108 protein-coding genes and 1 pseudogene (2 of these 109 only partly in view) are annotated in these 115,343 nt (G+C 64.3%); 43 read left to right on the plus strand and 66 right to left on the minus strand.

The features are described from left to right. Both ACVT6V_RS01285 and ACVT6V_RS01290 read left to right on the plus strand, forming a co-directional pair. Positions 1-952, plus strand: partial view of an isopenicillin N synthase family dioxygenase gene (locus ACVT6V_RS01285; protein WP_489898014.1) — the 3' portion only. It extends 71 nt beyond the left edge of the window; the window shows 952 of its 1,023 coding nt (coding positions 72-1,023); the start codon falls outside the window, past its left edge; it ends in the stop codon at positions 950-952. Then, the gene (locus ACVT6V_RS01290; protein WP_489898015.1) at positions 952-2,238 is read left to right on the plus strand and encodes an amidohydrolase family protein; all 1,287 of its coding nucleotides are present in this window, start codon (positions 952-954) and stop codon (positions 2,236-2,238) included. Before ACVT6V_RS01285 ends, ACVT6V_RS01290 begins: the two co-directional genes overlap by 1 nt. 435 nt (positions 2,239-2,673) lie before the next feature. Here the strand turns inward: ACVT6V_RS01290 and ACVT6V_RS01295 are convergent, their stop codons facing one another. The 5 genes from ACVT6V_RS01295 to ACVT6V_RS01315 form a co-directional block, all read right to left on the minus strand. Continuing rightward, positions 2,674-3,321, minus strand: coding sequence for a hypothetical protein (locus ACVT6V_RS01295; protein WP_489898016.1), 648 nt, complete (start codon positions 3,319-3,321; stop codon positions 2,674-2,676). Between the two features lie 29 nt (positions 3,322-3,350). After that, positions 3,351-4,751 (minus strand): hypothetical protein, encoded by a 1,401-nt coding sequence (locus tag ACVT6V_RS01300; protein WP_489898017.1) that lies wholly within the window; start codon positions 4,749-4,751, stop codon positions 3,351-3,353. Positions 4,752-4,925: 174 nt separating this feature from the next. After that, positions 4,926-6,224: a lipase family protein gene (locus ACVT6V_RS01305; protein WP_489898018.1), complete on the minus strand. Its 1,299-nt coding sequence runs from the start codon at positions 6,222-6,224 to the stop codon at positions 4,926-4,928. A gap of 57 nt (positions 6,225-6,281) precedes the next feature. After that, positions 6,282-7,688 (minus strand): GntP family permease, encoded by a 1,407-nt coding sequence (locus ACVT6V_RS01310; protein ID WP_489898019.1) that lies wholly within the window; start codon positions 7,686-7,688, stop codon positions 6,282-6,284. Continuing rightward, positions 7,688-8,191, minus strand: coding sequence for a gluconokinase (locus ACVT6V_RS01315; protein ID WP_489898020.1), 504 nt, complete (start codon positions 8,189-8,191; stop codon positions 7,688-7,690). The genes ACVT6V_RS01310 and ACVT6V_RS01315 overlap by 1 nt, the downstream gene beginning before the upstream one ends. A gap of 124 nt (positions 8,192-8,315) precedes the next feature. Between ACVT6V_RS01315 and ACVT6V_RS01320 the strand changes: the two genes are divergently transcribed. Next, the gene (locus tag ACVT6V_RS01320) at positions 8,316-9,035 is read left to right on the plus strand and encodes a FadR/GntR family transcriptional regulator (protein WP_489898021.1); all 720 of its coding nucleotides are present in this window, start codon (positions 8,316-8,318) and stop codon (positions 9,033-9,035) included. A gap of 367 nt (positions 9,036-9,402) precedes the next feature. Next, a pseudogene (locus tag ACVT6V_RS01325) lies at positions 9,403-10,849 on the plus strand (IS1380 family transposase). Positions 10,850-11,173: 324 nt separating this feature from the next. Here the strand turns inward: ACVT6V_RS01325 and ACVT6V_RS01330 are convergent. Then, a complete protein-coding gene (locus tag ACVT6V_RS01330) occupies positions 11,174-12,196 on the minus strand; it encodes an aspartate-semialdehyde dehydrogenase (RefSeq protein ID WP_489898022.1) in 1,023 nt (340 codons plus the stop codon). A 2-nt stretch (positions 12,197-12,198) separates the two neighbouring features. Continuing rightward, complete coding sequence (locus ACVT6V_RS01335; protein WP_489898023.1) at positions 12,199-13,464, minus strand: aspartate kinase; 1,266 nt, start codon at positions 13,462-13,464, stop codon at positions 12,199-12,201. Positions 13,465-13,733: 269 nt separating this feature from the next. Between ACVT6V_RS01335 and ACVT6V_RS01340 the strand changes: the two genes are divergently transcribed. Then, positions 13,734-15,002 (plus strand): hypothetical protein, encoded by a 1,269-nt coding sequence (locus ACVT6V_RS01340; protein WP_489898024.1) that lies wholly within the window; start codon positions 13,734-13,736, stop codon positions 15,000-15,002. A gap of 455 nt (positions 15,003-15,457) precedes the next feature. Here ACVT6V_RS01340 and ACVT6V_RS01345 read toward each other — a convergent pair whose 3' ends face one another. Further along, positions 15,458-16,159, minus strand: coding sequence for a TetR/AcrR family transcriptional regulator (locus tag ACVT6V_RS01345; protein WP_489898025.1), 702 nt, complete (start codon positions 16,157-16,159; stop codon positions 15,458-15,460). Positions 16,160-16,313: 154 nt separating this feature from the next. Between ACVT6V_RS01345 and ACVT6V_RS01350 the strand changes: the two genes are divergently transcribed. Both ACVT6V_RS01350 and ACVT6V_RS01355 read left to right on the plus strand, forming a co-directional pair. After that, entirely contained in the window at positions 16,314-17,888 is a 1,575-nt protein-coding gene (locus ACVT6V_RS01350) for an MFS transporter (RefSeq protein ID WP_489898026.1), read from the plus strand. A gap of 16 nt (positions 17,889-17,904) precedes the next feature. Continuing rightward, positions 17,905-18,480 carry a nitroreductase family protein gene (locus ACVT6V_RS01355; protein ID WP_489898027.1) on the plus strand — a complete coding sequence of 192 codons (576 nt, stop codon included), beginning with the start codon at positions 17,905-17,907 and terminating at the stop codon, positions 18,478-18,480. A 60-nt stretch (positions 18,481-18,540) separates the two neighbouring features. Here ACVT6V_RS01355 and ACVT6V_RS01360 read toward each other — a convergent pair whose 3' ends face one another. Then, positions 18,541-18,966 (minus strand): hemophore-related protein, encoded by a 426-nt coding sequence (locus ACVT6V_RS01360; RefSeq protein WP_489898028.1) that lies wholly within the window; start codon positions 18,964-18,966, stop codon positions 18,541-18,543. A gap of 377 nt (positions 18,967-19,343) precedes the next feature. Here ACVT6V_RS01360 and leuA point away from each other — a divergent pair, with 377 nt between their 5' ends. Further along, positions 19,344-21,200 (plus strand): 2-isopropylmalate synthase, encoded by a 1,857-nt coding sequence (leuA, locus tag ACVT6V_RS01365; protein ID WP_489898029.1) that lies wholly within the window; start codon positions 19,344-19,346, stop codon positions 21,198-21,200. A 169-nt stretch (positions 21,201-21,369) separates the two neighbouring features. On the opposite strand, the gene ACVT6V_RS01370 is transcribed toward leuA, so the two are convergent. Beyond that, positions 21,370-22,818 (minus strand): hypothetical protein, encoded by a 1,449-nt coding sequence (locus tag ACVT6V_RS01370; protein WP_489898030.1) that lies wholly within the window; start codon positions 22,816-22,818, stop codon positions 21,370-21,372. A gap of 190 nt (positions 22,819-23,008) precedes the next feature. On the opposite strand from ACVT6V_RS01370, the gene ACVT6V_RS01375 reads away from it, so the two are divergent. Beyond that, positions 23,009-23,170, plus strand: coding sequence for a hypothetical protein (locus ACVT6V_RS01375; RefSeq protein ID WP_489898031.1), 162 nt, complete (start codon positions 23,009-23,011; stop codon positions 23,168-23,170). 36 nt (positions 23,171-23,206) lie between these two features. Here the strand turns inward: ACVT6V_RS01375 and ACVT6V_RS01380 are convergent, their stop codons facing one another. Further along, the gene (locus ACVT6V_RS01380) at positions 23,207-24,481 is read right to left on the minus strand and encodes a cytochrome P450 (protein WP_489898032.1); all 1,275 of its coding nucleotides are present in this window, start codon (positions 24,479-24,481) and stop codon (positions 23,207-23,209) included. Between the two features lie 95 nt (positions 24,482-24,576). Here ACVT6V_RS01380 and ACVT6V_RS01385 point away from each other — a divergent pair, with 95 nt between their 5' ends. The 5 genes from ACVT6V_RS01385 to ACVT6V_RS01405 all read left to right on the plus strand — a co-directional run bounded on the left by ACVT6V_RS01385 (position 24,577) and on the right by ACVT6V_RS01405 (position 28,627). After that, positions 24,577-24,723 carry a DUF1059 domain-containing protein gene (locus ACVT6V_RS01385; protein WP_489898033.1) on the plus strand — a complete coding sequence of 49 codons (147 nt, stop codon included), beginning with the start codon at positions 24,577-24,579 and terminating at the stop codon, positions 24,721-24,723. 107 nt (positions 24,724-24,830) lie between these two features. Next, on the plus strand, positions 24,831-25,022 hold the full coding sequence (locus ACVT6V_RS01390; protein ID WP_489898034.1) for a ferredoxin: 192 nt from the start codon (positions 24,831-24,833) through the stop codon (positions 25,020-25,022). Positions 25,023-25,346: 324 nt separating this feature from the next. Beyond that, positions 25,347-26,150 (plus strand): TetR/AcrR family transcriptional regulator, encoded by an 804-nt coding sequence (locus ACVT6V_RS01395; RefSeq protein ID WP_489898035.1) that lies wholly within the window; start codon positions 25,347-25,349, stop codon positions 26,148-26,150. Between the two features lie 790 nt (positions 26,151-26,940). Beyond that, positions 26,941-28,053, plus strand: coding sequence for an IS110 family RNA-guided transposase (locus ACVT6V_RS01400; RefSeq protein WP_489898036.1), 1,113 nt, complete (start codon positions 26,941-26,943; stop codon positions 28,051-28,053). A 148-nt stretch (positions 28,054-28,201) separates the two neighbouring features. After that, positions 28,202-28,627: an SRPBCC family protein gene (locus ACVT6V_RS01405; protein WP_489900673.1), complete on the plus strand. Its 426-nt coding sequence runs from the start codon at positions 28,202-28,204 to the stop codon at positions 28,625-28,627. Between the two features lie 90 nt (positions 28,628-28,717). On the opposite strand, the gene ACVT6V_RS01410 is transcribed toward ACVT6V_RS01405, so the two are convergent. Further along, the gene (locus ACVT6V_RS01410) at positions 28,718-28,864 is read right to left on the minus strand and encodes a helix-turn-helix domain-containing protein (RefSeq protein ID WP_489900674.1); all 147 of its coding nucleotides are present in this window, start codon (positions 28,862-28,864) and stop codon (positions 28,718-28,720) included. 297 nt (positions 28,865-29,161) lie between these two features. Between ACVT6V_RS01410 and ACVT6V_RS01415 the strand changes: the two genes are divergently transcribed. The 3 genes from ACVT6V_RS01415 to ACVT6V_RS01425 all read left to right on the plus strand — a co-directional run bounded on the left by ACVT6V_RS01415 (position 29,162) and on the right by ACVT6V_RS01425 (position 31,318). After that, positions 29,162-30,655 carry a GAF domain-containing sensor histidine kinase gene (locus ACVT6V_RS01415; RefSeq protein ID WP_489898037.1) on the plus strand — a complete coding sequence of 498 codons (1,494 nt, stop codon included), beginning with the start codon at positions 29,162-29,164 and terminating at the stop codon, positions 30,653-30,655. A gap of 29 nt (positions 30,656-30,684) precedes the next feature. After that, positions 30,685-31,023, plus strand: coding sequence for a response regulator (locus ACVT6V_RS01420; protein WP_489898038.1), 339 nt, complete (start codon positions 30,685-30,687; stop codon positions 31,021-31,023). A gap of 73 nt (positions 31,024-31,096) precedes the next feature. Next, on the plus strand, positions 31,097-31,318 hold the full coding sequence (locus tag ACVT6V_RS01425) for a response regulator transcription factor (RefSeq protein WP_489898039.1): 222 nt from the start codon (positions 31,097-31,099) through the stop codon (positions 31,316-31,318). Between the two features lie 37 nt (positions 31,319-31,355). Here the strand turns inward: ACVT6V_RS01425 and purU are convergent, their stop codons facing one another. From purU to ACVT6V_RS01445, 4 genes are all read right to left on the minus strand, one after another. Next, positions 31,356-32,231, minus strand: coding sequence for a formyltetrahydrofolate deformylase (gene purU / locus ACVT6V_RS01430; RefSeq protein ID WP_489898040.1), 876 nt, complete (start codon positions 32,229-32,231; stop codon positions 31,356-31,358). A 24-nt stretch (positions 32,232-32,255) separates the two neighbouring features. Continuing rightward, complete coding sequence (locus ACVT6V_RS01435; RefSeq protein ID WP_489898042.1) at positions 32,256-33,515, minus strand: hypothetical protein; 1,260 nt, start codon at positions 33,513-33,515, stop codon at positions 32,256-32,258. Positions 33,516-33,741: 226 nt separating this feature from the next. Beyond that, positions 33,742-34,617, minus strand: coding sequence for a bifunctional methylenetetrahydrofolate dehydrogenase/methenyltetrahydrofolate cyclohydrolase (locus ACVT6V_RS01440; protein WP_489898043.1), 876 nt, complete (start codon positions 34,615-34,617; stop codon positions 33,742-33,744). Positions 34,618-34,798: 181 nt separating this feature from the next. Further along, on the minus strand, positions 34,799-35,707 hold the full coding sequence (locus ACVT6V_RS01445; RefSeq protein WP_489898044.1) for a LysR substrate-binding domain-containing protein: 909 nt from the start codon (positions 35,705-35,707) through the stop codon (positions 34,799-34,801). A 165-nt stretch (positions 35,708-35,872) separates the two neighbouring features. On the opposite strand from ACVT6V_RS01445, the gene ACVT6V_RS01450 reads away from it, so the two are divergent. From ACVT6V_RS01450 to ACVT6V_RS01465, 4 genes are read left to right on the plus strand one after another with little or no spacing between them, the layout of a single operon-like run. Beyond that, positions 35,873-37,123, plus strand: a complete 1,251-nt coding sequence (locus ACVT6V_RS01450; RefSeq protein ID WP_489898045.1) for a cytochrome P450 — start codon at positions 35,873-35,875, stop codon at positions 37,121-37,123. An 18-nt stretch (positions 37,124-37,141) separates the two neighbouring features. Further along, the gene (locus tag ACVT6V_RS01455) at positions 37,142-37,468 is read left to right on the plus strand and encodes a 2Fe-2S iron-sulfur cluster-binding protein (protein WP_489898046.1); all 327 of its coding nucleotides are present in this window, start codon (positions 37,142-37,144) and stop codon (positions 37,466-37,468) included. A 1-nt stretch (position 37,469) separates the two neighbouring features. After that, positions 37,470-38,699, plus strand: a complete 1,230-nt coding sequence (locus tag ACVT6V_RS01460) for an NAD(P)/FAD-dependent oxidoreductase (RefSeq protein ID WP_489898047.1) — start codon at positions 37,470-37,472, stop codon at positions 38,697-38,699. Beyond that, on the plus strand, positions 38,696-39,508 hold the full coding sequence (locus ACVT6V_RS01465) for an alpha/beta hydrolase fold domain-containing protein (RefSeq protein ID WP_489898048.1): 813 nt from the start codon (positions 38,696-38,698) through the stop codon (positions 39,506-39,508). Before ACVT6V_RS01460 ends, ACVT6V_RS01465 begins: the two co-directional genes overlap by 4 nt. Before the next feature lie 213 nt (positions 39,509-39,721). Here ACVT6V_RS01465 and ACVT6V_RS01470 read toward each other — a convergent pair whose 3' ends face one another. From ACVT6V_RS01470 to ACVT6V_RS01500, 7 genes are all read right to left on the minus strand, one after another. After that, positions 39,722-40,567, minus strand: a complete 846-nt coding sequence (locus ACVT6V_RS01470; RefSeq protein ID WP_489898049.1) for a mycofactocin-coupled SDR family oxidoreductase — start codon at positions 40,565-40,567, stop codon at positions 39,722-39,724. Between the two features lie 146 nt (positions 40,568-40,713). After that, positions 40,714-42,198 (minus strand): aldehyde dehydrogenase family protein, encoded by a 1,485-nt coding sequence (locus ACVT6V_RS01475; RefSeq protein ID WP_489898050.1) that lies wholly within the window; start codon positions 42,196-42,198, stop codon positions 40,714-40,716. 57 nt (positions 42,199-42,255) lie between these two features. Next, positions 42,256-42,708, minus strand: a complete 453-nt coding sequence (locus ACVT6V_RS01480) for a Zn-ribbon domain-containing OB-fold protein (RefSeq protein WP_489898051.1) — start codon at positions 42,706-42,708, stop codon at positions 42,256-42,258. Further along, on the minus strand, positions 42,701-43,909 hold the full coding sequence (locus tag ACVT6V_RS01485) for a thiolase family protein (RefSeq protein WP_489898052.1): 1,209 nt from the start codon (positions 43,907-43,909) through the stop codon (positions 42,701-42,703). Before ACVT6V_RS01485 ends, ACVT6V_RS01480 begins: the two co-directional genes overlap by 8 nt. A gap of 130 nt (positions 43,910-44,039) precedes the next feature. Continuing rightward, positions 44,040-44,675 (minus strand): nitroreductase family protein, encoded by a 636-nt coding sequence (locus ACVT6V_RS01490; RefSeq protein WP_489898053.1) that lies wholly within the window; start codon positions 44,673-44,675, stop codon positions 44,040-44,042. Position 44,676: 1 nt separating this feature from the next. After that, positions 44,677-45,858 (minus strand): acyl-CoA dehydrogenase family protein, encoded by a 1,182-nt coding sequence (locus ACVT6V_RS01495; RefSeq protein WP_489898054.1) that lies wholly within the window; start codon positions 45,856-45,858, stop codon positions 44,677-44,679. Positions 45,859-45,932: 74 nt separating this feature from the next. Next, positions 45,933-47,579, minus strand: coding sequence for a flavin-containing monooxygenase (locus ACVT6V_RS01500; RefSeq protein WP_489898055.1), 1,647 nt, complete (start codon positions 47,577-47,579; stop codon positions 45,933-45,935). A gap of 236 nt (positions 47,580-47,815) precedes the next feature. Between ACVT6V_RS01500 and ACVT6V_RS01505 the strand changes: the two genes are divergently transcribed. Both ACVT6V_RS01505 and ACVT6V_RS01510 read left to right on the plus strand, forming a co-directional pair. After that, positions 47,816-48,673, plus strand: a complete 858-nt coding sequence (locus ACVT6V_RS01505; RefSeq protein ID WP_489898056.1) for a phosphate acyltransferase — start codon at positions 47,816-47,818, stop codon at positions 48,671-48,673. Between the two features lie 2 nt (positions 48,674-48,675). After that, the gene (locus tag ACVT6V_RS01510) at positions 48,676-50,532 is read left to right on the plus strand and encodes an AMP-binding protein (protein ID WP_489898057.1); all 1,857 of its coding nucleotides are present in this window, start codon (positions 48,676-48,678) and stop codon (positions 50,530-50,532) included. A 105-nt stretch (positions 50,533-50,637) separates the two neighbouring features. On the opposite strand, the gene ACVT6V_RS01515 is transcribed toward ACVT6V_RS01510, so the two are convergent. The 3 genes from ACVT6V_RS01515 to ACVT6V_RS01525 all read right to left on the minus strand — a co-directional run bounded on the left by ACVT6V_RS01515 (position 50,638) and on the right by ACVT6V_RS01525 (position 53,579). Next, on the minus strand, positions 50,638-51,285 hold the full coding sequence (locus ACVT6V_RS01515; protein WP_489898058.1) for a PaaI family thioesterase: 648 nt from the start codon (positions 51,283-51,285) through the stop codon (positions 50,638-50,640). After that, positions 51,278-52,555: a phenylacetate--CoA ligase family protein gene (locus tag ACVT6V_RS01520; RefSeq protein ID WP_489898059.1), complete on the minus strand. Its 1,278-nt coding sequence runs from the start codon at positions 52,553-52,555 to the stop codon at positions 51,278-51,280. The genes ACVT6V_RS01515 and ACVT6V_RS01520 overlap by 8 nt, the downstream gene beginning before the upstream one ends. 61 nt (positions 52,556-52,616) lie before the next feature. After that, positions 52,617-53,579, minus strand: coding sequence for a cyclase family protein (locus ACVT6V_RS01525; RefSeq protein ID WP_489900675.1), 963 nt, complete (start codon positions 53,577-53,579; stop codon positions 52,617-52,619). Positions 53,580-53,644: 65 nt separating this feature from the next. Between ACVT6V_RS01525 and ACVT6V_RS01530 the strand changes: the two genes are divergently transcribed. The 6 genes from ACVT6V_RS01530 to ACVT6V_RS01555 all read left to right on the plus strand — a co-directional run bounded on the left by ACVT6V_RS01530 (position 53,645) and on the right by ACVT6V_RS01555 (position 59,533). Next, positions 53,645-54,328, plus strand: coding sequence for a TetR/AcrR family transcriptional regulator (locus ACVT6V_RS01530; RefSeq protein ID WP_489898060.1), 684 nt, complete (start codon positions 53,645-53,647; stop codon positions 54,326-54,328). A gap of 229 nt (positions 54,329-54,557) precedes the next feature. Further along, on the plus strand, positions 54,558-55,520 hold the full coding sequence (locus ACVT6V_RS01535) for an acetyl-CoA hydrolase/transferase C-terminal domain-containing protein (protein ID WP_489898061.1): 963 nt from the start codon (positions 54,558-54,560) through the stop codon (positions 55,518-55,520). Between the two features lie 68 nt (positions 55,521-55,588). Beyond that, the gene (locus ACVT6V_RS01540; RefSeq protein WP_489898062.1) at positions 55,589-55,984 is read left to right on the plus strand and encodes an AtuA-related protein; all 396 of its coding nucleotides are present in this window, start codon (positions 55,589-55,591) and stop codon (positions 55,982-55,984) included. 1 nt (position 55,985) lies between these two features. Further along, complete coding sequence (locus ACVT6V_RS01545; protein ID WP_489898063.1) at positions 55,986-57,356, plus strand: acyclic terpene utilization AtuA family protein; 1,371 nt, start codon at positions 55,986-55,988, stop codon at positions 57,354-57,356. Further along, positions 57,349-58,140 carry an enoyl-CoA hydratase/isomerase family protein gene (locus ACVT6V_RS01550; RefSeq protein WP_489898064.1) on the plus strand — a complete coding sequence of 264 codons (792 nt, stop codon included), beginning with the start codon at positions 57,349-57,351 and terminating at the stop codon, positions 58,138-58,140. The genes ACVT6V_RS01545 and ACVT6V_RS01550 overlap by 8 nt, the downstream gene beginning before the upstream one ends. A gap of 154 nt (positions 58,141-58,294) precedes the next feature. Continuing rightward, on the plus strand, positions 58,295-59,533 hold the full coding sequence (locus ACVT6V_RS01555) for an MFS transporter (RefSeq protein WP_489898065.1): 1,239 nt from the start codon (positions 58,295-58,297) through the stop codon (positions 59,531-59,533). A gap of 72 nt (positions 59,534-59,605) precedes the next feature. Here the strand turns inward: ACVT6V_RS01555 and ACVT6V_RS01560 are convergent, their stop codons facing one another. The 10 genes from ACVT6V_RS01560 to ACVT6V_RS01605 all read right to left on the minus strand — a co-directional run bounded on the left by ACVT6V_RS01560 (position 59,606) and on the right by ACVT6V_RS01605 (position 69,325). Continuing rightward, on the minus strand, positions 59,606-60,997 hold the full coding sequence (locus ACVT6V_RS01560) for an MFS transporter (RefSeq protein ID WP_489898066.1): 1,392 nt from the start codon (positions 60,995-60,997) through the stop codon (positions 59,606-59,608). A 437-nt stretch (positions 60,998-61,434) separates the two neighbouring features. Continuing rightward, positions 61,435-62,046 carry a TetR/AcrR family transcriptional regulator gene (locus ACVT6V_RS01565; RefSeq protein WP_489898067.1) on the minus strand — a complete coding sequence of 204 codons (612 nt, stop codon included), beginning with the start codon at positions 62,044-62,046 and terminating at the stop codon, positions 61,435-61,437. A gap of 21 nt (positions 62,047-62,067) precedes the next feature. After that, a complete protein-coding gene (locus ACVT6V_RS01570) occupies positions 62,068-62,664 on the minus strand; it encodes a TetR/AcrR family transcriptional regulator (protein ID WP_489898068.1) in 597 nt (198 codons plus the stop codon). Positions 62,665-62,674: 10 nt separating this feature from the next. Then, a complete protein-coding gene (locus ACVT6V_RS01575; RefSeq protein WP_489898069.1) occupies positions 62,675-63,520 on the minus strand; it encodes an enoyl-CoA hydratase/isomerase family protein in 846 nt (281 codons plus the stop codon). Positions 63,521-63,552: 32 nt separating this feature from the next. Continuing rightward, positions 63,553-64,725, minus strand: a complete 1,173-nt coding sequence (locus ACVT6V_RS01580) for a thiolase family protein (protein WP_489898070.1) — start codon at positions 64,723-64,725, stop codon at positions 63,553-63,555. Between the two features lie 73 nt (positions 64,726-64,798). After that, a complete protein-coding gene (locus tag ACVT6V_RS01585) occupies positions 64,799-66,412 on the minus strand; it encodes an AMP-binding protein (RefSeq protein ID WP_489898071.1) in 1,614 nt (537 codons plus the stop codon). 8 nt (positions 66,413-66,420) lie between these two features. Beyond that, entirely contained in the window at positions 66,421-66,807 is a 387-nt protein-coding gene (locus tag ACVT6V_RS01590) for a Zn-ribbon domain-containing OB-fold protein (protein WP_489898072.1), read from the minus strand. 10 nt (positions 66,808-66,817) lie between these two features. Further along, positions 66,818-68,044, minus strand: a complete 1,227-nt coding sequence (locus tag ACVT6V_RS01595; RefSeq protein WP_489898073.1) for a thiolase family protein — start codon at positions 68,042-68,044, stop codon at positions 66,818-66,820. Between the two features lie 28 nt (positions 68,045-68,072). Continuing rightward, positions 68,073-68,558 carry a MaoC/PaaZ C-terminal domain-containing protein gene (locus ACVT6V_RS01600; protein ID WP_489898074.1) on the minus strand — a complete coding sequence of 162 codons (486 nt, stop codon included), beginning with the start codon at positions 68,556-68,558 and terminating at the stop codon, positions 68,073-68,075. Next, positions 68,555-69,325 carry an enoyl-CoA hydratase/isomerase family protein gene (locus tag ACVT6V_RS01605; RefSeq protein ID WP_489898075.1) on the minus strand — a complete coding sequence of 257 codons (771 nt, stop codon included), beginning with the start codon at positions 69,323-69,325 and terminating at the stop codon, positions 68,555-68,557. Before ACVT6V_RS01605 ends, ACVT6V_RS01600 begins: the two co-directional genes overlap by 4 nt. A 220-nt stretch (positions 69,326-69,545) precedes the next feature. On the opposite strand from ACVT6V_RS01605, the gene ACVT6V_RS01610 reads away from it, so the two are divergent. Next, positions 69,546-70,169, plus strand: a complete 624-nt coding sequence (locus ACVT6V_RS01610) for a TetR-type transcription factor C-terminal domain-containing protein (RefSeq protein WP_489898076.1) — start codon at positions 69,546-69,548, stop codon at positions 70,167-70,169. On the opposite strand, the gene ACVT6V_RS01615 is transcribed toward ACVT6V_RS01610, so the two are convergent. From ACVT6V_RS01615 to ACVT6V_RS01630, 4 genes are read right to left on the minus strand one after another with little or no spacing between them, the layout of a single operon-like run. Next, positions 70,153-70,590, minus strand: a complete 438-nt coding sequence (locus tag ACVT6V_RS01615; protein WP_489898077.1) for a nuclear transport factor 2 family protein — start codon at positions 70,588-70,590, stop codon at positions 70,153-70,155. The genes ACVT6V_RS01610 and ACVT6V_RS01615 overlap by 17 nt on opposite strands. Positions 70,591-70,599: 9 nt before the next feature. Beyond that, a complete protein-coding gene (locus ACVT6V_RS01620; protein WP_489898078.1) occupies positions 70,600-71,799 on the minus strand; it encodes an NAD(P)/FAD-dependent oxidoreductase in 1,200 nt (399 codons plus the stop codon). 4 nt (positions 71,800-71,803) lie between these two features. Next, a complete protein-coding gene (locus tag ACVT6V_RS01625; RefSeq protein ID WP_489898079.1) occupies positions 71,804-73,537 on the minus strand; it encodes a class I adenylate-forming enzyme family protein in 1,734 nt (577 codons plus the stop codon). Between the two features lie 21 nt (positions 73,538-73,558). Next, positions 73,559-74,725, minus strand: a complete 1,167-nt coding sequence (locus ACVT6V_RS01630; RefSeq protein WP_489898080.1) for a CaiB/BaiF CoA transferase family protein — start codon at positions 74,723-74,725, stop codon at positions 73,559-73,561. A 145-nt stretch (positions 74,726-74,870) separates the two neighbouring features. On the opposite strand from ACVT6V_RS01630, the gene ACVT6V_RS01635 reads away from it, so the two are divergent. The 6 genes from ACVT6V_RS01635 (at position 74,871) to ACVT6V_RS01660 (ending at position 82,159) form a co-directional block, all read left to right on the plus strand. After that, positions 74,871-76,007, plus strand: coding sequence for an acyl-CoA dehydrogenase family protein (locus tag ACVT6V_RS01635; protein ID WP_489898081.1), 1,137 nt, complete (start codon positions 74,871-74,873; stop codon positions 76,005-76,007). 258 nt (positions 76,008-76,265) lie between these two features. Further along, complete coding sequence (locus ACVT6V_RS01640) at positions 76,266-77,903, plus strand: flavin-containing monooxygenase (protein ID WP_489898082.1); 1,638 nt, start codon at positions 76,266-76,268, stop codon at positions 77,901-77,903. Positions 77,904-78,024: 121 nt separating this feature from the next. Then, entirely contained in the window at positions 78,025-78,768 is a 744-nt protein-coding gene (locus ACVT6V_RS01645; RefSeq protein ID WP_489898083.1) for an SDR family NAD(P)-dependent oxidoreductase, read from the plus strand. 147 nt (positions 78,769-78,915) lie between these two features. Continuing rightward, positions 78,916-79,881: an SMP-30/gluconolactonase/LRE family protein gene (locus tag ACVT6V_RS01650; protein ID WP_489898084.1), complete on the plus strand. Its 966-nt coding sequence runs from the start codon at positions 78,916-78,918 to the stop codon at positions 79,879-79,881. Continuing rightward, positions 79,878-80,423 (plus strand): VOC family protein, encoded by a 546-nt coding sequence (locus tag ACVT6V_RS01655; RefSeq protein WP_489898085.1) that lies wholly within the window; start codon positions 79,878-79,880, stop codon positions 80,421-80,423. Before ACVT6V_RS01650 ends, ACVT6V_RS01655 begins: the two co-directional genes overlap by 4 nt. Positions 80,424-80,476: 53 nt before the next feature. Continuing rightward, positions 80,477-82,159: an AMP-binding protein gene (locus ACVT6V_RS01660; RefSeq protein ID WP_489898086.1), complete on the plus strand. Its 1,683-nt coding sequence runs from the start codon at positions 80,477-80,479 to the stop codon at positions 82,157-82,159. 153 nt (positions 82,160-82,312) lie between these two features. On the opposite strand, the gene ACVT6V_RS01665 is transcribed toward ACVT6V_RS01660, so the two are convergent. The 11 genes from ACVT6V_RS01665 to ACVT6V_RS01715 form a co-directional block, all read right to left on the minus strand. Next, a complete protein-coding gene (locus ACVT6V_RS01665; protein ID WP_489898087.1) occupies positions 82,313-83,683 on the minus strand; it encodes an MFS transporter in 1,371 nt (456 codons plus the stop codon). Positions 83,684-83,801: 118 nt separating this feature from the next. Then, positions 83,802-84,638, minus strand: a complete 837-nt coding sequence (locus ACVT6V_RS01670; protein ID WP_489898088.1) for a mycofactocin-coupled SDR family oxidoreductase — start codon at positions 84,636-84,638, stop codon at positions 83,802-83,804. Positions 84,639-84,681: 43 nt separating this feature from the next. Continuing rightward, positions 84,682-85,215 carry a hypothetical protein gene (locus tag ACVT6V_RS01675; RefSeq protein WP_489898089.1) on the minus strand — a complete coding sequence of 178 codons (534 nt, stop codon included), beginning with the start codon at positions 85,213-85,215 and terminating at the stop codon, positions 84,682-84,684. 100 nt (positions 85,216-85,315) lie between these two features. After that, a complete protein-coding gene (locus ACVT6V_RS01680) occupies positions 85,316-85,942 on the minus strand; it encodes a nuclear transport factor 2 family protein (RefSeq protein ID WP_489898090.1) in 627 nt (208 codons plus the stop codon). Positions 85,943-85,981: 39 nt separating this feature from the next. Continuing rightward, entirely contained in the window at positions 85,982-87,691 is a 1,710-nt protein-coding gene (locus ACVT6V_RS01685; protein WP_489898091.1) for a 4Fe-4S binding protein, read from the minus strand. A gap of 60 nt (positions 87,692-87,751) precedes the next feature. Continuing rightward, positions 87,752-88,501, minus strand: coding sequence for an SDR family NAD(P)-dependent oxidoreductase (locus ACVT6V_RS01690; protein ID WP_489898092.1), 750 nt, complete (start codon positions 88,499-88,501; stop codon positions 87,752-87,754). 56 nt (positions 88,502-88,557) lie between these two features. Further along, positions 88,558-88,761 (minus strand): ferredoxin, encoded by a 204-nt coding sequence (locus ACVT6V_RS01695; protein WP_489898093.1) that lies wholly within the window; start codon positions 88,759-88,761, stop codon positions 88,558-88,560. Next, positions 88,758-89,966, minus strand: coding sequence for a cytochrome P450 (locus tag ACVT6V_RS01700; protein WP_489898094.1), 1,209 nt, complete (start codon positions 89,964-89,966; stop codon positions 88,758-88,760). Before ACVT6V_RS01700 ends, ACVT6V_RS01695 begins: the two co-directional genes overlap by 4 nt. 651 nt (positions 89,967-90,617) lie before the next feature. Further along, the gene (locus ACVT6V_RS01705; RefSeq protein ID WP_489898095.1) at positions 90,618-91,508 is read right to left on the minus strand and encodes an oxygenase MpaB family protein; all 891 of its coding nucleotides are present in this window, start codon (positions 91,506-91,508) and stop codon (positions 90,618-90,620) included. Between the two features lie 89 nt (positions 91,509-91,597). Then, entirely contained in the window at positions 91,598-92,791 is a 1,194-nt protein-coding gene (locus tag ACVT6V_RS01710) for a phosphotransferase (RefSeq protein WP_489898096.1), read from the minus strand. A gap of 40 nt (positions 92,792-92,831) precedes the next feature. Beyond that, positions 92,832-94,022, minus strand: coding sequence for a phosphotransferase family protein (locus ACVT6V_RS01715; protein WP_489898097.1), 1,191 nt, complete (start codon positions 94,020-94,022; stop codon positions 92,832-92,834). A 146-nt stretch (positions 94,023-94,168) separates the two neighbouring features. On the opposite strand from ACVT6V_RS01715, the gene ACVT6V_RS01720 reads away from it, so the two are divergent. After that, on the plus strand, positions 94,169-94,801 hold the full coding sequence (locus ACVT6V_RS01720; RefSeq protein ID WP_489898098.1) for a TetR/AcrR family transcriptional regulator: 633 nt from the start codon (positions 94,169-94,171) through the stop codon (positions 94,799-94,801). 24 nt (positions 94,802-94,825) lie between these two features. Here the strand turns inward: ACVT6V_RS01720 and ACVT6V_RS01725 are convergent, their stop codons facing one another. The 14 genes from ACVT6V_RS01725 to ACVT6V_RS01790 form a co-directional block, all read right to left on the minus strand. After that, positions 94,826-96,457, minus strand: coding sequence for a class I adenylate-forming enzyme family protein (locus ACVT6V_RS01725; protein ID WP_489898099.1), 1,632 nt, complete (start codon positions 96,455-96,457; stop codon positions 94,826-94,828). A gap of 5 nt (positions 96,458-96,462) precedes the next feature. Continuing rightward, positions 96,463-97,728 carry an NAD(P)/FAD-dependent oxidoreductase gene (locus tag ACVT6V_RS01730; protein ID WP_489898100.1) on the minus strand — a complete coding sequence of 422 codons (1,266 nt, stop codon included), beginning with the start codon at positions 97,726-97,728 and terminating at the stop codon, positions 96,463-96,465. Between the two features lie 7 nt (positions 97,729-97,735). Then, a complete protein-coding gene (locus tag ACVT6V_RS01735) occupies positions 97,736-99,484 on the minus strand; it encodes a class I adenylate-forming enzyme family protein (RefSeq protein ID WP_489898101.1) in 1,749 nt (582 codons plus the stop codon). Between the two features lie 5 nt (positions 99,485-99,489). Then, the gene (locus ACVT6V_RS01740) at positions 99,490-100,689 is read right to left on the minus strand and encodes an acetyl-CoA acetyltransferase (protein ID WP_489898102.1); all 1,200 of its coding nucleotides are present in this window, start codon (positions 100,687-100,689) and stop codon (positions 99,490-99,492) included. Beyond that, positions 100,686-102,101 carry an OB-fold domain-containing protein gene (locus tag ACVT6V_RS01745; protein ID WP_489898103.1) on the minus strand — a complete coding sequence of 472 codons (1,416 nt, stop codon included), beginning with the start codon at positions 102,099-102,101 and terminating at the stop codon, positions 100,686-100,688. Before ACVT6V_RS01745 ends, ACVT6V_RS01740 begins: the two co-directional genes overlap by 4 nt. A gap of 1 nt (position 102,102) precedes the next feature. After that, positions 102,103-103,308, minus strand: coding sequence for an acetyl-CoA C-acetyltransferase (locus ACVT6V_RS01750; RefSeq protein WP_489898104.1), 1,206 nt, complete (start codon positions 103,306-103,308; stop codon positions 102,103-102,105). After that, positions 103,305-103,523, minus strand: coding sequence for a hypothetical protein (locus ACVT6V_RS01755; RefSeq protein ID WP_489900676.1), 219 nt, complete (start codon positions 103,521-103,523; stop codon positions 103,305-103,307). Before ACVT6V_RS01755 ends, ACVT6V_RS01750 begins: the two co-directional genes overlap by 4 nt. 67 nt (positions 103,524-103,590) lie before the next feature. Next, complete coding sequence (locus ACVT6V_RS01760) at positions 103,591-104,085, minus strand: aromatic-ring-hydroxylating dioxygenase subunit beta (protein WP_489900677.1); 495 nt, start codon at positions 104,083-104,085, stop codon at positions 103,591-103,593. Positions 104,086-104,126: 41 nt separating this feature from the next. Continuing rightward, positions 104,127-105,401, minus strand: a complete 1,275-nt coding sequence (locus ACVT6V_RS01765) for an aromatic ring-hydroxylating oxygenase subunit alpha (protein WP_489898105.1) — start codon at positions 105,399-105,401, stop codon at positions 104,127-104,129. Positions 105,402-105,463: 62 nt separating this feature from the next. Further along, entirely contained in the window at positions 105,464-106,246 is a 783-nt protein-coding gene (locus tag ACVT6V_RS01770; protein ID WP_489900678.1) for an enoyl-CoA hydratase/isomerase family protein, read from the minus strand. Between the two features lie 23 nt (positions 106,247-106,269). Then, on the minus strand, positions 106,270-107,085 hold the full coding sequence (locus ACVT6V_RS01775) for an enoyl-CoA hydratase/isomerase family protein (RefSeq protein WP_489898106.1): 816 nt from the start codon (positions 107,083-107,085) through the stop codon (positions 106,270-106,272). Next, entirely contained in the window at positions 107,082-107,873 is a 792-nt protein-coding gene (locus ACVT6V_RS01780) for an enoyl-CoA hydratase/isomerase family protein (RefSeq protein WP_489898107.1), read from the minus strand. Before ACVT6V_RS01780 ends, ACVT6V_RS01775 begins: the two co-directional genes overlap by 4 nt. Continuing rightward, positions 107,870-108,619 carry a 3-oxoacyl-ACP reductase FabG gene (fabG, locus tag ACVT6V_RS01785; RefSeq protein WP_489898108.1) on the minus strand — a complete coding sequence of 250 codons (750 nt, stop codon included), beginning with the start codon at positions 108,617-108,619 and terminating at the stop codon, positions 107,870-107,872. The genes ACVT6V_RS01780 and fabG overlap by 4 nt, the downstream gene beginning before the upstream one ends. Then, a complete protein-coding gene (locus ACVT6V_RS01790) occupies positions 108,616-109,068 on the minus strand; it encodes a MaoC family dehydratase (RefSeq protein ID WP_489898109.1) in 453 nt (150 codons plus the stop codon). The genes fabG and ACVT6V_RS01790 overlap by 4 nt, the downstream gene beginning before the upstream one ends. Positions 109,069-109,173: 105 nt before the next feature. Here ACVT6V_RS01790 and ACVT6V_RS01795 point away from each other — a divergent pair, with 105 nt between their 5' ends. The 4 genes from ACVT6V_RS01795 (at position 109,174) to ACVT6V_RS01810 (ending at position 112,916) form a co-directional block, all read left to right on the plus strand. After that, a complete protein-coding gene (locus tag ACVT6V_RS01795) occupies positions 109,174-109,968 on the plus strand; it encodes an SDR family NAD(P)-dependent oxidoreductase (RefSeq protein ID WP_489898110.1) in 795 nt (264 codons plus the stop codon). After that, positions 109,965-110,621, plus strand: coding sequence for a TetR/AcrR family transcriptional regulator (locus ACVT6V_RS01800; protein ID WP_489898111.1), 657 nt, complete (start codon positions 109,965-109,967; stop codon positions 110,619-110,621). Before ACVT6V_RS01795 ends, ACVT6V_RS01800 begins: the two co-directional genes overlap by 4 nt. 83 nt (positions 110,622-110,704) lie before the next feature. Next, positions 110,705-111,307 (plus strand): TetR/AcrR family transcriptional regulator, encoded by a 603-nt coding sequence (locus tag ACVT6V_RS01805; RefSeq protein ID WP_489898112.1) that lies wholly within the window; start codon positions 110,705-110,707, stop codon positions 111,305-111,307. 43 nt (positions 111,308-111,350) lie between these two features. Next, positions 111,351-112,916, plus strand: coding sequence for an acyl-CoA carboxylase subunit beta (locus ACVT6V_RS01810; protein ID WP_489898113.1), 1,566 nt, complete (start codon positions 111,351-111,353; stop codon positions 112,914-112,916). A 21-nt stretch (positions 112,917-112,937) separates the two neighbouring features. Here the strand turns inward: ACVT6V_RS01810 and ACVT6V_RS01815 are convergent, their stop codons facing one another. After that, positions 112,938-113,927 carry a spirocyclase AveC family protein gene (locus ACVT6V_RS01815; protein ID WP_489898114.1) on the minus strand — a complete coding sequence of 330 codons (990 nt, stop codon included), beginning with the start codon at positions 113,925-113,927 and terminating at the stop codon, positions 112,938-112,940. A gap of 102 nt (positions 113,928-114,029) precedes the next feature. Between ACVT6V_RS01815 and ACVT6V_RS01820 the strand changes: the two genes are divergently transcribed. Together ACVT6V_RS01820 and ACVT6V_RS01825 are read left to right on the plus strand one after the other, a co-directional pair. Further along, positions 114,030-114,857 (plus strand): hypothetical protein, encoded by an 828-nt coding sequence (locus tag ACVT6V_RS01820; protein WP_489898115.1) that lies wholly within the window; start codon positions 114,030-114,032, stop codon positions 114,855-114,857. A gap of 144 nt (positions 114,858-115,001) precedes the next feature. Next, on the plus strand, positions 115,002-115,343 hold the start of the coding sequence (locus tag ACVT6V_RS01825) for an acetyl-CoA C-acetyltransferase (RefSeq protein WP_489898116.1). The gene runs 816 nt beyond the window's last position; the window shows 342 of its 1,158 coding nt (coding positions 1-342); its start codon is at positions 115,002-115,004; the stop codon falls past the right edge of the window.

Here is a 115,343-nt window from a genome sequence, read left to right on the forward strand (position 1 = left end):
CGAGGCCTCGATGGGCGCCATCGGCACCGAGACCACCGACCGCGAGGTACGTCGCATCAGTCTCGCCGACTTCGATACGCGGCGTGACCAGATCGCCGACGAACTATGGTCCGCGGCAACCGATATCGGCTTCTTCCAGGTCGTCGACCATGGCATCGATCTCGACGAGGTCAACCGTGCCTTCGAGATGTCGGCGAAGTTCTTCGCCCTCCCCCGCGAGGTCAAGGCGCAGTTCCCGCTCAAGAAGGGGCAGAACGCCGGCTGGGAGCACACCTCGCAGGTCCGACCCTCCGTGGGAACACCCGACCAGAAAGAGTCCTATCAGCTGACGCTGCCGCGGATGGATGGACTCTGGCCCTCCGACGCCGAACTCGACGGCTTCAAGACGACGATCCTGGAGTTCGAACGCAAGTGCTGGCAGCTGGCCATGGACCTCCTCGGATGCTTCGCCACCAAACTCGGTTTCGACCGCGAGTTCTTCACTCGGGCACACGATCCCAGCGTCGACACATACCAGAGCACTCTGCGGCTGCTGCACTACTACGCGTTCCCCGAGGAGCTGCTCGACGAGAACAGCGCCTGGCGGGCGGGCGCCCACACCGACTTCGATGCGCTCACCCTGCTGTTCCAGCGGACGGGCCAGGCCGGCCTGCAGGTACTGCCCGGCGCCGAGGCACAGGGCCAGGCCTGGACGCCGGTCGAACCCTCCGACGAGGCCATCACCTGCAACATCGGCGACATGCTGATGCGCTGGTCGGACGATCGTCTGCCGTCGAACTTCCACCGGGTGCGGGCGCCGCGGCGGGGCGAGTACACCGGACCGCGCTATTCGATCGCGTTCTTCGCACAGGCGAACACCGACGCGCTCATCAAGAGCGCCGCGGGCAAGTACCCGCCGATCACCGGGGGCGACTACATCGCCCAGCGCATCGCGGCGAATTTCGCAAAGTGATGAGCACCTTCAGCGACGTGACCGTGTACACCGGCGGCCGGTGGCTGGCCCATCAGGACGTCCGGATCGACAACGGAGTCGTCGCATCGATCACCGACGCGGCGGCACCCGGCGACGGAAACGGCCACCTCATCCCCGGGTTCGTCAACACCCACACGCACCTGCAGCAGTCACTGATGCGGGGCATCGCCGAATGCACCCCGCTGCTCGAATGGCTGCTGGCCGTGGGCGAGGAGACCGTGGCGATCACCCCGGAGCGGGCCTACCTCGCCGCGACCGCGGCATCGTTGGAGGCGCTGCGATCGGGCACCACCACCGTCGTCGAGCACATGTGGCCGCATCCGTCCGACGAGATCCACGGCGCGGTCATCCAGGCGCTGCGCGACACCGGCATTCGCGCCGTGCTCGGGCGGGGCGTCGCCGACCGCGCCGACGCCACCCGTAAGTGGGGGTTCGAGCCGCGCCTGATGCAGCCGCTCGACGAGGTCCTTGATCACGTCGACCATCTGCGCAATCAGGTGGCGGGCTCACCGATTTCGGTCGCCCTGGCCGTGCCCAACCCGCGGTCGGTCACCGAGGCCGGCATGGTCACCGTGCGGGAGTTCGCACAGGCGCGTGACCTGCCGGTGTCGATTCACCTGCTGGAGACCCCGACCGACGACACGATGTGTCTCGCGAATGCCGGCATGGGCGCCGTCGACTATCTCGACAGCAACGGATTCCTCTGGGATCGCGTCCTGGCCGTCCACTGTGTCGAACTCGACGATGTGGGGCAGCGGATTCTGGCCGAGCGCGGTGTCGCCGTCTCGCACAATCCGCTGTCGAACATGCGTCTCGGCAGTGGGATCGCTCCGGTGCCCGCGATGCTCGAACGCGGGATGATGGTGGGCCTCGGCGTCGACGGCGCCGCCAGCAACGACACCCAGGACATGCTCGAGACGTTCCGGATCGCCGCCTACGTGCAGCGGGCGGTGCACAAGCGTGCCGATTTGTTGGGGTTCGGCGAGATGCTCGACATCGCCTGCGGCGGAGCCAATGCCGCGCTCGGTCTACCGGAAATTGTCGGCGGTGTCAGCGTCGGCGCTCCGGCCGACCTGACGCTGATCCGGTTCGACCGCGACTTCGCCACCCTGCCGGTCCGCGACCCGGGCGCCTCGATCCTGACCACAGGTTCGCGTTCGATCGTCGACACGGTGATGGTCGACGGCGAGATCGTCGTCGCCGATGGGCGCAGTACGCGGATCGACGAGGCGGAGTTCGCCAAGGAGTTGCTCGCGCTGGGGTGAGGTCGGCGCTCGGCGCCAACCGCTGATCGAGTAGGCGCCAAGCTTGCGAGGCACCCCGCCCAACCGCTGATCGAGTAGGCGCCGAGCCCCCCAACCGCTGATCGAGTAGGCGCCGAGCTTGCGAGGCACCGTATCGAGATCCCCCCGCCACCCGGTCTCGATACACCCTCGCCTAGCGGCTCGGGCTACTCGACCAACGAGTGATTGAGTAGCCGCGCGAGCCCGCGAGCCGACCCCGTCCGCTGATTGAGTAGCCGCGCGAGCCCACCCAACCGCTGATCGAGTAGGCGCCGAGCTTGCGAGGCACCGTATCGAGATCCCCCCGCCACCCGGTCTCGATACACCCTCGCCTAGCGGCTCGGGCTACTCGACCAACGGGTGATGAGTAGCCGCGCGAGCCTGCGAGCCGGCGTATCGAAACCCCCCGCCGGCGACCTACCCCCGCAGCATCCGCGTCGGACGCATCCGTGTCGACGCCGGGAGCCATTGATTGACGGTGCGGCGCAGCGTGAACAGCGCCGCGACGAGCAACAGCGCGAACTGAATCCACGCGATCACCGACATCGCCGACCAGACCTCCGGGTATCGGAACAACAGATCGTTCCCGATCGGGATGCACAGCAGGTTCACCACCACCGCCGCGAGGAAGAAGTTGCGGCAGTTGCGGCTGTGATGATTCGCCGCAGCGACGAGAAGTGCGTACTCCACGGCCAGGAACACCACGATCATGATGAGCATGAACGGCGGGAAGAAGCCCGCCAGCGAGTTGACCCGGTCCTCGGGGCTGGCATTGCGCGGATCCTCGACGATGCCCTGGAGCAGGCGGTCCCGCAGCAGATCGGTGATCGTGCCGAGGTTGACGAACCCGTAGACCACGCTGACCGCACCGGCGATCGCCGCACCCCAGAATGCGACACGCGCATGCAGCGCCAGCGCCTCGGGCGGTGGTCCGGGGTCGTCGGCTCGTGGCGGGTAGAGATTCGCCTGGTCGCGGTCCCGGGAACTCCGCTCGATGGCGGCCAGGTCCTCGGCGTCGAGTTCGGCCTGCGTCGGAATCCGATCCGGGTCGTCGGGGTCGGTCATGTGACCGATTGTTCCACGCTGCCGATGGGTCACCGCGCGATCTTCAGCATCCTGCCGACGGTCGCCTGCCAGAGGGTGCCGTCGCGGGCAATGGTCCCCGTCAACTCGAGCGGCTCGTCGATCAGGCCGTCCCCGACCCTGAGCGTGCGGACTCGTTTACCCGTGGCGAAATCGGTTGCCACATAATAGATCGGACCCACCTGCTGGATGGTTCCCGGTACGTACGGGCCGTAGCCGAGCGCATTGATCAGGCCATCGGCACGCGACAGCTTCGGCAGCGTCGCGATGCGGTCGGAGTTCTCCCACACCCGCCGGCAGCCCTTCTCCGACACGTCGACCCTCGTCGCGCCACCGACGAACGGCGCGTTTGCCGGCACGCTCGGACCGGTGACCGCCATCGGCGGGTACTGATAGCCGTAGGTACTGGGGATGACCAGCGCAGTGCCCCACGCCATGATCGAGTTCTCGGTGCCCTGACCCGATGTACCGAACGCGGGCATCCGGCAGACGGTGGAACCGGTGTCGCTGTCGTAGACGATCAGCTGTGGACGCGCCGCGTTGTCGACGATCGCGACCCAGCCGTCGCCGCCGGGTCCGAAGTAGGTCGGTGTGGTGCCTGACCCCCACGTCAGCTGGCCGGGCCGGCGCGCCTCGCCCCGGTCGTACGCCCGGCGCCAGATGGTGCGCGGCACACCGTTGTCACCGGCGGTCATCTCGTAGAGCGCGTGGGTGGTCAGCACCGACGCATGATCACCGCGCATGGTGAGCCCGTTGCCCAACTCCTCGCCCGGCCGCAGGTGCATCGACCGGACCCGCTTGGCCGCATCCACCGTCACGACGACACCCTTGGTGGTGACGAACCAGACCCGGCCGCGCTCGTCCGGTGCGAGACCCGTCACCGCGTCGCCGGGCGGAATGTGGCTGCTGACGTCGACACGGTCGTCGACATAGACCTGCCAACCGGTCGCGCTCCGACGATGCGCGACACGCAGGATCGCACCGGACCCGTCCGCGACGACGACCCGGTCACGCCCGTCGAGGTAGCCGTACACGCCGCCGAGCAGGCCGCCTTTTGTCAGCTGCAGTGACGCCAGCGGGGCCGCCGTGTGCGGATCGAACAACGTCACGGTGGGCGCGGCGAACGCCGGCGGATCAAGGGCGACGAACTGCGTACACAGTGACACCGGCATGCCGTCGTGTCCTATGAACGTCGCAGCGCACGCCCCGCCGGGCACCGACGACGCCGCCAACCGGGCGCTTCTCCCCGGCCCGCGGAACGGCGTCGAGTCGGTCGAGTAGAGGTCACCGTGCATGAGTGAGGTGCCCGTCGGTCCGACCACGTCTTGCGCGTGTGCCGACGGCGCTACCAGGGAAAACGTTCCGAGCAACGACACCAAGACCACCGCGGCCGCTCGCGATTTCCACCCCATCCAGACATTTGATCATGTCGGCACGAGAATCTGAGCACAATCAGGGCCCGCTGCGGCGATGCTGGTCGCGGTCGGATTGCGAACTGGCTGAAATCGTCCCCGTCAGCGACCATCAAGGGATATTTCCCTCGGAAAGCGCCCACGGGGACGATCGTGTCCATCCGCGCCCGGCAACTACCCGTTCAACTCCCCCATCAGGAAGTTCATCGCCGGCAACAGCGTGCCCAGCATCGGCAGGGCGTGATTGACCACCAGGCCCGGGAAGATCGGCGGCGTCGGGTTGGTCACCATCGCGACGTCGGCGCCCTGAGCCTTCCAATCACGGTAGAGCTGCACCACCTGCCCGTACGGGATGACATCATCGTTGATGCCGCCCTCGAGCAGGACCGGCGCGTTGGGCTTGAGCCGGCCGATGCGCTGGTCGTCGACGGCCTTGCGCGCCACCGGAGACCGGGCGATCACCGCGGAGAGCGATTCGCCCGTCCGGGTCCACTGGTTGGTGTGAGCGAACCCGTAGGTCAGGCCCGTGTCGCCGATGCATTGTGTCGCCACGTTCTTCAGGACCTGGCGGCCGGTCGGTGTCGTTTCCCGGTCGAGAATCGGCTGCAGTGCCGGATACCGGGCCGCGAGACCATTGATCGCATAGCCGATGGCACCGGCGATGAAGGTGCCGTCGATCTGACTGGTCACCTTGGCCAGATCGGCCGGCGGGGCGCCCGCGTACGTGGCCTTGACGTTGAGCTCGGGAGCGTAGGTCGCGGCGAGCTCGGCCGCCGACGCCGCCGCACCGCCACCCTGCGAATATCCCGATAACGCGACCGGCGCGTTCGCCGGAGCGTGGGCGACCCGCAATGCGGCCCGCGCCGCGTCGAGCATCGCATGGCCCGATTCGAGCCGATTCACGTAGGTGTGCACGCCCGGCGTGCCCATGCCGATGTAGTCGGTCATCGCCACCCGCACGCCGTTGAGCAACAGCAGGTTCATCTCGAGACCCGAGTAGTTGACCGCCAGACTCGGTTTCGACGGGTCGATGGCCAGCGGGAAGCTCATCATCTTGGATCCGGCGCACTGATCGCCCTGGCCGACGGTTCCCGGTCCGAGCACGACGGTCGGCCGCGGACCCTTACCCCGCCATGGCGCAGTCGGCTCCACCACCGTTCCGGTGACCGCTGCGGACGTCCCGTCCTGGTACGCCGAGGTGTACATGATGCGCGTCCCGGTACCCGGCCACTGATCGGGTACCCCCGGGATCTGCAGGAGCAACGGGCTCGGTTGCGACTTGATGATCGACCCCGGTGCGCTCGCGAAGTGCGTCGGTGGTGTGTAGAAATCCCCCGCCGCACTCGCCGGCGGCGCGGCGACGACCAGTCCGGCCCCCACGACCAGACCGGTGGTCAGCACCGTCGCCCAGCGACCCGGTGACCAGGACCGACGGCGTGTTCCTCCTGAGATTTTCCCCCATGTACGTCTCATGGAGAGGTAACCTACCGCACAGTAACCTGGTCAGGTGATCCGGGTCATCACGCCGCGTCAGATGAACACCCCGAGCGCGAGCACCACGACGAGCCCGGTCACCGACAACACCGTCTCCATCATCGACCACGTCTTGAAGGTCTGGCCGACACTCATCCCGAAGTACTCCTTGACCAGCCAGAAGCCGGCGTCGTTGACGTGGGACAGGAAGACCGATCCCGCACCGATGGCCAGCACGACCAGCGACACCTCGCCGGAGCTCAATCCGTCGACCAGTCCCAACATCAGCGATGACGCCGTGATCGTTGCGACGGTCGCCGATCCCGTGGCCAGGCGGATCAGCGCGGCGAGGACCCAGGCGAGCAACAGGACCGAGATGTTGACGTCGGTGGCCCAGTCGGCCAGCAGTGTGCCGATACCGGTGTCGACGAGGACCTGCTTGAAGCCGCCGCCGGCCGCGACGATGAGCAGGATGCCGGCGATCGCGGGCAGTGCCGCACCCGTGCACTTGGAAATCGCCGCCCGATCCATCCCCGACCCGCGGCCGAGCGTGAACATCGCGACCACCACCGCGATCAGCAGTGCGATGACCGGGGTACCGAGAACATCGAGCACCTTCCGGACGATCTGGTTCTCGTCGTCGATGAAGATCTCCGCCAACGCCTTACCGAGCATCAGGACCAGCGGCAGCAGGACGCTGAACATGGTGATGGCGAAGCTCGGACGACGGGTGGTCGGGCCGTCTGCCGGGTCCGCGTCGAAGGTATGCGGGATGGGCACGGTGACCCATCGGGCCGCGAGGGTCCCGAACAGCGGACCCGAGACGATGATCGTGGGGATCGCAACCAGCACGCCGAGCGCCAGCGTGGTGCCCAGGTCGGCGCCGAGGGCGTCGATGGCCACGAGCGGGCCGGGGTGCGGCGGCACGAACCCGTGCATGGCCGACAGACCGGCCAGCGCCGGGATACCGATCGGGATCAGCCCCAGACCTGAACGACGTGCCACCAGGTAGATCACCGGCATCAGGAGCACGAGTCCGATCTCGAAGAACATCGGCAGGCCGATGATCGCGCCCACGAGCGCCATCGCCCACGGGAGCAGCCGTGGCGACGCGTGTCCGACGATGGTGTCGACGATCTCGTCCGCTCCGCCCGAGTCCGCCAACAATTTGGCGAACATGGCACCGAGCGCGATGAGGATGCCGACGCCGGCCGCCGTGGCACCGAACCCCGTGGTGAATGAGTCGAGCAGGGTCGGGATCGATTCGCCCGCAACGATTCCGACCGTCGCGGCACCGCCGATCAACGCGAGGAACGGATGCACCTTGGCGATGGTGATGGCCAGCACGATCACCGCGATGCCGGCCAGCGCAGCCACTATCAGTTGCCAGCCGGACGCGATGGGCTCGGGCAGTTCGGTGTCGACGGCGAGCACCGCCGTCGACGGATTGGTCAGAGAGATCATCACTTCGCACTTTCCGTTTCGAGAATGTCGACCGACTGGTTCACGATGGCGTCGACGCCTTGATCGACGTCGACGACGCCGCCCCGCTCGTCGACACCGAGTGGTTCGAGGGTGGCGAACTGCGATTCGAGCAGGTTCGCCGGCATGAAATGTCCCGGCCGGGAGGCCTGCCTGCGGGCGATGACCTCCATCGGGCCGTCGAGGTGCACGAAGAACACCGAGGATGCATGCGCGCGCAGCTGATCGCGATACGAATGCTTGAGCGCCGAGCAGCTCATCACGCCGCCGTCGGCGTGTTGCGCCAGCCACTCGCCGATGGTCTCCAGCCACGGGCGGCGGTCATCGTCGTCCAGCGCGTGCCCGGCCGACATCTTGGCGATGTTCTCGGGCGGATGAAAGTCGTCCGCATCCGCGAACGGCACCTGCAGGCGCTGGGCCAACGCCGCACCCACGGTTGACTTGCCCGACCCCGACACACCCATCACGACCACTGGTGACCGCATGCGCACTCCTCACATGTTGTGTTGCTGGTCACATAGAGTGCCTCAATAGTCATACTTTTGCAAGTCGCAAGCTTGACAAGTACTTCTATTCACACGGATCGATGCGAAATGAGAAGATGATTGCGTGAGTCAGGACACATCGGGCGCGGGCAAGCGCCATGACCAGGTGCTCGCGACCATCGGTCGCCGAATCGTCTCGGGCGAGCAGGCCGCCGACAGCGTCATCACGCTCGACGGCATCTGCACCGAGCACGGAGTCTCGCGGACCGTGGCACGCGAGGTGATCCGAGTTCTGGAATCGATGGGACTCGTGGCCTCACGCCGTCGGGTGGGCATCACCATTCAGCCCCGTACGAAGTGGAGCGTGTTCGACCCGCAGTTGATCCGGTGGCGCCTGGACGGAGCGGACCGCACCGACTTCCTGCTCACACTGTCGGAGCTACGGCGCGGATTCGAGCCGGTGGCAGCCGCATTGGCCGCGGAACGCGCGGACGAACATCAGTGTCGCGTTCTGGCGGCGGCGGTCTCGGACATGTCGGTGCACGGGCGAAGCGTCGACCTCGAGGCATATCTGGAGGCCGACAAGGTTTTTCACCGCACGCTACTCGAGGCGAGCGGCAACGAGATGTTTCGCGCGCTCGCCGATGTCGTCTACGAGGTACTCGCAGGCCGAACACACCACGGCATGATGCCCGACCAGCCGAACCCGGAAGCCATTGCGCTGCATGATGATGTCGCGCGCGCCATACGTCTGGGCGATCCCGTCGCCGCCGAGTCGGCGATGCGGGCGATCATCACCGAGGCGGCAGCCGCCGTGTCCGACGACCCGCCGGCCGATACCTGAGAAGTCCGGAGCGCTAGCGAAAGACGTACCCACCCGGTCCCTGAGGCTGAGGAGGTCCGGAGCGCCAGCGAAAGACGTACCCACCGGCCCCTGAGACTGAGAAGTCCGGAGCGCCAGCGGAAGACGTCACCACCCCGATCCCTGAGGAGGTCCGGAGCGCCAGCGAAGGGCCGTCACCACCCCGATCCCTGAGGAGGTCCGGAGCGCCAGCGAAGGGCCGTCACCACCCCGATCCCTGAGCCTGGATCCACCGGTTTGTGGAGGGTTTCTGTGTTTTGGGTGTTTTGGAGACGCGAAATGCCTTGCTGCAGTGAAAGGATGGGATTTGTCGAAGATCTCATCAGTCACACAGGAAGGCATCTCGCAGATGCAATTGTCGCATACCGTTGGGATTGGGTCCGCGCAGTTCGATGACGGCAATTTGGTGGCCTCGGCCGGGGTGGTCCCGGTGATGGCGCTGGCGCGTGCGGCCGGGTTGGACCGTCTGGCCGATGAGCATGTGCGTCTGGGTGGTGACACCGGCGCGCACGCCGGGGACAAGGTGGCCTCGCTGGTGGCGGGCATGGTGATGGGCGCCGACAGTATCGACGACATGGCTGTGCTGCGTCACGGCGCGATGGGCGCGGTCTATGACCGCTTGTACGCGCCGTCGACGTTGGGATCGTTTCTGCGGTCATTCAGTTACGGGCATTCGCGGCAGTTGAGTGCGGTCGCCACCCGCCTGCTCGGTGAACTGTGCCAGGGCAGCGGACTGCTCGACGGGATCGACGACTCGATGGTGATGGTCGATATCGACGACACGGTGATCGGGGTGTACGGGCAGGCCAAACAGGGTGCCGCGGTCGGCTACACCGGCGTCCGCGGCCTCAACGGGTTGTTCGCCACGATCACCCCGGCCCACGGTGGGTCGGCTGCGCACCTGCCACACCACCACCACCACGGCCAGCACCGCCAGCACGGCCAGCACGGCCAGCACCGGCAGTACCGGCAGTACCGGCACGGACGTGACCAGTACCGATGCGGCTGGTGAGCAGGCCACTAGGACGGCGAGGCGCACCGCGAGCGCTGGTGAGGTCAGTCGGTCGGTGGTGGTGCGCGCCGATTCGGGGTTCTATTCGCACAAAGTGGTCGCCGCCGCCGTCGACCACGGCGCGTATGTGTCGATCGGGGTGAGTTTGTTCCCGGCGATCCGACGCAAGATCGACTTCATCGCCGAGGACCAATGGACGACGATCACCTACACCCAACCGGTCCTCGACCCCGACACCAACACCTGGATTCACCGTGCTCAGGTCGCCGAGACCGAGCATGTCGCCTTCACCAAAGCCGGCGCCAAACATCCCGTCACCGGCCGCCTGGTGGTGCGGCGGGTGCCCGCCGAAAAACCGACCAACCAGCAGGAGTTGCTCACCGGCTGGCGCTACCACGCGTTCTTCACCACCCTGCCCGCCGAGCACGTCGACACCGTGGCCGCCGACAAACTCCACCGCCGCCACGCAGTCATCGAACAAGTCCACGCCGACCTCAAAGCATCAGCACTGGCCCACCTGCCCTCGGGCGTGTTCGCCGCCAACGCCGCCTGGCTGCACTGCGCAGTGATCGCGTTCAACCTGACCCGCGCAGCGGCCACACTGACCAGATCACCACGATTGGCGCGCGCGACCACCGCCACCATCCGCCGTACCCTGATCACCGTGCCCGCCCGTATCGCCCGCTCCGCGCGGCGCCTGACATTACATCTGCCCCAACACTGGCCATGGGAAAACGAGTGGAACGAACTGTTCGACAACACCGTCCGCCGAAAACCCGCCTGATACCCTACCCACTCGCCACCCCCGGCCCGACCAACGAAAACCAGTGAAACAAGCCGAATTCAGAGATCGGCGACTCCCGCACACCCACCACACACCCCAACAGCGACAACACCACTCACCCCACACCACAAACACGATCGGTGGATTCAGGCTGAGGAGGTCCGGAGCGCCAGCGAAGGGCCGTCACCATCCCGATCCCTGAGGAGGTCCGGAGCGCTAGCGAAGGGCCGTCACGAAGGGCCGGGTGTGACGCAGGCCCAGAGGCACCGTTCGGTCAGTGACCGGGTGGTGACACTCGAAAGCGTCACCACCCGAGCCGCAAGATCAGACCAACAACTCGGCAATCTGAATCGTGTTGAGCGCGGCACCCTTTCGCAGGTTGTCACCCGAGATGAACAGAGCGAGACCGCGACCGTCGGGGACGCCCGGGTCCTGGCGGATGCGACCGACGAGTGAGTTGTCGCCGCCCGCCGCCGCCAACGGGGTGGGCACGTCGGCGAGTTCGACTCCGGCCGCGCCGGCCAGGATCTCCTGCGCCTGCTGCACCGACAGCGGCTTGGCGAACTCGGCGTTGATCGACAGCGAGTGTCCGGTGAACACCGGCACGCGCACGCACGTTCCACTCACCAGCAGCTCGGGCAGGCCGAGGATCTTGCGGGATTCGTTACGCAGCTTCTGATCCTCGTCGGTCTCGCCGGAGCCGTCATCGACCAGCGCGCCGGCCATCGGCAACACGTTGAACGCGATCGGCGCGACGTACTTGTTCGGGGGCGGGAAGTTCACCGCGGAGCCGTCGTAGACGAGCTTCTCGGCGTCGTCGATCCCGGCACGCACCTCGGTGGCCAGCTCTTCCACGCCCGCCAGACCGCTACCGGAGACCGCCTGGTAGCTGGACACGATCAGTCGCTGCAGCCCGGCCGCGTCGTGCAGCGGCTTGAGCACCGGCATCGCGGCCATGGTGGTGCAGTTCGGGTTGGCGATGATGCCCTTGGGAGGGTTCTTGGCGAGTTCGCCGTTCACCTCGGAGACCACCAGCGGGACGTCGGGGTCCTTGCGCCACGCCGACGAGTTGTCGATGACGGTCACGCCGGCGGCGGCGAACCGCGGCGCCTGCTCCTTGGACATCGTGCCGCCCGCCGAGAACAGGGCGATGTCCAGACCCGAGGGGTCCGCCGTCGCGGCGTCCTCGACAACGATCTCGCCGTCGCCCCACGGCAGCTTCTTGCCCGCCGACCGCGAGGATGCGAAGAACCGCACCTCGTCCGCCGGGAATTTACGTTCGGCCAACAGCGTGCGCATGACGCCACCGACCTGACCGGTCGCGCCGACCACTCCGATACTCACCATGTCTATCGCCCCGTTCCGGCGTAGACGACGGCTTCCTCGTCGCCGCCCAGGTCGAAAGCCTGGTGCAGCGCGCGAACCGCGTCGTCGAGTTCGGTGTCGCGGCACAGCACCGAGATCCGGATCTCCGAGGTGGAGATCAACTCGATGTTGATGCCGGCGTTGCTCAGCGCCTCACAGAAGGTGGCGGTGACGCCCGGATGGCTTTTCATGCCGGCGCCCACCAGCGACACCTTGCCGATGTGATCGTCATAGAGCAGATCGGTGAAGCCGATCTCCTCCTGGAGCTTCTTCAGCTTCTCCATGCCGATCGGGCCGACCTCGCGCGGCAGGGTGAAGGTGATGTCGGTCTTGCCGGTCTCCACCTTGGAGATGTTCTGCAGGACCATGTCGATGTTGATCTCGGCGTCAGCCACCGCGCGGAAGACCTTGGCCGCGTAACCGGGCTTGTCCTCGAGCCCGACCACGGTGATCTTGGCTTCGCTGCGGTCATGCGCAACGCCGGTGAGAATTGCTTCTTCCACGGGAATGTCCTCCATCGAGCCGGCCACCAGTGTGCCGGGTTTGGTCGAGTACGACGAGCGCACATGAACAGGGACGTTGTAGCGGCGCGCATATTCCACACAGCGCAGCATCAGTACCTTCGCTCCGCACGCGGCCAGTTCGAGCATCTCCTCGAAGGAGACGGTTTGCAGACGCTTGGCGTCGGGGACGATGCGCGGGTCGGCGGAGTAGACGCCGTCGACATCGGTGTAGATCTCGCAGACGTCGGCCTTCAGCGCCGCTGCGAGAGCGACCGCCGTCGTATCCGATCCGCCGCGACCGAGCGTCGTGATGTCTTTCGTATCCTGCGAGACGCCTTGGAAGCCGGCGACGAGCACGATTTTGCCCTCGTCAAGGGCACTGCGAACTCGTCCGGGCGTGACGTCGATGATCTTGGCCTTGCCATGGCTGCTCGTCGTGATCACACCGGCCTGCGAGCCGGTGAACGACTGTGCCTGGGCACCGAGCGAACTGATCGCCATCGCCACGAGGGCGTTGGAGATGCGCTCACCCGAGGTGAGCAGCATGTCCATCTCGCGGGGCGGCGGGGTCGGGTTGACCTGTTGGGCCAGATCGAGAAGTTCGTCGGTGGTGTCGCCCATTGCGGAGACGACCACGACGACGTCATTGCCCTGCTTCTTGGTCTCGACGATGCGCTCGGCAACTCGGCGAATCCGTTCGGCCGTTGCGACCGAGGAGCCGCCGTACTTCTGCACAACGAGTGCCACGTCGACCACCTTTCGGGGTTGATTGGTGTGCATCGCCCCAGTTCACACGCTCGACGCTGAGCGTCGGGGGCGACCTCAGCGGCCATTACCTTACCGGCGACGACGTGCATGCCCGAATTCGCGGGAGGCGCCGTCGTGATGTCGGCCACTTTTCGGGCCGGGGTGGCAAGGGGTCGCCGACACGAACGCCTCGCCAGATCGTGATCGACGACCGACCTGTCGGCGGGTGTGGTGGTGGCAACGCCCCGGCGCGTCCTACCATCGCTCAGGTGGCCACCGGAACCGATGTCGGCGCGTCCGCACGCGATGGCCGCGTGCCGCGACGCGGTGCCACAGCACCGGCGCCGAAGGCTTCGGCGGGCACCACGTCCCTGTCCGGCCTGATGGCCCGCCCGCAGGTGCGCGCCTGGCTCGAGCCCGTCCTCCTCTTCCTCGCTCTCCGCGGCATCGGCATCCTGGTGCTCGCGCGGTTCGCCCAGCTGCGCGACACCACGCTCGGCGATGCCCTGTGGCTCTGGGACGGCAAGTGGATGGTCGCGATCGCCGAGTACGGGTACGCCGACGTCCCGTTCACGCAGACCGACGCCCGGGGCCTGCACACCCCGGACACGGCATACGCCTTCTTTCCCGGCTATCCGCTGCTCGTCGGCGCGGTCGCCAAGCTTCCGCTGATCACCCCGTACGGCGCGGCGATCACGGTCAACGTCGTCCTCGGGTGTGTGGCAGCGGCCGGGGCGGCGCGACTCGGCGGCCTGTGTGCCCGCGTGATGGCCGAGCGCTCCCCCATCGGTCCCGCCGATCCGCGCCGGACCGGCCTGTTCCTGGTCGCCCTGTTCGCCGCGACCCCGATGTCGATCGTGCTCAACATGGCCTACACCGAGGCGTTGTTCTGCGCCCTGGCCGTGTGGGCGCTGATCGGCATCCTCGAACGGCGGTGGCTCCTGGCCGGCATGTGCGCGCTGCTCGCCGGGGCGAGCCGACCGACGGCGGTGGTATTGATCGCCGTCGTCATGCTGGCGGCGCTGATCGCCCGGCGCGACGGGTGGCGGGCGTGGACGGCGGTGGCGATCAGCCCGCTCGGCTACCTGGGTTATCTGGCGGTGGTGTGGGCCCACACCGGCTCACCCACCGGATGGTTCCGGATACAGACGGAAGGGTGGGGCACGGAGTTCGACTGGGGCCGGGCCACGTTCACCTTCGTCAACGACACGCTCGTACATTCGGGTGAGGTGGCCCCCGTCGTGACCGCATGGATCGTCCTGTCCACCCTCGCCATGCTGGCCCTGGCGGTGTGGTCCCGGATGCCGTGGCCGGTGCTGCTCTACGGGGTGCTCGTCGTCGCCCAGATCGTGTTGTCCAGCGGACTGATGATGAGTCGCGCACGGCTGCTGCTGCCCGCCTTCGTCCTACTCATCCCGGTCGCGGTGGTGCTGGCCCGATGGCGGTTGTCGGCGGCGATCGCCGCGATGGTGCCGGTCGTCGTGGGCAGCGCCTGGTTCGGCGCGCACATGCTCACGGTGTATCCGCACGCGATGTGATCAGGCTGGTCGAGCAGGCGCCCCACTCCCGCCGCTGGTCGAGTAGCAGCCCCCTCCGCTGGTCGAGTAGCAGCCCCCTCCGCTGGTCGAGTAGGCGACACCCCACGCCGGTCGAGCAGGCGGCCCACCCCCTCCGCTGGTCGAGTAGGCGACACCCCACGCCGGTCGAGCAGGCGGCCCACCCCCTCCGCTGGTCGAGTAGGCGACGAGCGGCAGCGAGGAGCCGTATCGAGACCCCGGCGACCCGCACAGTGATCTCGATACGGCCTCGGCTAGCGCCTCGCCCTACTCGATCAGCGACGGGTGGATGCCCGACCCGACCAGCGGAGGGCAGGCGCCCCACTCAATCAGCGAAGAGTGGATGCCCGACCCGACCAGCGGAGGGCAGGCGCCCGACCCGGCCAGCGCAGGATGGCTGCCCGACCCGACCAGCCGAGGGTAGGTGCCCGACCCGATCAGCGGAGCTGGGCGGCGGCAAACCCCGCACACAGCGACGCGATGCCGTCGTCGAGCCGGGCGCGTGGATCGAGCAGTCGACGGGCCGCCGACTGCCCGGCCAGGCCGGACAGGTGCGGTGCCAGCTCCTTGCTCCGTCCCGCGATCAGTTCGGCGAGACCGTCGGGCCCCTCCGAGGGCTTCTCCGCGCGCAGGAGGTCGTCGCTGACGGCGACGAGGGCGACCCCGTGCACGTAGCTCCACACGGTCAGCGCCATCCCGGTCGCTTCCACCAGGTCGACACCCAGATCGAGGAATCCGGCCGCGAACCAGTCCAGGCAGCGCAGGGACTCGTCACCGAAGCTGTGCCGAGGCGACGAGTAGGCGAGCACCACCCAGGGATGGCGACGGTAGAGCTCCCAGTCGATGTCGACGACGACGCGCACCCTCTCACGCCAGGTCCATGGCCCGGGCTCGTCGACCGGGTAGGGGAAGCGGCGGCCGATCTCCTCCGACATCTCCTGCAGCAGCGCATCCTTGTCGTCGACGTGCCGGTACAGCGACATGGCTCCGACGCCCAGTTCGTCGGCGATGCGCCGCATCGACAATGCACCGATGCCGTCCTTGTCGGCGACGTCGATGGCGGCATCGACGATGGCCTCGATGGTCAGCTTCGCGCCGGCAGTGCCCTTCTCGGCAGTGCCCCTGTCGGCAGGCGCCACCCCGCCCCCTCTCTCGAAACCAGACGACGCCACCCGTGACATCTGACCTGCGGGAATAATTCTGTTGCGTACAGCGTACCCATTCTCGTACCGTCAATGCGTACGGCGTACGCGAGGGAAGGCCTCGTGGCGTCGTGAGAGCAAGGAGTTCGTCATGTCCGTCGTCATCCCGTCGTCCGATCGGCACCGGCATTCCCCCGGCGCCGACCGACGCATGTGGTGGGGACTGGCCGTGCTGACCCTCCCCGTCCTCCTGGTGTCGATGGACTTCTCGGTCCTCTACCTGGCCACCCCGGCCATCACCGACGCCCTCGATCCCAGCGCCGCACAGCAGCTGTGGATCCTCGACATCTACGGCTTTCTGATCGCGGGCCTGCTCATCACGATGGGCAACGTCGGCGACCGCGTCGGACGTCGACGCATCCTGCTCGCCGGCGCCGGTTTGTTCGGCGCCGCCTCGGTGATCGCGGCCTTCGCGCCCACTGCCGCGATCCTCATCGCCGCCCGTGCACTGATGGGTGTCGGCGGTGCCACCCTGATGCCGTCGAGCCTCTCGCTGATCGCCAACATGTTCCCCGACGCCCGCGACCGCGCGAAGGCGATCGGGGTCTGGACGGCCGCGTTCGCCGGCGGCAGCGCGATCGGGCCGGTGGTCGGCGGCATCCTGCTGCACCACTTCTGGTGGGGTGTGGTGTTCCTGATCAACGTGCCGGTGCTGGCCGTGCTGTTCGTCGCCGCGCCCCGACTCGTTCCGGAATACCGGGCGCCGAGCGCCGCGCGGTTCGACTTCGTCGGTGTCGCGTTGTCGTTGCTGGGCATCCTGCCGGTCGTGTACGCGATCAAGACGATGGCCGCCGACGGCGTGACCGGATCGGTGGCGCTGATCGGCCTGTTCGGCGTGGCCATGCTTGCCGCGTTCCTCGCTCACCAGCGGCGCGCCGCGGCTCCGCTGCTCGACCTCGCCCTGTTCCGCAACCCGCAGTTCAGTGCTGCCGTCGCCGTGGCCCTCGTCGGCATGATGGCACTCGGCGGTATGTCGTACCTGACCGGCGTCTACCTGCAGTCGGTTCGCGGGTTCGACGTCCTGACGGCTGCGCTCGCGGGGCTGCCGATGGCGGTCGCGGTGGCGGCCTTCTCCGTCGGGGCGTCGCGGGTGGTCGCCGCCGTCGGTCTGCGCGCCGCGTTCGTGGGGTCGGTGCTGCTCGCCGCGGTTGGCAACCTCGGTCTGTTCTGGCTCACCATGTCGAGTCCGCTGTGGATCTACCTCGTGTGCACCGCGATCGCCGGCATCGGTTATGGCGTCCAGTTCAGCCTGGTCTCCGACGTCGTCGTCGGGTCGGTGCCCGTCGAGAGGTCGGGCGCCGCATCGGGGATCTCGGAGACGAGTTTCGAACTCGGTACCGCCTTGGGCCTCGCCCTGCTGGGATCGCTGGCCACGCTGGTGTTCCGGGAGAACTCCGACGGCTGGAGCTTCGGCGACACGCTCGGTGAGACGCTGCATCGCGCACTCGACATGGGCAACGGTGGAACCGAACTGGCCGACGCCGCCCGAGTCGCCTTCGTCGACGGCATGCATGCCGCGTCGTTGGCGAGCGTCATCACCCTCGGGGTACTCGCCGTCGTGTTGACCGTGGTCATGCGCACACGGCCTACGTCAGCATCGATGAGTCGGTCGGAATCGATGAGCGACGCGGCCGTGCAGGACCTGGAGGCGACCCCGCACCAGTGAAGCTAGGGTCGGTCTGGTGCATGAACTGATCGAAGGACGCTGGAGCGCACGGGGCTACGACCCCGACGCGACCATCTCCGTCGCGGAGCTCACCTCGATCCTCGAGGCCGGACGCTGGGCGCCGACGTGGGGACGGATGCAGCCGGTGCGGTTCATCGTCGGGCGGCGGGGCGACACGACGTTCACCTCGCTCACCCACATCCTCACCCGCGGCAACGCCGGGTGGGCACCGGCGGCAGCCGCCCTCGTGCTGGTGTGCACGACGTCCGAACCCGACGATGAGAAGGCCCGCACCTATGCCGCGGTCGACACGGGGCTCGCCGTGTCGCAGATGATCCTGCAGGCGGCGGCGCTCGGGTTCAACGGGCATCCGATGGCCGGCTTCGACCCCGACAAGGCCCGAGCGGAGTTCGACATCCCCGGCGACCGGCGACCGTTGGTGCTGCTCGGGGTCGGCAAGCTCGCCGACCCCGAGACGGTGCCCGCCGAGATCCGCGAACGAGATGAGCGCCCACGCACCCGGCTACCCCTCGACGAGGTCGCATTCAGCGAAACGTGGGGACACCCGTTCGCCGACCATCCGGAACGCTAGTGCCGACTCGGGGCAGCACCCGTCATCCAGATGCTGCCCCGAGTCGAATTCCCCGATGGATCAATACTTCTCGCACGTCTTCATGGCGGTGCGCAGCGCCTTGTGGTCCTTCTTCATCTCGCGTGGTGTGACCCCGTGGTCCCGCAGGAAACGCATCATCGCCGACTCGGTCGGATGCGACTTCTTCCATTCGGCGCGCTTCGCGTGCCGCTGCTGAGGGGTCATCATGATCATCGACTCGAAATGCTTCTTCACCCTCGGATGGGTGTCGATGCGCTTCCAGAGGGCCGGGTCCTCCTTCGCCAGGGCTCGCTCCACCTGTGCGACGGAGCATTTCGTACCCGGTACGAACGATGAATGCGGCGCCGGATGCATGGGCGCTGCCGGGGCTGCGGTGGCGACGCCACCGACGGCGATGGCCGACGCCATTCCGGCACCGGCGACGCTGGTGACGACGATGCGTCTGAGACGACTGGAGTGGTCCATTGGAATGATTCCTTTCTGACCGTCCGGTGGCCAGGCGCCGCCGGGCATCGGTGAAACTATCGACGCCAGATGTGCTGCGGCTGAGAGTTCGCTGGGCAAAGGGCACCGTGTTTCCCCAGTTCAGCGCCGTTTTGCCGGGATTGTCCCCGATGTCTGCAGCCGTCGGGCCCCACCCGCTGGACCACCGGCTCCGGCTGTCCCCGGCGACGGCTAACACCGACATTTGATCCTCGCCAGCGCTGGGGAGTACAGTCCATGCCATGCAGCGCGCGCTCCTTCTCGGTTGCCGCGGCGGGGTCTGATTCGACCGGCCCTCCGTCGCGGGGCTTCTTCACGCGCCGGTCATCTTCCCTTCGATTCACGGAGATTGACCACAAATGGCAGCAGCAGATTCATTCACCTCGGGTACCAGCCGGATCGTCGAGCCGGCCGGACCCATTCCCACCGATCAACCGGTCTGGAACACCCAGCGCGGCTCCGCGATGCCGGTACACCGCTACCGGCAGTTCGCCGACGAGGTCGAGCGGGTATCGGTACCCGACCGCACCTGGCCGGACCAGACCATCACCACCGCACCGCAGTGGTGCGCGGTCGACCTGCGTGACGGCAACCAGGCACTGATCGATCCGATGAGCCCGGCGCGCAAGCGACGGATGTTCGAACTCCTTGTCCGGATGGGCTACAAGGAGATCGAGGTCGGCTTCCCGTCCGCCAGCCAGACCGACTACGACTTCGTCCGAGAGATCATCGAGGACGGCGCGATTCCCGACGACGTCACCATCCAGGTCCTCACGCAATGCCGCGAGGAACTGATCGAGCGCACCTTCGACGCCTGCCGCGGCGCCAACAAGGTGATCGTCCACTTCTACAACTCGACGTCGGTCCTGCAGCGCCGCGTCGTGTTCCGTGCCGACAAGGCGGCGATCACCAAGATCGCGACCGATGCCGCACACAAGGTCCTCCAGGAACAGCAGAAGTACCCGGACACCCAATGGCGCTACGAGTACTCGCCGGAGTCCTACACCGGCACCGAGCTCAGCTACGCCAAGGACGTCTGCGACGCGGTCACCGAGATCATCGCTCCCACACCGGAGAGTCCGATGATCATCAACCTGCCGGCCACCGTCGAGATGGCCACCCCCAACGTCTATGCCGACTCGATCGAGTGGATGCACCGCAACCTGGCGCGTCGCGAGTCCATCATCCTGAGCCTGCACCCGCACAACGACCGCGGGACCGCCGTCGCCGCAGCCGAACTCGGCTATCAGGCCGGTGCGGACCGCATCGAGGGATGTCTGTTCGGCAACGGTGAACGTACCGGCAACGTCTGTCTGGTCACCCTCGGCATGAACCTGTTCAGCCGGGGCGTCGACCCGCAGATCAGCTTCTCCGACATCGACGAGATCCGTCGCACCGTCGAATACTGCAACCAGCTCAACGTCCCCGAGCGCCACCCCTACGGCGGCGATCTGGTCTACACCGCGTTCTCCGGCAGTCACCAGGACGCCATCAACAAGGGCCTCGACCAGATGAAGGTCGATGCCGACGACGCCGATCAGGACATGGACGACATCCTCTGGCAGGTGCCGTATCTGCCCATCGATCCGAAGGACGTGGGCCGCAACTACGAAGCGGTCATCCGCGTGAACAGCCAGTCCGGCAAGGGCGGTGTCGCCTACATCATGAAGGCCGACCACGGCATGAACCTGCCGCGGCGTCTGCAGATCGAGTTCAGCCGGGAGATCCAGAAGATCACCGACGGCGAGGGCGGCGAGGTCAACCCGAAGGAGATGTGGGACGTCTTCGCCGACGAGTATCTCAACCCGATCCGGCCGCTGGAACGCATGCGCCAGAAGGTGGATGCCGCCGAGGTCGACGGAGGCGAGGACAACATCACCGCGGTCGTGAAGGTCGACGGTGTCGAGCGCGAGATCTCGGGCGCCGGCAACGGGCCTCTCGCCGCGTTCGTCGACGCCCTGTCCACCGTCGGATTCGACGTCCGCGTGCTCGACTACAGCGAGCACGCGCTCACCTCCGGCGGAGACGCCAGCGCGGCGGCCTACGTCGAAACCGAGGTGAACGGCGAGACCGTGTGGGGTGTCGGCGTCGCGTCGTCCATCACCACGGCGAGCCTGCGGGCTGTGGTTTCCGCGGTCAACCGCGCATACCGCGTCGCCGCACCACCGACCGACTCCGAGGACGCCGGGACCGCACCGCGCACCTGGGCTCCGTAGGAGTCACCTCCATCGCGTGCCGGATCCGTTCGGCGCCGACCTGATCCAGCGTGGCCGCGGGCCACGCGACAGACCCACGATGACCCCGGTGACCCCGGGCCGTCGTGTCCAGGCATGGGCCGGGACCCATTTCCAGCGGGCGATCCTCGCTGTGGGTCCCGGCCCATTCCTATGTGTCAGACCTCGCCTCGCCGGCCGATGACGGCGCGTCGGGCAACGGCTCGGTGTCGGTCTCGTCGACGTCCGGACCGGCCTCGCCGGTCAGTTCCGGGTCCGCGGCGACCTTCTCGCTCCCGTCGACCTCCCGCTTGCCGGGCCGCATGGCCACCTCGAGGACGACCAGCACCAGGCAGGCGATCAGCACGGTCCAGATGACCACCATGCCCGTCGGGTAGGACCAGAACATCAGGATCAGGGCAGCGATCGCGACCACCGCGATGCGCACCGGGATACGCGCCTGCCACAGGATGCGCTCGAAAGTGTTGGGCGCGCGTTGGGCCCGGCGCGCGTCCAGGGCGCCGACACCGCGGGTGAATCCGCGACGCACCGCGGTCGCCGAGCGCGACCCGCCCGCAAAGAACGCGACGATCGCCACCACCAACGCCAGGATCGCGACCGCTCGCAACGCGAGACGGAGTGGTTCGACGACGGTGTCGAAGATGGCGCGGGCCGCGTCCGGTGCGAGGACGTCGGGCGGGACCTGATTCAGGTAGATCGCCCGTCCGATCAAGAGGGCCAACGCCAGCAACAGCATGCTCAGCACGATGGCGATGGCCACCGTCGCGGTCATACGCAGACGACGACCACCGCCGACGAGCGCGATGGCACCGACCGCAGCCGCCAAGGCCAGCCACGGCAGGGCGGTGGCGATCTTGTCCAGGGCATTCACCCACCGCTGCGCCTTGGCCAGTTCGGGCGACTGGAACACGACGAACTTCTTGTCGACCGCCGGGATGTTGCCGGCGAAGTTCAACCCGCGCGCGACGAGGCGTGTCTTGACCTGGGCGATGATCGGCTTCAGGTCGATGCTGATGGTTCCGGTCTGATCGATCTCGACCGCACCGTGTTGCGTATCGCCGGTCACTGCGGCGACGACACCGTTGTGCGCCGCGCGGTTGGCGGTCACCCACAGATCGCGGAAGGCGGCGGACTGCACGAATTCCGTCACCGTCTGCTGGATGAACGACTTCGCCTGACCGGCGATGACCGGCGCCAATCCGACCACCGCGTTGTCGAGGCGGGGGCGCTGGGCAGGGGTGAGATCGACGAGCTGTTGCAGCGCCTCGCGGGTCATGCCCTCGATGTCGACCCGGGAGTTGATCTGTGCGGTGACCGTGTCGACCACCTGATTCTGGACTGCCGGATCGGAGGCGAGGGGTGCCACGGTCGAGACGTAATGGTCGGTGTCCAGGAGCTCGCTCCGCACGAAGCGCGTGGTGACCGACAACAGTGCGAGCAACGCGCACAGGAACACGAGCACGCCTGCCCCGATGCGGCGACCCAGCCTGCGGTCGCGCGACTTCTTCGGCTGCACGGCGACCATCGCCCGTAGCCTCTCGAGCTCTGCGCGTTCCTCAGCGTCGAGCGGACGGACATCGTCGGGGGTGGCGTCGGTCACGTCAGGCCTCCTGGTCGAGCGCGATCGCACCGACCCGATGAAGCTCGAGGTCGTCACGAACCGGCGTGCTCACGGTATCTCGGTGCGCTCAGAATAGCGGCCGATCACACCGACGAGACCGATGTGAGACTCAGTACCTTTGCGGTTCTGCATGTGACAGCGCGGATTCGTGATCGCACAATGGGATGACATGGATACCTTGGATATGACCCTGGCTTTGACCCTACTGGCCGTTCTCACGTTCTCGACGATCGGGATCGGCATGGTGATCGGGATGGTGGCGCGCGCAGACGCACACCGCGTGCCGGTTCCGGCCGATGATCGCCGACCGGAGATCGACACGCTCCGCTGACGGTCCGCCCTCATCGCGACGACGCGTCGGCTCCGCTCACCGTCGCTGTATGGACATCTTCTTGATGCCGTGCACGAAGTCGCTGCGCACGTATTCCGGGTCGCCGAGCTGCACCGCGGGCAGGCGAGTCAGCAGTTCGGAGAAGAGATGCCTGAGTTCCATCGTCGCCAATTGCTTGCCCAGGCAGAAGTGCGGTCCGCCGCCGCCGAACCCGACGTGCGGATTAGGATAACGCCCGAGGTCGAATCGATGGGGGTCGTCGAAGACCTGACCATCGAAATTGCCTGAGCTGTAGAACAGGACCAGCTTCTCCCCCGCTGCGATCGGCGTGCCGGCCACCTCGGTGTCGACCACCGCGTGTCGCGCGAAGCTGATCACCGGTGTCGACCACCGGATGAACTCGTCGATCGCCCCGGACATCCGCGACTCGAGATCCTCGAGCAGCCACTCGGTTTGATCCGGATTGTCCATCAACGCCTTGAATGCATGCGACGTCGTCTGTTTGGTGGTGTCGTTGCCCGCCGATGCGAGCAACACCATGAACGCGCCGATTTCCTCATCGGTGAGGCGATGACCGTCGACCTCGGCATTGACGATGTTGGTCATCAGATCGTCGTGCGCTTCGACCCGACGTTTCCTGGCCAGTTCCACACCCGCCCCGGTCAAGACCCCGAGCTGGGTCATCAAGAAGACCGCCTGTTCCTCCAGCGCGCCCCCGTAGTCGTCGTCACTGGCGCTGAACACGCTTTCCGCCGCGAACGCCACCGCTTCGTGCTCGTCCGGTGGCAATCCGATCATCTCGGAGATCGTCAGCATGGGCAGCTTCTTCGACACGACGTCGGTGAAATCGACCGGCGCACCCGCTTCGAGCTCCGCGAGCAAGCCGTCGACGATCCGTGTGGCGTTCGCCGCGATCTGCGCCTCGATGCGGCGCACCTGCTTGGGGGTGAACGCCATCGAGATGAGCCGCCGATAACGGGTGTGCTCAGGCGGATCCATCGTCAGGAAGAAGGTCATGCTGCGCTGGATCTCGGCCGGCATCGGGTCCATGCTGATCCCGTTGCTCGAACAGAAGATCTCCGGGTGCTGGCTGACGTGGCGGATGTCCTCGTGTCGGGTCACCGCCCAGTAGCCGGTCTCATCATGCGGGAACATCGCCTCGGAAGGCCGGTGCCAGGTCAACCCGTCCGCGGCGCGGAGGTGGGCAAACGTCTCGTCGCGGCGACGAAAGTCTCTCTCCCAGAATGACGGAGCAGAGATGTCGAGCGGATGAAACGCGTGGGCGGAGGCCACGTCACCGACCTTGGACATGGGGTACCCCCAGAAGGTTCCAGAACATGTCGATGTGCTTACCGTAATCTATCCAGTATTGTCAATGGCGGCATCCGTCGGCATAGTCTGTACTCATGAAGACACGACTGACCTGCCCGTGCGGCGAAGCGATCAGGGGCACCGACGAGGACGACCTGGTGGAGAAGGTGAAGAAGCACCTCGCCGAGAACCATCCCGACCACGACTACAGCCGCGACGAGATCCTGTTCATGGCCTACTGACGTCCGCTCGACCTCGACTGCATTGACGCAACTCCGCACGCGCCTCTACCGTTGCACATACAGTAAGTGCGATTGGCCGACTCGGCCATGACGGAAGGGGGTCCTCGATGCGGATCACTGTCGACACCGACAGATGTGTCGGACACGGCCTGTGCGAGGCGACCGATCCCGATGTCTTCGAGGTGAACGACGACGGCTTTGTCGACATCGACGAGACGGCCGCCGCGGGCGCGCCGGAATCGGTTCTGCGCGAGGCCGCGAGCAACTGCCCGTCCGCCGCGCTGGTGCTCGAATCCTGACCCCCGACATCTGGCGCGCCGTGTCGGATGTCGTCACCCCGACAGGGGATCCCGTATGCGATACAGTGGCCGCCATACGGTCCTGAGCCCGCGCGGCCCAACGACCATGGTTGCTGAGCCGCAAGGCCCAGTAGCCACACGGTCGCTGAGCTGCGCGGCCCAGCGACCATGGTTGCTGAGCTGCGCGGCCCAGCGACCACGGTTGCTGAGCTGCGCGGCCCAGCGACCACGGTTGCTGAGCTGCGCGGCCCAGCGACCACACACGGTCCCTGAGGTGCGAGGCGCCAGCCGAGCCACGAAGGGCAGGTCAGGAGGTGGGTCGAGGTGGCACGCAAGGAGAACGCCCCGAAGCGCGAGCGCCGGGAACGCGGATCGATCGATCCCGAGGACATCATCAACGGTGCCTTCGAGCTGTCCGAAGAGGTCGGGGTGGACAACCTCAGCATGCCGTTGCTCGGCAAGCATCTCGGTGTCGGCGTGACGAGTATCTACTGGTACTTCCGCAAGAAGGACGACCTGCTCAACGCGATGACCGATCGCGCCATCGAGCGCTACAAGCTCACCGCGGCGATGCGGCCGACGGACGGCGACTGGCGCGATCGCCTCTACGCGCACGCGCACGCGATGCACGATGTGTTCCGCAGCAACCCGATCCTGTGTGACCTCATCCTGATCCGCTCCTCGCTCGGCCCGAAGAACGCTCAACTGGGCGCCAAGGAGATCGAGCGGATCGTCGAGGACCTCATGAGCGAGGGTCTGTCCCTCGAGGATGCCTACGACAGTTATTCGGCGGTCCAGCTACACGTCCGCGGCGCCGTCGTCCTCGCAAGGCTGTACGAGAAGAACAAGGCCGAAGACGCAGCGGCACAGGCCTACTACGAGAGTCTGGTCATCACGCCGGATCAGACGCCGATGCTGGCGGAGGCCGCCGCCAAGGGACGGGTCGGCGGCGCCCCCGACGACCAGAACTTCGAGTACGGCCTGAACTGCATCCTCGACCACACCGCTCGTCTCATCGAGGAGCAGAAGAGCGGCGCGAAGACACCCGCGAAGCGGGCCCGCGCCGGCAAGGCCCCGGCCAAGAAGGCGCCCGCGCGCAACCGGGCCACCTCGAAGGCGGGTAGCTGACCCTCCGGGCCGACGAGCCCCGCTCCCCGATGAGGTCCGGGTCCGGCTGACACCCCGGCCCTCGACGAGGTCCAAAGCCGCGCCGCCCCGGTCCCTGAGGAGGTCCGGAGCCGCGCCAAAATCCCCGGCCCTCCGGTCCCTGAGGAGGTCCGGAGCGCTAGCGGAGGACCGTCACGAAGGGCCCTTCGTGACGCTCGCAAGCTCGCTCCTCAGGGACCGAGAAGTCACCGCTCGCAAGCTCGCTCCTCAGGGACCGGGGGACGCTCGCAAGCTCGCTCCTCAGGGACCGGGGGACGCTCGCAAGCTCGCTCCTCAGGGACCGGAGGGGCGCTCGCAAGCTCGCTCCTCAGGGACCGAGAAGTCACCGCTCGCAAGCTCGCTCCTCAGGGACCGAAAAGTCGCCGCCCGCACGCCCACTCCCTCACAGACCGAAAGATTGACGCTCGCACGCTGGAGGAAGAGCGGTCGGTCAAGGCTGGTCGAGTAGTCGGCGAGCGGCAGCGAGCCGACGTATCGAGACTGTGAGTATTGAGTGTGCAGCTCGGAGGTGATGGGCTGTTGGTTGATGGTCATCGTTGTGACTCTTATCGAGACTGGCTGTGTGCCTTTGCCTGGACTTGTCCAACGATGATCATCGGCCCCGGCCCAGGTGGGCGAGCTTTCTGGCCTGATCAGGAGCTTGACCGTGTGAACGTAGCCGCGTTCGTCACGTGTCCCATCCTCAGTCCTGCCGACTCGCCTGCCTGGACCGGAACCAATCAATGTCGGTTCCACATCCTAGGAGGAACGCATGACCAGTGTGACTGATCTGCGGGAGATGGTCGAGGTCGTCATCGGTGTAGACACCCACGTGTACAAGCATGTCGCCGCCGCGGTGGATGCCCGCACTGGCGCTCATCTCGACACGGTGACCGTCAGCGCCGATGCCGACGGGTACGCCAAGGTGCTCGCGTTCGCCGACCGGCATTCGCCGGCGCGGTTCTTCGCGATCGAGGGCCCGGGCATTCATGGTGCCGGTCTGACCCGGTTCCTGATGGATGAGCAGCGTGGTGAAATCGTCGTCGAACTCGACCGTCCGGAGCGGGCCAAGCGTCGTCACGGCGCGAAAACCGATGAGATCGATGCGGTCCGGGCCGCGCGTGAGGCCCTGGCCCGGCCCCGCCTGGGCACACCGCGGTGCGGTGGTGATCGTGATGCGCTCTCGACGCTGCTCAGTGTGCGGCGATCGGCTGTCGACGGTGCCGCTGACGGTGCCCGGCAGTTGTTCAACCTGTCCATCGCCGCTCCCGACGTGCTGCGCGAGCGCCTGGGCGTCGAGACAGATACCGCCCACATCGTTTCTCGCGCAGCGAAACTGCGGGTCCGCAACGAGTGGGACCCACAGACCGCCACCATCGCCCGAGCCTTGCGGCAGTTGGCCAAACGCACCCAGACGTTGCGTGCCGAGGCCGACGATCTGGAAAAGCAGATCAAGCAGATCGTCGCCGCGTGGCGGCCCGATCTCCTCGACGTGTTCGGGGTCGGGCCCATCACCGCTGCGGTCGTGCTGTGCGCGTGGAGTCACCCCGGACGCATCGACTCCCGCGCGGCGTTCGCCATGCTCGCCGGCGCCGCACCCATCCCGGCCAACAGCGGCCAGACCACCACCCGCTACCGGTTGAACCGCTCCGGCGACCGCCAACTCAACCGGGCGCTACACACCATCGCGGTGTGCCGGATGCGCTACGACGACAACACCCGTCGATACGTCGAACGCCGCGCCAGCAAACAAGGAGGCAACAAAACCCGCCCCGAGATCCGCCGCTGCCTGAAAACCTACATCGCCCGCCAACTATTCACCCTGCTCGAAAACCCCAAACACAACACCCAAACACACCCCGAAACCCCAGCTCAGGCCGCCTAACAACAAGCCCTTGACAAACCATAGGAGCGTCCCGGCGGGCCGGGCACCCGTGCCATGCCCCGCCAAACGCGATACGGTCGGGCGGGGATTGAAAACGGGGGTGCCGCAGCGTGGCGCCGACGATTCGAAGGAGGCTGCCGTGGGGGTGGTGCGACACAGTGCTGTGGTCAACTGTCGACGCGAAGATGCGTTTGCCTATGTGAATGACCATCGGACAGTGCCCGAGTGGATGTTCGGGGTCAGCACGTTCGATCCGGTCACCGAGACCACCTACGGGCCGGGTGCGGCCTTCGCGGTGGCCATGACGCTCGGTCCGAAGTCATTGACGTCGACCGTCGAGGTCACCGAGTTCACCGAGAACGAACTGGTGCGCCTGCAGGCGGTCAAGGGCTTCAACGCCGGTACCGTGTGGAGTTTCGCCGACGCCGAGGACGGCACCGAGGTGAGCGTCGAGTTCACCTACACACTGCCCGGTGGCATCGCCGGCCGCGCATTCGGAGCCGTGATCGAACCTGTTGTCGGGCAGGCTATCCGGCACACCGAGTCCAAACTGCGGACTCGGCTGGAAGGGTAGCGACCGGGTGGAGCGCTACTCGGCGCCATCTCCGGACACGTCGCCGAATTCGGACGCCGGCCCGGAGGTGGAAGGTACTCGGACGTCCGGTCAGCCCGCGTCCGCCTCGGCGTGACCATCCCGGAATCGGCACGGGCTGATACCCACGAACCGCCGGAACACCCTGCTGAAGTGCGAGACGTCCCGGAACCCGACGTCGGCGCCTACCTCTGCCACCGAACGGCTCGTCGCGAGCAGGTGTGGACAAGGTCCTGGGCAGGCCTATGATCAATGTGTCCAGCGCCCGGATCGAGACACATATTGACGCGCACGGCAGCGCAGTGGGCAACACCCCTCTCGCGCATCGCCATTCAGATGCGCGAGTCGACACGTGACGCCGAGCTCCTCCTCACAGCGGAGCCCTCGCCCGCCGCTCGGAGCCCAATCAGGCCAAATGGGGACTCACCCTCGACGTCACCTATGCAGCACACGACATCGCCCTCGCGGACCGGCGATCGCATCCTCCGATTGGCTGACGGCCGTATGATGTCCGGAGTGGAGATCGATCCCATTCTCGATGCGCTTGCCGTCGGCGTTGCGGTAGTCTGCCAGGCTGGCATCGTCGTGTGGATCAACGCGTCAGGTGCCGGCCTGCTGGGCGCTGCCAACCCCCATGAGCTCATCGGGGCGCAGGGGCCGTTCGAGGTCGGTGGCGATCCGAGCGACAGCGGCGCGGTCGAGCGAACCGTCTTCTGGGATACCGGTCAGGGCGATTACCGGGTTGTGGCTTATCAAGTCGGTGCGCTGGTGTCTGACGGGGTCGTCGTGTCGTTTCGTGATGTCACAGAGCAGGTTGGGCGGCAGGAGCGGGTGGCCGCGTTGGCGCGCACAGCTGCGGCCACGGCTTCTGAGAGGTCGATCGCGACCGTTCTGGACGCGATGGCTCGAGAGGTGCAGCGATCGGAGGGGGTGGCCGGCACCCAGTTCATCACGGTGAGCCCGGTTGACCGACGACTGCAGGTGATGGGTTCCGCGGGATTCGATGAGGTCGACACCTTTTTCGAGCTGCTCATGGCGTCACACGAACGGGGAGCGACGCTCGCCACCTTTGAGGTGATGGATTCCGGACGACAGATCGTGTACCCAGATCGTAAGGCGACGATGCTCGCTGACCAACGGTGGCAACCGCTGCACGCCTACATCTCGCAGCTGGAGTGGCAGGACTTCGTGTCCACGCCCCTGATCGTGCGCGGCCGTGGCATCGGCGTATTGAACGTGTACATGGAGCCCAACTTTCAGGCGGGCCCGGTGACTCTCGACTTCTTCACCGCGATGGCGGAGCAAGCCTCACTGGCGCTTGACTATTCGACACTTCTCGAACGGGACAGGATAGCCGTTCGGCGCGATGAGCGAAAGAAACTGGCTCGCGACCTTCATGATTCGGTGGTCCAGCAGGTGTTCTCCATCGGCATGCAGTCCCGCGCGCTCGGCACGATGGCCGAGGGCCTACCTGCTCCGATGCGCGAACGGATCGCTGAGATCGCCGACGACATCGCAGATTCCAGCAAAGCTGTGCAGCAGGACCTGCGCGGCATCGTGCTGGCGCTGCAGCCCTCGGTCGCCGCCGAGATCGGCCTCCGAGCGGCTTTGCAGCTCTTGATCGACAAGATCTCACGAAACGTGGACATCCGTTTCACGCTTGTCGTCAGCGCACTGTTGCCCGAGACGAACGCGGATTTCGTTGAGGACGCCTACCATATTGTCGCCGAGTCGATCTACAACGCGGTCAAGCACGCGACACCGGAGAACGTCTCGGCTTCCATCGCCTTCAATCTCGAATCGAACTTCGCAACAATTGATGTCGTTGATGACGGGGTGGGCCCGGGTAGTCTGCGGTCGATCACCGGTGGATACGGGCTGACATCGATGCGTGAGCGCGTTGCACGCTGGTCTGGGCAGGTCGATATCACTGAGAATGTGGACGGTGCGGGTACCCGAGTACATGCCCGTCTGTCGCCGTCGGCGACGAGAAGGGGCACGGTCGAATGATAGATGATGAGCGGACGAGTATTCGGGTCATGGTGATCGACGACCATGCGGTGGTTCGGCGCGGTATCCGGAGCTTTCTGTCGACGACGGAGGACATCTCGGTTGTTGGCGAGGCGGGCGACGGCATCGATGCCCTGGACAAGATGGCGGCAATGGCCGCTCATGACGAACTCCCGGATGTGGTGTTGCTTGACCTGATGATGCCGCGAATGGATGGAGTGCAGGCGGCGCGTGAGATCACGACACGTTTTCCTGTCGTCAAGGTCGTGGTGCTGACGAGCTTCGGTGAGTCCGAGCGTGTGCACGCCGCTCTGGCCAACGGCGCCTCTGGATATCTGCTCAAGGGATGCCGATCCCAGCGAGGTTGAATCAGCCATCCGCGCCGCGGTACGCGACGAAGTGTTCCTCGATTCGGCCGTGGCGCGCCAGCTCGCTCGGCAGATGGTGACACCAAGCGGAGGCCTGCGAGCATTGAGCGACCGGGAGCGCGAAGTGCTCACCCTGGTTGGGCGCGGGTTGTCCAATCGGGAGATCGCCAGGGAGTTGTCGATCAGCGAGCGGACGGCCCGAACCCACGTGGGCAATGTTCTGGCAAAGATGAACCTGACGTCGCGGACCCAGGCCGCCTTGGCTGCGGTGCGCGAGGGACTTGTCCAGCCCTGACTCGTCCAGTGGCGGTGACGGTTTGGTGGCCCCCGACCTAGTCGGGGAAGACCACGGTCGTGCCGCCATTGATAAGGACGCGTCCGGTCACGTGATGGTGCACAGCACTCGCGAGTACCCGCCGCTCGATGTCACGGCCTTTACGCACCAGCTGGTCTGGTGTGTCTCGATGGCTGACCGACTCGACGTCTTGGGCGATGATCGGACCTTCGTCGAGATCGCCGGTGACGTAGTGGGCGGTGGCCCCGATGAGCTTCACTCCCCGGGCATGAGCCTGATGGTAAGGCTTGGCGCCTTTGAAGCCCGGCAGGAACGAGTGGTGGATGTTGATGCACTTGCCGGCGAGCGCATGTGACAGATCGTCAGACAGGATCTGCATATAGCGGGCCAGCACGACGAGGTCGACGGTGTATTCGTCGATGAGGGCGAGAAGTTTGGCCTCTTGCTCGGCTTTGGTTTCCTTCGTCACAGGGAGGTGGTGGAAAGGTATCGAACCGAAATCCACGTTCTGGTACACCTCGCGGGGATGGTTGGACACGACGCCGACCACGTCGATCTCCAGCTCGCCGGTTCTCCATCGGTAGAGCAAGTCAACTAGACAGTGGTCCAGCCTGGACGCCATGATCAGAACGCGAGCACGGTCGGCGGCACTCTTGATTGTCCAGTTGGCCTCGAACGAGGTCAGCACCGGCGTCAGGCCGACGGCCAGGTCCGACGTCTGGAGTCCGCCTCGGACCACGTTGAATTCGATGCGAGAGAAGAATTGTCGGGTCAGTGGGTCGTCGAAGTGTTGAGAATCCAGGATGTTGCATCCGAGCTGGAGCAGTGCTGTCGACACTGCGCTGACAATGCCGGGTTCGTCACTGCAGGAAAAGGTCAAGATGTACGACGTGTTCATTGGTGCGGATCGCATTCTGCCGGTTATGCCCTGTGTACGTCAGGGCCGTGTGAGGTCAAGGCGTCGGTTGTCGGTCTTGTAAGGAGCGGGTGCGACGGTCGCCCGGATGCGTTTCTGCGGGCCGCCGGGGTTTCCCCAGTAGACGTCGACTTCGGTGCCCACCTCGCTGTCCGCGACATCGATGGTGGCCAGCGAGAGCATCTGCCGAAAGTAGTAGCTGTAGCCGCGTGACGTGGCGACACCGACCAGCCGGTTGCCGATCTGGACTTTGTCCGCCCACATGAAGCCGCGTTGATCGCGCGGCATCTCCATGAACGGGTAGTGCTCGCCCGGCCGGAAGAGCGATGCGAAGACGTCTTGGACGTCTTCGGCGTTCCACACCAGCGTGCGGATCACCCGACGCGGATTGGCCTTCTCCTCGACCAGAGCATCGCGGCCGAGAAAGTCGTGATCGGGATTCACGGTCCGGCCCCAACCGAGTTCGATTGGGCTGCGGTAATATTCGCCGATCTCCGCGCCGTCGTAGCTACCGGCGATATACGCGGGTTGCGCGAAAGAGGGCATCGACGCCGTGAAGAATTCGAGGTATCCGGCCATCTCGTCGTCGAAGATTGCTGGGATGTAGTCAGTGGCGATCGTCGGGTAGCACGCCTCGAGGTGGTTGATCATCGCCACTCGGCCGCCGAGCTTTCGGATGCCGAATTGCTGCCCGGCGTCAACAATCGCGTCGTAGATCTCGCCGGCGAATTCTTTCGGCCCCTGTAGTTCGAATCCGATCTCCCCCGCCATCCCTTGCCGAAGCGCCCAGATCTTGCGGCCGGCCACCGTTGTGGGTGTCAGATACATGTATCGGGTGTCGCGGAGATTGTCGGCGCCGACCTTTTCGAGGAGATCGATCGAGTTGGGCCCTGACACCTGGTAAATGAACCAGTCGTCCTGCTCGACGTCGGCTTTGTACTGACCTTCTTTGAGCTGATGGCTGACCCAGAAGCCGCCGCGGCCGTGCAGCATGAACTCGTCGTCGCCGAGCCGGGAGAGCACACCCTCGTGGATGACCTTGCCGTCGCGATTGGTGTGGATGAGGTGCTTGGACTGCCCGAGGGCGAATTTGGCGAAGCTGTTCACGGACGTGTCGGAGAACAGTTGAATCGCTTCGGGCCCAGTGAACCGATGTTGCCACAGAAATGACCAGTCGCCGATGTAGCACGTGTTCTTCCACGAGAGGCTCTCGTCCAGCCAATCGGTGTACTCGGGTTGCCCGAATCGGCTCCAGGCGTATACCTCTGGGGGCGTTCGCATTCCGTCAATTGTCAAGTTCATGATTGTCTTCGTCCTATCTGGTGTTGACGAATGGCGTCGAACGTCGTGCCGTACGCCTACCGATTTCTAGGCAATGTGTGTCACCTGTTGGCCCACACCCTGCTTATGTCTCCGATCACGCGGGCAAATGCCTCCACGTCGATGAGTCATTTGACTCGTACGCGCGCGTCCCCCTGATGCTCACGCTGCGAACATGCGGCCGCCGCTATAGCCCGTCTCGTTCAGCGGTCTCGACGACATTGACCATGAGCATGGCCCGGGTCATCGGGCCGACCCCGCCGGGCATCGGCGTGAGATAGCCTGCGACACCGCGGACATCAGCGGCTACGTCCCCGACGATCGCCCCGTCGACGCGGGTGATTCCGACATCGACGACCACAGCTCCCCGACGGATACTGCCGGCCCGGATCAAATTTGGGCTGCCCGCGGCCGCCACGATGATATCCGCCTTGCGTAGGTGCTTGTCGATGTCTCGGGTTCCTTTGTGGCACAATGTCACGGTCGCGTTGGACGATTCCCGGGCCAGCAGAAGCGCCAGCGGACGCCCCACTGTGAGACCGGCGCCCACCACGACCACCTCAGCCCCGGCGAGGGGGATGTCGTAGCGTCTGAGCAGCTCGATGATCCCCCGCGGCGTACATGGCAGTTGAGATGACTTGCCGCCGACGAGTCGGCCGAGATTGATCGGGTGCAGGCCATCAACGTCTTTCGCGGGGTCGACACGCTCGAGCACAGCGGCCTGATCGATCCCGGCGGGCAGGGGTAGTTGCACGATGTATCCGGAGCACCCCTGCTCGGAGTTGAGCTCGTCGACGGCAGCGACGACATCGGCTGTCGTCGCGGTCGACGGCAGCTCGATGCGGAAGGAACGCATGCCGATCTCGGCACAGTCGCGATGCTTTCCCGCCACGTACGCGTTGCTCGCAGGGTCATCTCCGACCAAGATCGTTCCGAGACCGACGCCAACGCCGCGAGCAGACAGTTGTGCCACACGGCTGGCGAGTTCACGCCGTATCTCCTTCGCGACTGCTCGGCCGTCGAGCATAACGGGCGTCTCAGCGCGCAGTGCAGGTGCGCTCATATGCGCGCCCCGCTCGAGTCCGTCGATCGCATTGTGGCCATCCCCGTCAGGGCGCCATCCGAGCAGTGCAATGAGTTGATTCCCATAGCTTTTCAATCTAGGCAACGAGTCATCGATACGGCAGGGCCGTCCGTCGCGAAAGCAGTATGCACCTGTGGCATCAAGCGTTGCGTCAATTGACCTAGTCAGTATCGGCCATACTCGCCACGAGTTGATCGAGAAAGGTCTGGGCTCGGGCACTCAGAGTCATGTCTGTGGGCCAGGTCGCGACGACGTTGGTACGCCCAGCGGACGGCCGCAGCGGCCGGGTGACGAAGCGGCGGCCTTCTGCCGTCGTGTCGGTTGCGTTCGGCCGTGCCATCAGAAACCCGTATCCGACCCCGCGACCGATCAGCGAGCGAGCGAGATCAACTGTGGGCACCGCGATTCGGACTCGCGGACGAACACCGTGCTCGGCGAAGATGCGGTGTGTGTTCGCTTCGCTGGGTGCGGTCTGCAGCAAGACGAGCGGCTCGTCGGCAAGCTCGGCAAGCTCGATATCGGCGCGGGACGCCAGTCGATGATCAGCCGGCAGCGCCGCCATGACCTCGGTTGGGTAGATGATCTGCCGATTGAGGTCCGCGGGCAGGAACATGTCGTAGAGGATTGCGAAATCCAATGAACCATTTGCCAATTCGGGAAGCAGGCGATCGTCACCGCCGACCGTGATGTCGATCTGCGCATCGGGATGGGCCCGGTCGAAGTAGGCAATCGCCGGCGGGAGCACCGTGTCCGCGAATCCCTCGTAACAGCCGATGCGGATGGGGCCGCTGATAGTGCCGGTGGTTGCCGCCAGATCGCCGACCAGCGAGGCCACTCCGTCGACAAGTTGACGAGCCTGCCGCGCGAAGTACTGACCGGCCGGGGTCATCCGCAGCCCCTTGGCCTTTCGTCGGACGCAGAGTTGTTCACCGACGATGCGTTCGACGTCAGTGACCGACTGCGAGAGCCAAGATTCTGAAATATGGAGTGCCGCCGACGCTTCGGACAAAGTGCGGTAGCGGGGCAGTGCCGAGATGAGCTCGAGTTGCCGGAGCGTCAATTGCGCCATCGAAACACCTATCCTCCGCAATTGCGAATTACTTTGCCGTCTTTAACCACGTTACAAGAAGTTCTCTATGACGTGGACTTGTCTCATCGGCAGATGTGAATCAGCACACCAGCGATATGGAGACCACCAATGACCAATCCCGCCGTCCAGAGCCCACGATGTCCAATGACCGGAGCCGCTCTCCTGGCGCCGGAAGTGGGCCGCGACCAGGTCGGCACGGGTGTCGGCCATGACGCGCTCGTCGCCGATTGGGTGCAACCCGCGGCGTTAGTGGCCGACCCGTATCCGACCTATGAGCGTCTTCGCCGCGAGTCACCGATTGCGTGGGTACCGGCGCTCAACCGGTACCTGGTGACCACCTATCGCGATTGCCACGCAATCGAATGCGATCAGCAGACCTACAGCGCGGATGTCGCCGGCCAGAGCGCGTCGATGAAGCGGGCCCTCGGCGGCCAGCCGATGGTACGCAAAGACGACCCCGAGCACGCCGCCGAACGTTCGACGATCAACCCGACTGTTCGCCCGAAGATGATCAAGGCCAGGTGGGCCGAGTTGTTCACCCGAAACGCCCACCGATACCTCGACCGGCTTGCCGAGATCGGTCCGGATGCGGCAGAACTAAATCGGGACTACGCCTCCCCTGTCGCGTCACAGAACCTGATCGACGTTCTCGGCCTGCCCGACGTCGATGTAGCGGACATGCGCCGCTGGTCGCACGCATTCGTCGCCGGCACCGGCAACGTACTCGACGACCCGGACATCTGGCTGCGATGCGAACGGGCGGGCAGTGAGGTTGATGCCCTGCTCAACTCCCTGTTGCCCCACTACCAACGGCACCCGGACGAATCGATGACCTCGGCGCTGGCCAACAGCGGATTGCCGCGAGAAGTGGTGGCGGCCAACATCAAACTGACCATCACCGGCGGGATGAACGAACCCCAGCACATGATCACCAACATGGTGTGGGCACTTTCGGAACACCCGGGACAGCGATCCGAGGTCCTCACCGAACCAACGATGTGGTCAGCGGTATTCGACGAGGCGGTTCGGATGCTCTCGCCGATCGGAATGTATCCGCGGCGGACCACGAAACCCGTCGTGCGCGGTGATGTGCGGCTTCCCGCGGAGGCCCAGATCGGCGTGGTCGTGGCCTCCGCGAACCGAGACGAAAAGCATTTCGCCAGTGACCCCTCGGTATTCGACATCCACCGACCCCGGCAACCGCATCTGGCGTTCGGCAGCGGGGTACATCTGTGTGCCGGTCACTGGGTGGCCCGGTCGTCGGTCGGCGACATCGCGGTCCCTCTGCTCTACGACCGGTTCCCCGGACTGCGTATCGACTCCCGCCGGGAAACCTCCTGGGAAGGTTGGGTTTTCCGCGGATTGACCAATCTCCCGGTTACCTGGGACAACTGAAAATCAAGGAGTGCAACCATGGCAAAGATCAGCTACTACCAGGCCGACGGGCGGGTGGACACCCTCGACGTTCACGACGGTTCCTCGGTGATTCGAGCCGCACTGACCGCTTCGGTGCCGGGCATCATCGGCGAGTGCGGTGGACAGGCGATGTGCGCCACCTGTCATGTGTACGTACGGGAAGACTTCCTCGACATGCTGCAGGCGGTCGGCGACGACGAGGACGAAATGCTCGACTGCACGGCCGCACCGCGCCATCCGCAGCGCTCGAGATTGAGCTGCCAGTTGACCGCTTCCCCGGCGCTCGACGGACTGCAAGTCGACCTTCCCGAAAGTCAGATCTGACGTGAGCGGCACTGTCATCATCGGTGCCGGGCACGCCGGCGTCGAACTCGCCGACGCGTTACGCCGAAAGGGCGACACGCAGCCGATCACCATGCTCGGCGCTGAATCCGCGCTGCCCTACCAACGCCCGCCGCTGTCCAAGGATTACCTGACACACGATCATCCGGCACCGCTGCCTTTGCGCGGCCCCGAGTTCTACGCACGGCATGACGTGCGGCTGCGACCGGGTGTGTCGGCAGCAGCGATCGACCCGACCGAGCATGAGGTCCTGTGTTCGAACGGAGATCGACTCGACTACGACAACTTGGTGCTGGCGACCGGGTCGGACAATAGGCGACTGACAATACCGGGCAGCAATGGAAGCGGCCTGTACTACCTGCGCACAATCGAAGACGCTGCCGCACTGCACCGGCGCCTCGCCGACGTGGGTACCGCCGTGATCATCGGTGCCGGATTCATCGGACTCGAATTCGCCGCTGCTGCAGCAAACCTCGGGATAGCGGTCACGGTGCTTGAATCCGGTCCACGTCCGCTGGGACGGGCACTGTCGGCGCAGATGACGGCTCATGTCCTCCGGTCACACCGCGACAACGGAATCCGGTTCGCCTTCCACACCAGCGTGGCTGCAATCGAGCGAAGCAACGGCGAGATGACCGCCGCCCTCGACGCGGACGGACGGCGCTTCGCCGCTGACATCGTCGTGGTCGGCATCGGCGCGCGGCCCCGCGTCGAACTCGCCGACGATGCCGGACTGGACACCGCTGACGGCATCATCGTCGACGAGTTCTTGCAGACCAGCGCTCCCGGAATCTGGGCGATCGGTGACTGCGTTCGCTTTCCGTGCCGGTATGCGGGGCAGATCGTGCGTCGAGAGTCGATACAGAACGCCGTCGACCAGGCCCGCACACTGGCCTCGACGTTGACGGGGTCGCCGACACCGTTCGTGGATCTGCCGTGGTTTTGGAGCCATCAGGGCCAGTGCAAGATTCAGATCGCCGGTGACGGCGGTGCCGTCGACGAGACGATCGTCGTCGGCGACGTCGATCGCGGCAAGTTCTCGGCGTTCGGTCTCCGCGACGGAGCGCTGACCGCGGTCGAGTCGATCAACCAGCCTTCGGTGCATCTGGCCGCGCGTAAGGCACTGAGCGCGGTTCCGCACATATCTCGAAACGACCTCGAGCACTGCGGGTTCGACCTCAAGGCGATTGTTCCGGCAAAGGTTGTGTCATGAGTGATGTGCGTGTGCGGTCCGATGTCACGGTTGCTGCGGTGGCCGGTGGTGAGATCACCGCTGATCTGTACCGTCCCGAAGTCGAGTTACCGCCGGTGGTGGTGTATCTGCATGGCGGTGGCTGGCAACTCGGGGACAAGACCGATGGCGCCGATGACCGGTTACGTCGGTTGGCCGCCCACGGCATCGCGGTGTTCTCGGTCAACTACCGCCTGGCCCCGCACGGCAGGTTCCCGCACCCGATCCATGACGTAAAGGCCGCGGTGCGCTGGCTGCGGACCCACGGGGAGGCCCTGCAGCTGTCGACCGAGCGGATCGGGGTGTGGGGTGCCGCGGCCGGCGCCTACCTGGCCGCCATGACCGGGCTCAGTGTGGGCGACCCCGACCTGGAGGGCGAGGTCGGTGAGCACCTCGAGCACTCCAGCCGGGTCGATGCCGTCGTGGCGTGGTTCGGGCCCTCGGATCTGGCCGCCAACACCGGCCGCACCCCGGTCGAGTCGAGGCTGTTGCCGCCGCCGTTCGAGATCGCGCTGATCGGTGACGCCGAGACCACCGCTCCCACCGAGCTGTCGTGGCGGGCGAGCCCGCTCTCGCGGGTGGCCGCCGATGCCCCGCCGTTTCTGATCGCGCACGGCGACCGTGGCCGCATCACCCCGATCAGCCAGAGCCAACACCTACACGACGCGTTGACCGGTGTGGGCGCGGACTCCACGATGCTCGTCCTCGGCGGCGCCGGCCACGAAGGACCCGAGTTCGACGCACCCGCCCACATCGCCATCACCGCAGCATTCCTCGCCACACACCTGTAGGAATTCCAGCAGTCGGGCACGCGCTCGGTTCAGAGCCGGCCGAGGGGACTGAGCATTCGCCGGCGGTGGAGGACGCCCTGCCTCTCACATGGACGGCGCGACTCCCTGCGAGACACTGCGTCTGCCAGGCAGTCGATGGGCGTGACCAGCCCAGAATGAATGCCGTCTCGGGTCACTTCCGAGACGGCATTCCTCGCGAGGAGCGCTGGCGTGCTACTCCGATGCGCCGATCTTCTGCAGGAATCCAGCGTCCACCGGAAGTGAGATACCCGTGACGTACCGCGCTTCATCCGAAGCCAGCCAGAGCACCGCATTGGAGATGTCAAGGGGTTCCACCCAAGGCACCGGGAGTACGTTCAGCGACCTGAACGCGGAGGCGAACTCTTCTCGGGACGGATTCTCCTTCTCGGGGAAGAAGAGATTGTAGACACCTTGGTGATGGATCATGTTGGTGTTCACAGCGGTCGGCTGGATGTTGTTCACCCGGATGTTGTGGCGACCCAGCTCATTGCACAACGTGCGACACAGGCCGACCACCGCGTGCTTGGCGGCCACGTAGTGCGCGAGGTTCTCGAAACCGGACACGCCGCCATTCGAGCTCGTGAGGATGATCGAGCCGCCGTTACCAGCTTCGAGCATGGCCGGGACTGCCGCCTTGACCGTTTGCCACACGCCGGTGAGGTTCACGCCGATCATGTCGTCCCACTGTTCCTGGGTCAGTTCCCAGGTCTTGTTCACGCTCCAGATGCCGGCATTGGCGACGACGATGTCGAGACGTCCGAACTCGGAGATCGCTTGAGCAACTGCGCCTTGGAGCGCAGCTCCATCCCTTACGTCCGCCTCCACCGCGATGACTCGACGGTCCAGTGCCTCGATCTCCTTGGCGGTCTGCTGCAGGTCGCCGGAAGTCGACAAGGTATATGGCACAGTGTCGATCTGTTTGCACACATCGATCGCAATGATGTCGGCCCCTTCTTCAGCGAGCCTGAGCGCATGCGACTTGCCCTGACTTCGCGCCGCACCGGTGACCAGGGCGACCTTGCCCTCAACTCTTCCCATTATTCCTCCTATGTTGTTGACTCACTTAGAATCTGGTCCGCTCGGCAGAGGCTGAGCAATGGTTGGACCATCATCTCGCGGGCATGGCGATGGTTAGGCCCGCTGGTCCGGGTTGCTCGCGACCTGTTGGGGTCGACCCCGTTAACTCAGGCGCTCAGGAAACTCCCGCCGGTCGGCAAGAGCATCTGCTTGAGGTCGGTGAACTCGAGGATCCCATCGGGACCGCACTCTCGTCCCCAACCCGACTGCTTGACACCGCCGAACGCGTGGTTGAGTGACATGCCGGCCTGATTGATCGCAACGGTTCCCGACCGAATTCGGCGAGCGATATCTGCGGCTTCATCGACGTCGCTCGCATACACCGACGCAGCGAGGCCGTAGATGGTGTCGTTGGCGATACGAACCGCGTCGTCGATGTCGTCATACGGGATCAGTGTGGTCACCGGACCGAACACTTCTTCCTGAGCAATGCGCATACGATTGTCGACATCGGTGAAAAGTGTTGGTTCGTAATAGAAACCCCGGGAGAGGTGGTCGGGGCGCTTTCCTCCGTATGCAAGCGTTGCACCCTCGCCGAGCGCAATGGCCACGTACTCCTCGGTCCTCGAGCGCGCACGTTCCACCGACAGTGGTCCGAGGTCGGTGTCCGGCGAGAACGGGTCACCGAGACTGCGGCTGGAAAGAAAGTCGACGAATGCATCTCGAACCTCGGTGTATCGAGAGCGCGGCGCGAGGATACGCGAGAGCAGGACACAGACCTGACCGGTACCGGCTGTCGCGCCGTCGCCCAACGTCGCCATCACCGCGTCGAGGTCGGCATCCTCGGTGATGATTGCCGGTGATTTCCCACCGAGTTCGAGAGTTGTCCGTGCAAGTCGGTCGGCCGTTCTCTTGACGACGTCTCGTGCGATGAGTTGACTGCCGGTCACCGTGACCAAGTCGATCCCGGGATGGCCGACCAAGTATTGGGTCACCTCGGTGTCCGCAGGCAGGAAACTGATCACACCCGGCGGCAGGTCCGCCTCACGCGCGGCGTCGGCGATCAAGTGCGCGCTGAGTTGAGACTCAGGCGCATGCTTGACGATCACCGGACATCCCGCCAGAAGCGCGGGCACAACCTTCATACCAACGAGGGACACCGGCCCGTTGTAGGTGAACACCGCTAGGACGGTTCCGACCGGCTCCCGCCGAAGCGTCACACCGCCGTCGGAGGACTCCCACGCTGTTGTTCGTGCGGCGTCGAGAGATGCATTCCAGGCTGCAGGTGCTGCACCGCCACCGAGAACCTGCGAATATGCAAGCGTGACTCCCGATTCCAGCACAACCGCCGGAACGATCTGGTCCAGCCGGCTCTCGATGGCCTTACAGAATCGGTCTACGGCGTCTATGCGCTCGTCGGGACGCATCCTCGGCCAGGGCCCATGGTCAAAGGCGCTGCGCGCGGCCGCAACTGCGGCGTCGGCGTGCACGATCGTCGGTCGAGCCACATGGGTCAGGACCTGCTCGGTCGCCGGATCCAGGACGGGCACCGTGTCGCCGCCTCCCGAGCGCCACTCACCGGCGATGAGAACGCCGTCTGGACTCGGGATGTCGATGGTCAGTTCATGCGTGAATGTCTCGGTTGTCGTCATCAGCAATCTCTTCCTGTTGTCGGTTGGTCGCGCAGGCGTGCGGACCATTTCCGTCCGTCAGCCGCGGACCCAGCCTGATTCGAAGTCCTCGGCCGTGCCACCCGTCTTCTCCTGCGCTGCATCGGCGAACATGAGAATTGGAGTACCGTCGCCGAGTCGGTCGGCGATCAGTTCCACGCGCGCACCGATCCTCGGGTCGTCTGCGGGTTCCTTGGCCAAAGCGATCACCCGCGCGTTGTCCGCCTGCGGGAGCTCGACCACCCCCAACACGTAAGGTGGTTCCAGACCCTCTCTACGGACCGTTGGACGGACAACCCTGGTCCAGGAATATAGAGTTCCGTGGCGCTCAACGGGCATCCATTCCCATCGCTGCGACATACATTCGGGGCAGGCGACAAGTGGGTACCATTGCCGGCGATGGCACTTGCCACATCGCGTGAGGGCGAGTGTTCCGCCCGCCAGTGCCGAGCGCCAGCCACCATACAATCCGCCGCCGATATCGTCAGTCATCCGTCCTCCCTAGAAGCAAGCCCGTGTACTGACGCCCTGGCCCCGCACCGACGAAGGCTGTCGCAACATCTCCGGCCGAGTTCCCAAGGGCCTGGCCACGGAGTTGGCGGATCGCCTCTGCTGCGTGTCCGGCACCGAGCGTGTAACCGTGCCCGAGTAGCCCTCCGTGTGTATTGGTCGGAATGCGACCACCGATCTCGAGATCGCCCGCCACGGCAGACTCCACGGTCGTCCCAGGCTTCGTGATTCCCAGCGCCTCGAGCTGGAGAACGGTTGCGATACTGAAGCAGTCGTAGAGTTCGAAGATGTCGGCGTCACCCACATCCATCGACTGTTCTTTGATCCGTCGTGCAACCTCGGTGGCGGAGGCGAGTCCGGGTAGATCGCGATCCTGAGTGTAGAAGGCCTGATCCGGGATCGGCTGCGCGGTGTGCGCCCACGCATTGAGGGTGACAGTTCGCCGCTCGGGTGGTACCGAGCCTGCGGCAGATACGACGATGGCGACCGCGCCGTCAGAGAGCAACGAGATGTCCGCCCGCCGCAATGGTTGTGCAAAGTACTCGTCTCGGCGATATGCATCCTCGGTGAGAGGTGATCTCTTCTGCGCCTTTGCGTGGCGGGCCGCGTTCCGCCGAGTCGAGCACGCCACTGCGCAGAGCAGTCGTTCGAGTTCGTCGCGATCGAGCCCGAATTCGAACGCGTACCGGTGCGCAAGCGAGGCAAAGTACAGAGGCGGACCGCTGAATCCGATCGGATACTCCACCTCGCGCTTGGCGTCCATAGCCGAGTGGAGGCCTGCCGGACCGGAGCCATGGCTGCCCCAGTCGACCCCGAAGTAGGTCAAGACGTGGTTTGCCAGCCCGGCTGCGACGACAGCGTGAGCCTGTGCGATCGCGAGCAGGATGCCAGCCCCGACCGGACTCGACAGCCCCTGGTAACTCAGCCCTTTCAAACCGAGCACGGGGGCGAGATGATCGACGGAAAGCACTTGCGGCGTTAGGCTTGATTCCGTGATCACACCGTCGATATCCTGCGGTTCGATCCCGGCATCACGTACAGCTTCGTCAATCGCGGTCAAAATCAATTGCGGCGCAGACAATCCAGAACGGCGCTGCGGGTGGAACTCGCCAAGGCCTGCGATGACCGCGTTCATGATACGGGCGTTCCGGTAAAGAATACCGGGCACCTCGATGCTGCCCATTCCATTCCTGCCGATCGAGCAGATGAGCTCAGATCGCGTTGCGACTCTGCAAGTTTCACGTACTCTGCCGTTTCTGTTCTGCTTCTGGACCGCTTCTATGATGCAATGCGCGTCACACCGGTGTCAACACTTAAGTTGATGAATCCCACCGGTCGATATGGATCAACTCATCGATCGGGGCTCTGCGCGCTCGACTGAATTTGGTTCCGCGTGTGTACGCCACCGGGATCAACGCGGCCTGCGTATAGCGCTCGTAGGGAATCCCGAGGATCTCAGCAGCGCGACGTTCGTCTTGAAGGTGCATCGTGGTCCATGCGGTCCCGATACCGCGTTCGCGCGCCGCGAGCATGAAACTCCATACTGCCGGCGCGATCCCGCCCCAGAATGCCGCTTGATCGTGGGCGCTGGTCAACCGTTCTGCGCGCCCCCTCACAACCGGCACCACATAGCACGGCACCTCTTCGAACCATGCGGCCAGATAGGCAACGGACTTGTAGATCGGATCGGTTTCCAGACCAGCTCGCTGGCGGGCCTGGACATAGGTACGAAACCCCTGCCGATAGACTTCGGCCAGTTCTTCCTTTTGCTTTCGATCCGTGACGACGATGAAACTCCATTGCTGGCGATTGCTCCCGCTCGGCGCCTGTATCGCGATTTCGAGACATTCTCTGACAACGGACATCTCGACTCTGCGACGGAGATTCAACCGGCGGCGTACAGCGCGGGTGGTGGTCAGCAGCTCGTCCGCACCGAGCCCGAGCTTCATCTCAATAGCTCCTCGGCAGTTCGAGGGCCTTCTCTGCGACAAAGTTGAGGATCATCTGATTGTTCACCGGCGCGATGCGCTGCAGACGAGACTCTGTCCAGTGGCGACCGATGTGGTATTCGCGGGCGAACGAATAGCCGCCGAAGGTTTGCATCGCCGCATCATTGGCTGCGAAACTGGCCTCGGTCGACAGATACTTGGCAGCATTGGCAAGCAGGCCTACAGCGGCCGCGCCATCACGCTCGTATGCCTCGACAGCGTTGTAGACGACCTGGCCGGCAGCGAGCAGTTGGAGATAGCCGGCGGCCAGCGGATGTTGGACAGCTTGGTTCATCCCGATCGGGCGACTGAACACCTCACGTTCGCACGCGTATTGCGCCGCGTTCCGGATGGCCCATCGCCCGATCCCCAACGCTTCGGCCGACAGGTAGAGGCGTTCACCATTCAGACTGTGAAGGAGATGGTAGAAGCCTCGATCGACCTCGCCTATGACGTCCGAATCGGGGATGAAGTGCCCGTTGATGAACACCTCAGCGGATGCGACGGCATTGCGGCCGATCTTCGGGATCGCTCGGATCTCGATGTTCTCGGACCGCAAATCGGTGAGGAACAGCGTCAGACCGTTGCCCTTCTTACCCCCGGACCCCGGCGCCGATGTTCGCGCAAGCAGCAATATCTTGTCGCCGCGCAGTGCTCCCGAATTCCACACCTTGGTGCCCGTGACGATGTAGCCGCCGTCGGTCTTGTCTGCGCGTGTGGAGATCTGGGTGGTGTCTGTTCCTGCATCGGGTTCGGTCACGCCGAATGTCACGAAGAGTTCGCCGTTTGCGACCTGGGGAAGAAATTCGTTCTTTTGCTCCTCGGTGCCATAGGCCAGGAGGGTCGGTATACACAGCAGTGGGATATGTACGGACGAGCATGCATTGAGCGCGCCTCCGGCCGCAGCCGTCTCCTCGAGGATGCAGACCATGTCGAGCATCGATCCGCCCCCGCCACCGTACTCGGCGGGTATCGTCGCGCCGAGGAACCCGGCATCGGCGTAGGCGCGGTAGAACTCCTCCGGAAATTCCTTGTCACGATCGTGAGAGTCCCAGTAATCAAGATCGAACTTCGCATTGATGTTCGCGACCGTCTGCCGAAGTTCAGTGTTGATTGCTTGATGAGGGAACGGCGCAAGTCCCATGATGGTGCCTCCTTGGCTGTTGTGCTGCGACTCGAGACTCCCGACGGGCAGCCTCGAGGGCGAGTTGTCGCGGGTCAGCCGACGCGGGCTGGTGCCTTCTCCAGGACGAAACTCGGGTAGTTGTGGGCAGCCTCGTCCGCGAGCATGCGGCGATAACGGACTGCGCCTCCCGTATAGATGAGCTGCCGAGGCTTGAACTCGCGGTCGATGTTCGTGTTGTATCCGGTGAACCACGACTTGGTCTTGCTGAACAGCACCTTGCTGTTGATGTCGTAGACATGCTCCAACCAGGCCTGTTCAGCCTCTGGCCTGACCGTGACCTTCGTGATGTCGTTGGCGCGCAGATGTTCCACGAACGTCGTCATCCAGTTGACGATGTCCTCGATCCCACGCGGGAAATTGGCGGCAACCGAACCCGACTGGGGGCCTATCAACGTCAGCATGTTCGGAAACCCGTCGACCTGGACACCGAAGCAGGTGACCGGGCCGTCATCCCACTTGTCACGCAGCCTCACCCCTCCCGAGCCGACGATGTCGATCCGGTCGAACGGTCCGGTCACCGCGTCGAATCCCGTGGCGTAGACGATGATGTCGAACTCGCGATGCTGATCTGTGGTGCGAATGCCTGTCGAGGTGATCTCTTCGATCGGCGTTTCGTTGAGGTCGACGAGGGTCACGTTCGACTGGTTGTAGACCTCGTAGTATCCGGTTTCGAGCGCAACCCGTTTGGTGCCGAAGCCGTGATCCTTCGGAATGAGCTTCTCGGCGACGGCCGGATCGTGCACGCGCTTACGGATCTTGTCCGCGATGAAGTCGGAGAGCTCGGCGTTGGCGGCCTCCTGCATCAGGGTGTCCCGATAATTGCCCAGCCAGATCCCGAAACCCGGTTCGTTGTACAGCTTGTCCCAGTGCGCGAGCCGCTCTTCCTTCGAAACATCGGTAGTCAGCAGACGATCAGGACGATGGATGAAGCCGTTGGGAGACGCGAAGCATTGCGCAAAGATCTCGTCGTACCTCGTTTTGATGTCGGCCATCTCGTCTGGCGTGATCTTGCTGTTGTGAAGCGGAGCTGCCCAGTTGGGTGTTCGCTGGAACACCGTCAGCGACCCGACCACGGGGCCGATCGCCGAGATCACCTGCACCCCTGTGGACCCACTGCCGACGACTGCCACTCGCTTGCCCCGTACATCCACGCCCTCCGCCGGCCAGTCGAAGGTGTGGAACGACTGGCCTCGGAACACGTCGACCCCGGGGTAACGCGGCTTGGTCGGAGCCGACAGCAGCCCCATTGCCGTCATGAGGAATCGGCTGGTGAACTCGCGACCGTCCTCTGACATCACTCGCCAGAAGTCGCCCGCGTCGTCGTAATGCGCCGCGACCACACGCGTGTCGAACACGATGTTCTCCCGCAGGTCGAAGCTGTCGGCGACGTGCTGAAGGTACTTCAGTGTCTCGGGCTGAGGCGCGAAACGCTCAGACCAATCCCACTCGTCGAGTAGTTCCTTGGAGAACGAATAAGCATACGTATAGCTCTCCGAATCGAATCGGCATCCGGGATAGCGGTTGCGGAACCACGTACCTCCGACGTCGGAGTTGGCGTCGAGCACGAGTACACGCGCGCCCAACTCCCGCAGGCGGTGTAGCTGATACATGCCACACACACCCGCTCCGATGATCAGGAACTCGTAATCTGGTCGGCCGGCCCCGGGGGTTGCGGTCACTGACTCTGTGTAGGTCATAGTCGTCAGCATAAGTGTTTACGGCGACTTGTCAACACTAATGTTGACGCATACCCAGTTCGTCAACGCATATGTTGACACTTTGTTGTGGGCCATCTACCGTCACTGGTGTGGAGGCGATCACATGTGCCCGTCGCAACAAGCTCAGCGCAGGAGACTTCTGAATGCTGGCCGACTACCAGAGCTATCTCGACCTCGTGTCCAATTCGGCTCCGCAGGTGCCCGTCGTCGTCGAGCCGTATAGCCTCGACGCGATAGCCTCGCTGGGAGACGCTTACATCGACTCGCGACCTGCGATCCTGACAGGCGACAAGTTGCGTATCGAGGCGCTTCTCGATCGACATTGCCTGTCCGACAGATTGATTCGCATCGTTGACTGCGCCTCGCGCGCCGACTCTGTTCGAGCCGCGGCGTCACTCGTCCGAACCGGCGAAGCAGATTATGTCGTCAAAGGCTCTCTGCCGACGTCGGATCTGCTGAAGGGGTTGTTGGGGCGTGACCAACTGGGCATGGGCCGGGTGGCCAGCCACCTCTACCTGATCGATACCCCCACCTTTCCCGGCCGCGCGATCGCCTTCGCCGACGCCGGTGTGAACATCGCCCCGACTCTCGAGGCAAAGGCGGACATTCTCCGCAGCAGCATCGAAGCACTCACCTTGCTGGGTGTACGGCGGCCCTTGGTTGCCGCGTTGAGTGCCGTCGAGGTGGTCAAAACATCCATCGGGAGCACCATCGATGCAGCGGTGTTGTCGTCGATGTCGGCCCGTGGGCAGTTCGGCGCCGCCGTCGTCGACGGCCCCCTTTCGCTGGACGCGGCGTTGTCGAAGCAAGCCGCCGCGAGTAAGTCACTGACCGGCGAGGTGCCCGGCCACGCCGACTTACTGCTCGCGCCTGAGATCACCGCTGCAAACATGACCAGCAAGGCACTCATCGGCGCCTGCGGCAGAGCGATGGGTGTCGTGCTCGGCTGCTCCGCGCCGATCGCCCTTCCAAGTCGCGGCGATTCGCGTGAGACTCGAGTCCATAGCCTGCTACTCGCCTCCTATCTGGCGCAGCACAACAAACAAGGAGAATGACGATGCCAACCGCGGCCACGTCCCCCGTCGACGTCCCCAGGTTCGACGACCAGGACGACTCGCACTTGGGAACACTGCCCCAGTTCCTCAGACGAAATGCAGTACGATTCCCGGACACGATCGCCTACCGCGAGCGGACCGAGAGTGGCTGGGACGAAACACCATGGTCGAAGGTCTTCGACGACGTTCGAGACCTGGCTGCGGGCATCCTGGATCTCGTCGGCGATCCGGGTGCCGTGGGCCAGATGCCGGTCGGTTATGTGATCGGGGCGAACTCGCCCGAGTTCTTCATGTGCGAGTACGCAGTGCAATCGATTGGCGCCACAGCATTTCCGCTCTTCGAACGAATGACCGCACCGGAGATGCGTGCCACGCTCTCCACATACAACGCGGTCATCGCGTTCTCCGGATCTCGCGATGCGACCGACCGGCTGATCGATGCCGCGGATGATCTTCGACTATCGACAATTGTGCAGTGGGGCAATGAACAACGCCCCGATGACGATCGAGTTCTGTCCGTCGACAATCTCCGCGAGCGCGGTCGCTCCCTCCTCACTGGACAGCCCCACGCGGTGGACGCACTCATCGATCAAGGGGAGATCGACGACATCGGATGCGTTCTGTTGACCTCGGGCACGACCGGCACTTCGAAAGGTGTTCTGGGCTCATATCGCTACTTGCTGGATATCGCAGGCCGCTACCGCTTCGTCTATCGTGCCGAGCGCGGTGACTGCTACCTCAGCTACCTACCGGCCCCGTTCACACCCGAACAGTACTGCGGGATGACGATGGCGGCAGCGCTGCCATTACAGGTCGCCTTCCCGGCATCAGCCGCGTCGATCGAAGAGGACTTCGTGGAGTCCGGGGCCACCATGCGCTACCTCGGCCCTCGCCAATGGGAAGAACTGCGGGCCACGCTTTCCTCCGAGCTACTCGACGATCCCAGACGAATCACGGCCGAGAAGGAGTCTATTCGCCGGCAACTCGGCCTCGAGCACATGAAGGCCGGAGTGACTGCCGGCGGTTCGATGAGCAGCGATGTCGTCGAGTTCTTCCGCTCGATCGATCTGCCGATCAGCAATGTGTACGGGTTCGCCGAAGTCGGGATCATCACCGCCGCCGGCCCCGAACATCCCTCGGACAGTGTTGGTTTCCCGCTTCCTTCCGCCTACGGCGACCCGATCGAACTACGGATCTCTCCCGCAGGTGAGCTCCAGCTGCGCGGCGGCGTCAGGTGTTCCGGCTACTGGGGCGGCAAACATACACTCAAGATCACTGACGACATGTGGCTACGGAGTGGCGACGCCGGCGAGCTCGTGGCGGGCGCCTTACGCATTCTCGAACGCCTCGAGAACATCCAGACCCTTCCCGACGGTACAGTCTTCGCACCACAGACGGCCGAGGTCCGGGTCACCGAGAGCCCGTACATCGCTAATGTGCTGCTCATCGGGGGACACGAAGCCGACTCGCGGATCGCTGCCCTCGTACAGCTCAACGAGGCCGCCGTCCGTCGGGACCTCGGACTCTGCGAGGACGCGAGCTACCGCGACATCGTCCTCGACGCACGGACCCTGCGTATGTTGCGTCGGGAACTCGCCGTGGCCAATGATTCGCTGCCGGAATCACAGCGCATCAGAATCGTCGGTTTGATGCCCAAACCCTTGACGTCTGACGATGGCGAACTGACCCGAAGCATGAAACTGCGGCGGACCGAGGTGTTGCGGCGGTACGACGCCATGGTCGAGCGGCTGTACGGCCTTCGCGACACCGGCGAGGAGATCATCACGTTCGAGGCCATCGTCGGCCGGGAAACCGATGCTGCGCCGGCGAGATTCACCACGCAGGTATCGCTTCTCTAGAGGGCGGATCCACGATCGGCGGCGTGCTGTTTTGCACCCCGCCGATCGTTGGTCGAGGCAGGCAAGGCTGAAGCGCACGCACCGCGATCAACGGCCCAGCGATTCTCAGGACGCCCCGTCACGAAGGACGACGAAGAGCCCCGTCGCCTCGGCGACGACCTCGCCCTGAGCGGTTGTCAATGCACCGGAGAGAAATCTCTTTCGTCCGACCTCGCGATCGACGGTGGCCCGCACCGCATAGCAAACTTCCGGCAGCGTCACCTGACGATAGTCGACCCTCAGATATGCAATCCGACAACGATCAACGCGGTTCGTGTTCGACAATCGTCCGAAGATCTCGTCAAACAGCAACGGCAGCACTCCTCCGTGAACTGCGCCATTCCCTCCGACGTGGCGAGTTCCGAACACGACGTCGCCGACGATTTCATGAGTCACCCAACGCAAATACTTCACCGGGGCCAGCAGGGCGTGTCCCCGCCCGGGCAAATCGTATCGAAATCCACTGAACCCCTGACCCGGCCCCACGTACTCGCCCATCAGCGCTTCGCGGGCTCTGTCGACCAGGCGCCCAGCAACCTGAGCACTCGATGCGGACGGCGCACTACCGGCGACCACGTCCATCAGCGAGGCCACTGCCGTAACCAGTTCGGCAAAATGCTCTCCGCCACCGCGGAATCCGATGTCCTTGGCCCAAGGGTCGAAGCGAATGGTGTTCGGATCGTCATCGAGGCCGGGGATCGGACGGTCAGACAATGCGAGTGTCCAGAAGAACGCGGTCCTCCGCAATCTTGTCGACGAACTCCGCTTCGCACTGCACCCGCAACGCCTGAGACACCTCGTCGAGCACCGCCTCCCATCCTGCCGGGCGCGAGCCCTCGACACGAAGTGTCAGTCGGTCGCGACCATCGTGACGCCAGACGACGAGCTGGTGGCGTGCCGAGATGCCATGGCGGAACAGAACGGACTTCACGCTCCCTGGCACGACAAACATGCCTTTGACCTTTGTGATGTCTCCGACTCGTCCGACTATCCGGCCGATGCGCGGCGTCTCGAGACCACACTCGCACATCCCGGTCGACACCCTGTCGATCAGGTCCCCGGTTCGGAGACGAATGATGGGCATTGCCCGACGGGCAGGATCGGTGACAACCATCTCGGCCGGCGTGCCCGCGGAAATCTCCTCTGCCATGGCACCGGTGGCCGGGTTCACGAACTCGACGAGAATGTCATCCCGGATGTGCATGCCGGTTCCGGCGCCACACTCCACCGCGACCGGTCCGATATCAGCGGTGCCATAGTATTCCCTGATCGTGACCCCGTATTGGGCGCGAAGGCGGTCCTTCTCCCGCGGATCATGGAGTTCACCCATGACCACCGCTCGTTTCACCGGTAGCGTGCGCCCCTGCTCGGCCGCCGTGTCCAACAAGTGAACCAAGAAGGTCGGAAAGGCCAGAACCGCCGTGACACCCAAACCTTCGATCACGTCGAGATGGCGTTGCGTGTCCCCGCTGCCACCGGGCACAACAGTTGCACCCAGCCACTCGATGCCCTTGCCCACCATCGTCGCTGCAACTACCCAGTTGTACAACGTGGTTTGATCGACGACGTCAGACCGCGTGATCCCAGCGCTCGCGAATGTCGACCCGTATCGGGCGGCGATCGCGTCGATATCGGCAGACGTGAATGGCATGTAGATAGGACCGGGCGCCACGAAGACCCAGGCGACCTCGTCTTTTTGAACGCCGAGTCGATCACCGTACGGTTGGTCGACGCCGACGCCGGCGATCAATTGCTCCTTGGTGACCAGTGGCAGGGTCGACCACGACGAAACGCTGATGGAGCCCACCCCCGCTTCCTTGAACTCGCGGGCGTATGCCGGGACGGTAGAGGCAAACGTTGCCGCAGCCACGCAGCGCTGCAGCACCTCAGACCCCAATGGCGCACCTGTCGTCATCACAACTCGTTCCCTTCGCGGTTCAACAACACTCAACCCAGCGTGGCACCCCCCGCCGGAGCTTGTCAACAGTTATGTTGAAAAGCTTCCGACCAGCACACTGACTCTCGATACGGGCACATCTGCGTTGTCACACAACTATCGTCGGCGCGACCGGACTCGCGGTGCCGCCCACGATTTTCAGGGGCGACACGATGAGCATCGCCGCCATCGCCGGGGCTTTCAAAACCGACAGATCGAGGAGCTCCAGAAAGAAGATGCCGCGATTACGCAGCAACTCAATGTGAAGCGGGACGGCGCATCCGGGGTCGGCGGCGGGTGACTTCTCGACCGCGATGTTGTCGGCCCCGACCATGCAGAACCCGCTCTCGGCGATCCAGTCGATCGCGTCGGTGTCCAAACCTCCCCAGCCGAGGTGGTCCTGCTCTCGTGCCAACCAGGCATCAAGCCAACCCGTCCGCACGAACAGCGCATCTCCGGACGCCGGCTTCAGTTCAGCCTCATTCAGACGGCGTCGGAGCAGATCGACCGACACGGGCTCACCCACGTCCAGCCAGCGCCGACCGTCGGGTACACCGTCGACCATCAATACGCGCGTCACCACGGGCCCCGCCTCGTCGATCCCGAGGCGCTTGGCGCCGGCGCTCGAAACGAGGTCGGCGGAGAGCCCGCCGTACATGGTGCCCTCACTCCAGACGTGGCACAGCGCATCGATGTGGGTCGTGCCGTGAGTACCGAGCACCAGGACGTCGTCGCTGAACGAGAAACCGAATCGCTCGTCGCCGATCGCCGCGTCACCACCATCGCGCGTCATGAATCGCTGCGGCTCCGCTCGGCGAGGGCCCACCGGCCCTTCTCCGCTCTTGATCCTCAACCCGAGGCTGCGGACCTCATTTCGTACAACGCACGCCATCGCACGCTGAATGGCCGAGGCGTCGGCGAGCGCAAGCGCCCCGCGTCCCGAAACCTCGTGGTCGCTCGATCCCACTTCCCTACCCCTCTCGTCGGCATCGCGGCCGGCCCATACCGGCGTCGATCGATCCATTTCAACATATGTGTTGATAGATTGGAAGCGGGTCAGTGCTGTCAACATCACCGTAGATGTGTACGGTGCACGTCAGTACCAGCGCACGAACACGTCTACCAAAGAGGTGCTCCATGACCAGTGACATCGGTCGACGTCGCAAGGAGGCGGCGCGCGATTCCAGTGCGACCTACCGAGATCGACGCAGAGCGTTGATGGAGGCGGCGGCAGAGACATTTCGCGAGCAGGGCTTCGACGGCGCGAACCTGATCGACATCGCCAAGCGAGCCGGAGTGGATCGCGCGAGCGTGTACTACTACGTCGAGTCCAAAGAGGACCTGTATCGCGCCGTCGTGGAAGAAGTCGTCGTTCGCAACGTCGAGGAGGTCGAACAGGTTCAGGCCGGCAAAGGAACCGGGGCGGAGAAGCTCACCCAGGCAGTGACGTTGCTGATGCAGAGCTACGACGCCAACTACCCGTACCTCTTCATCTACCTGGCCGAGGACTTCGGGCGCAGGGGACCCAGTCGCCGCCAGGGACGGCCGTCGAAGAAGTCGGAGGCGATGACCAACTGGCGGGCGGAATTGGCAGATTTCGGTGATAGATACCACCGCGCAGTGCAGAAGATCGTCGCCGAGGGATTCCGCGACGGCTCGCTGAGGTCAGAACTGTCCCCGGGACTCGTTGCTCATGGCGTGATCGGAATGGTGAGTTGGAGTCACCGCTGGTACAAACCAACAGGCCGTGACAGCGTGGAGGCCATTGCCGCAGGCTTTGTCGGGATGATCCTGAATGGTCTACAACCATCCGATCACTGACGCGAGTAGATATTAACGCTACTGTTGACGGGTGCGACGCCCCAATTCCTGTACTGCCCGACGCGTCCTCTGCGGCGAGGGCCCTGTCGAACCGACGGTCGCGATAAGTCACTATCTCGCCGCTCATCCGCCGACCCCGGATAGTCCCATCGAACTGATATTCGGAGTACGGCGAACAAAGCCGCCACTGGCGAATCCGCTGCCCTCGCACCTGACTGTGACCTCCCTGATGGCCGGACGAGGGATGCGCGACATCCCCAATCACCACTGGCCTATTCCCTACTCGCAGATCTGCGACGAAATCAGCTCCGGCACTTTACGGCCCGATGTCGTGATCGCATCGAGCACTTCCATGCTGCCCAACGGCAGCCGCTCCCTCGCCGGGGTCAACGGCTACATGCAAATCGCCGTCGACGCCGCGTCCACCGTCGTACTGGAGGAGTATCCGAGCCTTCCGCACATCGCGGGCTCGGCCACTACCAATCGCTGGGACGCGGTGATCCCGGGCCCGAGTATGTCTGAATCACTCGCGGTTTCACTCGCCGCGGAACCCGGGGAGCAGGACTTCGCGATTGCTCGACACATCGCCGACCTGGTACCCGCCGAGGCGGCCGTCGCATTGGGAGTGGGTCGAGTTGCCGAAGCCCTGACCCGCCTACTCTGCCAGCGCAAGAACCTCACGATCCTGACGGGCGCGATCACTTCGGCCACCCGTGCCATCATCGACAGCGGCGCCCTGCTGCCCACCTCCACCGCCAACGCCATGTCGGTCATCGGCGATCTCGACTTGCTGGACTGGGCGGCATCGGGACCTGTCTCACTCCTACCGTCGACGCTTATCCACAACGCGTCCTGGCTCGCCCGGAACCCGCGATTCACCGCCGTTCTGGGCGCCCTCCAGATCGACCCCGCAGGCAACGTGAACGCGCATCGCGCGCATGGAATCGACATATCCGGCCTCGGCGGCGCACCGGATCTCGCCGAGGGGGCTCACCGTAGCCCGGGAGGCTTGACGATCGTCGCCCTCCCCAGCCGCTCACGCGACGGCGCCTCGGCGCTCGTCGACAGCGTAGAGGCCGTCTCGATACCGGGCGCTTTCGTGGACGCAGTCGTCACCGAACAGGGCGCGGTCACGCTTGCCGGCGCCGACGCCGCGGAGCGGCGCTGCCTCCTGGCCACGATATTCGGATGACATCATGCCTCGAGTTTTCATCAACATATTTGTTGACAGGACCGGGTCGAACACTCTAGCGTCGAGGCATGACGACGATCCAGGATGCCGAGACCGTAACGGCCACACCTCTCTATCGCCTCGCGCAAGCGCGATCAGGCGACAAGGGAGACACTGCGGATATCAGTGTTTTTCTTCCAACACACGAACTCTGGGAGTATCTCGACTCTCAGCTCTCGGCCGAGAGTGTCGCCGATTTCCTCGCGCCGCTCGTGCGCGGCGAGGTGATCCGTTACGAGTTGCCCCTGCTCCACGCGTACAAGTTCGTCTGCCAGGACGCGCTCGGCGGTGGCGGCTCGAGCAGCCTTCGCGGTGACAACCTCGGCAAGGCGATCGCGTCTGCGCTCCTGCGCATGACCGTCTCGGCCCCCGCCCCGCTGGTCGCGCAGAGCCCGCTGCTCGACGGCCCGACGAAGGAAGCATGACATGAGCGACAGCATCCGATTGGCGTCCGGACAAGCCTTCTATGGCGACACCCCCCGGCCGGCCCACCGCACCCTCGAGACGACGAACGTCGACTACATGGCCTTCGACGCACTCGCCGAATTGACCTTGGCCATCCTGGCGAAGGATCGGGCCCGCAATCCCGAGTCAGGCTTTGCCCGTGACCTTCCCGGCATGTTCGCATCGCTGCTGCCCTTGGCGCGCCGATCGGGCGCGACTCTGCTCACCAACGGCGGAGGCCTCAATCCGCTGGGTGCCGCGAAGGCGGTGGTGCACTCGTGCGCACAGGCAGGTGTCCCCGACGTCAGCGTGAGTGCCATCACCGGCGATGACGTTCTCGATCGCCTGGACGAGTGGCGGGCAGAGGGCCTCGATCTCAGTGACCGCGACACCGGTCAGAGCTACGACGAGATGCCCACGAAGCCACTGTTCGCGAACGCCTACCTCGGTGCGACCGCGATCGCCGAGGCACTGGCCGACAATCCGGACTTCGTCGTGACCGGCCGGGTTACCGACACCTCTCTGTACCTCGCCCCCCTGATCGCGCGCGGCCTGGTGGACCCGGACGTACCGGACTCCGTCGCCCGCGGAATTGTCGTCGGCCACCTGTTGGAATGCTCTGGGCAGGCCAGCGGCGGGAACTTCAGCGGCGACTGGTGGAACGTGGGTCGGCTCGAGGACATCGGCTATCCACTGGCCGACGTGACGAGGGACCAGATCGTGATCGGTAAGCCCGACGGGACCGGTGGTCGCGTGAGTCGGGATACCTTGAAGGAACAGCTCTATTACGAAATCCACAACCCGGCGGAGTACCTCACCCCCGACGTCACCGCCGATTTCTCCGCCGTGGACCTGACCGACCTCGGGCCCGACCGAGTCGAGGTGACCGGAGTCAAAGGGCGCCCCGCGCCGTCTACGCTGAAACTCATTGCGGGACTGCCTGATGGCTATCTCGGGTCCGTGTCTCTGCCGTTCGCGTTCCCGTACGCACTCGAAAAGGCCGAACGCGCCGGACAGATACTGTTGAAGCAACTCGAGATCGAGCAGATCCCGGTCCTGGAGAGCCACATCGAATACATCGGTGTGAACTCACTGCACGGTGGCGTGTCCCACGTCCCCGCGGCCGAAGATGTGAACGAAGTGGTCCTGCGGGTAGCCATCCGAACCGAGACTCGAGAAGCGGCGCAGGCGTTCACCAAGCTCCTACCGCCTCTGGCGATCAACTCCTACCCGTTCGTCGGCGGGCTGCGGGGCGGTTCGTATGTGAGTCAGGTCCTTCGCGAATGGTCGGTCCTCGTCCCCCGCGAACTCGTGGAACCCAACGTGCGGATCACCAAGGTCAGCAATGGCTGATTCACTGGTCGTACGTCGCACCGAAGGAACGGTTCTCCATCTGCTGCTGAACGATGCCGAACGCCGCAACCCATTGAGCGACTCCATGATCGAGGCACTCAATGCCGCACTTACGTCGGCCGAGGCGCAATCCGCGTCGGTGGTCGTGATCCGCGGTGCCGGAGGCTTTTTCAGCGCAGGTGGCGACATCAAGGGATTTCAGGCGTCGTTGACCACCGATGCGTCCGAACAGTTCGCGGCAACCGACGAGTTTCGACGACTCTTCCTGGCGTTGGACGCACTCGAGGCGATCACGGTTTCCGTCGTCGAAGGCCAGGCCCTCGGCGGTGGATGTGGCCTGGCCGCGGCCACCGACATCGTGCTGGCCAACGAAGATGCACGATTCGGGTGTCCGGAGATCAATCTGGGCGCCTTTCCGATGGTCATCACGCCCCCGCTGGTTCGCGCGATCGGTGCACGAGCTACGATTGCGCTGTCCGCGAGAGGGCGCCGAATCGACGCGCACAAAGCGCATGCCATCGGGCTGGTCAGCGAGGTCTTCCCGGCCGAGGATTTCGAGGATCGCGTCACGTCATACATCGGCGATCTCGCCGCCGCCCCCGGACACGCACTTCGCCTGGGCAAGCTCTCGGTCCGCGCCGCCGAGACGGCCGACTACCGAACCGCGCTTGAATCCGGTTCGCTGCTAAGGTCTTTGCTGTTCTCCGCACCGGCATTCCATGCGGGCGTGAACGCGTTCGTCGAGCGAACCTCGGTTGGGGAGCCGGCAGGTCGGCACCACTGAACGCGACCTGCCCGCGCGACGAATCGAGCATATCGCAGACGACACCGTCCGGAGACCCGCTGGCCACGCCGACGGAGTCAGCCGATCGACAGCGGGTTCATCACGCCGACGGCGACGGTACACGTCCGTCCACGGGTCAGATCGTGAGTCCAATATGCTCCGTAGGTCCATCATCTCCACCACATCGGCCGCCCGGGTCAGCTCGGTCGGGCCGCCGGTGTGGTGGCTCGTCGCTGTGGTCCTGCTCATCGGGCTCAACCTTCGTACCGCGATCGGATCCGTCCCACCACTACTCCCGGAGATCGCAAGCGACCTGGGTCTGTCTGCGGCCGGACAAGGTGCACTGACGTCAGTCGCAATAATCGGGATGGCGGCACTCGCTCCGGCAGGCGGCCATGTCGCTCGTCGGCTGGGAGGCGAACGCGCCGTGGCATTCTTGCTCCTCGTTCTGGCCGGTGCCGAGCTCGTCCGCCTCTGGGCGGATTCGCTACCTGCACTGATCACATCGATCTTCACGGCAGGGTGTGCCATCGGAGCATGCTCGACACTCGTCCCACCGATCATCGCACGGCATCTGGTACGCCACCGCGGTATTGCCACGGGAGCATTCACCGCGGGGACAGCGCTGGGTGTCGCCCTCGCCGCCGGTCTGAGTGTTCCACTGTCGATATTCACCCACCGATGGCAAGCGGGGCTCGCATGCTGGTCACTACTCACAGTGATCACGACCGTCATATGGCATACCACTTTCCGAAGGACGGGCGGGCATTCGGCGGCATCGGCCAGACGTGACGTGCCCAGTGCGCGCTTCTCGTACCGCAGCGTCACGCCCTGGCTGGTGACCATGTACGCGGCCACACCCATGGTGATCGGCTTCGCGATAGTGGCGTGGATTTCTCGCTTCTACGTCGATGCCGGGCCTGAAGCGGCGGCCACCCGGTTGGTGGCTTTCCAGGTCCCGCAATTGCTTTCGATGCTCGTGCTGCCGCTGTGTGCCGAGCGTCTTCGCGACATTCGCGTGCTGTTGGCAGCACCGATGCTGCTGGCCTGCACGGGCCTCGTACTTCTGATCTCGGCACCTCGCCTGCTGGATCCGATGCCATCAGCACTGCTCGGCTTGGGCATCGGCGGATCGGCCGCATTGGGAATCTTGATGATCACAACCTTTTCGACGGGGTTCAGAGCCGCCACGCAACTCAGCGGCATGGTCTTCTCCATCGGTTTCGCCGCCAGCGCCCTCGGGCCGATCTTCCTTGGAGCGCTCAAGGACTGGACCGGGAGTTACATCCCGGGGATCTGCGCGCTCCTCCTCCTCGCGGGGATCGCACTGGTGTCGATCATCCCGTTGCGGCCAGGAACCCGCGTCGACACGGCCGACTGCGAACACGACTGACAAAACAGCCAGGCCGGTGAACTGGTACGAACAACTTCGCACCGTGTCACCGGCCTGTGCCAGTCAGAAACACTAGTCCAGCAGCGACCGTCCCCTCGTCTCCGAGATGAAGAAGGACGCGATCAGCGATGGGACCAACGTGGCGATCAGGTAGATCCCCGGTGCCACGGGGCTCCCGGTGACCTGGATCAACCAGGTCGCCACATACGGAGCCGTTCCGGCAAAGGCTGCTGACAACACCCCGAGAGTTGCAGCAGAGCCTGTGAATCGAACTCGAGTCCGGAAACGTTCAAGCGCAGGTGTCAGACTGTTCGCCTGCGACGACGCCGTGGGAACGGCGAGCAGGACAAGTCCGACGATCGCCAGCCCGGTACTCTCGCTGTTCAACAGCATGAACGCCGGCAACGTCAGTAGGACGAACCAGATCATGGTGACCCGCAGCAGCGTACGGCGACCTATCCGATCCGATATGGCCCCGAAGATCGGCACCGCCAGGAGTTGAAGAACGCCGGCAATCGCGATGATCCACAGCGCAGTGGCGGCGGTGAAGTGTCCTTGATTCTTGAGATAGGTGGGCATGAACGTCATCAACAGGTAGAACGGCACCAAGACTGGCATGAAGTAGACCGCCGCCCAGAGAATCTCGCGGAGGTTGGATCGGTCGGCGAGTACCTTGAACGGATTGCCGCGCGGTCGATTCGGCGTCTTTGCATCTTCTTCGAAACTCGGTGTCTCATCGACCCGCATCCGAATGTACAAGCCGATCACACCTGCGGGCCCGGCAACCAGGAACGGCACCCGCCATCCCCACGACTGCATCGACTGGTCATCGAGAAGAGCAGTGACCAAGGCTGCGATGAAAATGCCGGCCAACAGCGCTGCGATTGCGGCAACCTGGAGCCAACTGACGAGATAACCACGCCGCCGCGCCGGCGCGTGCTCGGCTATGAAAACGGATGCCCCCGCGATCTCGCCTCCTGCCGAGATACCTTGCAGCAGTCGCAATGCGACAAGAATGACCGGAGCGGCGACACCGATTGCGGCGTAGCCGGGCGTGAGGCCGATGAGGACCGTCGCCACCGATATCAAGACAATGATCATCGATAGAGTGCGGCGTCGGCCAATCCGGTCGCCCACCGGGCCCCAGATCAGACTGCCCAAGGGGCGCGCCACGAAAGCTATCGCGAATACGGCGAAAGTGCTCAGCAGCGACGTGACACCATCGGTGTTGGGAAAGAACACCTTTGCGAGGACTGGCGCGAGGGCGCCGTAAATGGCGAAGTCGTAGTACTCCAGGAATGTCCCGGCAGTCGCCGCGACGACGACTCGCCGCAGCGAACTCGCGGCGCCCTCGGCGCCCTTCTCTCCGAGCCTCCGTCTGCTGCTCCGGCTCGCCGAAGCCCCCTGCGCGCCGACGTCGGCGCCCGGAACGGCCGTCGGTGAATACCCGGGAATATTGACCATCACGCTCTCCTGTGTTCACGACTCGGACGTATTTCGATCACCGAACCTTCAGAGCCCGAACGCCTTCGGGCATAGTTCGCAAATGTCGCAACGAAAAACGGTCGAGTTCGGCTGGTTGGTGGACCTGCGTAGTCCCGAACACTATGCGACGTTTGTCACACCTGTCAACATATGTGTTGAAAACATCTCCACACCGCTCCGCCGCAGTCTCGAACCGGCTCGTGGACGGACCCCGGACGCGCGGGAGGTGTCGTTCGTCTGCGATTCGCCGACCGGGGTCTCTGACGGATCGGCGCCCGCTCCGATTCCGGGCCGTAACATGAGTGGCACGGAACGAAAGGAGCATTCCGAGAAGACGTCTGACCGTCGTGACTACGAAGCCGCGGCCCTCGTTCGGGCACGTCAACTACGGCAGGACATCGCGGTGGAGCCCGCGATCAGTCGTTCAGAAGTCCGTCAACGGCCGCTTCGGCGAGCGAGTGCCCGAACTCATCAGAGCTGGTGGATGTTTCGCGAACAAACCATTCGCCGGCGTACGTCAGCATGCCGATCACGGCGATCACCGCGATCCGCTGATCCCGCAGCGGACGAAAACTGCCCTCGCTTACTCCGTCCGAGATGATCCGTGTGAAGATCTCCTCGTACTTCAAGCGCAGGCCGATGATCTCGAGCTTGGCGTCCTCACCCAGGAACTGCCACTGGTTGAATGCAACCGTGGTCTGACTCGGGGTCTTCGCCAGCACATCGACGTGTTTGCGGATGGCGTCTCGCATGCGTTCCGGCGCCGGTGTGTCCTTGTTCGCGATCGGGAGCAACTCGACAAGATAGTTGTTGATCCCGTCCCGGACTATCCGCTGCAGGAGTTCCTCTTTGCTACCGATGTGTGCATACAGACTGCCGGACCTGATTCCGACCGCATCGCTGATCTCGCGCATTCCGATCTGGGCGAATGAGTGACGGCTGAATAACGTCAACGCAGCCTGATAGATCTCGTCGGCGCTGACCGGACTGCCCGAACTCCGGGCAGTCCTTCGATTACCGGCCGTCATCGTGTCCGTCGCCCGCACACGTCACGCTCGTATTCCCCTGAGCAGAACGTCGGCCATCTTGTTGGCGTACACCACCGCGTCGGGGTCACCTTGCGGCAACCATTCGGGTACCCAGTTCAGCGCTCCGAGGATCGACAGGACTGCGTAGTGGACGTCGAGTTCTCTGCTGAAGACACCATTGGCGATGCCATCGTGCAGCACGTCCCGGTAGAACCTCTCGTACTTCCGTCGGGAGGCAATCACGCGGCGACGGTTGTCCTCGCCCAGGTAGCGCCACTGGTGGAAGATCACCAGAACCTTTTCGGGATTTCGGGCGACGAGTTTGACATGGTCGACGATTGCGCTGCGTAGACGAGCGTCGGCCGGCCCGGCGGGAACATTCTCGACGACGTCGACGAACTCTCCGACACCGCGGTCGACGATGTCGAACAGGATCGCTTCTTTGCTCTCGACGTAGACATAGAGCGTCCCCGGCAGCATGCCGACCTTGCGTGCTATGTCGCGCACCGAGGTCCCGGGATAGTCTCGCTCGCCGAAAAGAGTGGTCGCCGCAGACAGGATTCGCTCCTTGACGTCGGCGTCGTCGGTTTCCCGCTCCGTATTCTCAGCCGGGTGCATTGTCATGACTCTAACGAACCGCAGCCGGGTCAAAGCGTTCGGCGGTTGCCGAAGTCTTGTTGAACTCCGGTTGCCTCTTCTCGAGGAACGCGTTGACACCTTCTCGGAGGTCGGGTCCGTAGTGCATTGCTGCCACCGACCAATAGCTGTTGGTCATGGACGTCGCCAGATCGACCTGCCAGCTCGACCGCAAGGCTTGCTTGGTCGCCTCCACCGCACGCTGTGACTTGGCCGCGATCTTCGTGGCCAGCGCGATCGCAGTCGAAATGAGGTCCTCCGGCTCGACGACACGATTCACCAGGCCGATTTCGAGTGCACGATGTGCGTCGACGACATCCCCAGTCAGGGCGAGTTCCGCCGCCAGCCCGGAACCTATGAGGCGCGGCAGGAAGTACGTGCCGCCGTTTCCCGGCGGCAGGCCCAGATTGATGTAGGTCTCGCCCAGCCGTGCCCGTGTCGAGCAGATGCGGAGGTCGCAGGCCAACGCGAGGTCCAGCCCTCCGGCCGTCGCCCCACCATTGATCGCGGCGATGATCGGGATCCTCGAGGCCGCGACACGTTGAGTGACCGGGAACAGGATCCGTGCGTTGTACGGTTCGTGCTCGATCTGGTGACGATCATCCAGGTAGGCCTTCATCGCCTTCAGGTCGGCACCGGCCGAGAACTGTTTGCCGGCGCCCGTCAGCACCAGAGCCCGCACCGATTTGTCATTCTCGAGTTCTGTCAGCGTGGCCAACAGATCTCGGACGAGTTCGGGTACGACACCGTTGCCGCGATCGGGCCTGTTCAGTGTCAGAACCACGACTCCGTCGCCGGAATACTCGTAGTACAGGGTCTCCAACTCGATGGATCTCACGCTATCTCCTTCACCGCATGACATCGGTGTGGTCAGCTCTTGTGCAGAATGGTCGCAACACTTGTCGCATACGCCCCGGCCAACCAGCCTCCGGCGTTGACCGCCAACGCTGTTCGGGGTCGTGTGACCTGGCGGTCACCGGCCCGTTGTGCGAGCTGGTTGTACAGCTCTACCAACTGGGCGCACCCCGTCGCTCCCAACGGGTGACCACGGCTGAGCAGTCCGCCGCTGACGTTGACGGGTGTGCGGCCGCCCAAGGCGGTCTGGCCTTTGCGGATGAGATGGTGCCCGTCACCGGGATCGCAGAGGCCGATCTCGGCGTACTGCAGGATCTCTGACGGCGCAGAGGCGTCATGCACTTCGATGACGTCGAGGTCATCTGGCCCGATACCGCCCCGCGCGTACGCGGCGTCGGCGGCTCGTTTGACCGGTACGGAGTCGGCGCCGAAACCTGACGCGATCTCGATGCTCTTGATCTCGACGCCGGTGATCCCCGAGCGGCGGGCATAAGACTCGGATACGAGGACCAATGCTGCGGCGCCGTCGGTCGTCGGTGAACACATCGGCAACGTGAGCGGATCGACGATCATCCTCGCTCCCAAGACGTCTTCCACTGTCTGCGGTTTGCCGAACTGGGCCAGCGGATTCAGTGAGCCGTGGTGTCGGTTCTTCACGGCGACGGCCGCGAAATCCTCGATGGTCGCACCGTACGCATCGAGATATGTGCGAGCTTCTTCGGCGTAGACATCAAGCAACGCCGAACTCTTCAGGATTTGGCCTGCCGCGTCGGGATCGAGCTCGGCGACGTCGGTCGCACCCCGGATGGCCGCAAATGTGCGGTGCTTGTCATCGTTGGAGAGCTTCTCGACGCCGACCGCCAGCGCGACGTCACAGCGCCCGGCGCTTATGGCTTCAAACGCGGACAAGACAGCGGTACTACCTGAAGCACAGGCGTTCTCGACGTTGATCAGGGGAATGCGTCCCAGGTCGCTGTTTCGGAACGCGACTTGGCCACGAATCATCTCCTGACCGGTGAGCATGCCGGATGCCCCGTTGCCGAAGTACAGGCGACCGATGTTTTCCGGTCCGATCGATGCGTCCGACAGAGCCTCCGCCGCAGCCGACTCGGCGAGTTGGCGCACAGTGTGCGGACTGCGGCTGACGAATGGTGTCATTCCGACACCGGCGATGAAAATTCTGTTCATGGTGACCTCCGACGGGTTCGATCGCGAGGGGACATCGGCACCGACCGTCGACCTCGACTACACGTTTGCTGCATCAGGAAACCGAAGCGGTGCTCGCTCGTGCTCCGCCGCCGACCTTCCGCTCATGTCCCGACCAGTAGCGGTCGCGGACCTCGCGTCGCAGGACCTTCCCGTACGCGCTCACGGGCAGCGAGTCGACGAACTCGACCGCCTTGGGTTTCTTGTAGCCGGCCAGACTTTCGGAGCAGTACTTGATCAGCTCCTCACCGCTGACCTCACTACCGGCGGCGGGTACCACTACCGCGTGTACGGCCTCACCCCAGTACTCATCCGGGATTCCGAGTACGACAACGTTCTCGACGGATGGATGCGCGATGAGAACTTCTTCGACTTCCCGCGGATACACGTTGTTGCCTCCGGAGACGATCATGTCCTTCGTACGATCGAGGAGGAACAGGTACCCGTGTTCGTCGAACTCGCCGATGTCGCCGGTGTACAGCCAACCGTCACGAAGCGCGGCGGCGGTTGCCTCGTCGTTGTTCCAGTATCCGCGCATCACGACGTCACCGCGGGCACATACCTCGCCCGGTTGCCCGACGGGTAGCGGCTTGCCATCCGCGTCGACAACTCTGACTTCGACGTCGGTCCGGGCGATCCCGGCAGACCCGAGCCGCGGGTCGTCGGTGGCCGCGAACTCGGCATGCATCTGCCGGGTCAGGCCGGTCACCGTGATCGGTGCTTCCCCTTGGCCGTAGATCTGCGCGAAGATCGGCCCGAAAGTGGCGATTGCTGCTTTGAGATGCTCGAGGTAGATCGGGGCACCGCCGTAACAGACCGCGCGCAATGTGCTCAGATCATGGCGTTGGGGGTCGAACTTGTCGAGTATCGCCACGATCTGTGTCGGCGCGAGGAACGCGATGTGCGAGACCTTTTGTGCCTCGATCGTGTCGAACAGAAGCTCGGGCGAGAAGCTCAGCGCGTCCAGGATGACGTTCGTTGCGCCGCGGGCGATCGTCGGCAATGCGACGATGCCGCTTCCATGCGACAGCGGAGCGGCATGCAGCACGACGTCGGACTGCTCGATCGGATAGACGTCGGCGAGGTAGTTCATCGCGACGACCCGACCGGTGCGGTGGGTCCACGTCGCGCCCTTCGGCCTCCCGGTGGTACCCGACGTGTAGAACAGCCAGCTGGCGTCGCTGGAGCTGATCTCGACAGGACCGTGCAGAGGTCGCTCGGCCGAGAGCAGAGCGTCGAACGACTCGGTGGATGACTCACCGGCAACCTCGAATCGCCATTCGATGTCGCCGAACTCGGACAGGTGCGATTCGATCTGTTCGGTGAAGGCGGCCCCGTGGATCAGAGCGCGAGCCCCGGATGACCGGACGATGTAGCCCATCTCTTTCGCGTGCAACCGCGCGTTCATGGGGACTGCCACCAAACCGGCGGCCAGACATCCGAAGATGGTCTCGAGGACAGCCGGGCTGTTGTGCAGCGCGAATGCCACCCGATCACCGCGCCGCAGCCCGCGGTCGAGGAGTTCGCCGCCGATACTCAGTGCGCTACGGTACAACTCGGCGTAGGTGATCGTCTGCGAGCCGTAGATGATCGCAGGGTGCTGGGGATGGTGCTGAGCTGACTTCGCGAGGAACGTCGCGATGTTCATCTCAGGCGTCGACTCTGGCATCGGCCTTGTCACCGAGCCTGAAACCACGCGATATGACGGCCATCCGGTGCGGTGCCGTCAAAACCCACCGGCATGTCGCACTCGTAGCTGTCCCAGCCGCCGTCGGCATCCGGTCGCAGCCGGGCCAACAGCTGCACGCCCTCGGCCAGCTTCACCACACCCACGGCATAGGGCAGATCATCTTCGAAACCTGTGGGTGCGCCGATTCGCTGGATCGTGAAGCTGTGCAGCTTGCCTTCCCCGGAAGCCGGCGTCCAACCCAGGTCGGTGCTGTGGCAATGGGGGCAGACATACTTGGGGTACATGATCGGCTTGTCACAGCTCTGGCATTTCTGCACGATGAGCTCGCCTCGATCGAGGGCTTCGTAGTATGCGTCGGTCAGTTGAATGGTCATGTCGTTGTCCTCACTTGTCCACGCGCTCGAGCAGGAGCACCTGGCTGTCCATGTACGTGCCACCGGTACCCGCGCACACCGCCCGGCGGGCATTGTCGACCTGTCGTTGCGGCTCGGCCCGGCCCAGCAGTTGTCGGATACCTTCGACGAGGAGCGCTGTTCCGCCGCCCACCCCGGTATGGCCGGCCGACAGGAGTCCGCCGTTGGTGTTGACCGGAAGTCGACCACCCGGCGAGAACTCTCCTGCGGCGAAGAGCCGAGCACCTTCGTGCAGCTTGGCCAGACCGAGACCTTCCATCCCGATGGTCAGTACTGCGGCGTAGGAGTCGTAGACCTCGGCGAGATCGGCGTCCTCGGGGCCCCAGCCGGCTTGCTCGTACGCGAAGTCACCGGCGCGCTTCCAGCCCATTGTCGCGAGGTCGTTCTCCTGACCGATGCTGTAGTGAGAAACGCAGCCTCCGGAGCCTGCGATCCGTACCCACCGGTCCTGTTTCCTGCGCGCGTTCTCGGTGCTTGTGACGACGTAGGCAGCAGCCCCGTCGGCGAGCATCGGACACTCCATTGCGTGGATGGGATCGCAGATCATCTTCGAGCCCAGGACCTTCTCCACCGTGAGGTCCTTGTCCTTGTACATCGCATTGGGATTGAGGCGAGCCCACTGCCGCAACGCCACGCACACGGCAGCGAGTTCCTCAGCTGTCGATCCCGATGCCGCCATGTATCGCTGGGTGATCAGTCCACCGACGGCGTTGAACGTCAATCCGGTGGGCCGCTCCCACTCGCGTGGGATTCCGTAGCCGCTGAGCATGTCCACCATGTCGGCAACCGGCGCCGAACCCCACTTGTCCGCCTGGACCACCAGGATGTTCTTCGCCTGCCCGCTGGCAATCAATCCGGCTGCGACGCGGGTGATGTTGTCGCTGGTCGATCCGCCGGAGTGCAGCATCGAGCTCGCTTTCGCCCGTCCATGTAGCCCGAGTTCCTCGACCACTCGCGAGAAGATCAGGTCGGCCTGATCATCCGGGGAATGGAGGCACGGAATGAGCAGCACGGTGTCGATGTCGGGTACCGAGAGCTGCGCATCGGCGATGGCCCGAAGCGCGACCTCGACCAGCGAACCGATGAAGGACCGATCGGGGTACTTACCGGAAGGGATTTCTCCCACCCCGACGAAGGCTGCTTCGAGGGGGTTACCGGGCATTGGGTTGTATCCGAGTTGATAGTCAGCAGTTGTCATCTCGAAGATGATCCTTTCGAACTAGAGTTCAGGCCGGGTTGCGGCGCTTTGCCAGCAACACCATTCGGGCGGTCAGCACGACTTCCTCGCGCTGGTTGGAGACCGCGTAGTCGAGCGAGAGAATGCCCTGATCGCCGCGCTTGGCCGGCTGGGTATCGACAACCTCGACATCGACTCGAATGGTGTCGCCGGGTTTGACTGGTCGGAGCGCTCGGATCGATTGGACTTCGCGCATCGCCACGATCGCCTCGCCATAGAACCCGGCTAAGGCCACCAACCCCACCGCGAGACTGAACGTCAATGGGCCGTGCGCGATCCGAGTGCCGAACTGGGTGTTACTCGCGTACTGCTCGTCGGTGTGCAACGGATAGTGGTCGCCAGTCAGGCCTGCGAACATCGAAATGTCCGAGATGTCAACCGTTCTCCCACCCGTTCGGCACACCGTACCAACCGGGAAGTCTTCAAAGTACCGTTCCGGTTGGGACAGAACGTTTCTGGTGTCAGCAGCGGTCACTGGTCGGCCATCCCGAGGTCGACAGCCCCGAGGGCTTCATGGGCGAGGCCGAAGCCGAGGTCTGCCTCGAGCACCCGTCGCAGGCCGCGGGTGAGAACCTTGCGCGCGTACCGACGCGCCAAAAGGGGTTTTGCCGCAATCTGTTCGGCGATCTCATGGGCCCTGGGCAACAATGCGTCAGCAGACAAGACCTCGTTCACAGCACCGAAGTCCAATGCGGTCTTGGCGTCGAGTTCCTGGCCGGTGATCAGGAAGTATCGGCCCCGATTCGGGCCGAGGACGTACGGCCAGACCACGTGCGCGCCGTCTCCGGGAACTATTCCCGACGGGAAGTGTGGCCCGTCTTGGAAGTACACCGATTCGGCGGCGAGGACGACGTCGCTCATGACCGGGATTTCCGGATGATTGGTCACCGGGCCATTGACGGCCGAGATCACCGGGACCTCGATGCCGAGAAGGTTGTTCAGCAACCGCTGACCTTCGAAGATCACATCGTCCCAGTCGTGGGGAGTCCCGAGGCTGAAACTCGAGAAGTCGATCTCGTTGCAGAACGAGGTTCCTGTGCCCGTCAGGATCACAACCTTGTTCTCGCGGTCGCACGCGATGTCGTTGAAGCAATATGCGAGCTCGTCGTGAGAGCGCGAGGTCCACACGAGGCTGTCGTCGTTGGTGTGCACGGTGACCTGCAGGATGCCGTCGTCGCGCTCGAGTTTGATGTTCTCGTACTTCGTCGAGTACTCGGCGAACGGCGTTGCAAGACTGCCCATGATACTGCCTTTCCTAGAGGATCATTTGGCTCTGACCTGGACAAACAATCATTTGTTTTTTACTCTAGCATCGCGCGGCGGCGTCAACAAGCCTCAGATCAGAGGCGGGGACTACGATGAAAAACGACTGTGCGTTTTTCCGTCGTTTTCTCGGCGGGAAGAGAGGATGAGCGAGATGGCGCGACGTGCTGCGACGGGTAGGGCCAAACCGGCGACTCGAGTGACCAAACAGCAGCGCCTTTTCGATGCTGCCATCCAGTTGTTCAGCAGGCAGGGTTACGCGAGCACGTCGATCCGGGACCTCGGCGAGGCGGTGGGAATCCTCCCGGGCAGCGTCTATGCCCATATCGACAACAAGCATTCCCTGCTCGTGCGGCTCGTCGATGCCGGCATCGACGAGTACCTCGATGCCACGTCGAACCTGGCCGGCACCGGTGAAGAGCAGTTGCGGGCTCTCGTTCGGGCACACGTGTCCGTCATTGCGCAGAATGTCGACCGAGCGCTGGTCGTATTCCACCAGTGGCGTCACGTCGAAGGCCCCGACCGAGAGCGACTGTTGGAGAAGCGACGGGCCTACGAGCGTCGAATTCACGACATCATCAGCACCGGCATCGCAGACGGCAGCTTCGATGCCGACGTCGACCAACGCGTGGCTGTCCTGACGATCCTCGGGATTCTCAACTGGAGTCCGGAGTGGTATCTGTCCACCGGCCCGGAGCCGGCCGAAGTGATCAGCGATGGTCTGGCGCACGTCATCATCGGCGGACTCCTGCCCGTTCGCGGAGATGGGAACGGCGTCCATGCCGACCTTGCCGTGCACGAGATCTCTACTGGGACTGCGTGAGCACCGCACCAGCGAGACCTTCCGGAAGGGTCGGAATGACCCTGCGTTCCTGAATCCGCCACTGTCCGTCCGCCAGGACGAAGACGTCGTTGTAGTGACCCATCGTGACCAGCCGCAGGGATTCTGTCTCAGCGCGCAGAACCAGCACATACGCCGATCCACGGGCCCGGCCCTCGCCGAGACCCGCGACGACGATGTTGCTGACGAAGTGGTGTGTTCCCGAACCACCGGACGCCGCAGCGTCAAAAAACTCCTCGAGCGCGTTCCTCCCGACGATCGCCGGCCTGGTATCCAGGATGAACTGCCCGTCGGGTGCGAACAGTGACGCGCACTCGGCTGCCCGACCACTGTCGAACCGCCAGGAATACTCGCTGTAGATCGTCCCCAGTGCCTGGGTATCGGTGGGTGACAGCACTTGCATGGCACGCCCCTAGCCGTGGTTCTCTGTTGCGACGTGTGCAACCGCCGCGGTCGTCCGGTCCTGAAACCGCGAGCGACTCTTCAAGAATTCTTTTGGACTACTGGATGCGAACACGCCGGTGACGTCCCCGCCCGTCACGACCTCGGCGACGAACTTGTCGGCATCCAGGTCACCGTGCAGCACATTGAGCGTTGATCCGGCCGCGGCCGACCCGACGAACTGCAGACGGCGGCCGTGTTGTTCGGTCCAGAAGTATCCGTCACCGCAGTCGTGCGAATGGTCCCTACCCAGCAGTGCGTGAGCAGTTCTTCGGGCGCTGTCGGCGGCGGCAGTCCAGTGCTGTATGTCCTCGCGGCCGAACATGGTGTGCCGGCACACGATATCGCCCACACCGAACACGTCCGGATCGCTGGTACGGCCGTCGGCGTCGCACAGCAACCCTCCGTCGGTCGCCAGACCCGCGTCATCGATCCAATCCAGCTCGCGCATGATCCCCGCGCCGACGACCACGAGATCGACATCGTGTTTGCGTCCGTCGCTGGTGGTTACCGTCACGCCGTCCGCGCTCTCCGCGACCGAGGTGACGAATGTGGAATTCTCGATCATGACACCGGCGTCTGCATGGAGCCGTTCGATCCAGGCCGACAGACCGGCGCCGACGATGTTGATCATCGGCCCGGGATCTGCTGCGACCACACGGACGTCCTTGCCCAGGTATCGTGCCGAGGACGCCACCTCGAGGCCGATGAACCCCGAGCCGATCACCAGGACGCTGTCGGCGTCGGCGAGCGCATCGCGCAACGCGCTCGCGTCGAGAACGGTGCGGAGATAGTGGATTCGACGAGAAGGATGCAAGTCCAGCAACTGGCGCGCACGTGCGCCTGTGGCGATCACGAGCCGCTCGTACTCGACGGCACCACCGTCCGCGATCATGACTCTCTTTGCCGCACGGTCGATTCCGGTGACATGGCTGTTCAGGCGGAGGTCGATGTCGAGCTCGGCAAACGCCTGCACGCCGACCAACGAAAGATCGGATTCGTCCAGATCACCGGTCAGGTAGTCCTTGGAGAGCGGCGGGCGGTCATACGGCCCGACAGCCTCTTCGGTGAGCACCGCGATCGGCGACGTGTATCCCAGGGACCGTAGGCCCTGCACGGTCCTGACGGCCGCCAGCCCGCCTCCGATGATGACGATGTCAGTGGTGGTCATCGGTCTACCTCGCCGGCTGAGCGGTGCTGGCCAGCAGCTCGGTGACACGCTCGAGAAGTCGGAACTTCTGGACCCGGCCGGTGACGGTCACCGGTAGTTCAGCCTCCTCAATGAGCATGACGTGCGCCGGTACCTTGAACCGCGCCAACAGATTCGCGCAGTAGTCGATCAGCTCCGCCTGTGTAGGCTCCGCGCCGGGAGCTGCCACGATGAACGCCACGCCGACCTCGCCCATACGCTCGTGAGGTATTCCGATCACATGGGCGGCCTTGACTCCGTCATGTCGGCTGAGGACGCCCTCGATCTCGGATGGCAGAACGAGTTCGCCCCCGCACCGATACGACTCCTTGATTCGCCCGGTCAGAGTCAGGTATCCGTCCTCACTGAGTCGGCCGAGATCTCCGGTGTGCATCCAGCCATCGGCCGTGAACAGCGCAGCTGTCTCGGCAGGTTTGTTGTAGTAGCCACGGGTGATCCCGGGCCCTTTCGTCACCAATTCCCCGATCTGGCCGAACGGCAGTTCTTCGCCCGTATCGGTGGCGATCACCTTGTAGACGGCGACGGCTCCCCCGAGCTCAGGATCGCCGGCTGCCCCCGCGGGTTTGATGGAACCGTTCGTCGTCAGCAGGCGCTGTATCGGGTCGCCGGGGAGCGTACACGCCGTCGACGCTGTGGTTTCCGTTTGACCGTACGCGGTGAAGATCTCGTCCACTCCAAGGACGGAGTACATCTCCTCCCACATATCGGGGCGATGAGCAGCCCCAGACGAGAACATGGTGGTCAGATGCGAGAGGTCGTAGTCGTTGATGCGGGCTTCGTCGAGGAGCCTGGTCGTCATGGCCGGCACGCAGATCAATTCGTCGATCCGATGCCGTGCAACGGCGGCGAGCATCGCCGACGGTTCGAAAGTTGTCATGGGCAGGATCGATCCGCCCACGAACAAGGACGCGATCATTCCCTCGACATACCCGAAGACGTGATACATCGGCATCGCATAGCAGATTGCTCGCGCATCCTGGAAGGCGCGCGTGTAGGCAGATGAGTAGGCAGTGCGCACCACGGCGTCATGGGTGAGCATCACCCCCTTCGGCTGGCCTGTCGTGCCTGAGGTGTACAGGAGATCCGACCCCTGGCGAGGGTCGACCTTGCGGGTCAACCTGAGGATGTCCTCATCCGAGATCTGTTCGCCCGCAGCCGTGATGCAGGCGAGTGGAGCGCCCCGCCGGTCGGCACGCTCGGTCATGTCCCGCACGAACACATTTCGCAGTTCCGGAAGTGCCGCTCCGCCACCGGAATCTTCCCAACCCGGCGCGATCCGGTCCAAGCAATCGAGATAGTTCAGTCCCCGGAATTCGTCCATGGTGATCAGCACGCGAGCATCCGACTGACGCAGGATATACGCGAGTTCCTCATGCCGGAGGAGGAAGTTGATCGCGACCGAGATCGCCCCGATTCTTCCGACTGCCAGTTTGAGTGCAACGAAATCCGGCAGGTTGGCCATGTCAACCGCCACATGGTCTCCCGGACGAACCCCGATGGCGACAAGCCCCGCCGCAAGGCGGATGCTCCAGCGCTGCATCTCGGCATAGGTGATGTCGCGGGTATCGCCGCGGACGAACACCCGGTCCGGATGGATCTCGGCGGTTTCGTCGAACAATTGCGCTGTCGTCCTCGGTCGCCATGGCGCGTAGCGATCTTCCAACAAGCCGCGCCGACGGTCGGTCGAATCAACGTTCATCATGAACTCCGTTCAAAGGTGTCAGACCGAGGCCGGGGTGAGGGCACGGATCTCGTCGGGGCTGAACCCGGCGTCGAGCAAGACCTCCTCGGTGTGCTGGCCGAGCAGCGGTGCAGCGCGTAGGGGCAAGTCCCGGCCATGATCAAAAGGCAACCGCAGATGTGTCACGTTGTCCTCGGTTTCGATGAGATGGCGCTCGGCTGTCAACGGGTGTGCGGTGGCCTCTTCGAGACTGTGCACGGGGCTCACCGGTACCCCCTTGCCGCTGATCTGCTGCAGCCAGTATTCCGAGGGACGCGTGAGCAGGATGCCCTCGAGCAGGGTGTCGAGAAGATCCCGGTTCTCCACACGACGCGCGACCGTGCTGAAACGCTCTTGTTGGGCGAGATTATCGGCATCGATTGCGGCGCAAAGTCTTTGAAAGAGTCGATCAGTGGCTGCTGCGATCATGATCGACTTGTCGGCCGTCTGATACTCCCGGTAGGGCGCGGTGCTCGGCGCGGCCGAACCCAGCCTCTGCGGATGGAAACCGGCGTTCAGCAGGCCGCTGATCTGGTGACACATCATGAACAGCCCACTGTCGATCAGCGCCGACTCGAGTCGTCGAGCTCCGCGCTCGGCGGCCGGCTGCGCCAGTGAGGCCATGATCGACATCGCAGCCCACATCCCAGTGGAGATGTCGATGAGCGACGGCGCAGCCCGCGCAGGACGCCCCTCGGGACTACCCGTGAGGTCCATGATCCCGGTGAACGCCTGTACCAGCGCATCATAGCCGGGACGGTCGTGACCGAGGGGACCACGACCAAATGCGCTGATCGACAAGTAGATCACGGAGGGGCTGACTTCTGTGAAGTCCTCGAACCCCAGCCCGAGTCGGTCGGCGACGCCGGGGCGAAACGACTCGACCACCACGTCTGCATCCTTGGCGATCGCCAGGGCAGCGCGGCGTCCTTCCGCGGAGGCAAGATCGATCTCGACACTGCGCTTGTTGCGATTGACTGTGTGGAAGACCGTGCTTGACGCCCCGAGGTGAGGCGGTAGAGCCCGAGTGGAGTCCCCGGTGCCTTGCCGTTCCACCTTCACGACATCGGCGCCCAGATCGCCGAGGATCATGCACGCCAGCGGTCCGGCGATGTTCTCGCTGAGGTCCACGACGCGTATGCCCCGGTACGTCTCCTGAAATCCCATGCTCTTACCCATTCTGGTGAGGTCGGCTAAGCTGACGGCTCGGCGCCAAAAACAATCACTTGTTTATTGCTATCAGACGTTGCTACGGTGGTCAAGAACACATCACACCGAGCCTGATGCGTACATCACCGAGAAGGAGTACCCGATGGACTTTCGCTTCAACGACGAGCAGCAGTTGTGGCACGACACCGTGCACGCCTTCATGGAGCGCGAAGTAGGAGTCGAATACACCCGCAAGCACGACGAGTCACGTGAGTTCCCGAACGAGGCGTACAAGAAGATCGCCGAGCGTGGCTGGCTCGGACTGCTGATCCCCGAGGAGTACGGCGGACTCGAAGCCGATCCCGTCATGTATGCGATCTTCTGCGAAGCCATCGCGAAGTACAGCCTGGACTTCGCCGCGGCGATCATGACATCGATGTTCACTGCGACCAACGTCGCCCACCACGGCACCGACAAGCAGCGCGAACAGTACCTGCCGGCCTTCTTGGCGGGTGACCTGAAGTTCAGCATCTCGATCACCGAGCCCGGCGCCGGGTCGGATGCCGCGAGCCTCCGAAGCAAGGCGGTCCGCGACGGAGACTCGTGGGTGCTCAACGGGAACAAGGTGTTCTGTTCGGGCGCACATCTACCCAACACGGTGATCGCGGTGATGGCGCGAACAAGCGAGGACAAGCACGCCGGACTCAGCATGTTCCTCGTCCCCAACACGACCGAAGGCGTCGACATCCGCAAACTGGACACGGTTGTCCGCCGGAGTCTGGGAACCACGGAGATCTTCCTGACCGACGTACGCATCCCGGCGGACAGCATCATCGGCGAACCCGGCGACGGATGGGCCGTGGTGGGCAAACACCTGGAATGGGAGCGGCTCAGCCTGGCAGCCACCTACGTGGGCAACGCGCGATCGGCCCTCAACGACACCATCAAGTACACCAAGGACCGCACCCAATTCGGCCGCAGCCTTTCGTCGTTCCAGGTGCTCAAACATCGCATGGCCGCAGACGAATGCGAGGTCGAGGCCGCCCGGCTTCTCGTGTACAGCGCCGCAACCAAACTCGCCCGGGGAGAAGGGGCACTCAAGGAGGTGTCGATGGCGAAGGTCTACGCGGCCGACGTCGCTTTCAAGGTCGCGACGAACGGCATGCAGGCGCTCGGTGGATATGCCCAGCTCCCCGAGTACGACATGGAGCGCTACTTTCGGGAAGCCAAGCACGCGATGGTCGGCGGTGGAGCGAGTGAGATCCAACGGAGCATCATCGCCAAGCAAATGGGGCTCTGACAGCTCGACCAATAGCTCGCGGATCCTTGGCGCCAGAGAAAAACAAACGTTTGTTTCTTGCGTCTCGTCGAGCGAGCATCCGGTTGGGTCAAGCAGGCGGGATGCAGGTTCCGTCGACCCGACCACCCACCGGACCGACCGTCTGCGCGTGCCTGCGAGGAGGAACGGACTAGTTCGGGCGCAGCGGGCAGAACAGCGACACCGTCCAGCGCCATGGCCACAACGGTCGGCGTAGGGCCACTGAGAGGAAAAGTTGACATGACAAGAGAACCCGACTTCGACGCTGTGGTGATCGGCGCGGGCCTGACCGGCCTCTACCAGGCCTACCGACTCCGAGAAATGGGCTACTCGGTACTGGGGGTCGAAGGGGCGGACAACATCGGCGGAGTGTGGCACCACAATCGATATCCGGGGGCCCGCACCGACTCGGAGAGCGAAGTCTACGGGTACTTCTGGAACGACCAGCTCATGCAGGAGTGGAACTGGTCCGAGCGCTTTTCCGCGCAGCCCGAGGTGTTGGAATACATCCATCGCGCGGCCGAGATCATGGACATCCGCAAGGATTTCATTTTCAATGCGAGGGTCAGGAAGGCGGTGTTCGATGACGCCGATAATCTCTGGACCCTGGAATTCGAACAGCCGGACCGTGCACCTCTGACGGCGCGTTTCGTATTCTCGGCCCTCGGCCCCCTGTCTGCACCCCAGATGCCCAACGTGCCCGGGATCAACACGTTCAAGGGCGAGAGCTACCACACGGCGAACTGGCCTCGCGACCCTGACGGGTTCGGTCCTGCCAAGCTGGATTTCTCCGGCAAGCGTGTGGCCGTGATCGGCCTGGGGTCGACCGGCGTGCAGGTGATCCAGGAAATGGGCAAGGTGGCCGAGAGTCTGACCGTGTTCTTGCGCTCGCCGAACTGGTGCACTCCGTTGGGCAACGGGCCCATGACGCCGGAGCGGATGGCCTATATCAAGTCGCACTACAGCGAGTTCACCGCCAAGTGCGACGCGTCCATCGCCGGCTTCCCGCACGAGTTCATCCCGGACAACCTGTTCGATGTGCCGAAAGCGGAGCGCGACGCCAAATTGGAGGAGCTGTACAAGGGGCCGGGCTTCTCACTGTGGCTCGGTGTATATCAGGACGCCCTGTCCGACCCGGCGGCGAACAAGTACGTCTCGGACTTCGTAGCGCAGAAGATCCGTGAACGGGTCAAGGATCCTCGTACCGCTGAACTGCTGATACCCAAAGATCACGGCTTCGGGATGAAGCGGGTACCACTCGAGACCAACTACTACGAGGTGTACAACCAGGACAATGTCTCGGTTGTCGATCTGAACACGACGCCGATCAGCAGGATCGTGCCCGAGGGTATCCAGACCACCGACGCCCTCCACGAGTTCGACGTCATCATCTACGCCACGGGCTTCGACGCGGTCAAGGGCGCCTGGAATCGTATGGACATCCGCGGCACGGGCGGTGTCGACCTGAAAGACGCATGGGCTGACGGCGTCACGACCTACATGGGCATGCAATGTCCCGGGTTCCCCAACTTCTTCCTGTTGGTCGGCCCTCAGAGCGGTGCCACCTTCTGCAACATCCCACGCTGTTCCGCCCTCGCCGTCGACTGGTTGAGCGAGATGATGGCCCATGCGAAGAAGGCGGGGATTCAACGCATTGAACCGGAAGTCGAAGCTGCTGAGAGCTACACCCTCTACTGCACCAAGTTGCTGGGCAAATTGCTACTGGGCCAGACCAATTCGTGGTTCACCGGGATCAACAAGAACATCGAGGGCCGGGACAAGCGAGAGGTGTTGCTGTTCGTCGGCGGCAATCCCAGATTCCGGGAGTACTGCGAGGACGTGAGCGAGAACGATTACAAAGGATACATCATGTCGTGAGGTGCCGCCTCGGCTCCCGCCGATGCCGCGACGCCGACCTTGCCAACGTCTCAGATCACATCTGCTGCACGACAGCACTATTCATATGCAGCGTGTTTCACATAACGAGGAGTAGAAGCGAATGACTCGACTTTCCAGCAAGACAGCGGTGGTGACCGGAGGCGGACGCGGCTTGGGGTCTGTCATCTCGACCGCATTGGCTGCCGAGGGAGCCCATGTCCTGGTGATCGACCGGAACAAGGAGGCAGCGGACGAGATCGTCGCAACCATCAAGCAATCCGGCGGCTCCGCCTCCGCGGAGACGCTGGACATCAGTGACCGCGAGGGCGTCACGGCGTTCGGCGGTCGAATCCTGAAGGAGTACGGCACCATCGACGTGCTGGTGAACAATGCGGGCATCGCGCCCCGAATCAGGCCGAACGACCCGGATCAGGCGGAGAAGTGGGATCAGGTCATCGATGTGAACCTCACCGCTCAGTGGGACATCACGGTTGCCCTCCTGCCCACACTGCAACACGCCGGCGCGAGCGTGATCTTCCTGTCGTCGATTGCCGGCTTCACCGCGCCCAGGTCCAGCGCCGCGTACGGCGCTTCGAAAGCTGCGGTGCGGTCCCTGGTCCAGTATTTCGCCCGCACCCTCGGACCAACCGGTGGTCGAGCCAACGGATTGGCACCGGGACGTATCAAGAGCGACCTGATGACCGTCGAGGGTGCGGCGGGGGACAAGTTCATCCAGCGGCTACCGCTGGGGCGGGTCGGTGAGACGGAGGAGATCGCCGGTCCCGCAGTGTTCCTCGCGTCTGACATGTCGTCGTACGTCACGGGTGTGACGATCCCCGTCGACGGCGGCTACCTGGCGCTCTGACGGACGACGGCGTGCCGGACACGCCCGTGGCCACGGTCCCCGACGACGTACCACGCTCACGGATCGACCACCTGGTCGCTGCACCGAGACGGCGACCGACGGTGGCGGCCCGCGGTCGCCGTCCACTGCAATCATGGGAGAAGACATATGGCGTTGACCACGATCGAGCCGTTCCTGCCGACGGACCTCGCACAGATCGGCACTGGCCTGAACCGGCCGGAATGCGTTCTGGCCGCCCCGGACGGATCGCTGTACACCGGCGACTGGACGGTGGGCATCGCCCAGATCGCTCCCGACGGCACCACTGGCCCCGCCGTCGAGTCGGACCTGATCTCGCACGGCTTCCGGCCCAATGGGATCGCGATGACGCCAGACGGCGACTTCCTGTTCGCAAACATGGGCAGGGCGGGTGGAGTCTGGCGTGTCGGGCGGCACGGCGACGTCCACCCGTTCGCTACAGAGATTGCCGGGGAACCGATTCCACGCACGAACTTCGTGCTGGTGGACGGTGATCGGACCTGGATCACGATCAGCTCGACGGCTCGCAAACACGAGCACTTCACCGCAGAGGAAGACACCGGCCAGATCCTCTTGGTACAGGACGGGAACGTCACGCTCGCGGCCGACGGGTTGAACTGGACCAACGAGGTGCGGGTCTCGCCCGACGGCAAGTACCTGTTCGTCAATGAGACGTTTGCCTGCCGCACCACTCGCTATGACCTGGGGACAGACGGTTCCTTGAGCGATCCCGTCCGGCTCGTCTACCCGGGAGGCACCTTCCCCGATGGTCTGGCATTCGATGTGGAGGGCGCACTCTGGATCGCGTGTGTTATCTCCAACCGGGTGATCCGTGTTGCGCCGGATCTGACCTGGACGGTGGTGTTCGAAGACGTCGATCACAACGAACTGGACACGATCACCTCGGCCCACACGGAGGGACATCTGGTCTGGGATCAGATCTCGAACAGCCGCGGATCCCGCGTCTCGAACCTGTCCAGCATCGCTTTCGGTGGGGCCGATCTGAAGACGATCTATCTGGGTGGGCTCGGAATCGAAGAGGTGCAGGTGCTGCGATCTCCGGTGGCGGGGGTTCCCATGGAGCATTGGCGATGACGCCCGATACCGGCGCCGGGAACAACACTGCTGACAGGGTGCTGAAGGTCGATCACGTCGCCCTCGCCGTGACGTCGATGCGAGCTGCGGCACACTTCTTCACCGACGTTCTGGGCGGAACACTGCTGTCGGGGGGCGACAACCACACCACCGGCATCCGACTGATCCAGTTGATGCTCCCCGGCTTCAAACTCGAACTGATGCAGTCACTTCGCGATGACTCGATCCTCGCCGACCACATGCGTCGGCGGGGTCCCGGATTTCATCACCTCACGTTCATGGTCGACGACGTCGAGGAGACCGTTCAGGCTCTCTCCGATGACGGCTACACCGCAGTCGGTACGAACACGTCGCTGCCGGCGTGGACCGAGACCTTCCTCTCCCCGAGAGACACTTTCGGGGCCTTGCTGCAGTTCGTCCACACCGAGATGCGTTGGGATGTCGCAACGACCGACTACACGCTGGACGACATCCTCGCCGGAGACGTGGTCTGGAATGACTACGTCGCATGTGTGCAGCGACCGGGCAAATCGCCGGCATAGGGCCACACACCCAGTCCAGTCCATACGAATATGACCACATTGTGGAGGCTTTCGTGTCCGAACCGCAACCGACGGCCAATGGTCGGCACCACGCGTCAGAGCCCTATCTGCTCCGCGGGACCGGGCCCGATCTCGGCCCCGTCGCCACGGCCCATCCGTATGAGCGTCGCACCATGCTGCACGTATTGGCGGAGCAGGCCGAAAAGCGTGGCGAGGCGCCCTGGCTCGTGTTCGACGGGACGCGGAGTCTGAGCTTCGGACAGGCACAGCGGGCCGCCTACCAGTTCGCGACAGCTGCCCGAGCCGCCGAGTACACCGCGCCGCGGGTGGCGTTGTTGTTGCGCAATCAACTCGAGTTCATGCCCGCGTTTCTCGGTGCACAGGCCGCCGGTGGATTCGCCGCTCCGCTCAATCCGGAGGCACGCGGCCCGTTGCTCACCGCACTCCTCGATCGCTGTGATGCCCAGATCCTGGTGTTGAGGGCGGATCTCCTCGACGTCGTCAGGGCGGCCCCGGGACTCGCCAAGGTCGAGTTGTTATTGGTGTGCGGCGAGGAAACGGCGGACACGCAGGTGCATGGCGTGCCGGCGCAGTCGTTCGACCGCTGGCGCGCAGGCCATCCGAGCACCGCTCCGCACACCCTGCCGCGCCCGAGCGATCTTGCGGCACTGGTCTTCACCTCGGGCACGAGCGGCGGCTCGAAAGCCGCCATGTGGTCACATCACTACCAGTACCTCAGCTCTGCGAACATCACTGACTCCATGGGGCATTCGCCCGACGACGTGTTGAGTACACCGCTGCAGATGTGCCACATCGCCGGACTGCAGAACTTCGCGAATTCGGCGCTACACGTAGGCTGTACGGCTCATCTGAAGTCAAGCTTCAGTGTCAGCCGATGGTGGGAGGACATCGCAGCGGACGGCGCCACCTTCGCGATGCTGATGGGACCGATGGCCTCGATGATCCTCGACCGGGTATCCACAGCCCCGGAGCACCGGCTTCGCAACGTCTACATCCTGCCTCAGCCGGCTCGACGCAAGGAGTTCGAAGAGCGGTACCGCACCAGGGTGATCTGGCAGGGATGGGGCATGACCGAGATCTTTCCCCACGTTCCTGCCCGCGAGCGCCTGGACGGTGTGTCTGACGACACGATCGGCGCTCCGCCGTCCTGGGTCGACTTCGGTGTCGTCGACGAGGACGACCGGCTGCTGGCACCGGGCCGGCTCGGAGAGATGGTCTACCGACCGCTGCTGCCGTATGCCATGGCAGACGGATACTACGGCGACGACGAGGCGACCACGAAAGCCTTCCGCAACTTCATGTTCCATACCGGCGATCTCGGATACTACGACGACGAGGGCCGGATCCATTTCGTCATGCGAAACCAGGACGCGATCCGTCGCCGCGGCGAGAACATCTCCGCCGTCGAACTGGAGCAATCGATCCGCGAATACCCGCCCATCGCAGACGCGGCGGCGTATGCGGTTCCCGCCGAACTGGGCGAGCACGAGGTCAAGGTCGATGTGCTCAGCCGCGACGGCGAGCCGGTCGATCTGGCCGAGTTGTACAGCTGGCTCATCACGCAGCTACCGAGATTCATGCTTCCCCGCTATCTCGAGCAGAGGGACGACTTCCCCCGCACACCGAGTCAACGGGTCCAGAAGTACCTCCTCGCCGCAGAAGGCGTGGATCGAGCGCAAGTCGCGGAGTTCACTCCACCGCCGCGGAAATCCTGAGCTCATCATCCTCATCCGCCTCGGCTGGCGCAGTTCCCTTCGGCTCTGACAGCGCCCGCCTACCCGAGCCTCCTGGACACGCTCGAAGGCAAGGGCACAATCGAGTGCCCTTGCCTTCGAGCGTTGTGGCGATTCGCTACCTGGCGTCCACCGCTACTGTGCAGCGGGCCGCGTACGAGCGCCTTCGCCAGCCGCCACATCCTCGCGGCTCCCGTCGCGGGCGTCATCAACCTCGGCCGGGACGTCCGATGGGAGCCGTGACAACCGCAGAGCTGCGAGCGCGGACACCGCGAGCAGGACTCCGGCGGCCAAGAAGATTGTTCGCGCCGAGAAGACCGCAGAGGCGTATCCGGCGATGATCGGGGTCACAATCGCACCGATCCGGCTGATTCCCACCATGTAGCCGTAGCCCCGCGCTCTGAGCAACGGCGGGTACATCGGAGGAGCCGCCGCGGTGTAGGACGAGATGGCGACGAACACCGAGAGCCCCAGAAGTGCGGCAACGAACAAGCCCACGGACAGGCCCATCGTCGCGGCGAAGACCAGAATGCTCACCGCCGCCAGGACCAATGACACCCATGCGATCAACGTCGCGCGCACTTTCAAGCCCACGAGACCGAAGATGATCGATCCGGCAAGGCTGCCGAGACTGATGATCGTGCCGGCAACAGCACCCCGCTGAGTGTCGCCACTCGCATCACTGATCAACTGCGGTGTCCAGGTGCCCACAAAGTAGTAGGCCGCCGTCAGGAATCCGTAACCCACCCACAGCAGAATCGTCCGCTGACGCAACATCGGTCCGAGCAAGCTCCCCTTCGCGGGCGTCTCAGACATGGCGACATCTTCGGTTGCCGATTCGAACTGTGCCGAAACGTGCTGGTGATCCCCGTCGATACCGATCCGCCGGGCAATGCGGGCCACGCGCTCGCGGGCGGACTCGCCTCCCGCGTTGATGAGGAAACTCAGGGATTCGGGCAACGCCAGGTAGACGAGACAGAATCCCATCGCGCTCACCACCGCACCGACCCAGAACATCGCCTGCCACGCGCCACCGAACACCGAGATCAATGACACCCCGGTCACGCCCGCCAACGTACTGCCCAAGGGGAAGCCTATGGTGACGATCCCGACGGCGAAGTTTCGCTTCGATGCCGACGAGAACTCCTGCGCGGTGACGATGATCATGGCGCTGATGACTCCGACGCCGATCCCGGTCAGCAGGCGTCCACCCATCATCAGCGGGGCATTCGGGGCCAGCGCGGTGGCGACCATCGACACAGAGTTGAGGGCGAGCCCGAACAACATCAGTGTTCGACGCCCGAAGCGATCTGCAAGTGGCGCGACGAACATGGCACCGATGGCCATACCCACCAGCCCCATGCTGATCAAGAAGCCCTTCTCGCCGGAGGACGCGAATCCGTCGTCGAGATGCGGGAGGACAAACCCCATTGCGAAGAAGTCGAACCCGTCGAGCATGTTGCAGAGCATGCAGATGAGCACGATGAACCACTGATACGGCCTCATTCGTGATGACTCGATGGTGTGAAGAATGCTCACGGCAGGTGATCTTCCTGAGAATGCTCACCACTCGATGTGGGCGAGACGTGGGAGGGTTGAAAGAGCATGAAGCCGACGGGGTCCGTCAGTTGTACTTGCCGAGATATCCGGCGTCGACGGGGATGCACGCTCCGGTCACGTACTTGGCATCGTCGGACGCCAGCCAGGCAACGGCGCCCGAGATGGCCGACGGTTCCATCCACGGGACCGGTAGCAGGTTCATCGCGGTGAATGTGTCACCGAAGTCCTCGAAACCCGGGTTCTCCACCCCGGGGGCGAACGCCGACCAGATCGCTTCGTTCTGAATCATCTTGGTATCGACAGAACTCGGATGCACCGTGTTCACGCGAATGAAATTGGGGGCGAATTCGTTTGCGAGAGAACGCATCAGGCCGACGACTGCGTGTTTGCCCATGTTGTAGTGCACCTGGTTGGGAAATCCACGCATTCCGGCTGTCGAGCTGATGATGATGACCGAGCCGCCACGGCCTCCGGCGACGACATGGGGAAGGGCCGCCCGGCACGTGTTGTACGGGCCGTGCATCTGTACGTCGATCATGTCGTTGTACATCGCATCAGACATCTCCAGGAACGGTGCGCTCGACCAGATTCCCGCGTTGGCGACGACGATGTCCAGTCGTCCGAACTCGTCGACGGCACCGTCCACGACATTCACCAGCGACGTCAGATCGCGCACATCTGCGGCACGGGCGACAACCCTTCTCCCGGTCTTCTCCACGAGATTGGCGGTCTCGTCGAGATCTTCGATCGTGCTCAGCGCATACGGCACGGAATCGATGTCCGCACATATGTCGACAGCGATGATGTCGGCGCCCTCTTCGGCCAGTCGAACCGCGTGCGCCCGCCCCTGTCCGCGCGCTGCGCCGGTGACGAACGCGACCTGCCCGGTCAGTCGTGACATTGTTTCTCCTTTGTTGTTCCTGAAAGTTTGTTGTTGTGAAAGCTCAGGCGGTCACTGCCGCCGTGGAGTCCTCTACTGCGGTCGAGCCCTGCGACGCCTGCGATCCACGAAGAAGTCGCACCCCGACCAGGACGAGACCGAGGAATCCGATGAACACGAGCGCTGCGCCGACCCGAGTGTTCTCGAAGCCCCCGATCAACGTTGCCCAGGACAGAGATCCCTTCATGGCCAGGATCGTGACCACGACCCCCACAATTCCGACCGCGGAGCAAGCCAGGCCGACGGCACGACCACCGACGCGAACGGCGAGGACGGCGAGCACGAGAGTGAGTGCCGCCAACAGCCAGGCACCCCATGTGAAGTACATCGACTGGATCGCCGTGTCGCCGGCGCTGTTCACGGACGACAGATCGGCGTAGTTCATCTCAGATGCGGGGGCCCCGCCTTGAGCGGGAACGTACGCCCACGCGGGTCCCAGCAGCCCCAGCCACACGGCGACCGGGGCGATGGCGCTCAGCGTCAGAAGGCCGCGGTCGGTGCGACTGAGGCCGGTGGATGTCGACGGAGACGTGTTCATGACGGGTGTCCTTCCAGAACCAATCGGTTGGTGATAGAGGTGGGGATGGCGCCGGCCCGCCGACGCGCGGTGCGGCGCTCCGGGTGGCCGCCGACGTTGTTCAGGCGGTGTCGACGCCGCCCGCTGCGGCCTGGCGATACTCGTGGACCCGGCCGGTCGGCACCGTGAGCGGCCGGGTGTAGGAGGGATCTGATCTGTCGCGCGCCGACCGGGGACCCGTGCGCATGAGGTCGACCAAGCCAGGAGGCAGTCCGGCGCGGATCGCAGTGAGGGTCGAAGGATCTTCAGGGTCAGGGCGCGACGACAACGGCGCCCAATCCCTGAGGCACACACGATGGACTATCCCCCACCGTCCCGCACGCTTCTCGAATCTGTCGACATAGCGCCCGCCGCTCATCGACAAGACGTCCCCCTGCTGGTTCATCCCGGCGAACATGTAGTACGTCTCGGTGTGTGCAGTGTCCCCACTGAGTTCGCAGGTATGGTTGAGCAAGCAATGCTGTTGCAGCACATGAGTTGATGAGTGCATGGAGATCACCCAATCCACGAACTCGTCGCGATTGCCGACGAACATCCCGTGATCATCCACACCGTCGGGGTGATAGCACGAGCGGATGAGCTCGGCGTCGAGACGATCGACTCCTCGCGCGTACCTCATCAGGCAGTCGCTGATTGCGAGACGATCCAACAGCATCCGGATATCGGCATTGTCGATGTCGATAGTCATGGCTTCTCCCGCCTTCACGCTCTCGAGCCGCAGTCTCGTCTAGGTCGTCACAGAGTCTCGGTCGGCGACTGCCTGGAGCATGGAGTCGACGTCGGTGAACTTCACCCGAGGGCGCCCCAGTCGCTTGCCCTCCGCGCGCTCCGCGAGGTCGATCGCCTTCCAGCCTGCGAAGTCGACTCGGTGGGGCTGGCGTTGTCGGAGTAGTTGATCGAGATCGGCGTGACCGAACTCCGGTCGATGCAGTCTTCCGGCGGAGAAATCCGCAAGCAATTGCGCAACGGTGTCCTGAGCGCACTTCTTGTTGGTTCCGATCACCCCGGAAGGTCCTCGTTTGATCCAGCCCGTGACATACGTTCCCACCAACGGTTCGTTGGTACGGGGATCGACAACTCTCCCATCATGATTCGGGATGACTCCACGATCGGCGTCGAAAGGTACGCCGGGAACAGGGACACCTCGAAAGCCGATCGAGCGAAGGACCAGACTTGCTTCTACGGTCTCTGTCGTCTCGGTGGGGTGGGCTCGGATCGTACCGTCCTGACTCTGCCGAATCTCGTTGTGCACGAACTCGATAGACTCCACGTGGTGATCGCCGTGAATCGCGACGGGCGACGCGAGGAAGCGGAGAGTGATGCGTTTGTCGGCCGCGACGGTGGAATCGAGCGCATACTCTTCCGTGACTTTCGATTTCAATCGCATCGCCAGCGTTTGGTCCACACCGGCAAGCGCTGCGCGACTGTCTGCACCCAACAGCAGATCCTGCGGATCGACCACGACATCGACATCGGGGATCTTGCCCAGGGCCATCAATTCGGGGCTCGTGTACGCGGCCTGCGCCGGCCCTCGGCGACCGACCACGACGACTTCCCGTATCGAGCTCTGGCGCAGTGCGTCGATTGCGTGCTGGGCGATGTCGGTGTGGACGAGTTCGTCAGGGTCAGCGGTGAGGATTCGAGCGATATCGAGCGCGACATTTCCATTGCCGATGATCACGGCGCGGTCGCCGGAGAGGTCGAACGTCCGGTCGGCGTAGTCTGGATGTCCGTTGTACCAGGCAACGAATTCCGTTGCGGCATGGCTCCCCGCGAGATCCTCGCCAGGAATGCCGAGACGACGATCGTTCAAGGCGCCGACGGCGTAGATGACCGCATGATGGTGAGCCAACAATTCGTCGTGAGTGACGTGTTCACCAACTTCGACGTTGAGGTTGAACGTGCAGGCGCGATTGCGACCGAGCTGAGAAAACTGATCGGCCACCGCCTTGGTGCCTCCGTGATCGGGTGCGACTCCAGCCCGCACCAGGCCCCAGGGAGTGGGCAGGCGATCGAACATCTCGACTTCGATTGCACCGTTTCGGCCATGCAGGAACAACTCGTCAGCCGCATAGGCGGCGGCCGGCCCCGACCCGACGATCGCAACCCGCAGCGGCACTTCCTCGCGTGGGATCTTGACAGTTGGGCTCGGAGTGTATGGGAGTCCGGTGGATTTCAGGGGATGTAAGTCGAAGTAGTCCTGATTGATCGAACGGTACTCTTCGTACTTTTCCGGCAGTTCCGCATCCCCGAAGATCGCGTCGACCGGGCATGCGTCCATGCATGCACCACAATCGATGCACGTCTTCGGGTCGATGTACAACATCTCGGTCGTGCGGTACTCGGGATCACGAGGGGTCGGCCGGATGCAATCGACAGGGCATACCTCGACGCACGAAGCGTCGTTGCAACACGGTTGAGTTACGACGTAGGTCATGGGGTGGTCTTTCGATTGCGTCCGGCCTCGAGGGATCAGGGTTCGGAAGGTCTAGTCCGCTCAGTGAGCAGTCCAGCCTCCGTCGATCACGAAGTTCTGCCCGGTGATGAAGTCTCCGTGCTCGCTGAGAAGATGGACGACCATGGACGCGACATCGGACGGCTGACCGAGACGACCGGCGGGAGTGCCGGCAATCATCGCGTCGTACAGCTCCTGGGGGATGTCGCCCAGAATGGGTGTCTCGATAGTGCCCGGCGATATGGTGTTGACACGAATCTTGTCGGCTGCGTATTGGATCGCCGATTGTCGTGAGATGCCGATGATCCCGCCCTTGGCCGCCGCGTACGCTGCAGTGTCCTGCATACCGATGAGCGCAGCCACCGAAGAGATGTTGACGATCCGTCCCCCACCGATCTTGATCATCTCGGGGATGACCGTCTTCATGCCCAGCCACATTCCCTTGAGGTCTATGTCGATGACGGTGTTCCATCCGTCTTCGGTCTGGTCTGTCGCAGTATCGGAGGTGGGCGAGACGATACCCGCGACCTGGCACAATCCATTGATCTTCGAATGGCTTGAAAGAGCCTCCGCGACAACTGTTTGCCAGACCGAGGCATCACGGACGTCGAGCTCGAATGCCCGGCCGTCGCCCCCGGCTTCGTTGATCGCTGCGAGAGTCTCGTCGGCACCCTTGATATCTGTACAGATCACAGAGGCACCGGCCCGCGCCGACCACTCGGCGGTGGCGCGCCCGATTCCGGAACCCGCCCCGGTGATGAGAATGGTTTGTCCCTCAAGAACCTTGCTCATGACGTTCTTTCTTGTTGAATTGGTGAGTAGGTGTCCCCAACGGCTGACCGAGGGGGTCAGGCATTCTCGAACAGTTCGATCGCACCTTCGGGGCAGCTCCGTGCTCCTCGTCGTGCCACGTCCTCCAGGCCTTCCGGGACATCAACGTTCGTGCCACGTGACGCCTCGAATCCTTCGTCATCAGCCTCGAACACTTCGCTCGCAACCGTCCAGCAACGACCGTGGCCCGCACAGAGTTCGGAATCGACGTGTAACTTCACTTCGCTTCCCCACCGCCGGCGGGAAAGACGAGAGGCAGACTCTTCATGGTGCGCAGCACGCCGGTCTCGTACTCTGGAACGGTTCCCTCGGGTACACGGAACTCGGGGATTCGTCGTAGCAGTTCTTCCAGAACCACCCTCAGCTCGAGACGTGCCAGATGGGAGCCGATGCAACGATGAGGACCCACACCGAACGCAGTGTGCACGATGCTCTCCCGCCGAATATCCAGCTTCTGCGGGTTCTCCACAGCGTCGGGGTCACGTGAAGCCGACGCGTAGTTCAAGAGGACGAAGTCACCTTCCTTGAGCTCCGTGCCGGCCACCTCGGTGTCTTTCGTGACCGACCGACCGAGGGCGACGACAGGCGGGAACACTCGAGCAAACTCCTCGACCGCGTTGATGATCATCTCCGGGTTCGACGCCAGTTCCTTGCGATCCTCGCTGTGCGTGGCCAGGTGGTAGACGGCACCGGACATCACGTAAGTGGTCGTCGCGATTCCCCCGAGAGTCAGATCGGTGATGATCGACACGCGATCTTCCCACGGACAGATCTCACCATCACGATCGACGCCTTCGGCGATGATGTCGAGCAGGTCGCCGTCACCTGGGTTGTCGCGTCGCTTGGCGAGGTGTTCGCCCAGGTAGCCGAATGCGACCCCCATGGAGTCTGCCCGCTTCTCGGGTGGACCGTAGATGCCGTCGTCCATGGCCTTCAGCAGCATCGGAAGGTCCTCAACCGGCACGCCGATGAGATTCTTGAAGAACGCCCGCCCGGGCAGTTCAGCCGCAAAGTCGGCAACGAAGTCGCATTCGCCACGATCAACGAATCCGTCGATCAGCTCGACGGCATCGGCACGGATCTGGTCTTCGAACTGGGCGATCGCCCGAGGTGCGAAAAAGGGGTTCAACGCCTTGCGCCAGTGGTCGTGGTATGGCGGGTCAGACTCCTCGGGGTAGAGATATGGGATTCCGTCCGGGCGGTTCGGCTGGAAGCCTTTCGCACTGCTGAACGTCTGCCAGTCCTGTCCGGCGGCACGGACATCCTCGTAGCGGTTGATGACGTAGTACCCGTCTCCGACATTGCTTCGGGCCACGGGGCACTTGGCAACAAATGCATCGAGCACATCTGTGAAGTGCTCGTTGAACAACGGATCGTCGATATCGAAGTCGCTGAACATGTCTCGGCCGAACTGTGATGTGGTCACTGTTACCTCTTCCGCGAGCTGTGCTTGGAGTCACAAAACGATCATTTGTTTTGAGCGTAGGAGCGGCGCCGGCAGGTGTCAAGCGTCACAGAGAAATGCCTGTACATCAGGGCCCGAAACTCGAAAGACACGCGCCGCATCTACTCATAGCGGCCGGCCCGGATCGGCAATCCATGCACCGAACGATCACTTGTTTCGGCGGCGCTACACCGGAGACGCGACGGAAGCATCACCCGATCACCCGACGCAATGAACGACAAGATCTCACTGTTGTGTGGCCCGCTGATCGGCGCATTCCGGTGAAGATGGCCATGACCGTCCTCATGCAGGCGACGACCGAATGCCGCCGATCGGCGTCCCTCGCTTCAGCGCAGACGCGCTGTCGACCTCGTCCGTCGACGTCGGACTCTTGCAGCGCTGGTCCAGGGGGCGATACCGGATCGGGTAGCGCGTCGTCGAACTGAATCAGGCGTCAGGCGCGTATCGGGCACACCCTGATCCTCACCGCGCTCTGTCAGCGACGAGTTGCTCGCGCAGTGCGATGTCGCCGAGATCGGCGTCGCTCATGATCGACTACGCTCGCCGGTGGCCACCCTTCCTCATTCAGTGGTGCAGCCTCGGAAACGCCGTCGTGGGTGATCTCCTAACGCGTCAAGCCGTTTCCGCAACTCCCTGGCGATCGTGGTGGACCGGACATCCACCCGCGAACGTCCCCATCGATTCGATGTCGAAACCGTTGGGATACGAACGGATTCGGGGCATGTTCTGCACGAGTGCCGGCTTCCGACGTGACGGCAGCAGCGCCAGTAGTCGGGCGCGGAGTTTCAGTGCAGCCGCGGACACGGTGCGCGCGACGGCGCCCGGATCGTCGTACCCGAAGGCCGCGATCAGCGGCTCGTCCATCAGCGAACGGCTGAAGATGTCGACGCCGCGCTTGGCAAAACCCGGATAGAACGAGGCGAGCAGATCCATCGTCGCGTCGGCCACCCGGCGCGATCCCGGATCGAAGGCGAAGTGCTCGGCCTCGTAATCGTCCATCAGCGTCGCGAATTCGCCGTAGGTGGCGGGGATGTCCTTGATGGCCATGTGCCGACCGAGCGCCTGGTAGTAGCGCACCATCGCCAGCTTCTCGTCGGCGGTGAGCGGGCGCCATCCGTAGTCGGCGAGCCAGCGCACAGGCACGACGACGAACGTCGACAACACGTAGCGGAAATCGTCGTTCGGGATGTCGTACATCTTGTGCATCTGGTTGATCCGCCGGATGGCTGCCTTACCCTGCGGACTATCGAATCCCTCGATCAGCGGGGTCTCCAGCAGGATCGCCGTGTCGTCGTAGCGCTTCTGCGTGGCCTCGGTGAACGCGCCGGTCTCGTCGAGCAGGCGCCCGATGCTAGGGACGGCATAGGTGCGGAACAACGCGAAGCTGAGTGCCTGGTTGATGTCCCAGGGAAACTCGCGCGTGGACAGATTGCGATAGATGTCCATCCACTGCGTCTCCGGATCGAGTCCGGCGGTGGAGATCGTCTTCACGGGATTCTGCATGGGCTGGGCACCCTCCTCGTCGAGTGTGTCGTCAGCATAAGCAGGGTTGTCGACGAGTGTGACCGGTTACGGTCCATCGATCGAGCTGGTCACCACCGAGGCGCTCGGTCGAGACTCTGGAGCGACTCGAGATCAACCAACGCCTGACCCGTTCGCTGAACAAGCGTCCGGACATGGGCATCCGATTGGAGCGCCGACACCTTCCCCACCAGGTGGGTGTACGTCCAGAAGATGAAGCCTCGGAACATCTGTTGTCGATACGCGAGAAACGCCTCATCGAATACGGGCGGCTTCCCGCCCGCGCAGGCCAGTTCTTCGATGTAAAGGTCGACCAGTTCCCTCTCCCACTCGCGGCGGTCCTCAGTCGTCAGCGCCGCGCTGAGTGCGTAGCTGACGTCCAGCGCCCAACCACCTCGGCCGATGCCCTGCCAGTCATAGAGATTGAGGGAGCCATCATCGAGCCTGAACCAATTGCCGGGGTGCACATCCTGGTGCAGGAGTGTCATCGGGCCGCTGACATTGTGGTCGAGTGCGCGCATGAGACCTCGTCGAATGGCCGACTTCTTGTCTTGCAGTTCTACGGGCACCTCGTCCGGCAGGAAGCGCATCGCCAGCACCGCGCCCCGATCGAATCCGATGCGCGCGTTGAACGACCTCTGCCAGGCGTCGGCGGGCATCAGGTTCCATTCGCCCGCCAATCGCGGGTCCTCCCAGAGTTGCCCGTGATAGCGGGCCAACTCTGCAACCATGGACTCGGCGCCAGCACGGTCGACATACCTGCCGGCGGCGTCGGCGAAGGTCGCCCCGCGACTGACCGCGATGTCTTCGGTGAGCACCATCGATCGACATGACCGCGCATCCCACGCACCGTGATATCCCAATGGAGCGCCGATTTCCAGATGCGGTCGAATGGACTGGTAAAAGAGTGCTTCGGCGCCCGCAGCCCCAGTAACACCGACGAGCAGTCGATTCAGGAGAGACGGAGTCGACTTCGAGTAGAGATCGGTGGGCAGTCCTGCCGCAGTGCCGGCAGAGTTCCATTCGATCGTGATGGCTCGTCGTGAGCTCGTGCCGTCGGAGCCATCGCCGAGGCGTAGGGCCGTCACCGCCGCGTCCGGGACAACCGGGGCGAGGACCGCGGTCAACCATTCTGGCGTGAGCTGATCCACACTCGACGGCACTTCGTCCGCCCGGGTCACCGGGCCGCGGTCACGAACCTTCTCCCCGATCTTCGTCATCACGACCCGGGCGACTGCGGCCCCCATGGCCAGCTGATCCTGCATTGTTGGTTTCCCTTCGGAAATCGGCGCCAAGTCTGAGTGTTCAGAGGAGCGCGTCGAGCGTCTTGGCGTCGACGACAGCGTGTGCCATCCGTTCGATGTTGATGAGGCAGTCCTTTTCGTCATGCAGATCCGGCTGCAGCCTGCCCGCGCCGATCGTGGCCAGCCAGAAGATCAACCCGTGAATGGACTGTTCCCGGTAGTTCTGCCACGCCTCACCGACCGTGGGCGGCTCGACGACACCACACTCGGCCAGTCGGTCGAGATAGTTGTCCAGCAGGAGCGGCAGCCACAGCCGGCGGTCGTCGACCGCAAGACCGCAATTGATCGCGTAGGAGAAGTCGATGGCCCAGGTCCCGGTGACTATCGTCTGCCAGTCGTACAGGCCCATCCGACCATCACCCGTCACGTACCAGTTCTTCGAATGCACGTCGTGATGGAGCAGCGTGATCGGCCGACGCGACTTGAGATCGAGTGAGGCGACGAATGCCGGCCAGATCTGGCGTTTGCGACTAAGCAGATCATCGGGCAGAGCCGACTCTGCGCGCTCGATCCCTCGCCGGACCATCGACTCTGTGTTGATCATCGCGTCCAGGTGTCGCTGCCAATCGGGACTCGTTCGCAGCATGGGAAACTCGCCGCCCAGACGAGGACTGTCCCAGAATGCGCCATGGTAGGACGCCATCACCGACGTCATGTCCAAGGCACGCGACTGATCGATGTTCAGCGTCTGCGGGGCACCGAAGGTCGCTCCTCGCGTTTTGGCGATGTCCTCCATGATGAGGATCGACCGACACGATCGCAGGTCGTAGTCGGCGTAGAACGCGAGTGGCGACTCGATCGCCAGCGTTGGCCGAATTGTGTTGTAGAAGTGCGATTCACCGACGAACAGGTTCGTGAGCCCGGTGAACAGCCGTGTCTTGAGGTCCGGCGTGGTCTTGGTGAACACGTGGCGAGGCAGCCCCGCGTCATCGCCTGCCGAGTTGTAGTGCAGCGTCATGGCGCGGCGTGCACTTGTCCCGCTGGTCCCGGATTCCAGTTCGAAGCCGGTCACCGAGGCACTTGGCGCACCGCTACAGAGAGCTACCGTCAGCCACTGCGGTGTCACTCGGTCGATGCTGATCGGCACCGTTCCGGGTGCCACCTCGCGACGCGGTCCGATCGATTCGACGCACCGGTGCAGCGCCACCCGGGACGCCTGAGCGGCCAGACCCCCTTTCGCCCGAAGAGACATCGCACGTCCTCCTGATGCAGCCGACCCAGAATCTCGAGCCACGTTTTTAATGAGACTTAAAATTTAACACATGTCGGTGACGGCGGTCACCAGACCAACCGTCCACCACCGCCACATGATCCCCGAGCCGGCGTTATAGTTGACGCGTGGCGCTTAATACAGAATCAAAAGCCCAGGTCCAGGCGGGCGGACGGGAGAGCAAATCAGCTCGGACCCGCGCTCGGATTCTGGACGCCGCGGCCAAGGTCCTCAGCGCCAAGGGCTACGCCGGAACCCGGCTGACCGACGTCGCCAAGGAAGCCGAGCTCCAGGCACCCGCGATCTATTATTACTTCGGTTCCCGGGAAGAGCTCGTCGAGGAAGTCATGTGGTCCGGCCTGGCCGAGATGCGCAGCTATCTCCAGGCTTCCCTCGAACGGACGTGGCCCGAGGACACCGCGATGGACCGCATCATGGTCGCGGTCGACGCCCACCTGCGCCACGAACTCGAGGTCTCCGACTACACCACCGCGTCGATTCGCAACTCTGGCCAGATCCCTGAGCACCTGCGCGAACGCCAACGTGCCGAGGAGAGGAAATACGGCGAGATCTGGCGGCAGCTCATCAAGAACGCCGCCGATGACGGTGAGATCCGGGACGACCTGGACCTCTTCGTCGCGAGGATGCTCATTCTGGGGGCCCTCAACTGGGCGGCGGAATGGTGGCGACCCCGGCGCGGCTCCATCGACACCGTTGTCGCCACCGCGCAAACGATGGTGCGAAGTGCGCTGAGCGCCTGAGATATCCGGGCGTCCTGGGGAGATTCAGATCTCCTGTAGTGAACCGTCGACGATGGAGTCGGCCAACGCGTACTTGCGGACCTTCCCGGTCGGGGTCAGAGGCAGTGCGTCGGTCACGAACCAGCGCGCCGGAACCTTGAACGGCGCCAGGCATTCGGTCACATGCGTCACGACGCGCTGGCGCAGGGTCGCCGCGTCGAGCGGCTCACGCAGAACTACGACAGCAGCGACTATCTCCCCGAGACGATCGTCGGGAAGTCCGATGACGGACGCGGCGGCGACCGATTCGACCTCGAGGAGCCGATTCTCGATCTCGGCCGGTGCGATGTTCTCACCGCCGCGGATTATGAGCTCCTTCAACCTCCCGGTCACGGTCAGATAGCCACGCTCATCCATCGATCCGAGGTCACCGGTGTGGACGAAACCGTCGGTGTCGACCGTACGGGCGGTGATCTCGGCATCGCCGAGGTACTCGATCATCTGCTGATACCCGCGGGCGCAGATCTCCCCGACCTCGCCGAGCGGCACCACCTCGCGCGTCACCGGGTCGACCACCTTGCAATCGACCTGGGCCAGCGGACGCCCGACGGTCTCCAGCTGATCCTCGCGCGAGTCATCAGGTCGTGTCGCCGTCAACACGGGTGCGAGTTCGGTCTGCCCGAACACGTTGATGACGCGGCCGCCGAACGTCGATTCGGCCGACTCGATCAACACGGCCGAGACACTGGACGCGCCACCCAACATCACATCCAGTGGTGGCCCTTGTTCGCCGGAGGTCCGAATGTACTCGACCATCGCCGACAACACGGCAGGGACGTAGTAGAACACCGTCGCCTGCTCGTCACGCATCGCTGCCAGCACTGCGGCCGGCATGAACTGCTTCACGAGTACCGTTGTGCCGCCTACCCACAAGGGTCCCAGGGTGCCGATCACACACGCGGCGGTGTGGAACATGGGCAGTGGGTTGACCGACGTCGCACCGACGCCGATCCCGGCGGCCTCCATGGTCAGCCGGGCGACATTGACCAGCGAACGATGGCGCAACAACACGCCTTTGGGATTCCCGGTGGTCCCCGACGTGTACTGCAGCATCGCCGGTCGATCCGGGTCGGTGGGAATGATGTCGAGCAGCGCCGTGTCGACGTCCTCGGCGAGCCAGCCCGATTGATCCGCGAGACTGATCGTGACCAGCGCCGGGAACCGTTCGCGCATCTGACCGGCGATCGCCTTCATGTCATGGTCGCGACTCGCGTCGGCGTGAATGAGCACCGTCGCACCCGAGTGCGCCAGAACGAATTCCAGTTCCGGCGCACGCAGCACCGGATTCACCGCGACGAGCACCACTCCTGCCAGGGCCGCGCCGTACTGGATCACCGGCCACTCGGCGACGTTCGGCGCCCACAGCGCGACCATCTCCTCGTGCCCGGCGAGTTCCCGCAAGCGGGTCGCGACGCGCAGCGCCTCCGCCAGGAGTTCGGCGTACGTCAGCCGAACCCCGGTGTCATCGTGCCCGGTCCCCACAAGCGCCAGGTTCGTCGGCGACTCTGCTGCGCGCCGGACGAGCAGTGACCCGACCGTGTCGTCGATCAGTGGAATCGATTCATCTTTGCGCCAATAGGATTCGGTCAGCGGTGCAGAATCGGTCGCGGTGGTCATGTTCGTCATCCTCGATTCGCCACGAGAGCACGACGCTGTTCGGCGAACGACAGCGCATCCGCCCATGAGCCGCCTCGCATGATCTGCATGCGGTACTTCATGATCACGTTCTGTCCGTTCACCGCGAGCGCACCAGCCAATCGATCGCCCTTGCGATACAGTGCCACCCACCGGCGATCCACTCCCGGTTTTCCTTCCACGGGCACGATCTCATCGGCGTCCGTCACGCCGACGAACTGAATCCTGCTGTCGTACCAGTCCGACCAGAAGTACGGCACCGTCGCATACGGCTTGGGGTCGCCATTGCTCAATGCGTTGCGGACGGCGGCAGCCCCCTGCTCGGCCGCACTTGTCCAATGCTCGAGCCGCTGGTGCCGTTCGAACAGCGGGTTGAACCAGTTCGCCACGTCCCCGGCGGCATAGATGCCGTCGACACCGGTGAAGAGGTTCTCGTCGCATTTCACACCGTTGTCCAGGGTGAGTCCGCTGCCGTCCAGCCAGTCGGTCGCCGGAACACTGCCGATACCGACGATGACGAGGTCCGCATCCAGTACCCGACCGTCGGACAGTTCCACCCCGGTCACTGCGCCCGCGTTCGACAGGATCGCCGAAACCCCGACACCACAGAGGAGCTCGGTGTCGTTCTGGGCGTGGAGCGCGGCGATCGCAGATCCCATGTCGGCGCCGATCGCCCGCACCAGCGGCGTCGGCAACGCTTCGACGATGGTGACCGGAAGACCACGCTTGGCGGCATTCGACGCAACCTCGGAGCCGATGAAGCCGGCACCGATGACAACGGTGCGGGCTCCGCCCTCCAGCCCGTCGCGAACCGCGACCGCATCGTCGATCGTCCGCAGCGCATGCACCCCACCAACGCCACGGGTTCCGGGCAACTCGCGCGCCCCCGCGCCGGTCGCGATCACCAGGATGTCGTAGGGCACCTCGTTCTCCGCGATGCTGGTCTCGCCGATGAGCACCAGTCGGCGCGTGGTGTCGAGCCCGGTTGCGGGCTCCCCCAGACGCAGCGTCACGTCGAGTTCCGCGGCAAACGCCTCCTCGGTGCGAAAGAACGGGACCTGGGGTTCACCGTCATCCTCGATCGGATCGAGGTACGCCTTGGACAGGGGCGGGCGATCGTACGGTAGGTGCGGTTCGGCGCCGATCAGGGTGATCGAACCGCTGAATCCCTCCTTTCGAGCAGCTTCGACGGCCCGGAGCCCGGCGAGCGACGCACCGACAACCACCAGTCGCCGCTGATCTGTGTCCGTCACGGTCTTCTCACTCTCCTTGTACAGCGGTATCGAGAGACTTGTTGTCCGCCTTGCTCAGTTCTTCGACGAGACGGAACTTCTGAACCTTCCCGGTGGGCGTTCTCGGCAGGTGGTCCGGATCGACGAACACGACGCGTTTGGGCACCTTGAACCGCGCCAGGTTGCGTCGGCAGATCCCGATGACCTCATCGGCGTCGACGGACTGTCCTGGAGCCTGGACCACCACCACGGCACCGATCTCTCCCCACCGGTCGTCGAGGAGTCCCACCGCGAACACCTGCGAGATCGCCGGATGCGCACCGAGGAGATCTTCGATCTCCTTGGGCATCACCAGCTCTCCGCCACTCTTGTACAGCTCCTTACTGCGACCGGTGATCTCCAGGTAGCCGTCGGAGCGAACGCGACCGAGGTCACCGGACAGCAGTAGTCCGTCGCGCATCGACGCGATCGTCTCGGCCGGCTTGCGCCAATAGCCCACCATCGTCGTCGGGCCGTGCGACGCGAGTTCACCGATCTGCCCCACCGGAAGCCGCTGCCCGGTCTCGGGGTCGACGGTGAGATATTCGCACAGCAGTTGGTCTGGGGCGATGCCCGCAGGTCCCGCCATCTTCGGTGCCCCCGCGGTCTCCGAGGTCAACGGCAACGGGTCTTCGGGACGGGTAAGGGTCATCGCCCCACCGCACTCGGTCATCCCGTAGCCGGTGACGATCTCCTCGACGCCGAACTCCTCGGCCACTCTCTCCCACAGCCAGATCGGAGCCGGCGCAGATCCGCAGAGTATGGCCGAGAGACTGGTCAGGTCGTAGTCGTGCCGGTGAGGGTGCTCCACCATCGCCACCGCCATCGTCGGAACGCACAGGATGTCGGTGGCCCGATGTCGCTCGATCCCGGCCAGGTAGGTCTCCGGACTGAACGCCGGGTACATGATCACCGCACCCCCGGCGTACATCGCCGAGATCAGCCCTTCCACGTAACCGAACATGTGATAACAGGGCAGCGAGAAGAGGATTCGACGTCCGTCTTCGTACGCTCGGGTGTACGCCGAGGCGAAGCCGGTGCGCAGCACCGCATCGTGCGTCACCATCACCCCTTTTGGCGAGCCGGTGGTGCCCGACGTGTAGAGCAGATCGCCGACGTCCTCAGGGGTCGCGGTCGGACGGTGTGTGCCCGGCCGAGATGCCCCCAGCGCTTCGAGTTCCGCGACCGTGAGTAGCTCGTCCCGGTCGTCATCGGCGGTCAGGGTGATGACGTGAGTCAACCGCGGGACCCGGTCGGTCGTGTCCGAGCTGCGTGTCGAGAAGTCGTCGCGATCCCACCCCGGCGCGATGTCGTCGAGCATTGCCCGGTAGTCGAGATCGCCGAACGCGTTCATGGTGACCAGCACCGAGCACTCGGATTGGGCCAGCACGTAGGCGAGTTCGTCGCGGTGATACAGGTAGTTGAACGGCACCGCGGTCGCTCCCGTGCGGGCGATGGCGAACTTGATCGCGACGAACTCCGGGTGATTTGCCATCACCATGCCGACGCGGTCGCCGCGCCCGACGCCCAGCGTCGCCAGTCCATCGGCAAGCCGTAAGGACTGCTCGGCAACATCGGCATAGCTGAGCGTACCGCTGTCGGAGACGACGAAGTTGCGGTCGGGGAACCGTTCGGCACAGTGGTCGAGCCAGCTCGCGAGGGTCCGCGGCCGCCACTCGGGATAAGCCGTGAGGAGCCTCTCCCGGCGGACGGCGATGGCGGCGTGGGTCTGCGACACCGCGGTCACCTCGACTTTCCAATCGTGTTGCCCACCACCGAGACAAAGGAGACACATCCACCCGGACGGCCGCCGAGATTATGGGTCAGCGCGAGACGGGGGTCGTCGAGCTGGCGTGCGCCGGCGCGCCCGCCGAACTGCAACCAGCACTCATAGAGCATTCGGAGCCCGCTGGCCCCCACCGGATGCCCGAAGGACTTCAGTCCCCCGTCGGGATTCACCGGCAACACGCCATCCGCATCGAACTCGCCTGCGAGCACGTCCTTGTGACCTTGCCCGCGATCACTGAATCCCAGATCCTCCATGAGCACGATCTCGGTCGGCGTGAAGCAATCGTGAACCTCGGCCATCGACAGCTGACGTCGGGGATCGTCGACACCCGCCTGCGCGTAGGCATCGGCAGCGCTGTGCAGCACCTCGGGGAAGGTGGTGAAGTCGTAGTCCGGGTCCATTGCTCCGCGCGCCGGACCCGCCACCAGCGAGAGACCTTTCACATACATCGGATGGTCGGTGTAGTCGTGGGCGCGGTCGGCCGGGACGATCAATGCACAGGCCGCGCCGTCGGAGACTCCCGAACAGTCGAAGACACCCAGCCTGCCGGCCACCTTCGGCGCCTGCTCGATGGTCTCGACCGAGACCTCCGATCGGAACTGCGCCTTCGGATTTCGAGCTCCATTGAGGTGGTTCTTCCAGGCGACATGGCTCATTGCCGCGCGCATCTCGTCCGGTGCCACCCCGTAGCGGGCGCAGTAGGCGGGATCCAACAGCGAGAACGCGGCCGGCGCGGTGAACGACACCTCCGACGCGGTCTGGTCGCCCGGTGGATCGCCGCGGAGGAGCCCGGAGTATCCGGAATCCTTCAGTTTCTCGACCCCGACGGCCATCACCGTGTCGTAAGCGCCCGAAGCGACCGCGTAGCAGGCGTTGCGAAACGCCTCCGAGCCGGTGGCGCAGTAGTTCTCGACTCGCGTCACCGGCCGGTAGTCGATAGCGAGCGCCCTGCTCAACGTCATTCCGCTCTGGCCGGACGCCAGCGTGCCCAGCCAGAAGGCCTCGACGTCGCCGATGCCGACTCCGCTCGTGTCACCGAGACATTCGTCGACGGCATCGACGAGTAGATCGTCGGTGGACGCGTCCCAGCGCTCGCCGAACCTGGTGCACCCCATCGCGACCACTGCGACCGCGTCTCGAATCCCCCTGCTCATATCATGACTCCCTCGCGCGCGGTGTTCTCGGTCGCGACATCGCCTGCGGCGGGTTCGGGATCCGTGACCAGGCGGGCCTTCCAGAAGTAGTTGTGCACGCCGCCCGCGGTGTAGAGCCGACGGAAGGTCATCTCGACCGCTGCGCCCACCGCGATGTCATCGACGGCGTTGTCGGCGACCTCGAAGGTGTAGCGGCCCCCGCCGTCGAAGTCGACCACGGCACCGACCACGGGAGGTGATGGTGAGAACGCCAATCGGTCGACCGTGAACGTGCGGACCAGCCCCCGTCGATCCGCGATGCGCTCACCCACCATCGAGTCGTGTCCACCGCAGCTCCGGCACACGCGCATCGGCGGGAGATGCACGAAGCCGCAGCCTGTACACCGGGTTCCCTCGAGCCCAAACTTCCACCGCACATTCCGCAACGAGGGTGGCGCCGCGGCCCGGTCGGGTTCCGGCCGTCGAGGCAGGTCCCGATCCAGCAGTCCCCGCCACTGCAGGTACGTGGGATAGGGCACCGTGGTCCCACATGCCCGGGCCTCGGTCACCGGACGTGCCTGACGACGAGACCGGAGAGCGTCGGTGGTGCGCAACACCACAGCGTCCGCCCCGTCCGTCACCGAGACCACGACGATGATCTCCGCCGGCTCCGCGACATCGAGAGCCGCGGCGAGCGCCACTCCGATGTCCGCGGTCCCCGAGTACCCGACCGGAGAAGTGGTGACCGCCGACGCAGGCACGAGCTTTCCGGCACGCTTGACCACGGCTTGATTGGCCGACGCGATCACAGCACGATCGATGCGCTCCACGCCGGCGTCCGCCAGGGCGCGAGCGACCACATCGCGCACCACCGGCTCGTAGGCCTCCACGCCAAGGCGCTCCTCCCAGCGCATGCCGGTCGACGCATCCGGCGAGCGCCACCGATCGAGAACCTCGACAGACGATGCTGCACGGCCGACGATCTCCGCGAGCACCGGCCGCTCATCGGTTCCGTCCGCGAACAAAAATGCTGCGGCCGCATCGCCACCGCCGCGCTCATCGACGCCGCCCGGCAGTCCCACCCGCACGTCTGACATGGCGACCAGTCCGCCTGCCTGCTCGGCACAACTGATGGCTGCCATCGCCGAACGGCCGCTGCCCGCGAGGTCGGCCGCAGGGATGTCCCGGTCGAGTCCGAGCGCCGCGTGCACGGCAACCGCATTCGTCTTGTCCGCGTACGCCGGCGTGCTGGTGGCCAGGTAGACCGCGCCCACCGCATCGCCCGGTCGCAGCGCGGCGGTCGACGCCATCACCGCAAGTGTGGTGCTGTCCTCGTCGAACCCGGCGACGACGCGATCGGTGCGACCACCGATGTCGGCCGGTGCCAGTCGCCATGCCGGTAGATATGTTGCGTACGAGACAATGCCCGCCATCTCACACTCCTTCGAAGACTGCGGCGATTCCCTGACCGCCACCGATGCACATGGTCTCCAGTGCGTACCTGCCGCGCCTACGCGCCAACTCGTGCACCATCGTGCCCAGAATCCGGACTCCGGTGGCGCCGATCGGATGTCCCAGCGAGATCCCCGACCCGTTCACATTCAGCCGGTCGTCGAGGTCGTCGGGCTTGATGCCCCATTCCGTGAGGACCGCCAGCACCTGGACGGCGAATGCCTCATTGATCTCGATGAGGTCCATCTCGTCACGCAGCAACCCGTTGCGGGCGAACAGCTTCTCGCACGCGGCCACGGGACCGATGCCCATCACCGAGGGCTCACATCCGGCGACCGCCCAGCTGTGCAGAGCCGCGATCGGGGTGAGGCCGAGTTCGTCGAGCCTGTCCTCGGCGACGACGAGACATGCAGCGGCGGCGTCGTTCTGTTGGGCCGCGTTTCCTGCCGTGACCGTGCCGCCGGGAACGATCACACGCAGTCGGCCGAGTGATTCCGGAGTCGAGTCCGAGCGGATTCCCTCATCCCGTTCGACGACGATCGGATCCCCCCGGCGCTGCGCCACCTCGACCGGCACCACCTCGTCGTCGAAATGACCGGCCTCCCAGGCCTGCGCCGCTCGCCGATGGCTTCGCGCCGCCAACCTGTCCGCCGACTCTCGATCGATACCATAACGGGCGGAGAGGTTCTCGGCGGTCTCGATCATGCCGCTGATCGCACCGAAACGCCATTCCGGCTGTGATCGGGCGCGCCCGCGATCGAGACGGTCGTGCATGGTGACGCTGCCGGATCGCCTGCCCCACCGGATGTCCTGCGTGTAGTGCTCGATGTTGCTCATCGACTCCACACCCCCGGCGATCACCGCATCGGCGGCGCCGGTCTGCACCATCATCGCTGCGGTCACCACCGCCTGCAGTCCGCCACCGCAGCGACGATCGATCTGGAAGCCGGGCAGCTGGACCGGCAGGCCGGCGTCGAGGGCGGCCCAGCGTCCTATACACGGGGCCTCGGAGTTCGTGTAGGACTGGGCAAACGAGACGTCGTCGATCCGTTCCGGATCGATACCCGATGCTTCGATGGTTGCTTTGATGGCGATTGTGGCGAGCTCTTCGGCCGGCACTGGTTTCAGCGCGCCACCGAACGCTCCGACCGGTGTTCGTCTGGGTGCCACCACCATTGCTCTTCTCATCCGTGACCTCCGGTGGGGTTGCGCTCGTTCCAGCGATCAGCGGACGGATCGAGAAGCCGGTTCAGGTGCCCATCCGTCAACCACACGATCGTCTCGAGTTCCAGGGCATCGAGGTACCGGACCCGTCCGGTACGCAGGTCCTCGAGCCGAAGTCGGCTCGAGTTCGCCGACGAGTCCACGCTCACACGCACCTCCGCGAACTCACTGCCGACGATCTCGTCGGCCGACCACGTGCCGTCGCCTTCTCCCGGTCGGGGGTCGTTCATTCTGATCACCGTCATCTCAGATGAGGAAGCCGAGGGTGGGGATCGCCTTTTCGTGGTCTACCAGGACGACCTTCTTGTACGAGAGCGCGAATCCATCTGCGGTGGGCCGCAATCGGTAGGTCACCCGACCACCCCAGAGTTCGTTGCTCCGTTCCCGGGACTCGAAAACCAGTACATTGGCTCCGACCTCGACGTCCACGTCGCCACTCTCAGTGGTGACGGTGCCGAGGATCTCCACGTTGGAGATGAGGCGTCGTAGGTTCGACGGCGGGGCCTGGGCGTACCGCTTTCCGGTACGCAACTGCTTCATCCGCGTGCTGATCCGATTGCGGTTGTCATAGATCACCGACACGGTTCGGAGCGGATCGGCGTCGGGGTCCGCCGCGGGCACCCAGTAGATCGCGTCGTCGGTCCACAACGCCTCCCACGAGTCGTAGTCGCTCTCGTCGGCGTAGCGGGCCTCCCGATAGAGAAACGCCTCGACGCCCCGGATGTCGACATCCGGGGCCATGGAGTTGGGCTCCGCCGAAGGTGCGTTCGTTGTGTCGACAGTCACCGGTTGGCCTCCATCAAGGTCTTGTAGTGCGACCAGAACCCGCGCATGCCCGTCTCGTCGGTGGCGGTACCGATCGTGAAGCCGTTCTCGTCCTCTTCCTCGCGGGCAACCCCGCGCCGGATGTCCAGCCATTCCGGTTCGCGGACGTCGACTCCGCGCTGGTTGCGTTCGTACATCTCGGTGTCGTCGGCGAGCAGCATGCCCGCCGGGCCGACCGATCCGATCGACTGCGACACCATCCGACGGTTCAGTTCCGGCGCACCCACCAGTTGCACCGCGGTCGAGTACTGCACGCATTCGTCCGCCGCCACCGGTTGGATGTTGAACACCTGGATCTCCGCGATGAAGAGGTTGGGGAAGATCATCACGTGGGGTGCACCCTCGACCAGGATCTTCTCGGCTGCGTCACCATGCTTTGCCCGCATCGCGGCCACATAGTCGGGCACCCGCGATTCGCTGGTGCCGAACCACCGCATCGGCTCGTTGAACTTCCGGAACTCCGGCCGGAGGTCGTTCTCACTGTGCCCGCCGCCGAGATTGCGTGTGACGGCGGTCGACTTGTCGCTGTAGAGTGCGCCGATCGGAGAGCCGGTGACCGCGAAGATCGACCCGTGCACGAACTGCGGGTGATAGCCATCGGTCTCGTTCTCCGCCAGCAGTTTCCAGTTCGCCCGGGTCTTGTGCTGCAGCCAACCCGCGTCCAGTGCGACCTTGCCCTCGGGCGACAACCGGGCGAGGCGGTCGATCTCGCCTGCCGCCGCTCCCAGATGTTCGATCAGGGTCGGTCCCTCGGTGGCGAAGCTGCCGAATACGAAGCCGTGGTAGGAATCGACCCGTGGCACCGAGCCCATCTTGAGGTCGACGGCGTTCTTTCCGCCGTAGCCCTTGTTGTACGGATACCCGAGGAGCTCACCGGTGTTGCGGTAGGTCCACCCGTGATAGGGGCACCGGAACGAACTCGAATTGCCCTGCGCATCATCACAGACCAGATTTGCCCGATGCGCGCACCGGTTGAGCAACAGGTGCACCTCGCCGTCCCGGTCGCGGGTCATGATCACGTCCTGGCGGCCGAGCTTCTTGCGGACATAGTCGTTGGGCTCGGGAACCTCACTCTCATGTCCGACGAAGACCCAGGTGGTGTACCAGATCTTCTCCATCTCCGCAGCGAAGATCTGCGGGTCGCTGTAGAGCGATCCGTGCACGCGAGTGGGCTGGATGAGCTGGTCTAGTCGGCGTTCCGACGGTGCGTCGGATGGCAATGTCGCGGTCATCGGGCGAACCTCTCTTCGGTCTCGTGGGCTGACGGGCTGTTCGGGTCGGCTTGCGGGTGGCCTCAGACCCCGGAGAATCTGGGTGGCCTGCGTTCGGCGAACGCCGCCACGCCCTCGGCAAAATCGGCGCTGTCCCAGAGTCGGACCTGGTGCTCCACCTCGTCGTCGAGATCCTGGAGTCGATCCTTCGGCCATTCGCCGAGCTGAGCCTTGATGGCGGCGAGCGCCAGCGGAGGGCCGTCGGCAAGCCGCCGGGCGTCGGACAGGGCGTGAGCCAACGCCTCGCCCGACGGGCAGATCGCGTCGGCGAGGCCCAGCTCGATCGCCTCGGTTCCCACCACCTTGCGGGGCAGCATGAGCAGTTGCCGGGCGGTCGCGACACCGACACGCGCGGGGAGACTCGCGAAGATGCCCATGTCGCCCGCCAATCCGACTCCGGTGAAGGTGGTCCCGAACACCGCGTCGGCGGCGGCGATCACCCGGTCGCACGCGATGGCGAGTGCGGTGCCGGCCCCGAACGCGGGACCTTCCACAGCCGCGATCACCGGTTTCGATCCCGTCCAGATGGCTCGGATCACCCGCTGCGCCGCCTCGGCGCGAGGTCTCGTCTCTGCCGGGGCCTGACGGCTCATGGTGGAGATGTCTCCGCCGGAGCAGAAGGCCCCGCCGGCGCCGGTCAGGACCACCGCGCGCACCGACTCCTCCGTCATCGCGCTCTCGATGGCGGCAGCTAGTGCGTATCGGAGCGGCAAGTCGATGGCGTTGCGCCGCTCCGGCCGGTTGAGGGTGATCACCCGAACCGCGGCGTCGTCAGCGACGTGGATCGGGTCGGGTGCTCCAGCCATGGACATGCGAGTCGTGTCGGCACTCATCGTCCGATGAACCTCGGTTCGCGACGTTCGATGACCGCGGCCAACCCTTCACGCGAGTCCACCGTTCCGGACAGCGCGGACACAGTGCGCGCCTCGTCGGGGAGTTGGGCTGCGACGGTCGCGCCGACGCCCGCCCATATGAGTCTCTTGGTCTCTGACAACGCGAGCGGAGCCGATGCCGCCAACTGGTGCGCCAAGATGTCGACGGCCGAATCGAGCTCGTCGTCGGCGACCACGCGTGACACGATCCCGAGTTCCTCGGCCGCCGCGGCACTCAGTGTCGGGTTGGTGAGCAGGATGTCCATCGCACGTCGCAGACCTACCAGCTGGGTCAAGGTCACCGTGGTACCGCCGTCCGGCGCCATACCGACCCGGACGGCACCGGAGAACAGCTTCGCCGATTCCCCTGCGATCACGAGGTCGGACGCACAGGCCAGACCGAAACCTCCCCCGCCGGCGGCGAATCCGTGGATCTTGGCGATCACCGGGACCTTCAGGGTGATCAGCGCGCCGGTGGCGAGTTGCAGCCACGCGGTCGCCTCGCGGAGGTAATCGGGCAATGCTTCGCCCTTGGACGCAAAGGTCTTGACGTCCCCGCCCGCGCAGAAGTTGCGCCCTTCGCCACTGAGGACGACAACCCGCACATCCGGATCGGCATGGCAACGCAAGATCGCCGCATGCAGAGCCTGCAGGAGTTCCACGTTCATTCCGTTTGCCGCGTTCGGGCGGTTGAGTCGAATCCGCGCGATACCATCGACGGCGTCGTAGAGCACAGGCGCGTCGGTGACGCGGCTGTCCAGCGTGTCGGTCATGCTCGTCCTCCTCGTGTGGCGAATGCCTCGGCTCCGCGCGCCCCGGCCCCGCCGATGATGTGGTCGACGACGGCGGAGCGTTCGAGTTCGAGTCCGGACTCCAGCGAACGACGAAGTCCGGTACGCACCAGTCGCTTGATCGCCGTGGTAGCCAGCACATCGAACTCCGCGATGCGCTCGGCGAATTGCTTTACCGCAGTGTCGAATTCCTCGTCCTCGAACACCCGGTACGCGAGGCCCCAGGCGACGGCCTGCTCGCCGTCCATCCGATCACCGCTCAGGATGTGACCGAGGGCGCGTTGCGGTCCGACGAGACGCGGCAGTCGTTGAGATCCACCGCCACCGGGGATCATGCCGAAGCGGACGTGGTTGTCGGCGATGCGTGCACCACGGCTCACCAGAACGAGATCGGCCGCCTGCATCAGTTCGAATCCACCGGCCATCGCATCACCGTGGACTGCGACGACCACCGGTGTACCGACCTTGTCGAAGGCGTCGCAAGCTCCGGCGAAAGTGTCGAAGAGCACGCGCAGAGCGTCTGGCCCCTGCGCGGACAGGCGCGTGACCTCGTCGAAGTCCCCTCCGGCACAGAAGTGCCCGCCGGCGCCGCGGATGACGATCACCCGGACGTGGTCATCGTCGGCGAGGGCGACGATCGCGTCGCGCAAGGCGCGGGCGAGGGCGACCGTGATCGCGTTGCGCGCGTCGGGGCGGTTCAGTTCGATCCACCCCACACCGTTGCGTACCTCGGTCAGCACCGGAGTCGTTGCACGCTCGGTGGTACTCACATCAGCCTCCCGCCGCCGACCTCGAGGACCGCGCCGGTCATGTAGCTCGACAGGTCCGAGGCCAGGAAGACGACCGGGCCGGCCACCTCCGTAGGTTCGCCGGCGCGCTTCATCGGGATCGCCGCCTCGCGCTCGGCGAACGCATCCGGCGGCATCGCGGCCGTCATGGCGGTGCGGATCAAGCCGGGTTGCACCGCATTCACCCGGACGTTGTGGTGCGCGAGCTCCTTGGCCGACGCTTTGGTCAGGCCGACGATCCCGGCCTTCGCGGCGCTGTAGTTGGTCTGCCCGGGGTTCCCCGACTTTCCGGACAGTGACGAGATGTTGATGATCGAACCGCGTTTCGCCTCCCGCATCACCCCTGACGCGGCGCGCACCCCGAGCCAGGTCCCGCGCAGGTGGACGGTGATGACCTGATCGAAATCCGCGACCGTCATCTTCTTGAGGGACGCATCCCGGGTGACGCCTGCGTTGTTGACGTAGATGTCGAGCGCGCCGAACCCGTCGACGGTGGTCGCGACCAACCGCTCGACGTCAACCTCGTTGGTCACGTCCGCGGCGATGCCGCGGAAACGGGTGCCGATCTCGGCGTTCAGCTTCTCGGCGGCCGCCTCGACGGTTCCCTGCTCGATATCCGCGAGGACGACGTTCGCCCCAGCCGCGCCGAGCGCTGCGGCGATCTCATAGCCGATTCCCTGCGCAGCGCCGGTGACGACGGCGGTTCGTTCCGCCAGGAGATCGCTCATAGGACGTACCTCACGACAGATTCGACAACGCACGCCGGCTTCGTCACATTCTCGATCTCGATCGCCGTGGAGAAGGTCAGGTCCACCGCGCCCTCGAGTTTGTCCACGCCGACGATCGTCGCGTTCCCCCGAATTCGGGCCCCCGATGGCACCGGGTGGGGAAACCGGACCTTGTTCAGGCCGTAGTTGATTGCCATCGCCACGCCGGTGACGCGATACAGGCTGTTGAGCAGGACCGGAAGCATCGACAAGGTTAGGAAGCCGTGAGCGATGGTCGCACCGAACGGTCCGTCGGCCGCACGGGTCGTATCGACGTGAATCCACTGATGATCGCCGGTGGCATCCGCGAACGCATCGATGCGCGTTTGGTCGATCTCGACCCATTCGGTCTTTCCGAGGTCACATCCACTTGCCTCGACCAGGTCGTCGAGTCCGTCAAAGGTCTTCATCAGGCTCCTTATGGACTATACTTTTGAATCGAATGTAAATTAGAATACGGTCGCAGTCAACCGTCCGGTCCGTTCCGGGGCCGACCAAATGGAGAGGACACCCTGATGGAACTCGGACTCGCCGACGCGCGCGTGCTGGTGACCGGTGGTGCATCGAACATCGGAAGGGGCATCGTGCACGGGTTCGCGGCCGAGGGCAGTCGGATCACACTCTGCGACATCGATGTCGATCAAGCGGAGCGGGTTGCGCAGGAAGCGCTGGACCGCGGGGCGAAGGACGTGCGAGTGGTGGGAGGTGACCTCTCCGAGCCCGAAGTCCCTGAGCGTGCGGTAGCGAGCACCGTGAGCGCGTGGGACGGTCTCGACGCCGTGGTCAACAACGCCGGATGGAGCGTGCCAGGATTCCTCGGCGACGACACGGACCGCGGTCGGTGGCAGCGGTTGGTGGAGGTGAATCTGTTCGCATCGATTGCGACCACCCAGGCCGCACTCCCTCACCTGGTCAGCGAAGGCGCAGGGTCGATCGTGTTCGTCTCAAGCGACGCCGCATTCGGCCAGATACGCCAAGGCGTGTACGGCGCGACAAAGGCAGCCGTCGTGGCGCTGGCCCGCACCACCGCCAAGGAGTACGGACGAAAGGGCGTGCGCTCCAACATCGTATGCCCGGGGTTGGTCCTACCAGAGGGCCCCGAGGCCATCGGCACCCAGAGTCTCTGGGCAGCAGACGCTGCGATCTTCGACGCCAAACAAACCGAGTTCATGACGAAGGGCACACCGATGCGACGGCTGACCACTGCCGCAGATGTTGCGAACGCCGTCGTGTGGTTGTCCTCCGGGGTCGCCGCCCGGCAGATCACCGGCCAGATGTTCTCGGTCTCCGGCGGCTACACGATGCCATGACCATCGACCCGACGACCCGACAGGACAACACCAGCCGTCAAGGCACGGTGAACACGCGGGACCGCATCCTCGATGCCGCAGCAAGCGTCCTCAGTGAGCAGGGTTATGCGGCCACACGCTTGACGGATATCGCAGCGCTGGCCGGCCTGCGCGCCCCCGCCATGTACCACTACTTCGCGTCGCGCGACGAGCTCGTGACGGAGGTCTTGCGCGTCGGTCAGCAACGTGTCCTCACACACGTGAGCTATTGCCTCACCGCATGCGCATCCTCCGATCCCGTCGAGCGAGTGATGGCTGCCGTCGAAGCACACCTCAGGATCGAACTCGAACTGTCCGACTTCGCGACGGCGGTGACCCGCAACCTGGGGCATGTCCCGCCGTCGATGCGCGAAACCCTCAAGGTGGAGAGCGACGCCTACCACTCACTGTGGCGCGACCTCCTCGAAGAGGCCGCCGCGCAAGGCTGCGTCTCTCCCGGGCTCGATCTGCCGGTGGCCCGGATGATGGTCGTCGGCGCCCTGAACTGGACTCCTGAATGGTGGCGACACGGCGACGCGAGTATCGCCGTCGTGGTCTCGACTGCACAGACAATGGTGGCCCGAGCGCTGTTCGGTCACCTGGCACACCCCGTGGAGGAATTGCACGATGACTGAATCCGGCGGGTCCGACACGGCTGCGTCCCGACACGGAGACCGGGACAGCCGGCGTGGCGAGCGCACTTCGATACGGTGGGCTGATGGCGGGCACGGCGTCGCGCGACGCGTACTTCGAGACTGGCCTCGACGTGCTGGCATCAGCGGGATACGGCGCACTCAAGCTGTCCGAAGTCTGCCGGCGAATGGGTGTGACAACCGGATCCTTCTATCACTTCTTCAAGAACTGGGCGGCCTACACCGAGCAGCTGCCGGAGTATTGGTTCGATTCGAGGACCAGGCTCGATGTCGCCGAGCTTCGTGCCGAGACCGACCCCGACAAGCGCATCGATCGGCTTCTCGAATACGGACTCGCGCTGCCACACGGCGCCGAGGGAGCGATCCGAACATGGGGCTCCATCGATCCGGACGTCCGCGTTGTCGTGGAGCGAGTGGATCGCCAACGTTACGACCTCGTGTACGAGGTGGTGGCGGACCTGCTCGACCTCGGTCCAGAGCGTGCCCACCGCTATGCCAGCTGGGCACTCTTCCTGCTCATCGGCTACGAGCAGACGACCCTCCCACGCGATGTCGGCGTCCTCGCGTGGACGGCGGAACAGCTCGCGGCCGCACTCCGCAACGAATCGGCGACCACATCCTCACCCACCACACCCCGGCCGGCAGAACCCCAACGACGCAACCGGTGACTGCGAGTTCTCCGGCTCACGTCGACCGAGTCGAAGGAGACCGATGAGCCTGGAGTCCACGACGACACCGCACGCCGATCCCCGCCTCGACGTGCATGCCAGCGTTCGCGATGCACACGCGGCGGTCCTCGATGCCGGGCGACCCGCGGCGATCGCGCGCCAACACGAACGAGGCAAGTCCTCCGCTCGGGAGAGGATCGAAATCCTCACTGGTGGATCATCTTTCGTCGAGTTCGGCGCCCTGGCGACCCCGGAGGGGCTTCCCCGGACGCAATCGGCACCCGCAGACGGAGTGATCACCGGCATAGGTCGTATCGACGGAAGACCGGCAGCCATCGCGGCATTCGACTTCACTGTCCTCGGCGGCAGCAATGGTGATGTCGGCATGCGCAAGATCGAACGGTGCGTGGACCGATCGTTACGCGATCGCATCCCGCTCATCCTGCTCTGCGACGGCGGCGGGCATCGTATCCAGGAAGGACTCGATTCCCGGCTCGCCGCCGTGGGATCACCCATGTTGACGCGTCTGGTGGACCTGTCCGGTCACGTACCGACCGTGACAGTGATGATGGGCCCGGGGTTCGGCCTCGCCAGCAACCTGGCGGCGCTGTGTGATTTCGTCGTGATGGTCCGCGGCAGTTCAACCCTGGGCATGTCGGCTGCACCGTTCGTACTCGCGGGCACCGGTGAACGACTGACCAACGAAGAGATCGGCGGCGCCGATGTTCAGACCGCCAACGGTGTCGCCGATGTTGCCGCCGACGACGAGTACGAAGCCCTCGACGCGGTTCGCGCCTATCTGAGTTACTTTCCGGCACACGCCGATGGCGTGGCACCGACGGGTTCGGGCTGTCCTGGGGAGGTCGACATCGACGCTCTTGTGCCGACCTCGTTACGCCAGGCCTACGACGTCCTCGACGTGATCGACGCGCTGTCGGATCGCGACGGCGTACTCGAATTGCGCGCCGCCGCCGCCCGCAACATCGTCACCTGCCTGTCTCGGATCGAGGGACGGCCGGTCGGGATCGTCGCGAACCAGCCAGCACATCTCGGGGGTGCGCTCGACAGCGCCGCATGCGAGAAGGCCGCACACTTCGTCGCCGTCTGCGATGCGTTCGGCCTTCCGCTGATCATTCTCATCGACCTGCCCGGATTCCTGATCGGCAGTGCCGCCGAATCGAGCCAGTTGGCGCGGCGCAGCGGTCGCCTGATGTACGAACTCTGCCAGGCCACGGTGCCGCGATTCACGGTCACCATGCGCAAGGGGTACGGGGCGGCCTACATCGCGATGGGAGGTGGTCGCAGCATCGACGCGGATCTCGCGTTGGCCTGGCCGACCGCCGAGATCTGCGCGATGCCGATCGAGAGTGCCGTCGACATCGCGTATCGGCGCGAGGTCGAGGCGGCCGTCGACCCGGACACCCGACGCACCGAGCTCATCGCCGAGTTCCGAGGGCTGGTCGATCCGGTCCGCGCGGCTTCAGGTTTCGGGATCGACGACGTGGTGGAACCATCCGCGACGCGCGAGTTGCTCGCCGAGTCGCTGACGCGATGCCGACGGCGCGGTCCACGCGTGCCCGGCAAGCGCAGATCGATCTCACCGATCTGATCTCTGCACTGTCGAGCACACTCAGCCGGGCAGCAGGTAGCTCGGCAGGTCCGCCATCGACGTGCCGATCAGCCCGAGCCAGTTGAACGGCAGGTGATACACGAACACCAGAGTCACCATGCAGAAGCCCAACACCGCGAAATTGCGCACCCACCCCTGCAGGCCCGGTCGCCAGTGATCTAGACCCGCCTCGATGGGCGAGAGCCCCTTCGGATGGTCCTCGGCCTCCATCCGCATCCACGTGAACACACAACCGACACCGGCAACGAGGATCGATTCGTAGATCGGGAACTGGTGTACCTCACCGGCCCACAGTGTCAACGGCTCGTAGGTCTTGGCGAACGCATACGCGTGCGTGGTCCGGATGACCACGTTCTCGACGACGAAATCGAACAGGAACTCGGCGATGAAGATCCACACGAACAACGTCACCTTGCTGATCGCCGGCCATCGCTGCCGCACCTTCTTCGCGTGATGGCAGGCCACGATCGCCACCCCCGCACAGAAGTAGACATACATCGGAGGCCCCCAGATCAACGATTCCGCGTAGCGGCTGGGCGCGTCCGGATTGTGGAACGGCAGGAACCGAACCCACACCCCCATGTTCACGTTCGCACTGTTCCACGCGAACAAATACTGCTGAACATTGAGGAACGCGTCGGCCACGAAGCAGATCAGCCCACCGATCACGAACCGTCCGTCCAGGCTCAGCTTTCCGGTCTTGCGAATGGGCTGGACCACCGAGAACCAGATGAACACGGCGAGTACCAACAGACTGATCACCTCGAACACTCGTAGCGCGATCATCCGCCAGTCGGCCATCTCGTCCGGGCCCAGCCGCGGCGCCGGACGGAACTCGGTATCCGATGTCACCCATCGGGCTATCGTGTTGACGCACACCAGGAACCACACGAGCCCGATCGCGGCGAGAAACGTTGTCGGCCCACGTCGACGCAACGGCGGAACCGCCTGATGTTCCGCCTGCCTGCCAGTCGGTTCCACGACTGTCATGGTCGAGTCTCCCTCTCTCTGTCCTGTGATGGACCACACTATAACTCAAGTTATGGTACTTTTTAACACACATTAGAGTTTTTCTGTCCGAGGAGGAAGACCATGGCTCCGGTGACAACCGACGGCATCGACCAGCCGGTGAACGAGGTGGGACAGTGGTTCGCCACCGGACTCACTTACGGGCTCGCGATCGCCGCGATCATCTTCGTCGTGCGCATCTGCCTACGTGAACGGATCGTGTGGCCGGCGATCCTCACTGTCTCCGGCGGGCTGACATGCCTGATGGAACCGTTGTTCGATCACCTGTACGGCCTGTGGTTCTATCACGAGAACCAATGGCACCTCTACACCACTTTCGGTAGCTCACAACCGGTCTGGGTGCCTGCCGCATACGTGGCGTTCTACGGGGGAGCCACCGTCATCATTGCGCGGACGCTTGCCCGCCACCCGCAGATGCGTACCGTCTGGGCCATGTACGCGTCGATCGCAGCGATGGCACTGGTCGCCGAGATCACCTACATCAGCATCCTGCACGTCTACTGCTACCAGGACAGTCAGCCGTTCGTGGTGTTCGGCTACCCCGCCTTCCTCGGGTTCACCAACGCGATGTCCGCGGTGGTCAGCGGAATCGTCGCCTACCGGCTGGTCCCGCTGCTGCGCGGTGCCGCGCAACTGTATCTGCTCATGCTGGTGCCCAGCGCATTCGCGATGGGGCTCTTCGGCGGCGGGATCTTCTACCTCTCCGTGCGCCACTCCGTCGACGATCCGAACATGGTCGCGGTCTGCTTCGCCGCCCTCACCGTCGTCGGCGCGATCGCCTGGACCATCGGCATGCTGGGCAAGCACCTCGTCGCGGGACAACCGGTCCGGGACCCGGACCTTCGGACCGAGCCGGTCCGTACCGCCATCGGCCTGGCCACCAGCCGGTGACCTGACGTGCATGGTTCGCGTCACCGCGATCACGTGATCTCCCAGTTTTGATTCTATGTTAAATTATAAGATGCTGGCGCACGAAACCGTTGTCCGAAGCCGCCTGCGCCGGCCCGTGCCGGCCGAATCTCAAGGAGTGAACCCATGCCCGAGGCATACATAGTCGACGCTGCGCGCACGGCCGTCGGTAAGCGCGGCGGCGGATTCGCCAGTGCACACCCGGCCGATATGGCAGCGCAGGTGATCAGGACGCTGGTCGATCGCAACGACTTCGACCCGGCTGCGATCGACGACGTGATCCTCGGATGCCTCGACAATCTCGGGTCCCAGGCCGGCGACATCGCCCGTACGGCAGCGCTCGCCGCCGGCCTTCCGGATTCCGTACCGGGCGTGACCATCGACCGCCAATGCGGATCCGCGCAACAGGCGGTGCACTTCGCCGCCCAGGGCGTCATGAGCGGCACCAGCGATGTCATCGTGGCCGGT

The sequence above is a fragment of the Gordonia sp. LMA167 genome (genome assembly GCF_058130025.1).

Coding starts and splice junctions, on each gene's coding strand:
- ACVT6V_RS01650 (WP_489898084.1), top strand. CDS start 78,916: ATGGCGTTGACCACGATCGAGCCGTTCCTGCCGACGGACCTCGCACAG.
- ACVT6V_RS01555 (WP_489898065.1), top strand. CDS start 58,295: ATGCTCCGTAGGTCCATCATCTCCACCACATCGGCCGCCCGGGTCAGC.
- ACVT6V_RS01645 (WP_489898083.1), top strand. CDS start 78,025: ATGACTCGACTTTCCAGCAAGACAGCGGTGGTGACCGGAGGCGGACGC.
- ACVT6V_RS01810 (WP_489898113.1), top strand. CDS start 111,351: ATGAGCCTGGAGTCCACGACGACACCGCACGCCGATCCCCGCCTCGAC.
- ACVT6V_RS01540 (WP_489898062.1), top strand. CDS start 55,589: ATGACGACGATCCAGGATGCCGAGACCGTAACGGCCACACCTCTCTAT.
- ACVT6V_RS01590 (WP_489898072.1), bottom strand. CDS start 66,807: ATGACCATTCAACTGACCGACGCATACTACGAAGCCCTCGATCGAGGC.
- ACVT6V_RS01640 (WP_489898082.1), top strand. CDS start 76,266: ATGACAAGAGAACCCGACTTCGACGCTGTGGTGATCGGCGCGGGCCTG.
- ACVT6V_RS01385 (WP_489898033.1), top strand. CDS start 24,577: ATGAAGACACGACTGACCTGCCCGTGCGGCGAAGCGATCAGGGGCACC.
- ACVT6V_RS01465 (WP_489898048.1), top strand. CDS start 38,696: ATGAGTGATGTGCGTGTGCGGTCCGATGTCACGGTTGCTGCGGTGGCC.
- ACVT6V_RS01565 (WP_489898067.1), bottom strand. CDS start 62,046: ATGACGGCCGGTAATCGAAGGACTGCCCGGAGTTCGGGCAGTCCGGTC.
- ACVT6V_RS01470 (WP_489898049.1), bottom strand. CDS start 40,567: ATGGGAAGAGTTGAGGGCAAGGTCGCCCTGGTCACCGGTGCGGCGCGA.
- fabG (WP_489898108.1), bottom strand. CDS start 108,619: ATGAGCGATCTCCTGGCGGAACGAACCGCCGTCGTCACCGGCGCTGCG.
- ACVT6V_RS01765 (WP_489898105.1), bottom strand. CDS start 105,401: ATGACCGCGACATTGCCATCCGACGCACCGTCGGAACGCCGACTAGAC.
- ACVT6V_RS01670 (WP_489898088.1), bottom strand. CDS start 84,638: ATGTCACGACTGACCGGGCAGGTCGCGTTCGTCACCGGCGCAGCGCGC.
- ACVT6V_RS01360 (WP_489898028.1), bottom strand. CDS start 18,966: ATGGACCACTCCAGTCGTCTCAGACGCATCGTCGTCACCAGCGTCGCC.
- ACVT6V_RS01740 (WP_489898102.1), bottom strand. CDS start 100,689: ATGAGCAGGGGGATTCGAGACGCGGTCGCAGTGGTCGCGATGGGGTGC.
- ACVT6V_RS01525 (WP_489900675.1), bottom strand. CDS start 53,579: ATGTTGACAGCACTGACCCGCTTCCAATCTATCAACACATATGTTGAA.
- ACVT6V_RS01530 (WP_489898060.1), top strand. CDS start 53,645: ATGACCAGTGACATCGGTCGACGTCGCAAGGAGGCGGCGCGCGATTCC.
- ACVT6V_RS01300 (WP_489898017.1), bottom strand. CDS start 4,751: ATGGGGTGGAAATCGCGAGCGGCCGCGGTGGTCTTGGTGTCGTTGCTC.
- ACVT6V_RS01475 (WP_489898050.1), bottom strand. CDS start 42,198: ATGACGACAACCGAGACATTCACGCATGAACTGACCATCGACATCCCG.
- ACVT6V_RS01705 (WP_489898095.1), bottom strand. CDS start 91,508: ATGCAGAATCCCGTGAAGACGATCTCCACCGCCGGACTCGATCCGGAG.
- ACVT6V_RS01635 (WP_489898081.1), top strand. CDS start 74,871: ATGGACTTTCGCTTCAACGACGAGCAGCAGTTGTGGCACGACACCGTG.
- ACVT6V_RS01585 (WP_489898071.1), bottom strand. CDS start 66,412: ATGCCAGAGTCGACGCCTGAGATGAACATCGCGACGTTCCTCGCGAAG.
- ACVT6V_RS01310 (WP_489898019.1), bottom strand. CDS start 7,688: ATGATCTCTCTGACCAATCCGTCGACGGCGGTGCTCGCCGTCGACACC.
- ACVT6V_RS01625 (WP_489898079.1), bottom strand. CDS start 73,537: ATGAACGTTGATTCGACCGACCGTCGGCGCGGCTTGTTGGAAGATCGC.
- ACVT6V_RS01630 (WP_489898080.1), bottom strand. CDS start 74,725: ATGGGATTTCAGGAGACGTACCGGGGCATACGCGTCGTGGACCTCAGC.
- ACVT6V_RS01480 (WP_489898051.1), bottom strand. CDS start 42,708: ATGACTGACGATATCGGCGGCGGATTGTATGGTGGCTGGCGCTCGGCA.
- ACVT6V_RS01770 (WP_489900678.1), bottom strand. CDS start 106,246: ATGGCTGGAGCACCCGACCCGATCCACGTCGCTGACGACGCCGCGGTT.
- ACVT6V_RS01485 (WP_489898052.1), bottom strand. CDS start 43,909: ATGGGCAGCATCGAGGTGCCCGGTATTCTTTACCGGAACGCCCGTATC.
- ACVT6V_RS01775 (WP_489898106.1), bottom strand. CDS start 107,085: ATGACCGACACGCTGGACAGCCGCGTCACCGACGCGCCTGTGCTCTAC.
- ACVT6V_RS01330 (WP_489898022.1), bottom strand. CDS start 12,196: ATGGTGAGTATCGGAGTGGTCGGCGCGACCGGTCAGGTCGGTGGCGTC.
- ACVT6V_RS01790 (WP_489898109.1), bottom strand. CDS start 109,068: ATGAAGACCTTTGACGGACTCGACGACCTGGTCGAGGCAAGTGGATGT.
- ACVT6V_RS01490 (WP_489898053.1), bottom strand. CDS start 44,675: ATGAAGCTCGGGCTCGGTGCGGACGAGCTGCTGACCACCACCCGCGCT.
- ACVT6V_RS01390 (WP_489898034.1), top strand. CDS start 24,831: ATGCGGATCACTGTCGACACCGACAGATGTGTCGGACACGGCCTGTGC.
- ACVT6V_RS01595 (WP_489898073.1), bottom strand. CDS start 68,044: ATGACAACTGCTGACTATCAACTCGGATACAACCCAATGCCCGGTAAC.
- ACVT6V_RS01510 (WP_489898057.1), top strand. CDS start 48,676: ATGCCAACCGCGGCCACGTCCCCCGTCGACGTCCCCAGGTTCGACGAC.
- ACVT6V_RS01795 (WP_489898110.1), top strand. CDS start 109,174: ATGGAACTCGGACTCGCCGACGCGCGCGTGCTGGTGACCGGTGGTGCA.
- ACVT6V_RS01305 (WP_489898018.1), bottom strand. CDS start 6,224: ATGAGACGTACATGGGGGAAAATCTCAGGAGGAACACGCCGTCGGTCC.
- ACVT6V_RS01725 (WP_489898099.1), bottom strand. CDS start 96,457: ATGACCACCGCGACCGATTCTGCACCGCTGACCGAATCCTATTGGCGC.
- ACVT6V_RS01805 (WP_489898112.1), top strand. CDS start 110,705: ATGGCGGGCACGGCGTCGCGCGACGCGTACTTCGAGACTGGCCTCGAC.
- ACVT6V_RS01750 (WP_489898104.1), bottom strand. CDS start 103,308: ATGAGAAGAGCAATGGTGGTGGCACCCAGACGAACACCGGTCGGAGCG.
- ACVT6V_RS01445 (WP_489898044.1), bottom strand. CDS start 35,707: ATGGCGCAATTGACGCTCCGGCAACTCGAGCTCATCTCGGCACTGCCC.
- ACVT6V_RS01690 (WP_489898092.1), bottom strand. CDS start 88,501: ATGAGCAAGGTTCTTGAGGGACAAACCATTCTCATCACCGGGGCGGGT.
- ACVT6V_RS01380 (WP_489898032.1), bottom strand. CDS start 24,481: ATGTCCAAGGTCGGTGACGTGGCCTCCGCCCACGCGTTTCATCCGCTC.
- ACVT6V_RS01710 (WP_489898096.1), bottom strand. CDS start 92,791: ATGCAGGATCAGCTGGCCATGGGGGCCGCAGTCGCCCGGGTCGTGATG.
- ACVT6V_RS01820 (WP_489898115.1), top strand. CDS start 114,030: ATGGCTCCGGTGACAACCGACGGCATCGACCAGCCGGTGAACGAGGTG.
- ACVT6V_RS01315 (WP_489898020.1), bottom strand. CDS start 8,191: ATGCGGTCACCAGTGGTCGTGATGGGTGTGTCGGGGTCGGGCAAGTCA.
- purU (WP_489898040.1), bottom strand. CDS start 32,231: ATGCGATCCGCACCAATGAACACGTCGTACATCTTGACCTTTTCCTGC.
- ACVT6V_RS01295 (WP_489898016.1), bottom strand. CDS start 3,321: ATGACCGACCCCGACGACCCGGATCGGATTCCGACGCAGGCCGAACTC.
- ACVT6V_RS01420 (WP_489898038.1), top strand. CDS start 30,685: ATGGTGATCGACGACCATGCGGTGGTTCGGCGCGGTATCCGGAGCTTT.
- ACVT6V_RS01455 (WP_489898046.1), top strand. CDS start 37,142: ATGGCAAAGATCAGCTACTACCAGGCCGACGGGCGGGTGGACACCCTC.
- ACVT6V_RS01655 (WP_489898085.1), top strand. CDS start 79,878: ATGACGCCCGATACCGGCGCCGGGAACAACACTGCTGACAGGGTGCTG.
- ACVT6V_RS01375 (WP_489898031.1), top strand. CDS start 23,009: ATGGATACCTTGGATATGACCCTGGCTTTGACCCTACTGGCCGTTCTC.
- ACVT6V_RS01350 (WP_489898026.1), top strand. CDS start 16,314: ATGTCCGTCGTCATCCCGTCGTCCGATCGGCACCGGCATTCCCCCGGC.
- ACVT6V_RS01550 (WP_489898064.1), top strand. CDS start 57,349: ATGGCTGATTCACTGGTCGTACGTCGCACCGAAGGAACGGTTCTCCAT.
- ACVT6V_RS01570 (WP_489898068.1), bottom strand. CDS start 62,664: ATGCACCCGGCTGAGAATACGGAGCGGGAAACCGACGACGCCGACGTC.
- ACVT6V_RS01580 (WP_489898070.1), bottom strand. CDS start 64,725: ATGAACAGAATTTTCATCGCCGGTGTCGGAATGACACCATTCGTCAGC.
- ACVT6V_RS01425 (WP_489898039.1), top strand. CDS start 31,097: ATGGTGACACCAAGCGGAGGCCTGCGAGCATTGAGCGACCGGGAGCGC.
- ACVT6V_RS01685 (WP_489898091.1), bottom strand. CDS start 87,691: ATGACCTACGTCGTAACTCAACCGTGTTGCAACGACGCTTCGTGCGTC.
- ACVT6V_RS01605 (WP_489898075.1), bottom strand. CDS start 69,325: ATGGGCAGTCTTGCAACGCCGTTCGCCGAGTACTCGACGAAGTACGAG.
- ACVT6V_RS01435 (WP_489898042.1), bottom strand. CDS start 33,515: ATGCGAACGCCCCCAGAGGTATACGCCTGGAGCCGATTCGGGCAACCC.
- ACVT6V_RS01680 (WP_489898090.1), bottom strand. CDS start 85,942: ATGACTATCGACATCGACAATGCCGATATCCGGATGCTGTTGGATCGT.
- ACVT6V_RS01495 (WP_489898054.1), bottom strand. CDS start 45,858: ATGGGACTTGCGCCGTTCCCTCATCAAGCAATCAACACTGAACTTCGG.
- ACVT6V_RS01745 (WP_489898103.1), bottom strand. CDS start 102,101: ATGGCGGGCATTGTCTCGTACGCAACATATCTACCGGCATGGCGACTG.
- ACVT6V_RS01715 (WP_489898097.1), bottom strand. CDS start 94,022: ATGTCTCTTCGGGCGAAAGGGGGTCTGGCCGCTCAGGCGTCCCGGGTG.
- ACVT6V_RS01800 (WP_489898111.1), top strand. CDS start 109,965: ATGACCATCGACCCGACGACCCGACAGGACAACACCAGCCGTCAAGGC.
- ACVT6V_RS01400 (WP_489898036.1), top strand. CDS start 26,941: ATGACCAGTGTGACTGATCTGCGGGAGATGGTCGAGGTCGTCATCGGT.
- ACVT6V_RS01545 (WP_489898063.1), top strand. CDS start 55,986: ATGAGCGACAGCATCCGATTGGCGTCCGGACAAGCCTTCTATGGCGAC.
- ACVT6V_RS01815 (WP_489898114.1), bottom strand. CDS start 113,927: ATGACAGTCGTGGAACCGACTGGCAGGCAGGCGGAACATCAGGCGGTT.
- ACVT6V_RS01760 (WP_489900677.1), bottom strand. CDS start 104,085: ATGGCCCCGGATGTCGACATCCGGGGCGTCGAGGCGTTTCTCTATCGG.
- ACVT6V_RS01560 (WP_489898066.1), bottom strand. CDS start 60,997: ATGGTCAATATTCCCGGGTATTCACCGACGGCCGTTCCGGGCGCCGAC.
- leuA (WP_489898029.1), top strand. CDS start 19,344: ATGGCAGCAGCAGATTCATTCACCTCGGGTACCAGCCGGATCGTCGAG.
- ACVT6V_RS01290 (WP_489898015.1), top strand. CDS start 952: ATGAGCACCTTCAGCGACGTGACCGTGTACACCGGCGGCCGGTGGCTG.
- ACVT6V_RS01675 (WP_489898089.1), bottom strand. CDS start 85,215: ATGAACACGTCTCCGTCGACATCCACCGGCCTCAGTCGCACCGACCGC.
- ACVT6V_RS01615 (WP_489898077.1), bottom strand. CDS start 70,590: ATGCAAGTGCTGTCACCCACCGATACCCAGGCACTGGGGACGATCTAC.
- ACVT6V_RS01620 (WP_489898078.1), bottom strand. CDS start 71,799: ATGACCACCACTGACATCGTCATCATCGGAGGCGGGCTGGCGGCCGTC.
- ACVT6V_RS01665 (WP_489898087.1), bottom strand. CDS start 83,683: ATGAGGCCGTATCAGTGGTTCATCGTGCTCATCTGCATGCTCTGCAAC.
- ACVT6V_RS01450 (WP_489898045.1), top strand. CDS start 35,873: ATGACCGGAGCCGCTCTCCTGGCGCCGGAAGTGGGCCGCGACCAGGTC.
- ACVT6V_RS01440 (WP_489898043.1), bottom strand. CDS start 34,617: ATGAGCGCACCTGCACTGCGCGCTGAGACGCCCGTTATGCTCGACGGC.
- ACVT6V_RS01535 (WP_489898061.1), top strand. CDS start 54,558: ATGGCCGGACGAGGGATGCGCGACATCCCCAATCACCACTGGCCTATT.